Origin of the sequence: Virgibacillus halodenitrificans, assembly GCF_001878675.1 — a bacterium.
Classification (GTDB): domain Bacteria; phylum Bacillota; class Bacilli; order Bacillales; family Amphibacillaceae; genus Virgibacillus_Q; species Virgibacillus_Q halodenitrificans.
In genome coordinates this window covers 3,343,845-3,459,187 of record NZ_CP017962.1, presented here as the reverse complement: position 1 = coordinate 3,459,187, position 115,343 = coordinate 3,343,845, and the positions used below count along the sequence as shown (strand labels likewise).

At 38.7% G+C, this 115,343-nt stretch carries 103 protein-coding genes and 2 riboswitches (2 of these 105 cut by a window edge); of the genes, 84 read left to right on the top strand and 19 right to left on the bottom strand.

Features of this window, described 5'->3' with window-relative positions:
• The 59 genes from BME96_RS17140 to spoIIID all read left to right on the top strand — a co-directional run.
• A protein-coding gene (locus BME96_RS17140; protein ID WP_019378240.1) for an acetyl-CoA C-acetyltransferase crosses the window boundary here: on the top strand, positions 1-60 show its 3' portion. Its footprint begins 1,128 nt before the window's first position; 60 of the gene's 1,188 nt are visible here — the last part of the coding sequence; its start codon lies beyond the left edge, outside the window; the stop codon is at positions 58-60.
• A 91-nt stretch (positions 61-151) separates the two neighbouring features.
• Positions 152-1,003, top strand: coding sequence for a 3-hydroxybutyryl-CoA dehydrogenase (locus BME96_RS17135; RefSeq protein ID WP_071649737.1), 852 nt, complete (start codon positions 152-154; stop codon positions 1,001-1,003).
• A gap of 33 nt (positions 1,004-1,036) precedes the next feature.
• On the top strand, positions 1,037-2,173 hold the full coding sequence (locus tag BME96_RS17130) for an acyl-CoA dehydrogenase (RefSeq protein ID WP_071649736.1): 1,137 nt from the start codon (positions 1,037-1,039) through the stop codon (positions 2,171-2,173).
• Positions 2,174-2,185: 12 nt separating this feature from the next.
• Positions 2,186-3,325 carry an acyl-CoA dehydrogenase gene (locus BME96_RS17125; protein WP_019378237.1) on the top strand — a complete coding sequence of 380 codons (1,140 nt, stop codon included), beginning with the start codon at positions 2,186-2,188 and terminating at the stop codon, positions 3,323-3,325.
• 87 nt (positions 3,326-3,412) lie between these two features.
• Positions 3,413-4,351 (top strand): methylmalonyl Co-A mutase-associated GTPase MeaB, encoded by a 939-nt coding sequence (gene meaB / locus BME96_RS17120; protein ID WP_019378236.1) that lies wholly within the window; start codon positions 3,413-3,415, stop codon positions 4,349-4,351.
• On the top strand, positions 4,348-4,974 hold the full coding sequence (locus BME96_RS17115) for a TetR/AcrR family transcriptional regulator (protein ID WP_071649735.1): 627 nt from the start codon (positions 4,348-4,350) through the stop codon (positions 4,972-4,974). Before meaB ends, BME96_RS17115 begins: the two co-directional genes overlap by 4 nt.
• 31 nt (positions 4,975-5,005) lie before the next feature.
• Entirely contained in the window at positions 5,006-8,248 is a 3,243-nt protein-coding gene (gene icmF / locus BME96_RS17110) for a fused isobutyryl-CoA mutase/GTPase IcmF (RefSeq protein ID WP_071649734.1), read from the top strand.
• 157 nt (positions 8,249-8,405) lie between these two features.
• A complete protein-coding gene (locus BME96_RS17105) occupies positions 8,406-8,645 on the top strand; it encodes a hypothetical protein (protein ID WP_019378233.1) in 240 nt (79 codons plus the stop codon).
• 450 nt (positions 8,646-9,095) lie between these two features.
• Positions 9,096-9,608, top strand: coding sequence for a DNA-directed RNA polymerase subunit delta (gene rpoE / locus BME96_RS17100; RefSeq protein ID WP_019378232.1), 513 nt, complete (start codon positions 9,096-9,098; stop codon positions 9,606-9,608).
• Positions 9,609-9,824: 216 nt separating this feature from the next.
• A complete protein-coding gene (locus BME96_RS17095; protein ID WP_071649733.1) occupies positions 9,825-11,426 on the top strand; it encodes a CTP synthase in 1,602 nt (533 codons plus the stop codon).
• A 155-nt stretch (positions 11,427-11,581) separates the two neighbouring features.
• Positions 11,582-11,944, top strand: a complete 363-nt coding sequence (locus BME96_RS17090; RefSeq protein ID WP_071650055.1) for a response regulator — start codon at positions 11,582-11,584, stop codon at positions 11,942-11,944.
• A 106-nt stretch (positions 11,945-12,050) separates the two neighbouring features.
• Complete coding sequence (locus BME96_RS17085) at positions 12,051-12,908, top strand: class II fructose-bisphosphate aldolase (protein ID WP_019378229.1); 858 nt, start codon at positions 12,051-12,053, stop codon at positions 12,906-12,908.
• Between the two features lie 112 nt (positions 12,909-13,020).
• Positions 13,021-13,662 carry a fructose-6-phosphate aldolase gene (gene fsa, locus BME96_RS17080; protein ID WP_071649732.1) on the top strand — a complete coding sequence of 214 codons (642 nt, stop codon included), beginning with the start codon at positions 13,021-13,023 and terminating at the stop codon, positions 13,660-13,662.
• A 143-nt stretch (positions 13,663-13,805) separates the two neighbouring features.
• Positions 13,806-15,092, top strand: a complete 1,287-nt coding sequence (locus BME96_RS17075) for a UDP-N-acetylglucosamine 1-carboxyvinyltransferase (RefSeq protein ID WP_019378227.1) — start codon at positions 13,806-13,808, stop codon at positions 15,090-15,092.
• A gap of 700 nt (positions 15,093-15,792) precedes the next feature.
• A complete protein-coding gene (gene rho / locus BME96_RS17070) occupies positions 15,793-17,073 on the top strand; it encodes a transcription termination factor Rho (protein WP_019378226.1) in 1,281 nt (426 codons plus the stop codon).
• 214 nt (positions 17,074-17,287) lie between these two features.
• Positions 17,288-17,533 (top strand): type B 50S ribosomal protein L31, encoded by a 246-nt coding sequence (locus BME96_RS17065; RefSeq protein ID WP_019378225.1) that lies wholly within the window; start codon positions 17,288-17,290, stop codon positions 17,531-17,533.
• 568 nt (positions 17,534-18,101) lie between these two features.
• The gene (locus BME96_RS17060) at positions 18,102-18,722 is read left to right on the top strand and encodes a thymidine kinase (protein ID WP_071649731.1); all 621 of its coding nucleotides are present in this window, start codon (positions 18,102-18,104) and stop codon (positions 18,720-18,722) included.
• A gap of 146 nt (positions 18,723-18,868) precedes the next feature.
• Positions 18,869-19,939, top strand: a complete 1,071-nt coding sequence (prfA, locus tag BME96_RS17055) for a peptide chain release factor 1 (protein WP_019378223.1) — start codon at positions 18,869-18,871, stop codon at positions 19,937-19,939.
• A 1-nt stretch (position 19,940) separates the two neighbouring features.
• Positions 19,941-20,801 (top strand): peptide chain release factor N(5)-glutamine methyltransferase, encoded by an 861-nt coding sequence (gene prmC / locus BME96_RS17050; protein WP_071649730.1) that lies wholly within the window; start codon positions 19,941-19,943, stop codon positions 20,799-20,801.
• A 720-nt stretch (positions 20,802-21,521) separates the two neighbouring features.
• On the top strand, positions 21,522-22,121 hold the full coding sequence (spoIIR, locus tag BME96_RS17045) for a stage II sporulation protein R (protein WP_019378221.1): 600 nt from the start codon (positions 21,522-21,524) through the stop codon (positions 22,119-22,121).
• 135 nt (positions 22,122-22,256) lie between these two features.
• Positions 22,257-22,658 (top strand): GNAT family N-acetyltransferase, encoded by a 402-nt coding sequence (locus tag BME96_RS17040; RefSeq protein WP_019378220.1) that lies wholly within the window; start codon positions 22,257-22,259, stop codon positions 22,656-22,658.
• A 235-nt stretch (positions 22,659-22,893) separates the two neighbouring features.
• A complete protein-coding gene (locus BME96_RS17035) occupies positions 22,894-23,919 on the top strand; it encodes an L-threonylcarbamoyladenylate synthase (RefSeq protein WP_060678138.1) in 1,026 nt (341 codons plus the stop codon).
• A gap of 278 nt (positions 23,920-24,197) precedes the next feature.
• Positions 24,198-24,596: an IS200/IS605 family transposase gene (gene tnpA / locus BME96_RS17030; protein WP_060678139.1), complete on the top strand. Its 399-nt coding sequence runs from the start codon at positions 24,198-24,200 to the stop codon at positions 24,594-24,596.
• A 10-nt stretch (positions 24,597-24,606) separates the two neighbouring features.
• Positions 24,607-25,740, top strand: a complete 1,134-nt coding sequence (gene tnpB / locus BME96_RS17025) for an IS200/IS605 family element RNA-guided endonuclease TnpB (protein WP_071649729.1) — start codon at positions 24,607-24,609, stop codon at positions 25,738-25,740.
• 270 nt (positions 25,741-26,010) lie between these two features.
• Complete coding sequence (locus BME96_RS17020; protein ID WP_071649728.1) at positions 26,011-26,562, top strand: manganese efflux pump MntP; 552 nt, start codon at positions 26,011-26,013, stop codon at positions 26,560-26,562.
• Between the two features lie 159 nt (positions 26,563-26,721).
• Positions 26,722-27,327, top strand: coding sequence for a low molecular weight protein arginine phosphatase (locus BME96_RS17015; protein WP_071649727.1), 606 nt, complete (start codon positions 26,722-26,724; stop codon positions 27,325-27,327).
• A 15-nt stretch (positions 27,328-27,342) separates the two neighbouring features.
• Entirely contained in the window at positions 27,343-28,638 is a 1,296-nt protein-coding gene (locus tag BME96_RS17010) for a methyl-accepting chemotaxis protein (protein WP_019378216.1), read from the top strand.
• A 30-nt stretch (positions 28,639-28,668) separates the two neighbouring features.
• Positions 28,669-29,109 (top strand): ribose 5-phosphate isomerase B, encoded by a 441-nt coding sequence (gene rpiB, locus BME96_RS17005; RefSeq protein ID WP_019378215.1) that lies wholly within the window; start codon positions 28,669-28,671, stop codon positions 29,107-29,109.
• 31 nt (positions 29,110-29,140) lie between these two features.
• Complete coding sequence (locus tag BME96_RS17000; protein ID WP_071649726.1) at positions 29,141-29,716, top strand: TIGR01440 family protein; 576 nt, start codon at positions 29,141-29,143, stop codon at positions 29,714-29,716.
• A 68-nt stretch (positions 29,717-29,784) separates the two neighbouring features.
• Positions 29,785-31,020 (top strand): serine hydroxymethyltransferase, encoded by a 1,236-nt coding sequence (locus BME96_RS16995; protein WP_071649725.1) that lies wholly within the window; start codon positions 29,785-29,787, stop codon positions 31,018-31,020.
• A gap of 215 nt (positions 31,021-31,235) precedes the next feature.
• Positions 31,236-31,865, top strand: coding sequence for a uracil phosphoribosyltransferase (gene upp / locus BME96_RS16990; protein ID WP_019378212.1), 630 nt, complete (start codon positions 31,236-31,238; stop codon positions 31,863-31,865).
• Between the two features lie 32 nt (positions 31,866-31,897).
• A complete protein-coding gene (gene wecB, locus BME96_RS16985; RefSeq protein WP_071649724.1) occupies positions 31,898-33,004 on the top strand; it encodes a non-hydrolyzing UDP-N-acetylglucosamine 2-epimerase in 1,107 nt (368 codons plus the stop codon).
• 730 nt (positions 33,005-33,734) lie between these two features.
• A complete protein-coding gene (locus BME96_RS16980) occupies positions 33,735-35,918 on the top strand; it encodes a S8 family serine peptidase (protein WP_083547508.1) in 2,184 nt (727 codons plus the stop codon).
• Positions 35,919-36,775: 857 nt separating this feature from the next.
• On the top strand, positions 36,776-37,144 hold the full coding sequence (locus BME96_RS16975; protein WP_019378209.1) for an ATP synthase subunit I: 369 nt from the start codon (positions 36,776-36,778) through the stop codon (positions 37,142-37,144).
• A 23-nt stretch (positions 37,145-37,167) separates the two neighbouring features.
• Complete coding sequence (gene atpB / locus BME96_RS16970; RefSeq protein WP_071649722.1) at positions 37,168-37,890, top strand: F0F1 ATP synthase subunit A; 723 nt, start codon at positions 37,168-37,170, stop codon at positions 37,888-37,890.
• 94 nt (positions 37,891-37,984) lie between these two features.
• Positions 37,985-38,191, top strand: coding sequence for a F0F1 ATP synthase subunit C (atpE, locus tag BME96_RS16965; RefSeq protein ID WP_019378207.1), 207 nt, complete (start codon positions 37,985-37,987; stop codon positions 38,189-38,191).
• A gap of 130 nt (positions 38,192-38,321) precedes the next feature.
• Positions 38,322-38,849 (top strand): F0F1 ATP synthase subunit B, encoded by a 528-nt coding sequence (gene atpF, locus BME96_RS16960; protein WP_019378206.1) that lies wholly within the window; start codon positions 38,322-38,324, stop codon positions 38,847-38,849.
• A complete protein-coding gene (locus BME96_RS16955) occupies positions 38,846-39,391 on the top strand; it encodes a F0F1 ATP synthase subunit delta (protein WP_060678144.1) in 546 nt (181 codons plus the stop codon). Before atpF ends, BME96_RS16955 begins: the two co-directional genes overlap by 4 nt.
• Before the next feature lie 18 nt (positions 39,392-39,409).
• A complete protein-coding gene (atpA, locus tag BME96_RS16950) occupies positions 39,410-40,918 on the top strand; it encodes a F0F1 ATP synthase subunit alpha (protein ID WP_019378204.1) in 1,509 nt (502 codons plus the stop codon).
• 104 nt (positions 40,919-41,022) lie between these two features.
• A complete protein-coding gene (gene atpG / locus BME96_RS16945; RefSeq protein ID WP_071649721.1) occupies positions 41,023-41,880 on the top strand; it encodes an ATP synthase F1 subunit gamma in 858 nt (285 codons plus the stop codon).
• A gap of 27 nt (positions 41,881-41,907) precedes the next feature.
• The gene (atpD, locus tag BME96_RS16940) at positions 41,908-43,317 is read left to right on the top strand and encodes a F0F1 ATP synthase subunit beta (RefSeq protein ID WP_071649720.1); all 1,410 of its coding nucleotides are present in this window, start codon (positions 41,908-41,910) and stop codon (positions 43,315-43,317) included.
• A 94-nt stretch (positions 43,318-43,411) separates the two neighbouring features.
• Entirely contained in the window at positions 43,412-43,807 is a 396-nt protein-coding gene (locus BME96_RS16935) for a F0F1 ATP synthase subunit epsilon (RefSeq protein ID WP_019378201.1), read from the top strand.
• 302 nt (positions 43,808-44,109) lie between these two features.
• Positions 44,110-44,340 (top strand): DUF1146 family protein, encoded by a 231-nt coding sequence (locus tag BME96_RS16930; RefSeq protein WP_019378200.1) that lies wholly within the window; start codon positions 44,110-44,112, stop codon positions 44,338-44,340.
• 102 nt (positions 44,341-44,442) lie between these two features.
• The gene (locus BME96_RS16925; protein ID WP_071649719.1) at positions 44,443-45,159 is read left to right on the top strand and encodes a YwmB family TATA-box binding protein; all 717 of its coding nucleotides are present in this window, start codon (positions 44,443-44,445) and stop codon (positions 45,157-45,159) included.
• Positions 45,160-45,193: 34 nt separating this feature from the next.
• On the top strand, positions 45,194-46,522 hold the full coding sequence (gene murA, locus BME96_RS16920) for a UDP-N-acetylglucosamine 1-carboxyvinyltransferase (RefSeq protein ID WP_071649718.1): 1,329 nt from the start codon (positions 45,194-45,196) through the stop codon (positions 46,520-46,522).
• A 608-nt stretch (positions 46,523-47,130) separates the two neighbouring features.
• Positions 47,131-47,955: a M55 family metallopeptidase gene (locus tag BME96_RS16915; RefSeq protein WP_071649717.1), complete on the top strand. Its 825-nt coding sequence runs from the start codon at positions 47,131-47,133 to the stop codon at positions 47,953-47,955.
• 12 nt (positions 47,956-47,967) lie between these two features.
• Positions 47,968-48,903, top strand: coding sequence for an ABC transporter permease (locus BME96_RS16910; RefSeq protein WP_019378194.1), 936 nt, complete (start codon positions 47,968-47,970; stop codon positions 48,901-48,903).
• Positions 48,903-49,859, top strand: coding sequence for an ABC transporter permease (locus BME96_RS16905; RefSeq protein WP_019378193.1), 957 nt, complete (start codon positions 48,903-48,905; stop codon positions 49,857-49,859). The genes BME96_RS16910 and BME96_RS16905 overlap by 1 nt, the downstream gene beginning before the upstream one ends.
• 9 nt (positions 49,860-49,868) lie before the next feature.
• On the top strand, positions 49,869-50,873 hold the full coding sequence (locus BME96_RS16900) for an ABC transporter ATP-binding protein (protein ID WP_019378192.1): 1,005 nt from the start codon (positions 49,869-49,871) through the stop codon (positions 50,871-50,873).
• Positions 50,874-50,894: 21 nt separating this feature from the next.
• A complete protein-coding gene (locus BME96_RS16895; RefSeq protein WP_071649716.1) occupies positions 50,895-52,541 on the top strand; it encodes a peptide ABC transporter substrate-binding protein in 1,647 nt (548 codons plus the stop codon).
• 147 nt (positions 52,542-52,688) lie between these two features.
• Positions 52,689-53,606 (top strand): S66 peptidase family protein, encoded by a 918-nt coding sequence (locus BME96_RS16890; RefSeq protein ID WP_071649715.1) that lies wholly within the window; start codon positions 52,689-52,691, stop codon positions 53,604-53,606.
• A 21-nt stretch (positions 53,607-53,627) separates the two neighbouring features.
• Entirely contained in the window at positions 53,628-54,728 is a 1,101-nt protein-coding gene (locus BME96_RS16885) for a dipeptide epimerase (protein WP_071649714.1), read from the top strand.
• Between the two features lie 433 nt (positions 54,729-55,161).
• Positions 55,162-56,112 (top strand): C40 family peptidase, encoded by a 951-nt coding sequence (locus BME96_RS16880; protein ID WP_071649713.1) that lies wholly within the window; start codon positions 55,162-55,164, stop codon positions 56,110-56,112.
• Between the two features lie 4 nt (positions 56,113-56,116).
• On the top strand, positions 56,117-57,133 hold the full coding sequence (locus BME96_RS16875; RefSeq protein ID WP_071649712.1) for an ABC transporter ATP-binding protein: 1,017 nt from the start codon (positions 56,117-56,119) through the stop codon (positions 57,131-57,133).
• Positions 57,134-57,215: 82 nt separating this feature from the next.
• Positions 57,216-58,385, top strand: coding sequence for a stage II sporulation protein D (spoIID, locus tag BME96_RS16870; protein WP_197035835.1), 1,170 nt, complete (start codon positions 57,216-57,218; stop codon positions 58,383-58,385).
• A 1,017-nt stretch (positions 58,386-59,402) separates the two neighbouring features.
• Complete coding sequence (locus BME96_RS16865; RefSeq protein WP_071649710.1) at positions 59,403-60,290, top strand: stage II sporulation protein SpoIIQ; 888 nt, start codon at positions 59,403-59,405, stop codon at positions 60,288-60,290.
• Between the two features lie 295 nt (positions 60,291-60,585).
• Positions 60,586-61,614, top strand: coding sequence for an AimR family lysis-lysogeny pheromone receptor (locus tag BME96_RS16860; RefSeq protein WP_019378007.1), 1,029 nt, complete (start codon positions 60,586-60,588; stop codon positions 61,612-61,614).
• Positions 61,615-61,707: 93 nt separating this feature from the next.
• The gene (locus BME96_RS20085) at positions 61,708-61,833 is read left to right on the top strand and encodes a hypothetical protein (RefSeq protein ID WP_019378008.1); all 126 of its coding nucleotides are present in this window, start codon (positions 61,708-61,710) and stop codon (positions 61,831-61,833) included.
• A gap of 445 nt (positions 61,834-62,278) precedes the next feature.
• Positions 62,279-62,572, top strand: coding sequence for a sporulation transcriptional regulator SpoIIID (gene spoIIID, locus BME96_RS16855; protein ID WP_019378009.1), 294 nt, complete (start codon positions 62,279-62,281; stop codon positions 62,570-62,572).
• A gap of 279 nt (positions 62,573-62,851) precedes the next feature.
• Here spoIIID and BME96_RS16850 read toward each other — a convergent pair whose 3' ends face one another.
• Positions 62,852-63,880, bottom strand: a complete 1,029-nt coding sequence (locus tag BME96_RS16850) for a nuclease-related domain-containing protein (RefSeq protein WP_071649709.1) — start codon at positions 63,878-63,880, stop codon at positions 62,852-62,854.
• Positions 63,881-64,657: 777 nt separating this feature from the next.
• Here BME96_RS16850 and mreB point away from each other — a divergent pair.
• The 4 genes from mreB (at position 64,658) to BME96_RS16830 (ending at position 67,898) form a co-directional block, all read left to right on the top strand.
• Positions 64,658-65,659 carry a rod shape-determining protein gene (mreB, locus tag BME96_RS16845; protein ID WP_019378010.1) on the top strand — a complete coding sequence of 334 codons (1,002 nt, stop codon included), beginning with the start codon at positions 64,658-64,660 and terminating at the stop codon, positions 65,657-65,659.
• Between the two features lie 100 nt (positions 65,660-65,759).
• A complete protein-coding gene (locus BME96_RS16840) occupies positions 65,760-66,563 on the top strand; it encodes a flagellar hook-basal body protein (RefSeq protein WP_071649708.1) in 804 nt (267 codons plus the stop codon).
• A gap of 30 nt (positions 66,564-66,593) precedes the next feature.
• Entirely contained in the window at positions 66,594-67,427 is an 834-nt protein-coding gene (locus tag BME96_RS16835; protein WP_060678153.1) for a flagellar hook-basal body protein, read from the top strand.
• 111 nt (positions 67,428-67,538) lie between these two features.
• On the top strand, positions 67,539-67,898 hold the full coding sequence (locus BME96_RS16830) for a DNA-directed RNA polymerase subunit beta (RefSeq protein ID WP_019378013.1): 360 nt from the start codon (positions 67,539-67,541) through the stop codon (positions 67,896-67,898).
• A 223-nt stretch (positions 67,899-68,121) separates the two neighbouring features.
• Here BME96_RS16830 and BME96_RS19690 read toward each other — a convergent pair whose 3' ends face one another.
• A complete protein-coding gene (locus BME96_RS19690; protein WP_019378014.1) occupies positions 68,122-68,268 on the bottom strand; it encodes a lmo0937 family membrane protein in 147 nt (48 codons plus the stop codon).
• 152 nt (positions 68,269-68,420) lie between these two features.
• Between BME96_RS19690 and fabZ the strand changes: the two genes are divergently transcribed.
• Positions 68,421-68,843, top strand: a complete 423-nt coding sequence (gene fabZ / locus BME96_RS16825) for a 3-hydroxyacyl-ACP dehydratase FabZ (protein ID WP_019378015.1) — start codon at positions 68,421-68,423, stop codon at positions 68,841-68,843.
• Between the two features lie 230 nt (positions 68,844-69,073).
• Complete coding sequence (locus BME96_RS16820) at positions 69,074-69,385, top strand: hypothetical protein (RefSeq protein ID WP_071649707.1); 312 nt, start codon at positions 69,074-69,076, stop codon at positions 69,383-69,385.
• A gap of 103 nt (positions 69,386-69,488) precedes the next feature.
• Here the strand turns inward: BME96_RS16820 and BME96_RS16815 are convergent, their stop codons facing one another.
• Complete coding sequence (locus tag BME96_RS16815) at positions 69,489-70,178, bottom strand: YtxH domain-containing protein (protein ID WP_060678154.1); 690 nt, start codon at positions 70,176-70,178, stop codon at positions 69,489-69,491.
• A gap of 207 nt (positions 70,179-70,385) precedes the next feature.
• Here BME96_RS16815 and BME96_RS16810 point away from each other — a divergent pair, with 207 nt between their 5' ends.
• The 4 genes from BME96_RS16810 (at position 70,386) to BME96_RS16795 (ending at position 76,102) form a co-directional block, all read left to right on the top strand.
• Entirely contained in the window at positions 70,386-70,877 is a 492-nt protein-coding gene (locus BME96_RS16810) for a competence protein ComK (protein ID WP_071649706.1), read from the top strand.
• Positions 70,878-71,251: 374 nt separating this feature from the next.
• Positions 71,252-72,130 carry a TetR/AcrR family transcriptional regulator gene (locus tag BME96_RS16805; protein WP_060678156.1) on the top strand — a complete coding sequence of 293 codons (879 nt, stop codon included), beginning with the start codon at positions 71,252-71,254 and terminating at the stop codon, positions 72,128-72,130.
• Positions 72,131-72,154: 24 nt separating this feature from the next.
• Positions 72,155-73,021 carry an efflux RND transporter periplasmic adaptor subunit gene (locus BME96_RS16800; protein WP_071649705.1) on the top strand — a complete coding sequence of 289 codons (867 nt, stop codon included), beginning with the start codon at positions 72,155-72,157 and terminating at the stop codon, positions 73,019-73,021.
• 3 nt (positions 73,022-73,024) lie between these two features.
• The gene (locus BME96_RS16795) at positions 73,025-76,102 is read left to right on the top strand and encodes an efflux RND transporter permease subunit (RefSeq protein WP_071649704.1); all 3,078 of its coding nucleotides are present in this window, start codon (positions 73,025-73,027) and stop codon (positions 76,100-76,102) included.
• 529 nt (positions 76,103-76,631) lie between these two features.
• On the opposite strand, the gene zwf is transcribed toward BME96_RS16795, so the two are convergent.
• From zwf to BME96_RS16765, 6 genes are all read right to left on the bottom strand, one after another.
• Positions 76,632-78,110 carry a glucose-6-phosphate dehydrogenase gene (gene zwf / locus BME96_RS16790; protein ID WP_019378024.1) on the bottom strand — a complete coding sequence of 493 codons (1,479 nt, stop codon included), beginning with the start codon at positions 78,108-78,110 and terminating at the stop codon, positions 76,632-76,634.
• A gap of 271 nt (positions 78,111-78,381) precedes the next feature.
• The gene (locus BME96_RS16785; RefSeq protein WP_019378025.1) at positions 78,382-78,825 is read right to left on the bottom strand and encodes a threonine/serine exporter family protein; all 444 of its coding nucleotides are present in this window, start codon (positions 78,823-78,825) and stop codon (positions 78,382-78,384) included.
• 24 nt (positions 78,826-78,849) lie between these two features.
• Positions 78,850-79,593 carry a threonine/serine exporter family protein gene (locus tag BME96_RS16780; RefSeq protein WP_019378026.1) on the bottom strand — a complete coding sequence of 248 codons (744 nt, stop codon included), beginning with the start codon at positions 79,591-79,593 and terminating at the stop codon, positions 78,850-78,852.
• Positions 79,594-79,915: 322 nt separating this feature from the next.
• Complete coding sequence (locus BME96_RS16775) at positions 79,916-80,347, bottom strand: DUF2935 domain-containing protein (protein ID WP_019378027.1); 432 nt, start codon at positions 80,345-80,347, stop codon at positions 79,916-79,918.
• A 101-nt stretch (positions 80,348-80,448) separates the two neighbouring features.
• Positions 80,449-81,147, bottom strand: coding sequence for a chitin disaccharide deacetylase (chbG, locus tag BME96_RS16770; protein WP_071649703.1), 699 nt, complete (start codon positions 81,145-81,147; stop codon positions 80,449-80,451).
• A 16-nt stretch (positions 81,148-81,163) separates the two neighbouring features.
• Positions 81,164-81,889, bottom strand: coding sequence for a GntR family transcriptional regulator (locus tag BME96_RS16765; RefSeq protein WP_071649702.1), 726 nt, complete (start codon positions 81,887-81,889; stop codon positions 81,164-81,166).
• 223 nt (positions 81,890-82,112) lie between these two features.
• Here BME96_RS16765 and BME96_RS16760 point away from each other — a divergent pair, with 223 nt between their 5' ends.
• The 6 genes from BME96_RS16760 to BME96_RS16735 all read left to right on the top strand — a co-directional run bounded on the left by BME96_RS16760 (position 82,113) and on the right by BME96_RS16735 (position 86,229).
• On the top strand, positions 82,113-83,417 hold the full coding sequence (locus tag BME96_RS16760; RefSeq protein ID WP_019378030.1) for a 6-phospho-beta-glucosidase: 1,305 nt from the start codon (positions 82,113-82,115) through the stop codon (positions 83,415-83,417).
• A gap of 12 nt (positions 83,418-83,429) precedes the next feature.
• On the top strand, positions 83,430-84,716 hold the full coding sequence (locus tag BME96_RS16755) for a PTS sugar transporter subunit IIC (protein ID WP_019378031.1): 1,287 nt from the start codon (positions 83,430-83,432) through the stop codon (positions 84,714-84,716).
• Position 84,717: 1 nt separating this feature from the next.
• Positions 84,718-85,056 (top strand): PTS lactose/cellobiose transporter subunit IIA, encoded by a 339-nt coding sequence (locus tag BME96_RS16750; RefSeq protein ID WP_019378032.1) that lies wholly within the window; start codon positions 84,718-84,720, stop codon positions 85,054-85,056.
• Positions 85,053-85,355 (top strand): PTS sugar transporter subunit IIB, encoded by a 303-nt coding sequence (locus BME96_RS16745; RefSeq protein ID WP_019378033.1) that lies wholly within the window; start codon positions 85,053-85,055, stop codon positions 85,353-85,355. The genes BME96_RS16750 and BME96_RS16745 overlap by 4 nt, the downstream gene beginning before the upstream one ends.
• A 62-nt stretch (positions 85,356-85,417) precedes the next feature.
• Positions 85,418-85,516, top strand: a riboswitch (guanidine-I (ykkC/yxkD leader).
• Positions 85,517-85,573: 57 nt separating this feature from the next.
• The gene (locus tag BME96_RS16740; RefSeq protein ID WP_019378034.1) at positions 85,574-85,915 is read left to right on the top strand and encodes a DMT family transporter; all 342 of its coding nucleotides are present in this window, start codon (positions 85,574-85,576) and stop codon (positions 85,913-85,915) included.
• Positions 85,915-86,229, top strand: coding sequence for a DMT family transporter (locus tag BME96_RS16735; protein WP_019378035.1), 315 nt, complete (start codon positions 85,915-85,917; stop codon positions 86,227-86,229). The genes BME96_RS16740 and BME96_RS16735 overlap by 1 nt, the downstream gene beginning before the upstream one ends.
• A 51-nt stretch (positions 86,230-86,280) precedes the next feature.
• Here the strand turns inward: BME96_RS16735 and BME96_RS16730 are convergent, their stop codons facing one another.
• The 6 genes from BME96_RS16730 to BME96_RS16700 all read right to left on the bottom strand — a co-directional run bounded on the left by BME96_RS16730 (position 86,281) and on the right by BME96_RS16700 (position 91,730).
• On the bottom strand, positions 86,281-86,685 hold the full coding sequence (locus tag BME96_RS16730) for a hypothetical protein (RefSeq protein WP_071649701.1): 405 nt from the start codon (positions 86,683-86,685) through the stop codon (positions 86,281-86,283).
• A gap of 345 nt (positions 86,686-87,030) precedes the next feature.
• Positions 87,031-88,503: an aryl-sulfate sulfotransferase gene (locus BME96_RS16725; protein ID WP_071649700.1), complete on the bottom strand. Its 1,473-nt coding sequence runs from the start codon at positions 88,501-88,503 to the stop codon at positions 87,031-87,033.
• 428 nt (positions 88,504-88,931) lie between these two features.
• On the bottom strand, positions 88,932-89,657 hold the full coding sequence (locus BME96_RS16715; RefSeq protein WP_071649698.1) for an ABC transporter ATP-binding protein: 726 nt from the start codon (positions 89,655-89,657) through the stop codon (positions 88,932-88,934).
• Positions 89,657-90,421: an ABC transporter permease gene (locus BME96_RS16710; RefSeq protein WP_071649697.1), complete on the bottom strand. Its 765-nt coding sequence runs from the start codon at positions 90,419-90,421 to the stop codon at positions 89,657-89,659. The genes BME96_RS16715 and BME96_RS16710 overlap by 1 nt, the downstream gene beginning before the upstream one ends.
• The gene (locus tag BME96_RS16705) at positions 90,418-90,708 is read right to left on the bottom strand and encodes a thiamine-binding protein (RefSeq protein ID WP_071649696.1); all 291 of its coding nucleotides are present in this window, start codon (positions 90,706-90,708) and stop codon (positions 90,418-90,420) included. Before BME96_RS16705 ends, BME96_RS16710 begins: the two co-directional genes overlap by 4 nt.
• A gap of 11 nt (positions 90,709-90,719) precedes the next feature.
• A complete protein-coding gene (locus tag BME96_RS16700; protein WP_071649695.1) occupies positions 90,720-91,730 on the bottom strand; it encodes an ABC transporter substrate-binding protein in 1,011 nt (336 codons plus the stop codon).
• Between the two features lie 740 nt (positions 91,731-92,470).
• Positions 92,471-92,580: riboswitch (TPP riboswitch) on the bottom strand.
• 254 nt (positions 92,581-92,834) lie between these two features.
• Here BME96_RS16700 and BME96_RS16690 point away from each other — a divergent pair.
• The 6 genes from BME96_RS16690 to BME96_RS16665 all read left to right on the top strand — a co-directional run bounded on the left by BME96_RS16690 (position 92,835) and on the right by BME96_RS16665 (position 105,421).
• Positions 92,835-93,911 carry a glycosyltransferase family 4 protein gene (locus tag BME96_RS16690; protein ID WP_071649693.1) on the top strand — a complete coding sequence of 359 codons (1,077 nt, stop codon included), beginning with the start codon at positions 92,835-92,837 and terminating at the stop codon, positions 93,909-93,911.
• Positions 93,912-93,970: 59 nt separating this feature from the next.
• Complete coding sequence (gene gndA / locus BME96_RS16685; RefSeq protein ID WP_019378044.1) at positions 93,971-95,383, top strand: NADP-dependent phosphogluconate dehydrogenase; 1,413 nt, start codon at positions 93,971-93,973, stop codon at positions 95,381-95,383.
• A gap of 562 nt (positions 95,384-95,945) precedes the next feature.
• Positions 95,946-99,722: a S8 family serine peptidase gene (locus BME96_RS16680; RefSeq protein WP_083547506.1), complete on the top strand. Its 3,777-nt coding sequence runs from the start codon at positions 95,946-95,948 to the stop codon at positions 99,720-99,722.
• Between the two features lie 484 nt (positions 99,723-100,206).
• A complete protein-coding gene (locus BME96_RS16675) occupies positions 100,207-101,367 on the top strand; it encodes an acyltransferase (protein ID WP_071649691.1) in 1,161 nt (386 codons plus the stop codon).
• Between the two features lie 502 nt (positions 101,368-101,869).
• Entirely contained in the window at positions 101,870-103,330 is a 1,461-nt protein-coding gene (locus tag BME96_RS16670; protein WP_071649690.1) for an APC family permease, read from the top strand.
• Between the two features lie 213 nt (positions 103,331-103,543).
• A complete protein-coding gene (locus BME96_RS16665) occupies positions 103,544-105,421 on the top strand; it encodes an LTA synthase family protein (RefSeq protein WP_083547505.1) in 1,878 nt (625 codons plus the stop codon).
• A gap of 37 nt (positions 105,422-105,458) precedes the next feature.
• Here the strand turns inward: BME96_RS16665 and BME96_RS16660 are convergent, their stop codons facing one another.
• The 4 genes from BME96_RS16660 to tagD (BME96_RS16645) form a co-directional block, all read right to left on the bottom strand.
• Positions 105,459-106,604 (bottom strand): CDP-glycerol glycerophosphotransferase family protein, encoded by a 1,146-nt coding sequence (locus BME96_RS16660; protein ID WP_231478648.1) that lies wholly within the window; start codon positions 106,602-106,604, stop codon positions 105,459-105,461.
• Entirely contained in the window at positions 106,594-106,992 is a 399-nt protein-coding gene (tagD, locus tag BME96_RS16655) for a glycerol-3-phosphate cytidylyltransferase (protein WP_071649689.1), read from the bottom strand. Before tagD (BME96_RS16655) ends, BME96_RS16660 begins: the two co-directional genes overlap by 11 nt.
• 104 nt (positions 106,993-107,096) lie before the next feature.
• Positions 107,097-108,278: a CDP-glycerol glycerophosphotransferase family protein gene (locus BME96_RS16650; RefSeq protein ID WP_071649688.1), complete on the bottom strand. Its 1,182-nt coding sequence runs from the start codon at positions 108,276-108,278 to the stop codon at positions 107,097-107,099.
• Positions 108,271-108,669, bottom strand: coding sequence for a glycerol-3-phosphate cytidylyltransferase (tagD, locus tag BME96_RS16645; protein ID WP_071649687.1), 399 nt, complete (start codon positions 108,667-108,669; stop codon positions 108,271-108,273). The genes BME96_RS16650 and tagD (BME96_RS16645) overlap by 8 nt, the downstream gene beginning before the upstream one ends.
• Positions 108,670-109,061: 392 nt before the next feature.
• Between tagD (BME96_RS16645) and BME96_RS16640 the strand changes: the two genes are divergently transcribed.
• From BME96_RS16640 to BME96_RS16630, 3 genes are all read left to right on the top strand, one after another.
• The gene (locus BME96_RS16640) at positions 109,062-112,739 is read left to right on the top strand and encodes an N-acetylglucosaminidase (RefSeq protein ID WP_156036056.1); all 3,678 of its coding nucleotides are present in this window, start codon (positions 109,062-109,064) and stop codon (positions 112,737-112,739) included.
• Between the two features lie 289 nt (positions 112,740-113,028).
• A complete protein-coding gene (locus tag BME96_RS16635) occupies positions 113,029-114,243 on the top strand; it encodes a CDP-glycerol glycerophosphotransferase family protein (RefSeq protein ID WP_071649686.1) in 1,215 nt (404 codons plus the stop codon).
• Between the two features lie 76 nt (positions 114,244-114,319).
• Positions 114,320-115,343: the 5' portion of a glycosyltransferase gene (locus BME96_RS16630; protein WP_071649685.1), read on the top strand. It continues 500 nt past the right edge of the window; only the first 1,024 of its 1,524 coding nucleotides appear in the window; it begins with the start codon at positions 114,320-114,322; its stop codon lies beyond the right edge, outside the window.

Sequence of the window (115,343 nt, the reverse complement as noted above, 5' to 3'; positions counted from 1 at the left end):
GCTATTTGCAGTGGTGGAGGGCAAGGAGATGCCGTGTTAATTGAGGTATCGAAACAGTAATTGTGCCCATAAGAAGGGAAAAGCTGATTCGGTAAAAGAGTCAGCTCCTTTCGTTTACAACGGCTTTTTTAAAAAATGGAGGTAGATACATATGGCAATACAAAAAGTAATGGTAATTGGCTCAGGTCAAATGGGGGCAGGGATTGCCCAAGTATGTGCACAAGCAGGATTTGACGTTTTGCTTCATGATATGAACACGGAAGCTTTGGAAAAGGGACTAAAGAACATTGAAAAACTATTAACCCGTGCGGTAGACAAGGAGCGAATTACCGACAAGGATAAAACGGAGACGTTAAATAGGTTAAAGCCGTCTCATCATCTAAAAGATGCACAATCCTGTGATCTTGTTATTGAAGCGGTTGTGGAAAATATGGATGTGAAAGCAAAAGTTTTTGGTGATTTGGATGTATTTGCACCGAAACATGCTATTTTGGCGACAAATACTTCTTCCCTGCCTATTACAGAGATTGCTGCGGTTACGAATCGACCGGATCAGGTAATCGGTATGCATTTCATGAATCCAGTACCGGTAATGAAATTAGTAGAGATTATTCGCGGATTACAAACAAGTGATGGAACATATCAGGCAATTGAGGAGATGACAGCTAAACTAAATAAGACCTCTGTAGAAGTAGCTGATCTTCCGGGCTTTGCCGCCAACCGGATTTTAATGCCGATGATTAACGAAGCAGTCTTTGCTGTACATGAAGGAGTGGCTTCCGTTGAAGATGTGGATAAAGTAATGAAGCTTGGGATGAATCATCCGATGGGACCGCTGACTCTGGCTGACTTTATTGGACTGGATACGTGCTTGTATATTATGGAAGTACTCTATGAAGGTTTCAATGATAGTAAATACCGACCATGCCCGCTACTTCGCCAATATGTAAAAGCAGGTTGGCTTGGCAAGAAATCAGGCAGGGGCTTTTATCAGTATAACTAATACATCATGAAACGGCAGAGGGGTGGAATATAGATGGATATGAACTTTACAGAAGAACAGCAAATGATGCAGAAAATGGTAAGGGATTTTGCTCAGAAGGAAATCACAGGTGAAATAGAACGGATGGAGACAGAGGATCGCTTCCCAAAGGAGATTATTCAGAAGATGGGTGAATTAGGGCTGATGGGAATACCAATACCTGAAGAATATGGTGGTAGTGGGATGGACTTTGTTTCGTATATTAGCGCGATCCATGAGCTATCTAAAGTAAGTGCGACAGTTGGTGTTATTTTATCTGTACACACTTCCGTAGGCAGTAACCCAATTCTTTATTTTGGTAATGAAAATCAAAAGAAACATTACTTACCAAAGCTGGCAAGTGGAGAGTATTTAGGAGCTTTTGCACTCACAGAACCAAGCGCGGGCTCAGATGCCGGCAATTTAAAAACAAAAGCAAAAAAAGACGGTGACACGTATATATTGAATGGCTCCAAAGTATTTATCACGAACGGTGGCGAGGCAGATACCTATATTACTTTTGCCCGAACTGGAGAAGGATCGAAAGGAATTAGTGCGTTTATTATTGAAAAGAACACTCCGGGCCTTATTATTGGCAAGAAGGAAAAGAAAATGGGGCTACATGGGTCTAATACGGTAGCATTAACCTTTGACAACTGTGTGATAGCAAAGGAACAATTACTTGGGGAAGAAGGAGACGGCTTCAAGATTGCAATGGCCAATTTAAATGTTGGAAGGATTGGGATTGCCGCCCAAGCTCTTGGAATTGGTGAAGCTGCTCTTGAGCATGCAGTTGGTTATGCAAAAGAGCGGGAGCAATTTGGTAAGCCGATTGCTGCTAATCAAGGAATCTCATTCAAATTGGCAGACATGGCTACAAGCGTAGAGGCTGCTAAACTATTAGTCTATCAGGCTGCAGCACTTGTCCAACGAGGAATCCCTTGCGGAAAAGAAGCTTCAATGGCCAAAATGTATGCATCGAAAACAGCAGTTCAAACAGCGATTGAGGCAGTGCAAGTATATGGAGGTTACGGTTATACGGAGGACTATCCAGCAGAGCGCTTTTTCCGTGATGCCAAAATAACTGAAATATATGAAGGTGCCAACGAAATTCAACATATTGTGATTGCAAAAAATCTACTAAAGAACTAAGGGGGAACAACCATGGATTTTCAATTGACAGATGAGCAGGAAATGCTACGTAAAATGGTAAGGGATTTTGCTACAAAGGAAGTAGAACCGACAGCAGCGGAGCGTGATGAAGAGGAACGCTTTGATCGTGAGATTTTTGATAAAATGGGCGAGCTTGGATTAACTGGTATTCCTTGGCCGGAGGAGTATGGCGGAATTGGAGCAGATTATGTAAGCTACGTTATTGCAGTAGAGGAGTTGTCTCGTGTATGTGCTTCTACAGGAGTAACATTATCTGCACACTTATCACTCGCAAGCTGGCCTATTTTTAAATACGGTAATGAAGAACAGAAGAAGACCTTTTTATATCGTTTAGCAACAGGAGAAGCTTTGGGTGCATATGCACTATCTGAACCAGGTGCGGGAAGTGATGTTGTTTCCATGAAAACAACTGCAAAGGATGATGGCGACCATTATATTTTAAATGGCAGCAAGGTTTGGATTACGAACGGTGGCGTTGCTGATATTTATATCGTTTTCGCTAAAACAGATGCGGATGCAAAGCATAAAGGCATCAGTGCTTTTATTGTTGAAAAGGGTACGGAAGGATTCACATTCGGTAAAAAAGAAAAGAAATTAGGTATTCGTTCATCTCCAACAACGGAACTTATTTTTGAAAACTGTCGCATACCTAAGGAAAACATGCTAGGGGCAGAAGGCGAAGGGTTTAAAATTGCTATGACCACATTGGATGGGGGACGTAACGGGATTGCAGCACAAGCACTCGGTATTGCACAAGGAGCACTGGATGCAGCAGTGGATTATGCAAAAGAGCGGGAGCAATTTGGTAAGCCAATTGCAACAAACCAAGGGATCTCCTTTAAATTAGCAGATATGGCTACAGATGTAGAAGCATCCCGACTATTAACCTACCAGGCTGCTTGGCTTGAATCACAGGGTCTTCCATATGGAAAGGCATCCGCGATGTCTAAGCTGTTTGCAGGAGATGCAGCAATGCGTACTACGGTGGAAGCAGTTCAAGTATTCGGTGGCTATGGATATACAAAGGATTACCCGGTAGAGCGATATATGCGTGATGCGAAAATTACACAAATCTATGAAGGTACAAATGAAATTCAACGCCTTGTTATTGGACGTATGCTAACGAAATAAGTTCACAGTGATACACAGCTTGTACGAAAAACTGAATTAACAAATAAACTAAAAGAAGAAGTGAATGGATTAGAAAGGATGTCCACCATGCACGAAATAGTTGAACGGATAAAAAATAAAGATGTACGGGCACTGGCAAGAGCGATAACTATGGTGGAAAATGATCATCCAGAGAAGCTCGACCTATTGAGTGATATATTTTCACTTAAAAAGCATGCCCTTTATGTTGGATTAACGGGTTCGCCTGGTGCTGGCAAAAGTTCTCTTGTAAATCGCCTGATTTCACATATACGCCAAGAAGGCAAAACCGTTGCTGTTATTGCAGTTGACCCGACTAGTCCGTTCAGTGGTGGAGCCTTACTTGGAGATCGTGTTCGAATGAATGAGCATTTTACAGATGATGGTGTTTTTATCCGCAGTATGGCAACAAGGGGAAGCTTAGGCGGCTTGGCAAGAGCAACAAAGGATGCAGTGCGTATCTGTGATGCTTACGGTTATGATGTTGTTATTGTCGAAACAGTTGGTGTCGGACAATCTGAGTTAGATATTATGAAAATTGTTGATACAACAGCTGTTGTGATGACACCGAATAGCGGGGATGTATTACAAATCTTTAAAGCAGGTATTATGGAGATCGCTGATTTGTTCGTCATTAACAAAGCAGACTTACATGGTGTTGGTAAGTTGAAGGCACTATTAAAAGAATTGGTTATGATGACGGCAACAGAAAAGCATATGACCTCCATTGTAAAAACAATTACTACAGAAAACAAAGGTATTGATAAACTTTGGGCAAAAATTAAAGAACATCATGATTATTTATATCGTACAGAGGAAGGTCGCAAGCAGCGCATCCAGCAGCAGGAACTGGAAATCTATGAATTGATTCGCGAAGAGATCTGGCGGGACGTAAGAAATTATCTTGAGTCAAACAATGAACTAGCCACAATTGAGGCAGACAGTGATCCATATAAATTGGCAAGCAAATGGTATGAGCAGTGGAAAAAAGAGGGGGAGAGAAAATGAGTGATGAACAGGTCCTTTCCTCTGTAAAAGATAGAGAGTTAGTGGAGAAACGGCGGAATCAGATGATTAAAGGTGCGATGAAGCTCTTTAAGGAAAAGGGATTTCATCGGACCACAACAAGAGAAATAGCTAAGGAGTCGGGCTTCAGTATTGGTACACTTTATGAATATATCCGTACAAAAGAAGATGTGCTTTTCCTTGTATGTGACTCTATTTATGAGCAAGTGCGTGAACGGTTAAGTTTATCCATTGATTTGGAGTCGGCATCTGTAGATAATTTGATAGCTGTAATGAAGTCGTATTTTTACTTAATGGATGAGATGCAGGAAGAAATTTTAATTATGTACCAGGAAGCCAAGTCATTGAAAAAAGATACGAAGGAATATGTACTGCAGAAGGAACGTGACATGGTAGGAATGTTGGAGGAAGTGATCCTTACCTGCCTTCCAGAAAAAATTTCGCATCAGGATGTTGCATTACTTGCCAATAATATTTTTGTCCAAGGACAGATGTGGGGCTTCAGACGGTGGATGCTTCAACGGCAATTCACGTTTGAACAATATATGGAAAGACAAATTCATTTTAATTTGCAAATGCTCGGTATCGTAGTAACAGAGAAATGAAAGCGATTTACTATTGAAGGAGGGGTAACAAATGGAACAACCAGAAATTTATAAACCGACAAATCCAGTGCGGTTTGTCACAGCATCCAGCCTATTCGACGGTCATGATGCATCAATTAATATAATGAGACGAATTTTACAGGCAAGTGGAGCAGAAGTGATCCATTTGGGTCATAACCGGTCTGTAGAAGATGTTGTTCATGCAGCCATTCAGGAGGACGCACAGGGGATTGCTATCTCTTCCTATCAAGGTGGGCATGTTGAATATTTTAAGTACATGATTGATTTGTTGAAGGAGCTTGGGGCAGAACATATTAAAGTCTATGGCGGGGGCGGTGGAGTTATTATCCCTCGTGAAATAAAGGAATTACATGAGTACGGGGTGTCAAGAATTTTCTCGCCGGAAAATGGCAGAGAGCTTGGTTTACAAGGAATGATTAACCTCATGCTGGAGGAATGTGACTATGTACCGCCAATTGATATAAAAAAAGATCAGGAACAATTATTTAACGGAGAACGTCAAGCGATTGCCAGATTTATTACGTATATGGAAAACGCTGAAGTTGACGAGAAAGAAAAACAACAGGTCATTGACCAGTTGCAGAATCAAGCGAAAGACAATGTACCTGTACTGGGAATAACCGGAACGGGAGGAGCTGGAAAAAGCTCGCTTACAGATGAACTGATCCGGAGATTTATTAATGAAATTCCCGATAAGAAGATTGCTGTTATTTCCATCGACCCGACAAAAAAGAAAACAGGCGGAGCCTTACTTGGTGACCGAATCCGCATGAACGCTATTTTCACAGATCGGGTTTATATGCGTTCATTAGCAACACGTGATTCCAGCAGTGAGCTTTCTAAAGCAATTCAGGATGTCATCGATGTTGTAAGAGCTTCAGGTTTTGATTTTATTATTGTAGAAACAAGTGGAATTGGTCAGGGGAATGCTGCCATAACAGATGTTACCGACTTATCGATGTATGTTATGACAGCAGAATTTGGTGCGCCTTCCCAGCTTGAGAAAATTGATATGATTGATTTCGCTGATTTTATTGTTATTAACAAATATGAACAAAAAGGCTCTGAGGATGCATTAAATCAAGTACGTAAGCAATATGAAAGAAGCCATATGCTATTCCACCAGGATAAAGAAAAATTCCCTGTTTTTGGTACCATTGCAAGCCAGTTTAATGATGCAGGGACAAATGCGTTATTTGCTGCCCTAATTGATACATTGAATGAGCGTTATGCGTGGACAGAAGAGATAAATTTTGAAAGAAATATTATTGCAGAAAAGCAAAATATGATTATTACAAATGAGCGCAGGCATTATTTAAGAGAAATAGCCACACATGTGCGAAGCTATCATAAACATACAAAGAATCAGAGTGAGATAGCAAGAAAGATTTATCAGTTGGAAGGTGCAAAGGAAGTTTTAGAAGAGGATGAGGTCCAAACAGTCATTGACCAATCTCTGGAGAAATATAATGAACAACTGGATGCCCGTTCGAGGAAATTACTTGACTCATGGGACGAAACAAAGGAAAGCTATAGCAAAGATAAAATGACGTTTAAGGTCCGTGACAAGGAAATTGAAATGGACCTGACAACTGAATCACTTTCTGGGCTAAAGATTCCAAAGGTTGCCTTTCCTAAGTACCAGGATTGGGGGGAACGTCTGACTTGGCTCCTTAAGGAGAATGTACCTGGAGCATTTCCGTTCACTGCAGGAGTTTTCCCTTTTAAACGCAAGGGAGAAGATCCGACACGTCAATTTGCAGGAGAAGGAACGCCAGAAAGAACGAACCGCCGCTTTCATTACCTGTCTAAAAACGAAGAAGCAAAACGATTATCTACTGCATTTGACTCGGTTACTTTATATGGTGAAGATCCGGCACACCGACCTGATATTTATGGGAAGGTTGGAGAAAGCGGAGTAAATATTTGTACACTCGAAGATATGAAAAAATTATATGCTGGCTTTGATTTAACGAATCCAATGACTTCTGTTTCGATGACAATAAATGGCCCTGCTCCAATTATTCTTGCTATGTATTTTAATACTGCAATTGATCAGCAGGTAAATAAATTTAAAGATGAAAACAACCGGGAGCCAAACCAACAAGAATATGAAAAATTAAGGGATGAAACCATCGCTGTAGTAAGAGGGACCGTACAAGCAGATATATTAAAAGAGGACCAGGGACAAAACACCTGTATTTTCTCAACGGAATTCGCTCTACGTATGATGGGGGACATTCAGCAATACTTTATTGATAAGAAAGTTCGCAACTATTACTCAGTTTCTATTTCCGGATATCATATTGCTGAGGCAGGTGCAAATCCAATTACACAGCTGGCTTTTACGTTGGCAAATGGTTTCACTTATGTTGAGTACTATCTAAGTAGAGGGATGGACGTAAATAAATTTGCGCCGAATCTGTCCTTCTTTTTCTCAAATGGTCTTGATCCTGAGTACAGCGTGATTGGTCGTGTAGCCCGTCGAATTTGGGCAATTACGATGCGTGATAAATACGGTGCGAATGAACGAAGTCAGAAGCTAAAATATCACGTCCAGACTTCCGGGCGTTCACTACACGCACAGGAAATTGACTTTAACGACATAAGAACAACATTACAAGCACTACTTGCTATCCAGGATAATACGAATTCTCTTCATACAAATGCGTATGATGAGGCAATTACTACGCCAACAGAAGAATCTGTTCGCCGTGCCATGGCAATTCAGATGATTATTAACAAGGAGTTTGGCCTGACTAAAAATGAAAACTCCCTTCAAGGCTCATTTATTATAGAAGAGCTAACAGATTTAGTAGAAGAAGCCGTTCTGCAGGAATTTGAGAAAATGAATGATCGTGGTGGAGTGCTCGGAGCAATGGAACGACAATATCAGCGTGGAAAGATTCAAGAAGAGTCGTTGTATTATGAAGGAAAAAAACATTCCGGGGAACTACCAATTGTGGGAGTGAATACGTATTTAAACCCGAACCCACCATCGGAAGACCAAATTGACTCCATGGAGCTTGCCCGTGCTTCCAAAGAAGAAAAGGAGCACCAAATCAGTGAATTGCAACGATTCCAAGAAGTGAACAAAGACGAGGTTGAAGTAGCTCTTGAAAGGTTAAAACAAACAGCCGCATCCGGTGGAAACATATTTGCAGAACTCATGGAAACCGTAAAAGTAGCCAGTCTCGGCCAAATAACCAACGCCCTCTACCAAGTAGGCGGCCAATACAGAAGGAATATGTAGACATCAAAAGCGGAAGTTCCCGTTTATAACCGTATGGCCTGGGCGGGGGTTGCTATTATAAAACTTACGAATAGAACCTCATTCTAATTCCAGTTTAGAACGAAGCGCAAACGGAAATAGGAAAAGTAGAATGCTTTAATAAAGGAGAGGTTCTATTATGTCTAACTTAAGTGTGCAAACGTTAAAGCAAGGACAAAATTATACAGCAAGAGAATTAGATAATTTTGTGAGTACGAAAGATGTTGTAGTACTATCCAATAACGAAAATCAGCTTTTTACAGATCCGGAAAGAGAATATAAAGTCGTTCATGAGTTTGAAGGATTCTTTGAACACTCCATGGAAGATGCAGAAAAGCACTTTCGAAATAAGAAAGCATACGTCGTGGAAAAAGTATAGACAGCTAACAATACTTTCATTGTAAAGTTGCAGTGTCACTTCATTTTAAGTAAAAAAAGTTGCACTCCAAAACAGGGGTAGCAACTTTTTTGTTTTACTGCCGATAAAAATGATCTGCAGCGGATAACTTTGTTCTACTGCTGATAAAATGTTTCAACTGCTTTCCCTCCCACACGATATCTAAATTTCTCTAGTTCGCCGCATTCCTGGTACTATGAATAAACGATATAACCTTTGTATCCTATCATTTGCAATAGCACCACAATTTTCAGGGAAGAAAAGTGTACATTTTTTTGCTTAAACTATAGCATAAACGTGGTAGATTTGTTTATAATGAATGGTATGGTTTATCACAAACGGAAAATTATAGTATAATTCTTCTAGAATGAGTAAAAAAATTACAAATGAGGCTAGATGCCCTCAATATATAAGTAAAGGGAGTGCGTTGCCGTGAGCTTATCGAATTACAGCCACGAAGATCTTAAAACAATGTCCATGATTGAATTAGCAAATTTAATCTTATTGGATGAAAAAAAGGCGCTTGATTTTAGAGATGTATTCGAAAAAATTGCAGAAATAAAAGAATTTACTGAGCAGGATAAAGAAAATAATATTGCCCAATTTTATACAGATTTAAATGTGGATGGCCGTTTTATTACCATTGGTTCTAATCTATGGGGATTAAAACGTTGGTATCCAGTTGAGCAAGCTGACGAAGAAGTAACTGCAGCACCTAAAAAGAAAAAGAAGGCAAAGAAAAAGAAAAAAGCAGATGAAGATGCTGATATTACAGAAAAAGAACTGGATATTGTCGACGAGGATATTGAAGAGCTTGCAGATGACTTCAATGATGACGAAGATGATGAGTTTGATGAAGACTTAGAAGAAGAGTTTGATGAGGAACTTGATGATTTTGAAGACGACGAAGATGAAGATGACGAAGACGAAGAAGAAAAGAAATAGCTGGGTACGATTAACAAAAAAGTTAGCTTGACTTTTCTTTAAGCTGAAAGTACAATTCTTATTGGGCTCTTTAAATTTACTTATCAAGGCGTTTCCCCATTCTATATATGGGGAGGCGCTTTTATTATTTTCTGCCAATTTTGGTGCAGACTATGAGATATAGCAACCTGTATGAACGAATTGAACGAAGAATATTTTGAAGAAAGAGGGAAAATAATGACCAAGTATATTTTTGTGACAGGTGGCGTTGTGTCGTCTTTAGGTAAAGGAATTACGGCAGCGTCTTTAGGTCGTCTATTAAAAAACCGGGGTTTGAAAGTGACTATTCAAAAGTTCGATCCATATATTAATGTCGACCCAGGGACAATGAGCCCATATCAGCATGGAGAAGTTTTTGTGACAGAGGATGGAGCGGAAACAGACCTCGATTTAGGGCATTATGAACGTTTTATTGATATTAATTTAAATAAGTACAGTAATATTACCACTGGAAAAGTATACTCCAGTGTAATCAAAAAAGAACGTCGTGGCGACTATTTAGGTGGCACGGTACAAGTAATCCCGCATATTACGAATGAAATTAAAGATCAGGTATTCCGCGCTGGTGATGCTACAAATGCTGATGTTGTTATTACAGAAATTGGCGGGACTGTTGGAGATATTGAATCTTTACCTTTTCTTGAAGCAATTCGACAAATTAAAAATGATGTTGGCCGAAACAGTGTCATGTATTTGCATTGTACATTGGTTCCATTTATTCAGGCCGCTGGTGAGATGAAAACAAAGCCAACACAGCACAGTGTGAAAGAATTACGTTCATTGGGTATCCAACCAGATGTAATTGTATTACGTACAGAGCATGAAATTAGTAATGAGATGAAAGAAAAAATTGCTTTGTTCTGTGACATTAATAAAAATTCTGTTATTGAAATGAAGGATGCAGACACACTTTATCAAGTACCAATTTCCCTTCAGGAGCAGCATCTTGATCAAATAACATGTGAGCATTTTGGTTTGGATTGTAAGGAAGCTGAAATGGATGAATGGAAAGAGCTTGTTACTAAAGTTCGTCATTTATCACAAAAAGTAGAAATAGGACTTGTTGGTAAATATGTTGAATTGCCGGATGCTTACATTTCTGTGGTAGAATCTTTAAAACACGCGGGATTCGAGTATGATGCGGACATCAAAGTACATTGGATTAATTCCGAAAAACTTGATAAAGAGACAATTAAAGAAGAGCTATCTCATGTTGATGGTATAATTGTTCCAGGTGGTTTTGGTGACCGTGGTATTGAAGGGAAAATAGAAGCCATTCGCTATGCGAGAGAAAATAATGTACCTTTCTTCGGTATTTGTCTTGGTATGCAGCTTGCTACAGTTGAGTTTGCTCGTAACGTTGTAGGATTAAATGGTGCTCATTCTGCTGAAATTGACCCAGGAACTCCATATCCGATTATCGATTTATTACCTGAACAGAAGGATGTTTCTGATTTAGGTGGAACACTAAGGCTTGGCAGCTACCCATGTATGCTTCAAGATGGTACAAAAGTAAAAGAAGCATATAATGGTGCAGAAACAATTGAAGAACGTCATCGTCATCGTTATGAATTTAATAACATGTATCGCGACCAAATGGCTGAGCATGGCTTTATATTTTCCGGAACCAGCCCGGATGGTCGCCTCGTGGAGACAATTGAATTAAAAGATCATCCATGGTTTGTTGCTTGTCAGTTCCATCCTGAATTTACGTCTCGTCCTACAAGAGCACAGGCTTTATTTAAAGGTTTCATTGGTGCTTCTGTTAATAATAAATAAATTTAGATGTAAGTAACGGAATGACTCACATTTAGCAATTGCTAAATGTGAGTTTTTATTTAACTTGAATTTAAAGGATTTAGGGGTTTAATAGCGAATTTAATACAGTAGGGGAAATACGTTGGGGGAATCTTTTGGAAGGAAGGGGAATGAGTATGGCAAGAAGAATCCTAATAGTGGATGATCAGCCTGGGATTCGCATGTTATTAACGGACGTGCTCACAGATCAAGGGTATGAGGTAATCACAGCCCAAACAGGAACAGAAGCATTGGAAAAAATAAGCATGGAGAACTTAAACCTCATAATACTTGATTATCAGCTACCATTATTAAGTGGGAAAGAGGTTTTACATAAACTGGAAGAAGAACAATATGAAATCCCGGCAATATTAATGAGTGGATTGGTGGAGAATATTAAAAGAAAAGAAATCAAATATCAATATTTGAAAGAGGTACTTGGAAAACCGTTCAGTATTCATAAAGTCATTGAACTGGTTGCACATATTGTGTCAGATTAGTTTTTCTGTAATGTTGCGCGAACAAGCTGTTGTTGGTATTCTAATATTGTAAAAGATGATATAATTTTCACAGACTGTAACTTCATCAGAGGAGGAAATAAACAAGATGCCATTAGTATCAATGAAAGAAATGCTTGAAAAAGGAAGAAAGCAAGGCTACGCGGTAGGTCAGTTTAATTTGAATAATTTGGAATATGCACAAGCGATTCTCCAAGCTGCAGAAGAAGAGAAATCTCCTGTCATTCTTGGTGTGTCGGAGGGTGCCGCAAGATATATTGGCGGTTTTAATGTTGTTGTCTCTATGGTTAAATCCTTAATGGAAGCTTACGGCACGACTGTCCCTGTAGCAATTCATTTAGATCATGGTTCCAGTTTTGAAAAATGTGCAGAAGCAATTCACGCAGGCTTTACATCTGTTATGATTGATGCTTCACATGATCCACTGGAAGAAAATATTGCAACAACATCTAAAGTAGTAGAGCTTGCACATATTCATGGTGTTTCTGTAGAAGCAGAATTGGGTACAGTTGGCGGGCAAGAAGATGATGTTATAGCTGATGGCGTTATTTATGCAGATCCTAAGGAGTGCTTGGAATTGGTTGAGAAGACGGGAATTGATTGTCTTGCTCCTGCACTTGGTTCTGTACATGGCCCTTACAAAGGAGAGCCTAATCTAGGCTTTGCTGAAATGGAGGAAATCTCCAAAACAATCGAATTACCTCTTGTTTTACATGGTGGTACAGGGATTCCTACAAAAGATATTCAACGTGCTATTTCATACGGTACTTCTAAAATAAATGTGAATACAGAAAACCAGATTGCGCAAGCTGAGGCAGTCCGTCAAGTCTTAAATGATAAGCCGGATTTGTATGATCCACGTAAATATCTGGGCCCTGGTACAGAAGCCATCAAGGAAACTGTAAAAGGGAAAATGCGTGAATTCGGATCATCTCAACAGGCATAATTATCAGGCGCTTTGAGCTGTATACGAGCACAAGCGCCTTTATTCATATTTTTATTAGTTTTTTAAAATATACTTATAAAATAAGTAGTCTAAGAGGAGGTTATCAATTAAAATGAAATTTTTTATTGATACTGCAAATATTGAGGAAATCCGTACAGCAAACGAACTTGGAGTCTTATCAGGGGTTACAACTAATCCGAGTCTGGTATCTAAAGAGGGTGTATCTTTCCATGATCGTCTTTCTGAGATTACAGAGGAAGTATCCGGATCTGTCAGTGCTGAAGTTATTTCTGAGGACGCAGAGGGAATGATTAAGGAGGGGAAAGAATTAGCGGCAATTGCCCCTAATATCACGGTAAAAGTTCCTATGACATTGGAAGGCTTGAAGGCTGTCAAGGCGTTTAGTGATTTAAATATCAAAACGAATGTTACATTGATTTTTAATGCTAATCAGGCTTTATTAGCAGCTCGTGCTGGCGCAACTTATGTTTCACCGTTCCTTGGTCGTTTGGATGATATTGGTCATGACGGAATGAATCTTGTAGCAACAATCGCAGAAATCTTTGACAGACATGCAATCGATACTGAAATAATTGCTGCTTCCATTAGACATCCACTGCACGTTATTGATGCTGCTGTAAACGGTGCGCATATAGCTACTATCCCATTCAAGGTTTTAGAACAACTGGTGAAACATCCATTAACAGAACAGGGAATAGAAAAGTTTCTTTCGGATTGGAATAACCAAAAATAAGCGGATAAATTTGGAAATATTGCACAAGCTACCGATAAAAGACGGAATAGGTCTAAGAGGCACAAATTACTATACTCTGGAAAAATACTATTCACGTATAGGTAGCTTCCTTGTCCTGTGCGTCAAAAAGTGGGGTTTTTAATATGCAAAAAATGTTAATTGAAGGTGGCCATCTTTTAAATGGCCAGGTAAGAATTAGTGGTGCGAAAAACAGTGCGGTAGCTTTACTTCCGGCAGCTATTTTAGCTGATTCAGAAGTAACAATTGAAGGGCTCCCGGAAATTTCCGATGTGTACACACTTGGAGATTTGCTGGAGGAAATCGGTGGTACAGTAAATTGGGACGGACAAACTGTCCATATCGACCCAGAGAAAATGGTAGCAATGCCTTTACCTAATGGAAAAGTGAAGAAGCTCCGTGCCTCATATTATTTTATGGGGGCAATGCTCGGAAAATTTAACAAAGCAGTTATCGGCTTGCCGGGAGGTTGCTTCTTAGGTCCACGTCCTATCGACCAGCATATCAAAGGCTTTGAGGCGCTTGGTGCTGAAGTGACGAATGAGCAGGGAGCCATTTATTTAAGAGCGAAAGAGCTTCGGGGTGCCCGAATATATTTAGATGTAGTAAGCGTCGGAGCAACAATTAATATTATGCTTGCTGCAGTAAGGGCAAAAGGTAAAACAATTATTGAAAATGCTGCAAAAGAACCTGAGATTATCGATGTTGCTACTTTATTAACAAATATGGGAGCGAAAATTAAGGGTGTAGGTACAGATGTGATTCGAATCGAAGGTGTACCTTCTTTACATGGCTGCAGACATACGATTATTCCCGACAGGATTGAAGCAGGTACATATGCCATTGCAGCCGCTGCACAAGGAAAAGAAGTAATTATAGACAATGTGATCTCCCAGCATTTAGAATCTTTGCTCGCCAAGTTAAGAGAAATGGGTGTAACTGTTGAAGAAAATGAGGAACAGTTGTTAATTGCACCAAGGAACCCACTGAAGAGTGTTGATATTAAGACACTGGTTTATCCTGGTTTTCCAACAGATTTACAGCAACCTTTCACTTCATTATTAACAAAAGCAGTGAACACCGGAGTGGTTACAGATACGATCTACTCTGCAAGGTTAAAGCATATTGACGAACTAAGGCGAATGAATGCAGCTATTAAAGTTGAAGGTGGTTCAGCAATAGTTTCTGGACCTGTGCAGCTTGAGGGAGCACGTGTGAAAGCAAGTGACCTGAGAGCAGGAGCGTCATTAATTGTAGCTGGCTTAATGGCAAATGGGATTACTGAAATAACTGGGCTTGAGCATATAGACCGTGGATATGAAAAAATAACAGAGAAATTAAATAACCTCGGAGCTAATATATGGCGAGAAGAAATGACCGAACAAGAAATAACACAATTCCAAAACATGTAAAAACAAAAGCGCAAGCACCCGTTTCACTCTTCTAACTCCATTTAAATGGTCTCAAGTACATGCTTGTTAAAAAAGTATTGTATAAAGAAGTTAACGGCACACTCATATTAAAGGGGGGGACTCGACCCCCTTTATATGATTTCGGAATGGGATATTAGCAAAGAAGGAGAGTAAATAGGTACTTTTTGTGGTGATGATAATGTAATTTTTGCCAATGGGGAATTATTAAAAGGTGTACAATTTAAAGGCTATAAGGCCAATTCCGAACTGTAATTATACGTGCTAAGAGTTCGTTTTATTGATGGAGAGCATCGTCTACAGAAAAAAACCAGACCTGGTAATAAGGCCATAGACCGTATGAACGGAAAGAAAATGGTTAATACTACCTTCAAACCTACTTTTTAAAACTGCAATAGAAAGGGAAGCGAAAGCCGTTTGCTTCCCTTTCTATTAAAATATAAAAAACCTAAAATTTAGTATTGAATAATATGAACCAAAGGAGTAATATGGTATAAGGTTTTGGAAAGCAGTTAAAAGAACTCCTAATCTAGCTTCTGATTTTTCCTTCATTTCTACGAAGACTTACCTTTAATAAAGAAGTGAAACTCTCATCTAAATAGGTTTAAAACATAGACCAATGATGTGTTGAATATATTTTACGAATATTACTAACATAAAAAACAATAGGCGTGGTGATTCTATGGCAGCATTAACAATCTCTCATCTGGAAACTCTGACTTTAAAAGAGATTTACACACTAGCGAGAGAATACAAAGTTTCATATTATGCAAAGTTAACAAAAAGAGAACTTATTTTTTCTATTTTAAAAGCACAGGCTGAAAAAGATGGTTTCTTATTTATGGATGGAATTCTGGAAATTATTCCTTCAGAAGGATTCGGTTTTCTTCGCCCAATTAATTACTCTCCAAGCGCAGAAGATATCTATATATCTGCCTCACAGATACGCAGGTTCGATTTAAGAAATGGTGATAAAGTATCTGGTAAAGTAAGACCTCCAAAGGAGAATGAACGTTACTATGGTCTATTGCATGTAGATGCCGTAAATGGCGACGATCCTGAGACTGCAAAGGAAAGAGTCCATTTTCCAGCACTAACTCCACTTTATCCGGATCGATTAATGAAGCTTGAAAACTCTACAAAAAACTTATCAACCCGCATTATCGATCTGATGACACCGGTTGGATTTGGGCAGCGTGGTCTTATTGTAGCTCCACCTAAAGCCGGTAAAACAATGTTACTTAAGCAAATTGCCAATAGTATTTCTGAAAACCACCCGGATGCCAAATTAATTATTCTATTAGTTGACGAACGTCCTGAAGAGGTTACCGATATTGAGCGATCTGTACACCCTGATGTAGATGTAGTTAGTTCTACGTTTGATGAAGTACCTGAAAGTCATATTAAAGTTTCAGAGCTCGTATTGGAGCGTGCAATGCGCTTGGTGGAGCATAAGCGAGACGTGATTGTACTGATGGACAGTATTACAAGGCTTGCGCGTGCATACAACCTTGCTATTCCGCCAAGTGGCAGGACTCTTTCTGGTGGTATAGATCCAGCTGCTTTTCATCGTCCGAAACGATTTTTTGGAGCAGCCAGAAACATAGAAGAAGGTGGAAGCTTTACAATATTGGCTACTGCTCTGGTTGATACAGGCTCGCGTATGGATGATGTTATTTATGAAGAATTTAAAGGCACAGGTAACATGGAATTGCATCTTGATCGAAATCTTGCTCAACGTCGCATTTTCCCTGCGATTGATATTCTTCGTTCCGGTACACGTAAGGAAGAATTGCTAGTGGATAAAGGCCAACTTGATAAAATGTGGGCAATTCGCAAGACGATGCAGGATTCCCATGACTTCCTGGAACGTTTCTTAAGAAGGTTAAAGGCATCCAAGAATAACGAAGAGTTCTTTCAACAGATGGAAGAAGAAATGAAACGAAGAGGCACAAAGAAATAAGCTGAACAACATTAGTTTCTCCATTATTTTATGTGTCTAAAATATAAAATGTATGTTATAATTTTAACTGGACAGGTAATGATTTTCTATTGCAAACAATGCAGGAGACTGTTATAATCTCTTTATGTGAGTTTAGATAAGGTATTGTACCTATGACGGCTCTTACAATAACTCTGTTTCAAAATGATTCAGGGCAAAAAGGAGTGGAAAGAACATGAAAAAGGATATTCATCCAGAGTACAGAAAAGTAGTTTTTCTTGATACAAGCTCAGAATTTAAATTCTTGAGTGGATCAACAAAAAGCTCTGACGAAACAATTGAATGGGAAGACGGTAATACGTACCCTTTAATCCGTGTTGAAATCAGCTCAGATTCACACCCATTCTACACAGGTAAGCAAAAAGCTGATAAAGTCGGCGGCCGTGTAGACCGATTCAAGAAAAAATATAATATGAACTAATAGATGAACGGTATCAAACCGTTGCATCATATTAATAAAGCATTGGCAGCCAATGGTTGTCAATGCCCTTATTGATTGTTGTCCGTGTATTATGCATGGCAAAAATTAGTTTTGGGAAAGCAGGCAAAGCGTCTCATTTTGCCTGCTTTTTTACTTTTAAATATAGTAAATATGATACTGATATATACGTTGGGCTTAACCAATGATCGTTTTTATGATTATCTATCGCCATTGATTTCCATTGCAGATGAACGCTTTCACACCTCCGGGTACAAGCGCGACATCTGTTCGTTACCTCACAGTGTCTTCTTTGCCGCCCGGCATGGCCTCAGCCGCCCCCGAAAAGCGTAGTATTTTTCCGTAGCGGTGTTATTTAGCCATTCTTTTCAACAGCTAAATAGAGCCATGGTGGGCTTTGAGTTAGTGGAATCAAGGTCCAGTTTTGTGCTTTTATATAAAAGATTAAAAAACCATGTTAGCTTGACAAAAATAGTGGTAAACTAGTTAAGAAACGTTTTAAAAATAATTATAATGATTGTACATAGATTTAGAAGGGAGCCCTTTGCTCATGTATGTAATGAAACAAAGTGGTTGGGTAGAAGTGATCTGCGGCAGTATGTTTTCTGGTAAGTCTGAGGAATTGATTCGCCGCGTACGCAGGGCAACTTACGCGAAGCTATCTGTTCGTGTATTTAAACCAGCTATTGATGACAGATACGACGACGAGGCTGTTGTTTCACATAATGGTTCTTCAACTGTCGCCAGACCTGTGAAAAGCTCAGATGAAATTTTGGAATACCTTCATGCTGATGTAGATATTATTGGTATTGATGAGGTGCAATTTTTTGACGAAAATATTGTGGAAGTGGTTGATGAGCTTGCAAACAAGGGGATTCGAGTTATCGTCGCCGGCCTCGATACAGATTTTCGAGGAGAACCATTTGGACCAATGCCAAAACTGATGGCACTTAGCGAGTCAGTAACAAAACTAAATGCTATTTGTCCTATCTGCGGTTCGCCAGCAAGTCGAACGCAGCGGTTGATAAATGGAAAACCAGCTTCCTATGATGATCCAGTTATTCTGGTGGGAGCCTCAGAATCTTATGAGCCAAGATGTCGTCATCATCATGAAGTTCCCAATAAGCCCAGCAACAAGATTGTAAAGGGATTATTTAAACAGATTAGATAAAAGCGCCTGAGGGTGCTTTTTTTAGTGCAGATAGAAGCATCAAGTTTTACTTTAGCATAATGCACTCCTCTAAGCTGCGAAATAACTTTGACCTTGCAACGTGAGTATACTATAATTATACTGTTAATCAGAAAGAGGTGGCCGTAATGTTAGACCGATTACAAACATTAGAAGACCGTTATAATAAATTGAATGAATTATTGAGTGATCCAGAAATTATAAATGATACGAAGAAGTTACGCGAGTATTCAAAGGAACAATCCGGTTTGGAGGATGTAGTACAAGCGTATCGTGAATACAAAGATGTAACCTCTCAATTAAAAGATGCCAAGGAAATGCTTGACGACAATTTGGATGCAGAAATGCAGGAAATGGTAAAAGCTGAGATAGAAGAACTATCGGAGAGTAAAGAAGAATTGGAAGAAAAAATGCGAATTCTTCTTTTACCAAAAGATCCGAACGATGATAAGAACGTATTCATGGAGATACGTGGAGCTGCAGGTGGAGATGAAGCAGCATTGTTTGCCGGAGATCTATATCGTATGTATTCCCGTTACGCGGAACAATACGGTTGGAAGACAGAAGTAATGGAAGCCAGCACAACTGGTGTTGGGGGATACAAAGAGATTATTTTTATGATTAACGGAAGTGGAGCCTATTCAAAATTAAAATATGAAAATGGCGCTCACCGCGTTCAACGTGTACCGGAAACGGAATCTGGTGGTCGTATTCATACCTCAACAGCCACAGTTGCTGTTTTGCCTGAAGCGGAAGAAGTCGAGGTTGATATTCATGAAAAAGACATTCGTGTGGACACGTTTGCTTCCAGTGGCCCTGGTGGACAGAGTGTAAACACAACCATGTCTGCCGTTCGCTTGACACACGTTCCTACCGGTGTGGTTGTGTCTATACAAGATGAAAAATCCCAAATTAAAAATAAAGAAAAAGCGATGAAGATCTTACGTGCTCGTATATATGATAAATTCCAACAAGAGGCTCAAGCAGAATACGATGAAAATAGAAAGTCCGCAGTAGGAACTGGGGACCGTTCTGAACGAATTCGAACATATAACTTTCCTCAAAATCGTGTGACGGATCACCGTATTGGTTTAACGATTCAAAAGCTGGATCAAATTTTACAAGGCAAGCTAGATGAGTTTGTTGATGCACTGTTAATGGAAGAGCAAGCCAAAAAATTAGAACAGATTGGTGAATAAAATGAGCCAAATGAAACAATATGAAGTCCTTCAATGGGCTTCTCTTTTTTTAGAAAAGCATCATCGAGAACAACGTGTTGCAGAGATATTATTGCAGCATCATTTAAACTATAGTCGAAATTATTTTTTTATGAATATGCGGGAGCCAATAGATCCGAATATTATTCAAAGATTTAAGAGAGATGTAGAAAAGCATGTAGAAACAGGGATGCCTATACAGCATTTAATGGGCTATGAGGAATTTTACGGACGGAAATTTAAAGTGAATGAGCATGTATTAGTTCCTCGCCCCGAAACAGAAGAGCTTGTCCAACATGTTACCAACTACATAGAAACAACTTCTTCTGAAAATCAGATTAGAATTGTGGATGTGGGTACGGGCAGTGGAGTTATTGCTATATCGCTTGCGCTGCAATTACCCAATGCAATGGTGTATGCTACTGACATTTCGCAGGAAGCACTGCAGGTTGCTAAAACAAATGTAAAGAATCATCAAGCACAAGTGACGTTTTATCAAGGTAATTTCTTACAACCGCTCATTGATCAAGGGATAAAAACTGACATTATTGTTTCTAATCCCCCTTATATTCCTCGATCAGAAGAAAAAACATTAGCAGACACAGTTAAAAACTTTGACCCTGATATGGCTCTGTATGCAGAGGAGAACGGCCTGGCTGCCTATAAAGAAATTATATCTCAATCCACAAGTGTACTTGAGTTGAACGGGTATATTGCTGTTGAAATCGGGCATGCTCAAAGTGAATCCGTAAATGATATTATCCAAAAAATTTATCCACAGAGTAAGCAAAACACGATCCAAGATATTAATGGAAAAGACCGAATAGTTACGGCAAAGTTATAGTGAAGATAGTACGTTGCAGCAAGAATAAACTGCGGCGTAGTTTTTTTTGCTGGCAATATTACCTCATAAACGGAATAAATTGAATCCAAGTTCAAAACCAGTCTAGTAATACAAAAACAATCTGATTTTAAGGTGTTAGTGCAAATGTTGGGAAACAAACTTATTTTTTTGATTCATAGTTGGAGTAAATTGCGAACTAGTGTGGGGACAATCAGTAGCGGAGCGGAGATTATCCGCGGGAGAATGAATTAATCGGCAGCAGAGCGAAATAATCCGCGGGAGAATGAATTAATCGGCAGTAGAGCAAAACTTTCCGCCGGAGAATAAATTAATCAGCAGCAGAGCGATACTATCCGCCGGAGAACAAATTAATCAGCAGCAGAGCGATACTATCCGCCGGGGAACAAATTAATCAGCAGCAAAGCGAAATAATCCGCCGGAGAGCAATTTAATCGGCAGCAGAGCGACATAATCCGCGGGAGAACGAATTATTGACTGGAGAGCAAAGAAGTTTGCCTTAAATATTTAGGAATTAGCTATATTGGATTTTTTCAAAACGGGAATTTGTAGCTCTACCAAGTTAGTTCGCAGAGTATCTATTTTCCGAATCATTGAACCACCCAACAACATATACATTAAAACTAATTTTATAGAATACTAGTTTAAAATCTTTAACCTGTGACCATACTGTTTTTAACAGAGGAAGAGGGGGACTTAAAGATGAAGAAACTAGTATTTTTTGTATTTATATCTATTATTTTATTTTTTACTTTACCGCCACAAGGAGTTAGTCAGGAAAATACAGAGACTGATTATCAAATTATCCCTGATGATGCAATTCGATTAAGAATATTAGCCAATAGTGATAATAACGATGATCAACAGCTTAAACGGCTGGTTCGTGATCAAGTCAATGCAGAAATTAGTGAATGGGTACAAGATATTACAGATATTGAAGAAGCTAGAAGATTAATAGAAGCACGTATTCCAGAAATTGAAAAAATCATTGCAAAGACAATAGAAGCAGAAGGACGAGACAACTCTTTCCAAGTTGAATATGGAAAGAACGTTACATTCCCTACAAAGCTCTATGGGGACTTTCTATACCCGGCAGGAGAGTACGAAGCAGTTCTAATCACATTGGGTGAGGGAAAAGGAGCAAATTGGTGGTGTGTGCTTTTTCCCCCACTATGTTTTCTGGACTTTTCCAATGGGACAAGTGTAGCTGAAGCTGCAGAGGTTGAAGAGAAAGAAATAGTAGAGGAAGAAGACGATGCAGAAGTTAAATTTTTTTTATTTGATTGGTTGGGATGGTCATAAATTATAGAGAAATGCATAGAATGAATTAATAGATAAAAGCTAGATTAGCAGAGTTAAATTTTTTCTTAGCACTTTCGAGGAATGTTTTTCAAAGGCCTGAAAATCTTATAATAAATAACAATTAGGGGTGATTAAATGAAATTAATCCGTGCATATGAGGCTGATGAGGCGAAGGTAGAGCAATTTTTGAAGAGCACACCGAATGTTAAAAAGGAAAGTTTAATGTATCAAGGCTATGTGGTGGAAATAGATGAAAAAATTGAAGCTTGTTTTGTTTTGGAAGAGATGGAAGATGGTATTTACTGGTTGAAGCAGCTATTTATTACTCAAAATAAAGCAGCAAAACTACCAGTCTTGCTAGAAGCTATTTTAACCCTGGCTAAGCATCAAAAGGCTAAAAGAGTGTTTGTACACAGTCACCAACCAGTTGTTGATATATTATTGGAAGCGCTACAATTTAATCCACAAAAAGAGGAAGTATTTGTGGATAAATATAAAAATGAACAAGGTAATTGGTGGTCTTATCATGTGTCCTAACAGGTTATGCACATTATCCACATGTACCTGTGTATAACCTGTGATAAGTTTGTGTATAATCGTGTAGAACTGTGTATATCTTTATTTTTATATTAGAGAAACCTTTTTGTAATAGGAAACAGCCTGTGGATAAATCATGCAGGCTGTTTTTATATTTTCTCTGTAAACTTTATAACTTTGCTAAATCCTTTTAGATCTTTTAAAATGTAGACAGCATAGAAAAGAGGTAGCAAGAATGGAAACAAAGCGATGGAATGTAACGAATATGGAAAAAGATATTACAAAAGATATTGAGGAAGCAGTATCCGTACTTTTGGCAGGAAATACAGTAGCTTTTCCAACAGAAACGGTTTACGGATTGGGCGCTGATGCAACGAGTGAGAAAGCGGTAGCGAAGATATTTGAAGCAAAAGGAAGACCTCAGGATAATCCACTTATAGCTCATGTTGCTACAAAGGAGCAGCTAAAAAAGCTGGTTACCGACATACCTGATTATGTGGATAAATTAATAGATTTATTCGCTCCTGGACCGATTACCTTTGTTTTACCGAGTAATGGAGTGTGCGCTGATAATGTGACTGCAGGATTATCCACAATTGGTGTGCGTATGCCCAGCCATCCGGTAGCTCAACAGTTGCTGAGAGCTTGCAATATACCAATTGCAGCGCCTAGCGCGAATTTATCCGGAAAGCCTAGCCCTACATCGGCAGATCATGTATGGGGGGACTTATATGGAAAGATAGCAGGGGTTGTTGATGGCGGGGCTACTGGTGTGGGTGTAGAATCGACGGTCATTGATTGTACGCAGGATATTCCAGTAGTATTACGACCAGGTGGCATTACACTTGAGCAATTAGAAGCTGCAGTGGGTACAGTGATGGTCGATCCGGCTCTTGTAAATAAAGATGAAAAGCCGAGAGCTCCGGGGATGAAATACCGTCACTATTCTCCAGACATAGATTTATGGCTGGTAAAAGGGGAACCAGCAGATATAGAAAAATTTATTAATGATGTAAGGGAAGAAGGGAAAAAAATCGGGTTTATGGCTAGTGAGCATACTTCTCATTTAGTTAAAGCTGATAAAAACCTCTCTCTTGGGTTTGATGCGAATGAAATAGCATCAAATTTATATGATGCATTACGTGCTTTTAAACACGGCGATGTAGATGTAATTGTATGTGAAGCTTTCTCAGAAGAAGGCATCGGACAAGCAATTATGAATCGATTAAAAAAAGCAGCAAGTCAATATATTGAACTGTAAACTAAAAGGGAAGTGAGTCAGTACAAGCTGACTCATTTTTTCATGAACTGCCTTAGAACGAATGAATTAATCGTTGGTTATTAATGATTGTGGCCCCAAAATATATCTTCGTTTATCGTTTTCCGACAGAAGACTCCCTCCTCAGTCGTGTGTAGGGTGAAGCCTAACGATAGGTGGGAGATGAATGTCGGTTAGGCGATAGCCTAAGGGCTTTTTGTTGCTTGCTTCATACCTTAATAGTATAATCAGTCTTATATAAATGAAAGGCTGATAGTAAAATGAAATTGGACAGTAATAATCATTCAGTATTCTCAATGTATTATCATCTTGTGCTAGTTGTGAAATATCGTAGAGAAGTCTTTGATGACAAAGTATCTGACTTTGCTAAAGATATGTTTGTAAAGCTAGGCGAAAAATATAATATCTCTCTAGTTGAATGGAATCATGATAAAGACCATGTGCACATCCTGTTCAAAGCACATCCTAACACGGAATTATCAAAGTTCATCAATGCTTATAAAAGTGCTAGTTCACGATTAATCAAAAAAGACTTTCCGCAAGTTAGAAAAAAGTTGTGGAAAGAAATGTTTTGGTCAAGAAGTTTTTGCTTACTAACTACTGGCGGTTCTCCCATCAATGTAGTTAAAAAATATATTGAAAATCAAGGAATGAAATGAGGTGAAAACAATGTTAGTCAACAAGGCATACAAATTCCGTATCTACCCTACCAAAGAACAGGAAATTCTAATTGCTAAAACAATCGGATGTAGTCGTTTCGTATTCAATCGCTTTTTAGGGCAATGGAACGATACATACAAAGAAACAGGCAAAGGATTAACTTATAATTCTTGTTCTTCCGAATTAACAAAATTAAAAAGCGAATTGGTATGGCTAAAAGAAGTTGATAGCATTGCCCTTCAATCCTCACTTAAAAATCTAGCTGATTCATATACACGGTTCTTCAAGAAACAAAATAAAGCACCACGCTTCAAGTCTAAAAAGAATAACGTACAATCCTACACGACTAAAGAAACAAATAATAATATTGCTATTGTAGACAATAGCATCAAGTTACCTAAACTTGGTCTTGTTCGCTTTGCTAAAAGTCGTGAAGTACATGGTCGTATCCTTAATGCTACTGTTAGACGAAATCCTAGTGGCAAATACTTTGTATCCATTTTAGCCGAAACAGAAGTACAGCCACTGGAGAAAACGGAATCATCTATCGGTATAGACCTAGGCATTACTGATTTTGCCATTCTTTCCGATGGTCGCAGGATTAACAACAATAAGTTCACAATAAAAATAGAAAAGAAACTGAAACGTGAACAGAGGAAACTTTCAAGACGTGCATTAAATGCTAAAAACAATGGTATTAACCTTTTTGATGCTAAAAATTATCAGAAGCAAAAACGTAAAGTTGCTAGGTTACACGAAAGAGTAATGAACCAACGTAACGATTTCCTTAACAAGTTAAGTACAGAAATAATCAAAAACCACGATATTGTCTGTATCGAAGACTTGAATACCAAAGGAATGTTACGCAATCATAAGTTAGCAAAATCAATTTCTGACGTGTCATGGTCTGCTTTTGTGTCCAAATTAGAATACAAAGCGAATTGGTACGGTAAAACAATCGTGAAAATAAATAGGTGGTTCCCGTCTAGTCAAGTATGTTCCAATTGCGGACACCAAGATGGCAAAAAATCTCTTGAAATAAGAGATTGGACTTGTTCTGTGTGTCATAAACATCACGATAGAGATATAAATGCCAGCAAAAATATCCTAGCTGAAGGCTTAAGAACCTTGGTTTTGGCGTGAATAAAATACAAAACCGTAGGAATCTACGGGGATAGCTTGGTCAATAAGAGAAACCTCTGTTGGCAAAGAAATACGTCAATAAGTATGCTCTATTCCCAAGAATCTCCCACTTCAAACAACCCAAAGGGGGGTTAAGTGGTGAGTAGTTCAATAAATAATTGAACCACAATGTGTTGAGCCCATAGAGAAAACCCAGATTGTTCTATATACCAAGCATATCAAGCTTTGGACATGCATATAGTTTATAAGCATATCCAAGGAGGACAATCTATGTCAGGTTATATTGGTGAGTTTATATCACTCTTGTTTTTGGCTGTTGCATTGGGGTTGGATGCTTTTTCTATATGCTTGGGACTTGGCATGCAACGGTTACGTTTAAAACGTATTGCTATTATCGGTATGGTAATAGGTGCTTTCCATATTGTTATGCCTTCTATTGGAATTTTTCTTGGAAAAGTTATTTCGGGACAAATTGGCCATTGGACAGAACTGGCAGGCGGGGTTCTGTTGTTTGTCATTGGTGCTCAAATGTTCTTCTCTGCTTTTAGCCATGAAAAGCAGCGAGTAATTCAGCCGATCGGGGCAGGATTACTTTTATTAGCCTTCAGTGTAAGTATGGATAGTTTTTCAGTAGGTTTAAGTTTGGGTATTTCGGGTGTTAAGACAGCCCTTGCTCTTGGGTTGTTTGGGCTAATAAGCATGTTCATTTCCTGGGCTGGTATGCTTTTGGGAAGAAAGGTGAGAGGTGTACTAGGCATATACAGTGAGATATTAGGAGGAAGTATTCTTATTGGATTTGGTATAAGACTTATATTTGGATAGAATATTACTTAGAGGTTTCTTGGTAGAAGAAGCCTCTTTTTCCTTTTAACTGTTTGCTTTAACTGAAGGTTTTTACTGTCTTTCTTACTTCGACGCGTTTGCGCTTTTGGTCTATAATTATGATATATTGTTAAGAGATATGAATACGGAGGGTTACCTATGAATATATTGTTTGTCTGTACTGGAAACACGTGTAGAAGTCCAATGGCTGAAGCGCTACTAAAGCATAAAATGCCAGAAGCAGAAGTTAAATCTGCGGGGATCTTTGCAGCGGAAAATCAACGACCAAGCCATAAGGCTGTGGAAGCATTGGAAGAGAAAAAGATTTCAATGAATCATCTATCCCAGCCGGTAACAAAAAAATTATTAAATTGGGCGGATCTTGTATTGACGATGACAACACAGCATAAGCAGTCATTAATCATGGAATATCCAAACTATCAAGAAAAATACTTTACCCTAAAAGAATATGTCTCTGAAGCCGATAAAGAGGTATGGAGTAAATTAAAGCAGGTTTATGCGGAATATGAGGAGAAGCGCACTTTATTTATCCAAAAAAATCAGCATAAGATGGATCAAGCAACATTGAAAGAAAAGCTTTATGCTCACCTGCAGGATGATTTATTTCATATTCAACAACTAGAAGCAGATTTAATCAGTTATGATATTTCCGACCCATTTGGGGGAAGTCTTACTATTTATAAAACAACACGAGACGAACTGGAGGAATATATCGATCTGCTTATTAGGAAAATCTCAAAGTAGACAGGGGAAACGGATATGGAAAAAAAGAAATATCGATTCAGCTTGCGTCTCAAATTAGTGCTTCTGACAACTGTACTGGCAATTATTACTTATTCATGTAGTGCGTTCTTTTTGTATGTCATTTACGATTACGTCCAAGCATATTGGCAAATCTCTAAGGAATTATTTACGATCCTTACTTTATCTCTTGGGATATTTTGGTCTGGAGTATTAGCATACTTTGCTGCTGCAATGATTACCCGACCATTGGAAAAACTGGAGGAAGCGGCGTCAATGGCTGCAGACGGTAATTTAGATCAGGAAATTAATATTTCTACATCAGATGATGAGATAAGGTCTCTTGGCATTGCTTTTGATAAAATGTTAAAAAGCATAACAGCAATGGTACAAGGAATTGATGAACATTTTAATAAGACAAATAAGTCGGTTATCTATATGAAGGAAGTATCTGATCAGGCTGCACAGCACTCTTCGATGATTCGTTCTTCCATTGATGATATCTCAAGAGGTGCAGAAAGCTCTTCTGAAGCTATTCAAAATACAGCGGAATCTGTTGAAATGGCAACTGAACTGGCAGGTGAGGTACAGCATAAAGCAAGCCAGTCAAAGGATAAATCAACGAATATGCTTGAAGTCCTGACACATAGCCGAAAGGCAGTAAATCAGCTGGTTACAGGTATTCAAAAGCTTGCGGAAGATCAAGAAGCATCTTTGACTGATGTTAATCATTTGAAGCAAAATGCATTGCAGGTGGAATCGATTATCTCTATGGTAGGTGGTATTGCTGAGCAGACAAATCTATTGGCATTAAATGCATCTATTGAAGCTGCAAGAGCAGGAGAGCACGGCAGAGGATTCGCTGTGGTTGCAGAGGAAATTCGTAAACTTGCTGATCAGAGTGCCCAGGCCGTTCACCGCATTTCAGACTTAATTGCAGCTATTCAGCAGGATGTGGACCTTGTAGTGAGGAAGATCAATGATAATGTCATGTATGCGAACAAAGAAGCGGCACAGGGCGAGAATACCAATAATGCAATTGAGCAGATGTCAGGCTCTGTGCAAGAAGTAGCTGCAGAAATTGATATGATCTCTAAATTAGTAGACAAGCAATTGAAATCTATTCAGAATACGGTGAAACAATCCCAAGAGGTCGCAGCTATTGCGGAAGAAACATCTGCCGGAGCAGAGGAAATGAATGCCTCTATACATGAGCAGGCTGCAACAATTGAACGGGTGGATCAACTGGCACATGAACTGGAGGAACAAGCAAACGGTTTGAGTAAACAATTGACCAAATTTACGGTATCATAGAGATAGATTTATAAAAAGGAGTTTTGCCATATGAAGGTAATTATTACTGCAGACCATGCGGGGATGACTGTACGAAATGAAGTGAAGGACCTTTTGGAAGAGATGGGTATTGAATATGAAGACACTGGATGCAGCTGCGAATCCTCTGTCGATTATCCTGATTATGCTTTACCTGCTGCAGAACGTATTGCAAAAGGAGAGTTTGATAGAGGGATTTTTATTTGTGGAACAGGGATTGGAATGTCTATTGCAGCTAACAAGGTAAAAGGAATCCGTTGTGCCTTAACTCATGATGTGTATTCTGCAAAGCTAACCAGACAGCACAATGATTCTAACGTGCTGGCATTGGGAGAGCGTGTCGTTGGTCCTGGTTTAGCTCGTGAAATTGCTAAAGTATGGTTGGAAACAGCATTTGATGGTGGTCGTCATGCTAATCGAATTGGTAAAATTGGTACGTATGAAGATAAATAAACTATTTTTCTGATTGGCAGGTGAATAAGCGATGACAAATAATAACGAACAATTTAAGAAAGACGTGGAAGCGATCGTAGAGGAATGGAAGCACGCTGGACTTCTTTCAAAAGGAAAACTTTTTGTCATTGGCTGCTCAACAAGTGAAGTTGCCGGTAAGCATATTGGTACGTCAGGAAGTGAATCTGTTGCTGCACACATTTTCGAAGCTTTGGAATCATTAAGGGAAAGCACTGGTATTGAATTAGTTTACCAATGCTGTGAGCATTTAAACAGAGCACTTGTGATGGAAAGAGAAACACAGGAAGCACATCAACTGGAAGAGGTATCGGTTGTCCCTGTCCCAACAGCGGGTGGTTCTATGGCTTCTTATGCCTTTAAATATATGAAAGATCCAGTTGTAGTAGAGTCGGTAAAAGCTCATGCAGGAATGGACATCGGAGAAACGATGATCGGTATGCACCTAAAGCATGTTGCTGTGCCCGTACGTTTTAAACAGAAATATATTGGTAATGCGCGGGTTACTACAGCGCGAACCCGACCTAAGTTAATTGGAGGTCAACGTGCAAATTATGAAAATACGAGTGCAAATAACAGGTGCACGTAATTAAAATTTTATGGTAAACTGCAATGTAAATAGTTTAAAAATTTATTCATTACATAGGAGGCTATATCATGGAACATGTTAAACAAGCAGATAATGAATTATATGAAGCAATTCAGGCTGAAAAAAAGCGTCAGCAGGATAAGATTGAATTAATCGCTTCCGAAAACTTTGTTTCTGAGGCAGTGATGGAAGCAATGGGATCTGTCTTAACGAATAAATATGCGGAAGGTTATCCTGGTAAAAGATACTATGGAGGCTGTGAGCATGTGGATGTCGTGGAAGACCTTGCCCGTGACCGCGCGAAGCAACTGTTCGGTGCTGACCACGCAAATGTTCAGCCACATTCCGGTGCACAGGCAAACATGGCAGTATACTTTACTGTTTTAGAGCCTGGTGACACTGTGCTTGGTATGAACTTGAACCATGGTGGCCATTTAACACATGGAAGCCCCGTCAATTTCAGTGGGACATTGTATAATTTCGTTGATTATGGTGTGGATAAAGAAACAGAACAGCTTGATTATGACGTTGTTTTAGAGAAGGCAAAAGAAGTTCAGCCGAAATTAATTGTGGCTGGTGCTAGTGCATATTCCCGTATTATTGATTTTGCCAAGTTCCGCGAAATTGCTGATGCGGTTGGTGCTTATTTACTTGTTGATATGGCACATATTGCTGGTCTAGTAGCCGCAGGTCTTCATCCAAATCCAGTACCATATGCTGACTTTGTTACAACAACAACACATAAAACACTTCGCGGTCCCCGTGGAGGAATGATCTTCTGTAAAGAAGAATATGCAAAAAAAATTGATAAGTCTGTTTTCCCTGGCATGCAGGGTGGCCCATTGATGCATATCATTGCAGCCAAAGCAACCTCTTTTAAAGAAGCATTATCTGATGAGTTTAAAACATATTCTCAGCAAATTATCCAAAATGCACAAAAGCTGGGAGAAGCGTTGAATGAAGAAGGGATTCGTATCGTTTCCGGTGGCACGGATAACCATCTGTTACTTTTAGATGTGACTACACTTGGACTTACAGGGAAAGTTGCAGAAAAAGTGTTAGATGATATCGGAATAACTACAAATAAAAACACGATTCCGTTTGATACAGAAAGCCCATTTGTAACAAGTGGTGTGCGGATTGGTACGGCAGCTGTTACTACCCGTGGTTTTGGAGTTGAGGAAATGAAGGAAATTGCTGCAATTATTTCACTTACTTTAAAAAATCATGAAGATGAATCAAAATTAAAAGAAGCTGCAGATCGAGTTCAACAGTTAACGACTAAATTACCAATTTATGCATAAGAAAAAAGACAGCATAGCATGCCTTAATGGCAGGTTATGCTGTCTTTTGATTGGTTAAAAGTAATGCTTGAGCCATCTATACAAATTGTTTCGTACACAGTAAGCAAGAATTTCTATGAAGTGTTTTCGACAAAACCTTGGAGATCGCTTGAAAGCTTGTCGATTTTTGAGTACAATTTTAAGGATACAATTATACTTAAGGAGTGATCGGAAGAATGGGTAATGTTTTCGTGTTGGATCATCCGTTAATTCAGCATAAGCTAACGTATATAAGGGATAAGAACACTGGTACAAAAGAATTTCGTGAACTGGTAGATGAAGTTGCAATGCTTATGGCATTTGAAATCACAAGAAATTTACCATTACAAGAAAAAATTGTAGAGACGCCAGTGACTGAGGCTAATGCCAGTGTGCTTGCAGGAAAGAAAATCGGTTTGGTACCTATTCTTCGTGCAGGGTTAGGGATGGTAGACGGCATGCTAAAGTTGATTCCTGCAGCTAAGGTTGGACATGTTGGTCTATACCGCGATCCAGAAACGCTACAGCCTGTTGAATATTATATAAAATTACCTTCTGACATTCATGAACGTGAATTAATCGTCATTGATCCAATGCTTGCTACTGGTGGTTCAGCGAATGAGACCATTCACTCATTGAAGAAACGAGGAGCTCAGAATATTCGTTTAATGTGCCTGGTTGCTGCTCCTGAAGGTGTGGAAATGCTTAAAGAGGAACATCCTGATGTTGATATATATTTAGCTGCGCTTGATGAAAAGTTAAATGAACATGGTTATATCGTTCCAGGTCTTGGAGATGCAGGAGATCGTTTATTTGGCACGAAATAAATAAATGAGCTTTTATTGGAGTGGAGAAGCAAATGAAGCGTATTAAAGTGATGACAATATTTGGTACAAGGCCAGAAGCGATTAAAATGGCCCCTCTAGTACTGGAATTAAAAAAACGCCAGGAATTTGATCCAATTGTCACAGTAACGGCACAGCATCGGGAAATGCTTGATCAGGTACTGAATATTTTCCAAATAACACCTGATTATGATTTGAATATCATGAAAAAGCAACAAACCCTTGCTCAAATTACAACACGAGCGCTTGAAGGTCTGGATGAAGTAATGAAGGAGACACAGCCGGATATGGTGCTTGTTCATGGGGATACAACAACCACTTTCGCCGCATCTCTGGCTGCATATTATAATCAAATTGCCGTCGGACATGTAGAGGCAGGACTTCGAACATGGAATAAGTATTCTCCATATCCTGAAGAAATGAACCGTCAACTTACAGGGGTGATGGCAGATTTGCATTTCTCCCCAACTGAAAAATCAAAGCAAAATCTGTTGAGTGAGAATAAAGCACAATCCCAAATCGTTGTAACTGGTAATACGGCAATTGATGCTTTGAAAACAACGGTTAATGATGCATATTCAAGCCCTGTTCTTGATGCAGTCGGTGATAAGCGACTAGTGCTTATGACAGCACATCGCCGGGAAAACTTGGGTAACAATATGCAGCAGATGTTTCGTGCGATCAAGCGGTTGGTTGAAGAGCATGATGATATTCAGGTCATTTATCCTGTACACCTTAATCCAGTTGTTCAAGAAACAGCAAAAGAAATATTAGGTGATGATGATCGAATTCAATTAATTGAACCATTGAGTGTTGTAGATTTCCATAATTTCGCATCTCGTGCGCACCTGATTCTAACTGATTCTGGAGGAGTCCAAGAGGAAGCTCCTTCTCTAGGTGTACCTGTTCTTGTGTTACGAGATACAACGGAACGGCCAGAAGGAATTGATGCAGGGACACTGAAGTTGGCTGGAACAGATGAAGACACCATTTTTAACTTGGCTGATGAGTTGTTATCTGACCAAGCGGCTTATGACAGGATGGCTAAAGCCTCCAATCCATATGGAGATGGGGAAGCATCTCGGCGTATTGCTGATGCGATCGTGAAATATTTTAACTAAGACAAGACAATTCTGCCTGTTTAGGTGGGATTGTTTTTTTTACTATATAGGCTGATATTTTTGGTTCATTGCAAATGCTAGGGCACAAACGTTATATCGTATTTTATGGTAGGAGGAAAATGCGAACTAACTTGGTAGGACTGTAAACGGTTTTTTTAGAATTACACCACTAAAATTGGCTAAATAACACCGCTACGGAAAAATACTGCGCTTTTCGGGGGCGGCTGATGAGCCTCCTCATGCAACGCATTCCAGGGTCTCACCGATGCCTCATCTCCCCCAGAAGTCTCCGTATTTTTCCTACGCTACTATTTACTATTATACCTAGAAAGAAAAATTGCGTCTGCATACACCCAGAATGTGCTGTGTACGAATTGATTGGAGTGGAAGGCGGCGACTCCTGCCGGAATAGCATGAGGCGAAGACCCTGGACGGAGCGTAGCGGAGGAAGCGGCTGAGGCCATGCCGGCGGAAAGCGTCCGCCTGAAATGCAAATCAATGGGTGCTTCCTCTGTAAAATGAATTACTCCATTCGCCACAAGTTATTTCGCAGTATATCTATATTGTGAATTATTGTAAAACCCCAACATAAATATTTGAACCTTTTTCTGTAAGAGCCCAAATCTTTTTAAGCTTACATAATACGTGGCCTTTTATAAAAACCCAGCCACATCTGCATGTATAAACTTCTTTTTATTCCTAAAACTACCTAGGAAAGGAGTACATGTATATGCGGCATATTTTTTTGGTATTGATCCTCACTATAAGCATTGCCTTTTCCATTCAGTTACCTCAAGCAGCCTCAAAGGAGAAAGAGCTTCAATCCGTTATTATTGAAGTTGAAGGAGATCCGCTTGAACATAAAAAGTATATTAAAACATACCATCCATTTGTAAAAGTAGTAGAAACATATGACACCCTTTTTAAAGGATTGGCTTTACAAGCTCAAGAAAAAGATTTGGAGAAAATGGAGTCACTTGAATTTATAAAAAATATTCACGGTGTGCAAACATACGAGGCAATTAGCATAACTGAAAAGAATGCAGATCAACATGCTGTGCTTCCATCTGCAATAAACCAAACGGGTTATACAGGGAAGGGTGTCAAAGTTGGTGTGATTGATACAGGAATAGATTATACGCATCCAGATTTAAAAAAGAATTACCAGCAAGGTTATGACCTTGTTGATTTGGATGAAGATCCGATGGAGACTCTTCCCGAAGAAGGCCTTCCAACATTACATGGTACACATGTTGCAGGAATTATTGCTGCAGATGGAGAGCTTAAAGGTGTGGCCCCAAATGCAGAGATTTACGCATATCGGGCTCTTGGTCCAGGTGGAAGTGGTACCTCTGTACAAGTGATTGCTGCAATGGAAAGAGCGGTTAAAGATGGAGTGGATGTAATGAATTTATCGCTTGGCAACACCGTTAATGGACCGGACTACCCCACAAGCATTGCCGTTAATCGTGCCATAGAGCTAGGAGTTGCAGTAGTAATTGCAAATGGAAATAACGGACCAAATAACTGGACAGTTGGTTCACCAGCAACTGCATCAAAAGCATTGTCAGTAGGCGCTACTAGTGCTCCTGCGAGTATTCCTTTCTTGTATGAACCTGTAACTAATAAGGAAATTCCTCTTCTACCGATGATTGGCTCTCTCCCGTGGGGATTAGAAAAGTATTATCCAATAGTTAATGCCGAGGACGGAAAAGATATGTCAGGAAAGATAGCGCTTCTTCAACGAGGGAAAATTCCTTTTTATGAAAAAGCAAAGCAAGCTGAAATGGCTGGAGCGATTGCAGTGTTAATTTACAATAACCAGGAAGGTTTGTTCCAAGGTATGGTAGAGAACGAAAATGATCCATTAACTGTACCGGTAGCAGCAATTACTAAAAAAAGCGGACAATGGCTAATTGAACAAATGAAACATGGCACCAAAGGGGTGGAAACGATTTATAAAGAAACTCCAGCTGGTATTGCCGATTTTAGCTCGAGGGGACCAGTCACTGTAAATTGGGATATTAAGCCAGATGTGCTTGCTCCCGGTACATCTATTTTAAGTACAGTTCCTGCTGGCTATAAAGAGTTACAGGGTACAAGCATGGCAGCACCACATGTGGCAGGGGCTATTGCTCTACTTAAAGAAGCACAGCCGGATTGGACAGTTGATCAGTTGTTTGGAGCATTAAAAACGACCGCAGCTCACATGGAAACAGAAGAAGGAGAATCTTTGGATCCGATCGTTCAGGGGGCGGGAGAAATCCGTCCAGCTGAGGCAATTAACACGAACACAATTATTTATAATTCATTACTTGCTTTTGGAAAAGCCGATGGGGGAACAACAAATAAGGAGAAGAAGTTAGTGATAGAGAATATGACAAATCAACCAAAGACATATTCTTTCGATATACCAATGAAAGAAAAAGGAATCAGTTGGAATTTACCCCTCTCATTCACCTTGCAAGGTGGGGAAAAACGTAAAGTCCCTATTAAATTGACTATCTCCACTACACAACTGGAAGAAGGTTTGCATCAAGGGTGGTTAAAGCTTACGGAAGATGAAAAAACATATCAACTTCCATATTTATTTGTTAATAAGTCGGCAGATAATCCAAAGGCCATGGGATTCGAATTCTCATGGAAGTCATTTTCTAAAGATATGTATATGTATCGTATATATATGGCTGAACCAGCTAAACGAGTAAAGATTGACCTGTACGACCCTGATACGCTTCTGTTTGATAGAACTATCCTGGAGATGGAAGAGCTGGAGACTGGGATAAATGAAGGACAGATCAGAAAATCGGCAGTAGGTAAATCTGGTCAGTATAAAGCATTAATCACGGTCTATTTGGAAGATGGTTCTATTACCACCCATGAAACCCAATTGCAAATTGACGAAGAAAGCTAGAAGGCATTACTTTACTTAGGTAAGCTATAAATTCTATAGAGTGTGAGGCAAGTTTAAATGGTTAATCACTGCTAAGGAAAAACAAATGGTTTAAAAATTCATGCTTTAATCTCCTCGCCATAGAATTTTTGTGGCGAGGAAATTTTTCTGCGAAAGACAGATGGTTATCTATGTTGGCGGATCAATTTCTTCTGCAATTAATAGTTTTTTTCTTATGGCTTGGCTAAATAACTATAAAATCAAAACCCCGTCAAATGGGGATTGTTTTAATAGCAGAAGGCATTATATTTCTTGAATAAAGAAATTCAAAAAGTGTTCACAAAAACGTCACTTAAATATAGTAGGATTTCCTTTATAATAATAGGGGGATTTCAGTGTCATTTCCAGATTGGCAATCCAAATGGAGGAATACCCTTTGGTGCATGATTCATAATGGCAAAAACAGGTAAAAATCCAATTTTAATCAGATACATGAACGGTATTAATTTTGATCCGTGGTTTGCGAAATGCTGCCCGACAAACGAGTTTGTTTCTACCAGTATATTCAAAAAATATTGGAAGTAATATGCAAGTCAAAACTGAGCTAAAACCAATTGACAATAGGGTTGTGCTCATGTACACTTGCTTAGTGTGGACTAGTAAGGGGTTTCATTAATAGATAGGAAATTTCTCTAATATATGATAAAGATATACATATTATATCGAGTTCTTTTTACAGTTGCTGTGACCTTCCGCACACTTCCTATATTTTTTTATAAGCTATTGTGAAAAATGCGCAATTTGGCTTTCTATGAGGTGAAAGCAAGAAAAACTATTCTTGTGAGAATTCTGCAAAAAATACGAGAGAAGAGGGAATTATGTCGCAATATGAAAACATGATAGCACGTCAGCGAAAATGGATGTTCTACCTTCTTGCACTGCTCGTAATTGGGGCTGGATTCACGCCATACTCCCGCATTTTCCTAGGTCTTTTATTAGGAAGTTCAGTAAGTTTCTACAATTTATATCTACTGCAGAAGAAAATAGCCGACTTTACAGATGCGGTTGCGGATAAGCAGCCTGCAAGAGGGCTCGGTACTGTTTCAAGGTTTGCAGCAGCAGCATTAGTAATCATCATCGCAATGCGTTTTGACACGTACTTTCATATCATTTCCGTTCTAATTGGATTAATGACATCCTACCTGGTCATTATGATAGATTTTGCTATTTTTAAGAATAAGAATTAATACATGAAAGAGGGGTGAATAAGGTGGATCATACAGCACCGATAGTAGAAGATGTATTTGGAATTTCCTGGCTGGATTTCAATATGTCGAATGTATTAATGATGTTTATCACATCACTCATTGTTTTTGTTCTTTGTGTATTGGGTGCCAAAAAGCTGCAAATGAAGCCGACCGGTGCACAAAATGTTATGGAGTGGGTTCTGGACTTCGTTAAGGGCATTATTAATGACACGATGGATTGGAAGACTGGTAAGCTATTTCTTCCATTAGCTTTGACACTGTTCACATATATTCTGGTTGGAAACATGCTGGGGGTAGTAACGAATGGAGTTGTCGGACATGACGTGTGGTGGAAATCGCCTACAGCTGATCCGGGGATTACATTAACACTATCAGCTATGGTAATTGTATTATCCCATTTCTATGGAATTAAATTAAGAGGTGGAAGTGAATACGTGAAAGACTATTTCCGTCCACTACCATTTTTATTTCCAATTAAGATCGTGGAAGAATTTGCGAACACGCTAACACTCGGTTTGCGTTTGTTCGGTAACTTATACGCTGGTGAAGTACTGTTATCTCTATTAGTAGGTTTAACCACTTCTGGTGTTTTAGGCTTCCTTGGAGGAGCAATACCATTCCTGGCTTGGCAAGGATTCAGTGTATTTATTGGAGGAATACAGGCATTTATCTTCACCATGTTGGCAATGGTTTACATGTCACATAAAGTAAGTGAAGATCACTAATTATGTTAATTAACCAGTTTTAATAGTAACTCTATTGAAACCGGAAATTATTTTTTAAAAAACTTATACAACTATTTTGAGGAGGATTTATATTATGGGAGCTTTAGCAGCTGCAATAGCAGTAGGATTAGGTGCATTAGGTGCTGGTGTAGGTAACGGTTTAATCGTGAGTCGTACAGTTGAAGGGATTGCTCGTCAACCTGAACTAAAAGGTCAACTTCAAACAACAATGTTTATTGGTGTAGGTTTGGTTGAGGCAATGCCGATCATCGCGGTAGTTATCGCATTAATGGTAATGTAGTTAAATAGATACACCACTCAAATGGCGAAGATCATCTTCCATAGAACCTTCGCCGTTGTTTATACTTATTAATTATCGAACATGATTATATATGTAATTCACTAATTATGAAGTGAAAGGAGTGAATTCTGTGCAAGCATTCACTGAGTATTCAACTATTTATGCCGCACTTGGTGGTTTTCATGTCGGCGACATGCTCATGCAATTGTTCTTCTTCATCGTTTTGCTTTTATTGGTAAAGAAATTTGCTTGGGGCCCAGTAATGGACATGATGAAAAAGCGTGAAGATTATGTAGCTTCCGAAATCGAAACAGCTGAAAAAAGCCGTGCAGATGCTGAAAAGGCATCTAAGGAAGCATTGGAACAATTGAAGCAAACGAAGCAAGAAGCACAAAAAATGATTGAAGACGCGAAAAATGCCGGAACTCGTCAGGAAGAAGAGATTATTCAAGCAGCGAGAGCCGAGGCTGATCGTATTAAAAAAGCAGCACAGGCTGATATACAGAATGAAAAAGAAAAAGCATTACAGGCTTTACAGGATAAAGTTGCATCACTATCTGTTCTTATTGCCAGCAAGGTAATTGAGAAAGAAATCAGTGCACAGGATCAAGAGAAGCTAATTAATGATTATATTAAAGAGGTAGGAGAAGAGCTATGAGTGAAGCAGTAGTTGCCAAACGATATGCAGATGCTCTTTTCCAAATTGGAAATGAAAAGACTACAATAAAGCAGTTTGGAGAAGATCTGCTTGTAGTAAAAGAAGTATTTGAAACAAATGAATCGTTATATACATTCCTAAAGCATCCTCGTGTTAATAATGAGAAAAAGAAACAATTCCTGGCAGAAGTGTTTCAAGGTCTTCATGCAGATGTCGTTAACACATTAAAGATACTTGTAGAACGTCATCGAATTGAGATCACTTCATCCATTATTGATCATTTTATCCAATTAGTGAATGATGCAAAAGGAAGTGCAGCAGCAACTGTATACTCGGTTCGTGAACTATCAGATGCGGAGCGCAAAGAACTGGAAGTTTCTTTTGCTAAGCGATTTAATAAGCAAGAAATCCAGCTTGAAAACGTGGTTGATCCTTCCCTTATCGGTGGGATGAAAATTCGTATGGGTAACACCATTTATGATGGTTCCGTTAGTGGAAAGCTAAGAAGAATCGAGCGGGAAATTGTTACTGCAAACAAATGATGATAGGGGTGAAATGGTATGAGCATCAAAGCTGAAGAAATTAGTAAGCTGATAAAGGAACAAATTGAAAACTTTGATTCAGATATTGAAGTAAGTGATGTCGGAACAGTTATCGAAATTGGGGACGGTATCGCACGTGCTCACGGCCTTGACAACGTTATGGCTGGAGAGCTTGTTGAATTTTCCAATGGTGTAATGGGTATGGCGCAAAACCTGGAAGAGAGTAATGTTGGTATTGTTATTCTTGGCCCATATACAGACATTAAAGAAGGCGATGAAGTTCGTCGTACAGGACGTATTATGCAAGTACCAGTTGGAGAGGAATTGTTAGGACGTGTTGTTAACCCACTTGGACAGCCAATTGATGGTAAAGGTCCAATTGAAACATCTAAAACACGCCCAATTGAAGGACCTGCTCCAGGCGTAATGGATCGTAAATCAGTTGATGAGCCATTGCAAACAGGTATTAAAGCAATTGACGCGTTAGTACCAATTGGTCGTGGACAGCGTGAGCTTATCATTGGTGACCGTCAAACTGGTAAAACAACTGTAGCTGTAGATGCTATTCTAAATCAGGCAGATCAAGATATGATTTGTATCTATGTAGCCATCGGTCAAAAAGAATCTACAGTAAGAGGTACAGTTGAAACACTACGTCGTTACGGTGCATTAGATTATACAATCGTTGTATCTGCTGGTGCATCTGATCCAGCTCCATTATTATATCTTGCACCATATGCTGGTGTATCCATGGGTGAAGAATTCATGTATAACGGCAAGCATGTATTAGTAGTTTATGATGACCTATCTAAACAGGCTGCTGCTTATCGTGAACTTTCCCTATTGTTACGTCGTCCGCCAGGCCGTGAAGCATTCCCAGGGGATGTATTCTACTTACATTCACGCCTATTGGAACGTGCTGCTAAATTAAATGACGATTTAGGTGGCGGTTCATTAACTGCATTACCTTTCGTTGAGACACAAGCTGGCGATATCTCAGCATATATCCCGACAAACGTTATCTCGATTACAGATGGACAGATCTTCTTGCAATCTGATCTATTCTTCTCTGGGGTGCGTCCGGCGATAAACGCAGGTCTCTCCGTATCCCGTGTAGGGGGATCAGCTCAGATCAAAGCAATGAAGAAAGTTGCAGGTACATTAAGACTTGACCTTGCTTCATTCCGTGAGTTGGAAGCATTCTCTCAATTTGGATCTGATTTGGATAAAGCAACAAAAGCAAAACTTGACCGAGGAGCCCGCACAGTTGAGGTTCTAAAACAAGGATTGCATAAACCATTAGTTGTTGAAAAACAAGTAATGATCATATACGCATTAACAAAAGGATTCCTTGATGATATTGCTGTAGAAGATATCACTCGTTTTGAAGATGAATTCCATGTGTGGTTAGATTCAAACCGTGCTGAATTATTGGCATCTATCCGTGAAACAGGAAAACTTCCAGAAGCAGAGGATATGAACGAAGCAGTAGAATCATTTAAGAAGACATTCTTGCCTACAGAGTAATATAAAAAATAGTCTGTATCGTTAGAATCTATAAATTCTGGGGATACAGATTCATGATACTAAAAACGAGACGCAACCTTTTAATGAAAGGGTGGTGAAAAAGCTTGGCATCACTAAGAGATATTAAAGGTCGGATCGATTCGACCAAAAAAACAAAACAAATTACAAAGGCTATGGAACTGGTTTCCGCCTCTAAGATGAGTAAAGCAGAACAAAATGCAAAAGCATTTGTTCCATATAGTGAGAAAATCCAAGAGGTTGTAGCAAGTATTGCAACAAGTAATATGGATGCAAGTCACCCGATGCTCAGTAAGCGTGAAGTTAAGAAAACTGGCTATCTTGTGATTACTTCTGATAGAGGCTTGGCAGGTGCATACAACAGTAGTGTATTGAAACGCCTTCATCAGACAGTACAGGAAAACCATCAGTCCACAGATGAGTATACAGTAATCGCAATTGGGCGAATGGGATATGATTTCTGTAGAAAACAAGGAATGCCTGTAGCTAAGAGTATTATTGGTGTACCTGATCAGCCGAATTTCTCAGAAATTAAGGAATTGGCGTCTGAAACAGTGCAAATGTATATAGATGAAGAGATTGATGAGCTAGTCATTTTCTATAATCATTATGTTAGTGCTATTTCACAGGAAGTAACAACAACGCAGCTGCTTCCTATTACGAATATTCCTCATAATAGATCAAGCAGCCAATATGAGTACGAACCAAGTCAGGAGCAAATCTTGGAAGTTCTTTTACCACAATATGCAGAAAGTCTTATTTATGGAGCATTACTAGATGGTAAAGCAAGTGAGCATGCTGCTCGTATGACAGCAATGAAGAGTGCTACGGATAACGCAGATGATCTCATCGGAGATTTAACGCTGTCTTATAACCGTGCACGCCAAGCAGCTATTACGCAGGAAATCACTGAAATTATCGGTGGAGTAGCTGCATTAGAATAGCTCGAAAGTAAGTTAGGAGGGAAATCGATGAGCAAAGGACACGTTACACAAGTTATGGGACCAGTCGTAGACGTTAAATTTGACGACGGCCAGATCCCAGCTATATATAACGCTTTGAACATCATTGTTGAATCCGAAGATGGCTCTGAAGCAACTACCCAAACGCTGGAAGTTGCTTTACATCTTGGTGATAATAGTGTTCGTACTATCGCGATGGGTTCCACAGATGGTGTTAAGCGTGGCATGATCGTAGAAAATCTAGGAAGACCAATATCTGTACCAGTAGGTGAGGTTACCTTAGGACGTGTATTTAACGTACTTGGGGAGAAAATTGACCTTGATGAGCCATTGGCAGCAGATACTCGTCTAGACCCGATTCACCGTGAAGCACCAAAATTTGAAAACCTGTCTACAGAATCAGAAATTCTTGAAACAGGAATCAAAGTTGTAGACCTTTTAGCACCATACATTAAAGGTGGTAAGATTGGTCTGTTTGGTGGAGCCGGTGTAGGTAAAACCGTATTAATTCAGGAGTTAATCAATAACATTGCCCAGGAGCATGGTGGTCTGTCTGTATTCGCCGGTGTTGGGGAACGTACACGTGAAGGAAATGACCTTTACTATGAAATGAAAGACTCTGGTGTTATTACAAAAACTGCTATGGTTTTCGGACAAATGAACGAGCCACCTGGAGCACGTATGCGTGTGGCATTAACTGGTCTTACAATGGCAGAGTACTTCCGTGATGAGCAAGGACAGGATGTACTATTCTTTGTTGACAACATTTACCGCTTTACACAAGCAGGTTCTGAGGTTTCTGCACTACTTGGCCGTATGCCTTCAGCAGTTGGTTATCAGCCAACGTTAGCAACTGAAATGGGACAATTACAGGAGCGTATCACTTCAACTGATAAAGGTTCTGTAACATCTATTCAGGCAATTTACGTACCAGCGGATGACTATACAGATCCGGCACCAGCTACAACATTTGCTCACTTAGACGCGACAACCAACTTGGATCGTAAGCTTTCTGAGCAAGGGATATACCCAGCGGTTGATCCGCTAGCTTCAACTTCTCGTGCATTGGATCCAGAAGTTGTTGGGGATGAACATTACGAAGTTGCACGTGAAGTACAGAGTACACTTCAACGCTATAAAGAACTTCAGGATATCATTGCAATCCTTGGTATGGATGAGCTTAGTGATGAAGACAAGCTAATTGTAGCTCGTGCCCGTCGCGTACAGTTCTTCTTATCACAGAACTTCCACGTTGCAGAACAGTTTACAGGACAAAAAGGTTCTTATGTTCCAGTAGCGGAAACTGTAAAAGGCTTCAAGGAAATTCTTGAAGGTAAATACGATGACCTTCCAGAGGATGCATTCCGTCTTGTGGGCCGTATTGAAGAAGTAGTTGAAAAAGCAAAAGGAATGGAATAATAGACATAAGGTAGAAGTCTGTCTAAATTAGAATGGTCGCATGTTTTACATAAATTCAGCGACCAGCTTCATGCCTGTCTTAGGAGGGGTTACATTGAAAACACTAACTGTGAGTGTTGTTACTCCTGATGGTCCAGTCTTGGAAGATAGTTTTGAAATGGTTAGCTGTAAAGCAGAGAGTGGAGAACTTGGGATTTTACCAGGTCATATTCCACTAGTTGCTCCATTAACAATTAGTGCAGTACGTTTAAAGCACGAAAACCGTGTGGAGCATCTTGCTGTGAGTGGTGGGTTTATGGAGGTTCGGCCGGAAAAGGTAACAATTCTTGCTCAATCTGCAGAAAAACCATCTGATATCAACGTTCAACGTGCCAAAGAAGCAAAAGAACGTGCAGAACGCCGCCTACAGTCTAAGCAAGACGATGTCGACTTCCAAAGGGCAGAATTAGCACTCAAAAGAGCATTGAACCGCATTAATGTGGGCCAATAATACAAACAAAAGGCTTCTGCACTCTCTGTGCAGAAGCTTTTTGCTGTTGCAGTAATTGTAGGTTTTAATGTATTCTGCGGCGGATAACTTTGCTCTGCAGCTGTCTAATCTAATCGGCGACGAATAGCTTTGGTGGTATTTATGCTGTAAGTAATTGTCGTTATTTCCCGGGAAATTATTCTATATTTCTACAAAGACTCTGTGTTTTTCCATAAAAAGCGTTTTCACTAAATGCAAGTCGTTGACTTTTGCTATTTTAAATGGCAGAGTATCTAGTAGGTAATTTAACGAAGGTGGTTATTATGTTTTCAATTGGACAAATGGCATTATTCAGTATGGTATCACATTTAATATTTATTTATTTGGCATGGAAATTAATGCTTGCAATTAATTTTGATCCGATCATTCGTAAAGGAAAGGCCAAGGAAGCACAAGTCTTTTTCCTGTTAATCGCTATCGTAATTGGAACAGGTGTTAGTAGATTTTTCCTTGATATTCTTCAATGGTCAAGTGATCTGATTTATTTTTTCTAAAACATAACAATAGCAATCTAGTAAATGTCGAGTTTTGTTTTGTATACTAAAGAAACCCGCTGTCAATACTATAACTAATTATGTATTGCAGGGGGTTTTTTTATGTTTAAGAAAGTGGCACTTATTAGTATTCTATTATTTTTTATAACAACTGAGACAATAGCAAAACAAGCATATGAGGATGAGTTAACTGATATCGCTAATACGGTGTTGGAAAATAATCTGACGATCACATCCTGGCAAACCACAATAAAACAAAAGATTGATAGAAAAAAGATAGATGATTTAATTCTGGATTTAAACAATAGGTATTTAGTCACTAGGAAAGAAACTGAAAAAAGTTTAAACTATTCTTTTGAGAGCACACATAAATCAGGTGAAATAAACGAACAATATAATGTTGTCGTTCCTAAGGATAATATGTATTCTATAGAGTTCATCGCAGTAATTAAAGGTACGAAATGGAGCCATGAGACTCAAGAAAAATACGTAAGAAAGCTAAAAAAAATATCAGATCGATATTTCAATCAAACGTCAAAAAAATTTGCTTGTCTGACAACTAGTAATGATGGTATAATTAAAGGTGATTATTTTTTAAAAGATTTGACAAAAAAACTCCATATTCAACATGTACATACACAATATGACAACATGGTAAATTCGGTGCATAAAAAAATCCTTTACGGGTATACACCACTATGGAGCGAGAAAATTGTAGTAAAAAATACACCGATGAATGTGCAAGTGGCTGTAAAACAACATGAAGATGGAACACAGACATACATGATAGGAACACCTATCCTAATAAATGAATATTAATATTATGAAATTGGATCTGAAGGAGATTTGAAATATGGAAAAAATCATCGTAAGAGGCGGACACCAATTAAAGGGCACCGTAAAGGTCGAGGGTGCAAAGAATGCGGTCCTTCCTGTAATTGCTGCAAGCCTTATAGCAAGTGAAGGAAAGAGTGTCATCAAAGATGTTCCCGAATTGGCGGATGTATATACAATAAATCAAGTACTAAGCAATATGAATGCAGATGTCCATTTTGAAAATAATACAGTTACCGTTGATGCTTCCAATCAACTTACAACGGAAGCACCGTTTGAATATGTAAGAAAGATGCGAGCATCTGTATTGGTATTAGGACCTTTATTGGCACGCTATGGCCATGCAAATGTTGCAATGCCTGGTGGGTGTGCAATTGGATCACGACCTATTGATCTGCATCTAAAAGGTTTTGAAGCAATGGGAGCAGAAGTACATGTTGGAAACGGTTTTGTAGAAGCACACGTAAAAGGGCGCTTAAAAGGTGCTAAGATTTATTTGGATATGCCAAGTGTAGGTGCTACGGAAAATATTATGATGGCAGCAGCCTTGGCAGAGGGTAAAACAGTTCTTGAAAACTGTGCGAAAGAACCTGAAATTGTAGATTTAGCAAACTACTTGAATAAAATGGGAGCCAAAATAGTTGGCGCAGGTACGGAGACAATTCGTATCGAAGGTGTGGAAAAGCTATACGGTGTGGAGCATTCCATTATTCCTGATCGCGTGGAAGCTGGAACTTTCATGGTTGCGGCAGCAATTACTGGTGGTAACATCTTAATTGAGAATGCGGAAAGTGAGCACTTACGTTCCGTTATTTCAAAGCTGGAAGAAATGAATGTTTCAGTGAAGGAAGAGAAAAACGGACTTCGGGTTATTGGACCTAAGCAATTAAAAGCAACAGATATTAAGACATTACCACACCCAGGTTTTCCTACAGATATGCAGTCTCAAATGATGGCATTAATGCTATGTGCAGAAGGGACTAGTGTTATTACGGAAACTGTTTTTGAAAACCGATTTATGCATGTGGAAGAATTCCGTAGAATGAATGCAAAAATGAAGATAGAAGGTCGTAGTGTAATAATTGAAGGCCCAAGTGATCTACAAGGAGCTGAAGTAGCAGCGACCGACCTTCGAGCTGCAGCAGCATTAATTTTAGCTGGTCTTTGTTCAGATGGGTATACACGAGTAACCGAACTGAAGCATTTGGATCGCGGATATGTTAACTTTGCAGGTAAATTGGCTGCGTTAGGTGCAGATATCGAGCGCGTCGATGAAAGTGGAGATGTAATTAATCCATTTGCAAAAGTAGATTATCAAAAACAAAACATTATAGCAGAGTTATCATAATAAAATTACCATATTTTCTTAGCGAAGCAGGTGGGCATATCTATGTTCATCTGTTTTTGTATTGTCTAAAAAACCATAAATATTGGTGCTAATATATTCCGGGCTTATGCAATGTTTTGAAAATGTATATAAACCCCGAAGTAACTTTTAAGTACAGTATAAGAAGTAACCTTCTGTTGGAAAGCTGACTTAAACATTGAATCTAGTTATATCACCGCTACAAAAACACTGCGCTTTTCGGGGGCGGCTGAAGCCATGCCGGTGGCAAAGTAGACACTGTGAGGTCACGAACAGATGTCGCACTTGTACCCGGAGGTGTGAAAGCGTCCCACTAAAGCGGAAATCAATGGGTTGCCCATTTCTTTAGAATAGTTAGTTTTACAACTCAGATGAATCTTCCTACTTCAAATATTCTTATATTATTTTCATAGCTTACTAGCCAGTATCGGTTTCCTTTAAATTTTTTATACCTTGAAACACAGAAATGTTTACGTAGCAGTAGTAGAAAACCTTACAATTTTATAAATTGTCTTTTAATTTCAAAATTTGTATGGTAAAATTGAAAGAAAATTACCAATAATTTTAATGGAAGGAAAAGGTGTTACTACATGAAATTATACATCTCTGTGGATATGGAAGGAATCACTGGTTTACCTGACCATACATATGTAGACTTTCGTAAGCATAATTATGAACGGGCGAGAAAAATAATGACAGATGAAACGAATGTTGTAATCGATGCAGCGTGGAAGTCTGGCTGGAAAGATATTTTAGTGAATGATAGTCATTCAAAAATGAATAATATATTAATAGATCATTTGCACCCCGAAGCTAAATTAATAACCGGAGAAGTGAAACCGCTTTCTATGATGCAAGGTTTGGATAATACATATGATGGGGCGATGTTTGTGGGGTATCATGCGCGTGCAGGCCAATTTGGTGTCATGTCTCATGCGATGATTCACGCTGTTAGAAATTTTTACATAAATGACCATGTAATTGGTGAGATAGGGTTTAATGCTTACGTCGCAGGCTATTATGGCGTCCCAATTCTTCTTGTGGCAGGTGATGATCAAGCAACGAAAGAAGCTAAGGAATTAATTCCGGGAGTTACTGTAGCTGCAGTGAAGGAAACAATTTCGAGATCGTCTGTCAAGAGTCTCACACCAAAGAAAGCCGGTGAGCTTTTGACAGAAAAGGTAAAGATAGCGTTGGAAAACCGCAATCACGTGAAACCGTTAACACCTCCGGAAAATCCAATGTTGCGAATTGAATTTAATAACTTTGGGCAGGCAGAATGGGCAAATTTGATGCCAGGAACAGAAATTGAGCCTGGTACTACCATTGTTCGTTTTCAGGCTAAAAATATATTGGAAGCATATCAAGCGATGCTTGTCATGACAGAGCTCGCGATGAATACTACATTTTCTTAGGAGGGGTTGCCAATGCTGAAATATATACTCAAACGTTTACTGATTATGGCTGTAACCCTATGGATTATTGTGACTTTAACATTTGTCTTGATGGTATCCATCCCAGGTTCACCTTTAAATGAAGAGCGTGGAACGAATGAAACTGTACAGAAGAACCTGGAGGCACATTATAACCTGGACGAACCATACCATATCCAATACTTACTCTATTTAAAATCAATTGTGACCCTTGATTTTGGACCTTCTATCAAACAACCAAACCAAACGGTAAATGATTTATTGGGAAGAGGATTTCCCATTTCCTTTGAACTTGGGATTGTCACCATTTTAGTTGCTGTCTTTTCTGGAATTATTCTAGGTATCGTTGCTGCTTTAAAACATAACGGTATCATTGATTATATGGCAATGAGTTTGGCAGTATTGGGAATCTCCATACCAAACTTTGTGCTTGCAACATTGCTCATTCAGCAACTGGCAGTGAAATATGAAATTTTCCCTGTTGCAACATGGTCAAGTCCTGCACATATGGTGCTACCAATCATCGCACTTGCTACTGGACCGATGGCGATCATTGCCAGATTAACAAGGTCTACGATGCTAGAAGTTCTTACACAGGACTATATTAAGATGGCAAGAGCAAAGGGGCTTTCCCCGTGGAAAATTGTGTTTAAGCATGCCCTTAAAAATGCGCTTATGCCAGTTGTTACGATTATGGGTACGTTACTTGCAGGTATCTTAACAGGGACGTTTGTCATCGAAAAGATCTTTGCAATACCTGGCATGGGGAAATATTTTGTAGAGAGTATTAATCAACGAGATTATCCAGTCATTATGGGAACAACTGTGTTTTACAGTGCTTTTCTCATCTTTATGCTTTTCCTTGTAGATATTGCCTATGGCATTTTGGATCCTCGTATTAAGATACATAAAAAAGGAGGAGAATCCTAATGAAAGTAGCAAACAAAATAGAAACAGCACATTCTCCTGCTGAAATACCAAATGACTGGTTTACATGGAAAGAAACGGATAAAGAAGCAGCAGAGGTCGTATCCAGACCTTCACTATCTTATTGGCAAGATGCTTGGAAACGATTAGTAAAAAACAAATTAGCGATGGCTGGTCTCGTTTTTCTTGTTTTATTAACTATTATGGCTATATTTGGTCCAATAATTTCTCCTTATACGGTAGATAAAACTAATTTGCCAAATCAATTTCAGCCTCCCTCTGGAGATCACTGGTTTGGCACAGATTCCTTGGGAAGAGACGTATTTACAAGAACATGGTTTGGTGCACGTATATCATTGTTTGTAGGGCTAATGGCTGCATTAATAGATTTTACAATTGGTATTATTTATGGGGGTATTTCCGGATATAAAGGTGGACGTGCTGACAATATTATGATGCGCATTATCGAAATCTTATATGGCCTGCCCTATTTGCTTGTTGTTATTCTACTGCTGGTTGTACTTGGGCCAAGTTTAGGAACGATCATCCTTGCCTTAACAGTTACCGGCTGGGTAGGTATGGCCCGGATTGTGCGAGGACAAGTACTTCAAATTAAAAACTATGAATTTGTGCTGGCCTCAAGGTCATTTGGAACGAAAACTTCACGGATTATAAGAAAAAACTTAATACCAAATACAATGGGACCAATCATTGTGCAAATGACATTAACGGTGCCTAGCGCCATATTTGCGGAAGCATTCCTAAGTTTTCTGGGACTTGGAATACAATCTCCGCATGCAAGTTGGGGCATGATGGCAAATGATGCTTTGGGAGCAATCCTTTCCGGACATTGGTGGACATTGTTTTTCCCTGCATTTTTTATCTCGTTTACGATGTTTGCATTTAATGTATTAGGTGACGGGCTTCAGGATGCACTTGATCCGAAGCTGAGGAAGTAGGTGACATAGATGGAAAAAATACTTGATGTAAAAGATCTCCACGTAACCTTTACTACTTATGGTGGTACAGTAAAAGCCGTACGTGGTGTTAACTTTCATTTGAATAAAGGGGAAACCTTGGCAATTGTAGGAGAGTCCGGATGTGGTAAAAGCGTTACCTCCAATGCGATTATGCGCTTAATACCTGATCCGCCCGGTAAGATCTCCAATGGATCCATTCACTTTCATGGAAAAGATCTTGTCCGATTAACTGAAAAGCAAATGCGGAATATTCGCGGTGTCGACATCTCCATGATATTCCAGGATCCGATGACCGCCTTAAATCCGACATTAACAATTGGGACTCAATTAATGGAAGGGCTAAGGCAGCATAAAAAGATTACTGGTGAAGAAGCCAAACAAAAGGCATTGGAAATGATGAACCTTGTAGGCATCCCTAATCCGGAGGAACGCTTAAAACAATATCCACACCAATTCAGTGGAGGAATGCGACAACGGATTGTGATTGCAATGGCTTTAATTTGTGAGCCGGAATTATTGATTGCAGATGAACCTACAACTGCACTTGATGTGACGATTCAAGCTCAAATTTTGGAGTTGTTTAACAGAATTCAAGAAGCTACAGGGGTTTCCATTATCCTGATTACACATGATTTAGGCGTAGTAGCAAAAATTGCTGATCGAATTGCTGTTATGTATGCAGGAAAGATTATCGAGGTTGGTACAAAGCGGGAAATATTTTACCAGGCACAGCATCCCTATACGAAGGGATTACTGAAATCAGTGCCTCGCCTGGATTTGCAAGGGGAAAAACTAACACCGATTGACGGTACACCACCAGATTTATTCTCACCTCCGGTTGGATGTCCTTTTACTGCAAGATGTCCATTTGCCATGGAGGTGTGTGATAAAGTTTATCCTGGCACAACGGAGCTAAGCGATGCACATAAAGTGGATTGCTGGCTTCAGGATGAGCGGGCTAAACAGCTTTTGGCTTCAACAGCCAATAATTAAAATTCAAAGGGGGAAAAAGGTATGAGAAAATGGCTAGTAGTTTTGATGGCAATACTCACGGTTCTTATGCTTGCAGCATGTACAGCAAATGAGGATGCCGGTGAGGAAAAGCCGAAAGAAGATGGTAATGATGCAGAAGCAACAGAAGAAAAGAGTGACGATGGAAAAGTATTATATATGAATAATGGAAGTGAACCTACTTCACTTAATCCTCCAGTAGGTTTTGATTCGGTATCATGGAATGTGTTGAATAACTTGATGGAAGGTTTAACAAGGTTGGGTGAAGATGATCAACCACAGGAAGCAATTGCGGAATCATGGGATATTTCGGAGGATCAAAAGACATATACCTTCCATATTAGGGAGAACGCCAACTGGTCCAATGGTGATCCAGTAACTGCAGAGGATTTTGTCTATGCATGGAAGCAATTATTAAATCCAGAAACAGCTTCTCCTGCAGCATTTCTTGGTTACTTTATTGAAGGTGGAGAAGCTTATAATAATGGCGAAGGATCAGCAGATGATGTGGGCGTCAAAGCTGTTGATGAAAAAACCTTTGAAGTAACGTTGAATGCTCCAACAGGCTTCTTCCTGCATGTTATTTCAAATCCTGCGTTTTTCCCGGTAAATGCAAAGGTTGCCGAAGAAAACTCAGAGTGGTATGCAGAAGCTGATTCCTTTGTTTCCAATGGTCCATTTAAATTGGAATCATGGGCACATGATAGTGAAATGATGATGGTTAAGAATGATCAATATTGGGATGCAGAAACAGTGAAATTGGATAAGGTTCATTGGGCTATGGTTAATGAAACAAACACAGAATATCAGATGTTTGAATCAGGCGATCTTGATATGACTTCCATTCCTTCTGACATGGCTGACCAGCTTATTGATGGAGATAATGTAGTTATTGAGGATCAGGCTGGATTGTATTTTTATCGTTTCAATGTAAATGAAGAACCATTCCAAAATGAAAAGATCCGTAAAGCATTTGCGTTAGCTATCAATCAACAGGACATTGTTGACTTTGTAACAAAAAATAAAGAAGAACCAGCTACAGGTTTTGTTTCCCCTGGCTTCAAAGATCCTTCCGGAAAAGATTTCCGTGAGGTGAATGGGGATTTGGTGAAATTTGACCCTGAAAAAGCTAAGAAGCTTCTTGAAGAAGGAATGAAAGAGGAAGGCTATGATGAGTTACCTGAAGTAGTACTAAGCTACAATACGAGTGAAGACCATAAAGCAATTGCAGAGACAATGCAAAGTATGTATAAGGATAATCTGGGCGTAGAGGTTTCCTTAGAGAATACAGAATGGAATGTATTCCTTGAGGATCAAAAAGGCTTAAAGCATCAGTTATCCCGAAGCTCCTTCTTATTTGACTATGGTGATCCAGTTAACTTCCTGGAAAGCTTTATTACAGACTCAACGATGAACCGTACAGGTTGGTCGAACAAAGAATATGATGAGTTAATTGCTAATGCCAAATCCGAAACAGATGAAGCAAAACGTTGGGAGTATATGGAGAAGGCAGAGAAATTGCTAGCAGAGAAAATGCCGATCTTCCCAATTCACTATTACAATCAAGTATTCATATACAGTGAAGACGTATCAGGCATTGTGCGTCACCCAGTAGGCTATGTAGAGCTTAAGTGGGCAGATAAACAATAAAGTAGAACTATTTTTAGAAAAAACTAGAAGACTAACATAATAGAGAATAGCTCATATACATATGTATATGGGCTCCCTTTTTCTTTTCTTAGTACTGTGACAGGAAAAATAATTGAGCTTCTTAGCTTACTTAAAGGAGGTATAGATATGATTAAGCCGGGGCGCTTGCAAAAAGGAGATACGATTGGAATTATTGCTCCAGCTGGCCCACCAGATCAAGAAAAACTTCAACAAGCCATTCCTTTTTTTGAATTACTTGGACTTAAAGTAAAAGTAGGCAAACACATAAATGAAATTCATGGCTATCTTGCCGGCACAGATCAACAGCGCTTGGAAGATTTTCACACGATGATTGCAGACCCTGTTATTAAAGCAATCTTTTTTGCCCGTGGTGGTTATGGAACCGGAAGAATTGTGTCATCTCTTGATTACGAGTTAATCAGAAAAAACCCAAAAATTATCTGGGGATATAGTGATATTACATACTTACATACGGCCATACGCCAACAGACTGGCCTGGTCACTTTTCATGGGCCGATGGTTGCTTCAGATATAGGAAAAGAAGCGTTTGATGATTTTACGGCAGAGATGTTCCTGCAATTGTTTGAACCTGCTACATATGTATATTCAGAAAAAGTATCATCTTTACATGTTATCACTCCTGGCAACAGTACGGGTATGCTTGTAGGTGGAAATCTCTCCTTAATTGTAAGCACACTCGGTACCCCGTTTGAAATAGATACGAATGGCAAGCTGCTTTTACTTGAGGATATAGGAGAAGAGCCATACCGAGTTGACGGTATGCTTAACCAATTAAAGCTTGCTGGAAAACTGGAAGAGGCTGCAGGGGTCATTTTAGGCGATTTTGCAGATACTGAGCCAACCTTGAAACACAGTTTAACTATGGACCAAGTGTTTTTAGATTATCTTTCTAAGCTAAACTGCCCTGTGCTCTGCGGTTTTAAAATTGGACACTGTTTCCCGCACTTTGCTGTACCTCTTGGAGTGGAAGCAGAATTATCTGCAGATACAAAAACTTTAACTATTCAGGCTGGTGTGAATTAGAACAACAAAGGAGGAGACACCTTGCAAATTCAAAACATAGAAACATTCCAAACAGCTATTCCTCTACATACCCCATTTAAAACCGCATTACGTACAGTGACAATTGCTGAGTCTGTTGTTGTAAAAATCACCTGTGAAGGAGGAGTAACAGGCTTCGGGGAAGCGCCTCCGACACATGTAATTACGGGTGATAGTTTGGCAAGTATAGATTTTGCCATAAATAGAGTATTTAAGCCTTTGCTATTAGGAATGGATATAGATGCACGTGAACAGATTTTTGAAAAATTACATGGAAGTATGGTAGGAAATCCAAGTGCTAAAGCAGCGGTTGATATTGCTCTTTATGACTGTATCGCCAATGCAGCAAGTACCCCCCTTGTCTCCTTTTTAGGTGGATATAGGAAGGAAATTGAAACAGATTATACCGTTAGTGTAAATACTCCACAGGAAATGGCCGCAGACGCACGTAAGTACATAGATAATGGGTTTAACGTGTTAAAAATAAAGGTTGGCAAGGATCAGATTGAGCAGGACGTGAAGCGAATACAAGCTATACGACAAGAAATTGGAGATGATACGCTTATTCGTCTTGATGCAAACCAAGGATGGAACGCGAAGGAGGCTGTGAAAGCCATTCGGCAGATGGAAAGCCTTGGATTGGATATTGAACTCATTGAACAGCCGGTAAATGCATATGACATAGAAGGGTTAAAATATGTAACAGACAATACAGAGACACCAATTATGGCAGATGAAAGCGTGTTTTCTCCTCTTGACGCAAAGCGAATATTAGAAAATAAGGCAGCAGACCTGATTAATATTAAATTAATGAAAGCTGGAGGAATTCATCAGGCATTAAAAATCGCAACACTTGCTCAAGCCTATGGAGTAGAATGTATGGTTGGCAGTATGATAGAAACGAGGCTTGGTATAACAGCAGCTGCTCATTTTGCAGCAAGTCAACCGAATGTTACACGATATGACTTTGATGCCCCTCTCATGCTTACAGACGATCTTATTCAGGGCGGAGTTACATATGAAGGAAAAGTAATCCGTTTAGGTACAGCTGCTGGATTGGGTATTAAGAAAATTAATAAACAATATATTATCAACCAGCAATAAAACGTTGTATATCTCAGATGCATATGAGAGAACGGAAGCCTCATATGAGAAAGAATCACCAAATATGAGAGAGCCTGCATCTCATATGAGAAAGAATCACCCAATATGAGAGAGCCTGCACTTCATATGAGAGAGAATCACCCAATATGAGAGAGCCCGCATCTCATATGAGAAAGAATCACCAAATATGAGAGAGCCTGCACTTCATATGAGAGAGAATCACCCAATATGAGAGAGCCCGCATCTCATATGAGAAAGAATCACCAAATATGAGAGAACCCGCACGCCATATAAGAAAGAATCACCAAATATGAGAGAACCCGCATCTCATATGAGAAAGAATCACCAAGTATGAGAGAGCCCGCACCCCATATGAGAGAGCACCAACCTCATAAGAAAGAAAAACTTAATATATAGGAAAGGAGTTCTTACTATGATAAAACAGCAAATTGACTTATTCCCTAATGAAATGTGGGTAACAAATGTTCAAGTTGCAACGGTATGGACATCCCCAGAGTCTGCTAGAGATGTGGATACAGCTGGCGTGACTACCCCAACGAATATAGATAAGTGGATTGCGAACCTCACACATGAGGAAAAACTGGCACTTTGTGACGAGAACCGTGTTCAATCCCAACTTTTATATGGTGAGCCAGTACTTATTGATGAAATAAAGGAAGAGTGGGCAAGAGTAGTTATCCCCTCACAGCCTTCTAACAAGGATGAACGTGGCTACCCGGGCTGGGTTCCCCTAAAACAATTGACACAAGTGAAAAAAGAGGAGTGGGAAAGCGAACTTACTGCTGCCGTTATCAGTGATAAGGCTTGGCTCACATCCGATAAGGGTGAAGAGTTAATGAAACTCAGCTATATGACCTTCCTGCCAATAGAAGAAGTTCAGGAAGATAGAATAAAAGTAAAAACCCCAGTCGGATCTGGTTATATTCATGCATCATCTATCAAGATATTCACGACATCTTTAGGCATAGAACAAGGAACAGGTAAGGCAATTGTGGAAGCAGGAGAACCGTTTTTAGAATTAAGTTATTTTTGGGGAGGCATGAGTTCGTTTGGTTACGATTGCTCTGGTCTGGCTTATGCTACTCACAAAGCAAATGGCTATCAAATACCAAGAGATGCGAGCGACCAGGCTGCTTCAGGTAAAAAGGTTGCTTTTAATGAGCTTCTTCCAGGGGACTTAATTTTCTTTGCCTATGAAGAGGGAAAGGGAAAATTACATCATGTAGGAATCTATTATGGCAATGGAAAGATGCTGCATTCACCGCAAACGGGTAGAGGGATTGAAATTATCAACTTAGAAGGAACAAAATATGAAAAAGAGCTATGTGCCGCATGCCGCTATTGGCATGAGAATAAGGAGTAATAATATGGACGATAAAGTGTTGCAAGTAAATCAGTTGAAAAAGCATTTTGATATGGGAAAAGGAAAGGTGCTTAAGGCAGTAGATGGGGTTACCTTTTATGTGAAAAAAGGAGAAACATTTGGACTTGTAGGAGAATCGGGATGTGGAAAATCTACCATTGGTCGCACGATTCTCGGTCTGTATGATAAAACAGAAGGCGATGTTATTTACGACGGAAATGATATTCATGCATTGTCTGAGAAGGATCGTTTTACCTTTTATCGTAAAATGCAAATGATTTTCCAGGATCCATATGCTTCTCTTAATCCCCGTTCCACTGTGAAAGAGGTTATTTCAGAACCAATGGAAGTACATGGATTATACAAAAATAAAAAAGAACAGCTTGATCGTGTCTATCAACTATTGGAGGAGGTAGGTCTTAACCGTGATCATGCTAACCGGTATCCGCATGAATTCAGTGGCGGACAACGGCAACGAATAGGAATAGCACGAGCACTCGCATTAAATCCTGATTTTATTATTGCGGATGAACCAATCTCGGCGCTGGATGTATCTGTGCAAGCTCAGGTAGTCAATCTTTTGAAGGAGCTTCAAACTGAAAAAGGTTTAACCTTTTTATTTATCGCCCATGACTTATCTATGGTGAAACAAATATCGGATCGAATCGGGGTTATGTATCTTGGCAATATGGTGGAGTTAACCACAAGTGAGCAGCTTTATGATAACCCATTACATCCTTATACTAAGGCTTTGTTATCAGCGATTCCAATACCAGATCCGGATATTGAAGAAAGGAGAGAGCGGATTATCCTCGAAGGAGAATTGCCGAGTCCAATCGATCCTCCGAGTGGATGTGTTTTCCGGACACGCTGCCCGATGGCAATGGAGGTATGCTCCGAACTCCGTCCAGCATGGCAAGAAGTAGAAAAAGACCATCATGTGGCATGTCATCTCTATGATAGTACGCTTACTAAAGAGCAGACGAAAAAAATTGAACCACAGCATGCTAAGGTTTTCTAAATCTTATGTTCTATTGAAATCCCCTTTTGTATACATTTAATAGTAGGGATACTAGACTAAATGAATGCAAAGGGGGATGGCATTGAAAAAACCAAATATGTATCATTCAGCGAAGAACAAATCCATCATAAAGAAAATAAAATCGAAGCAAAAGGCAACATACAAAGGAACACTTCCCAAAAAAATTCCGCCCTGGAAAAGGAAAACAGCTTTTCACAAGCCTAAAACAGCAGCAACATGGAAGCTCCCTACAATTTTAATGATATCCAGTTTATTTTTTATCATTCTAATTATCCCTACGCTCATTGTAATTCCATTTGGGAAAGAGAGTGAAAATGAAAGCAGGATGGTGGAAAAAGAGCAAACTGCCCAGACTCCGCAAGAAGAAACAGAAGCTTCACCATTTTCGGTAGCAGTTATGCGATCGACATCCGAGGAAGTAGAAAATGTCCCTCTAGAGACCTATGTCTCCAGGGTAATTGCTTCAGAAATGCCTGCTGATTTTGAATTGGAGGCATTGAAAGCGCAAGCCTTGGCGGCGCGTACGTATATTGTTAATCATAAGCTCCACACAAATGAAAACGATAAGAAAGAATCGGATGTAACGGATACTGTCCAACATCAGGTTTATAAGGATGATAAGGAGCTAAAGCGTCAGTGGGGAAGCGATTATGAGTGGAAAATAGATAAAATAAAGAAAGCAGTCCAGGAAACGAAGGGTGAGATACTAACATACAATAGCCAACCTATAACTCCTGCATTTTTCTCTACAAGCAATGGTTTTACGGAAAACTCGGAGGACTACTGGGAAAATGAACTTCCATACTTACGCAGTGTGGAGAGTCATTGGGATAAATCATCGCCAAAATTTTTAGATCAAAAAATATTTACACTAAACCAATTTGAAAACGCCATGAAAGTGGAATTAAACAAGAGTGGGTCACTGGTCATGGAAGTAACCAGAACGAAAAGCAATCGGGTAGATGAACTGATGATTGATGGGCATAAGTTTTCAGGAAGAGTCGTTAGGGAAAAGTTAGAATTGCGCTCAAGCGATTTCAAAATTAAACAAAAAAATGACCATCTGATATTCACTACCAAAGGTTATGGACATGGAATTGGAATGAGCCAATATGGTGCTAATGGGATGGCAAAAGAAGGGAAGACATATAAGGACATTGTGAATCATTATTATAAAGGAGTAGAGATAAGCACGGTCACAGATACAGCTCCAGCCCTTGTCGCTAAATAGACAGGGCTTTTTTTATTGCTTCTTTATATTTAGGGATTGAAAGTTGTTTCGCAAAATTTATATATTGCGACGTAACTGTAAGTATTGTAAATCACTGTTTCTAAAAGATACACTACTAAAATATATTTTAATACGTTTTGATGATCATCTACCGCCATTGATTTCCATTAAAGATGAACGCTTTCCGCCGGCATGGCCTCAGCCGCTTCCTCCGCTACGCTCCGTCCAGGGTCTTCGCCTCATGCTATTCCGGCAGGAGTCGTGGGCCAACAGGACGTTGGTCATGCAATCGTTGCCACAAATGTTTTCGGTGGGACGAGGAAACGCAGTCCCAGGACGTGGCGTTTTTAGATTGCCATCTTCCATTCCAATCAATTGGTATGTGCTATTGATTAATTTGAGGTATTTAAGAATTGAATAAGTAGCTCTTATCTTTAATCTTTGAGATATACACCTTAGCGGAGGGAAAATATGTAGACTCCTCGAAAATGGAAATACACATTTTCTTCGTGCGATGCCTTGCTGACGTAGCTTTCCTTGTCCAGCGGGAAAAGCGAGACTAGCGAGACCCCACAGAACGGAACTAATTAGGAACAAAGGCTAAGTTCGTCACGTCCTGTGACAACGCCTTTGTAACCAGCATCCTGCAGGCCCGAGTTCGAGGAGGCTCGCAGGCCGCCCGCGGAAAGCGTAATATTTTCCCGTAGCGAGATTAGAAAATCATATCCACTACGTCGCATTTTACTCCAACTCTACAGATAATTAAATAGTACAAGATAACTCAAAACAATTGATAATAGGTTCTGCAGGAGACAGAGATGCGGCTGGAAATAATAATTTATTTTAGTTATATGAAGCTTATTATCTCCCAAAAAGGGCATTAACGGCACTTCCTCCATCTGGTAATTGCTTAATTTACCCTAATAAAACGATTAAATACACTTTTTTCAAAAATTTTTTCAAGAGATGTATAGATTTTCCTTTTTCTGATCAGAATGGTTGTTGAGGTGATGATCTATGAATGAGGAAAACAAAGGAACTCCAAAAAATAAGTGGAGTAACATTTTTCGGAAAAAGTGGTTTTTCCCGGCACTCTATTTAACAATAGCAGCAGTACTATTGTCAGTGGTTGTATGGTATCAAAACTTGGATAATCAGATTCCAGATGCCCAGGACCAAATTGACAATCAGGAAGAAGGCTTTTCGCCAAATCCAAATGACGAAGATGCACAACCTGTAATGGATCAGCAAGAAGTTATAGAGATGCCTGTAACAAACCAAGATCAAGCAGAAATCGTAACTAAATTCTTCGATTACAACGCGGAACAAAAGGACCAGGAAAGTGCATTGGTTCTCTATAACAACAGGTATTATCAGAGCAAAGGAGTAGATATTGCTTCTGCTAATGATGAAACTTTTGAAGTAGTAGCTGCCCTAAGTGGAACTATTACAGAAGTGAAAGAGGACCCATTGCTAGGAAATGTCGTTGTACTGTCTCATGATAATGATGTAATGACGTACTATGCTAGTCTTGGAGAGGTAAAGGTTAAAGCTGGTGAAAAGATCAAGCAAGGTGATCTATTAGGAACTGCCGGAAAGAACTTATTTGGAAAAGACAGTGGAACACACGTTTATTTCGAACTTAGAAAAGACGGTAAAGAAGTGAACCCAGAAACCTATTTCAATCAGCCAGTAAGCAAGCTTGAGAATATTACTGAAGAAGTAGCTGAGGAAGATAAAGCAGAAGATCAATCAGAACAAACAGAAGCTACTGAGACAGAGGACAGCAGTACAGAACCTACTCAAGAGGAAGACACTCAAGAGAATGACGAAACAAATACGGATACAGATAAGCAAGAAGAGCAAGGCAAGGAAGAAACGAATGATACTTCAGCAAGTGCATAAATTGCTGTGATCATTCAACGTAGTTTAATAGAAACAATCTAATTTATATCATGCAGGGATTTGAAAAGTACTAATTTTGTATGACTCAGGTCCTGCATGCCCCCTGACTATATTTAATAGAGCCTGAAGAATTTTCCCAACAATAAAGGGCATTCTTCGGGCTTTTTATATGAGAATGAAGTATAATAAGATCTAATAGTATGTTAATATTAAGAGAAGTGCAATAATTGTTGAATTTTGTAACAATATAACAGGCACATTAAAATATCTGTCCAGATATGAAAGGAGCTTCCATATGTTCAATTCGAAGGTTGAGCTGTCGGGTTTGGATCAGTTATCTTTGTCGCAATTAATGGGAGTGCTCTATCAGAAATATAAGGATGAGATGATTACAAAAAAACGAATAAAAGAAATTTGTTTGCAAACAAACTCTCCGGAACTTCAAAAGACAGGGATGGAATTCTTGTATATGAATGGATTTTATACGGAGCTGGAGACACTCATTTTAAAAAATCACCAATCCTCTTATACTTCAAACCGTAAATGGGCACTTGTTTATCAGTACACACTTGAGAGAAGAAAAAAACAGACCCCACCACGTGAATTACTAGGCAGACTAAATTTTATTCGAACGAAGGAACCTGAATTGACCTGCTTAGTTGAACTGCTACGCGTTACCTTGCACTATGACCTCCAAGAGTATTCAAAATTAGGTAACTTTCTGTATAATCAGCCTCAGCTTTTCAATGAAGTAGAGGATAATGTATTGCGCAATTATTTCCATGTCAGACTCTACCAAATCTTGCTTACTTATTATACATTAAGAGATCAAGTGATTATGGCAAGAAAGTTTGGCTATCGGTTGCTAAACCAATCTACAAATGCAATGACTAAAATAGGTACACATATTAAGCTGGGCTTAACCTATACATTTGATTCGTATACACAAGGTATGTACCATTTTCACCAAGCATTGGAACTGGCAAAACACCATCATATAGAAAAATATGATTATTTGATACTACAACGAAATATTCCTTTTCTTGCAGCTCACTGGAATCGGGTGGACAACATCTACACAAAGGATAAAAGTGAACAGGCACATATTGAAATTGCCAAAGGAAATAACCAGAATGCCATTGAGATACTTGAGGAACTTCCACTAAACAGTCCTTTTCAGCTATATTATATGGGGAGGGCAAAGCAAGATAAACAACTTCTTTTAAAATCTTATAGAGAATTTATTGAAAAAAGAAGTGACCACTTTTTCAGTAAATTACCACTTGCCGCCCTAAAGAAAATGAACAGTAAAGAGGAGATTTAATATCTCCTCTCTTTTCTCCTCGCAAACTAGGTCTTTTTTCCTGCGTAAAAAGGTCCGGCTTTTTCAGATCAAACATTCCAAGGAGGAATTTTAATGAAAAAGTTGAAGTTTTTTCTCTTAATCATCCTAATTTCGCTTTCTTTTACAATTACGACTGATCCAGGTACTGCTGCCGGTGATACGATTAAATCTGATCCTGATTTCGGTGATGTTGATTAATTCTTTGGAGCTAAACCAGTACTTTACTCAATTTTAATTTAAATGTAAGAAAGAAGAATAAATGATTTCTAAGAGAAAGCTGGACCTTTTTCATATAAGTTTTCCGACTTCCTTTTGAAAATACTTCTTGTCCTATAACGAATAATTAAAATTATAATCATAAACCTCTTCTTCTTGTAATAAAATGTTACAAACCAAGCAATCAGAAATGTCTGAGGTGAGAGCTTGTGTGGCACTTCTGAAATAGATAAAAGACAGCCTGCCTTTACTTATTAATAACTGAAAATTGGATAAATTATCTAGTGACATGTTTCTAGATCATTTGCTTAAGCTTACATAATCAAATACTTAGTTCCTTGTACATGCAAATAAAATATATGCCACTACATTTACACCTTGTCTCAAACCCACACCTCGGAAATATCCAACTAGGGAGGCGAATGGTGTGCATGATTACATCAAAGAGAGGACTATCAGGATAGGGAAGTATGTTGTGGAAACGAGAAAAACTGTCCGTGTGATAGCAAAAGAATTTGGTGTCTCGAAAAGCACAGTACACAAAGATCTTTCAGAACGTTTACCGGAAATAAATCCAGAGCTGGCCAATCAGGTAAAAGAAGTATTGGAATATCACAAATCAATCCGTCATCTCCGTGGCGGAGAAGCAACTAGAAAAAAATACAAATTTGAACCAGAAAGCGAAACTGGAAAACAGAATCAGCCAAGACCAGTAGGGTAACCTTTAACTAGCAGCTTGGGGAGGTGATTAATGAAAGAGGTGTATCCATATACTTAATAGAAAATCCAGCAATAGATATCTGTTGCTGGATTTTCTATGTCCTGAGAAGGGCTGTGCTCGCTCTAAGGGGAGGCTGATTGGCAGGAGGGGGGAAACAATCCGCTGGAGAGCTGGATAATCAGCCGGAGGGAAGAACAATCGGCAGTAGGTTTGTCCCTCTTTACCAGAGTATAAATTACGGCTTTAAATAATTTATTATACATACAATTCAGGGAAACTTTACTGAGTGAGAGTGGGTTTTCTTTCTTTATTTGGAACATAGGAATGCTGTGGATATTTTTCTAAAGGAGGAGCATGGTATTTTCTCCCTCTATTACTACCAGTTTCGAAAAGTTCCATTGATTTTAATGCAGTATAAGCTGTTTTATCGGATTCAGTTTGTAGAAGCAACTTACATTCTTTATTGGTAATAGTGGGGTTAAATAGTAAAAAATAGTCAAGGATCTTACGGGCATGTGCTGTTTGATCAGAAAGATTGCATTTACAGCAGTACCATTTTTTCCTCCCTCTTTTTAAAGGAGAGTGGTGACAGTTGGAACACTCTATTCCGCTTAAAAAGTGAGAGTTATTTAATTTATAGTACTTAATTAGATTAGGTTTTTTTGGTGTATCACATCTCAAAATAGCTTCATGAATCTGTCGTAAACCAGTTTTATTTATTCGATTATTAGTATATTTTGCTTTTAGTTCGTTTATTTTTGGAATAAGCTTGTTAGCATATATCACTTTTTCGTTAAATGTGGGATCATTTTTCGGGTTTTTAACAATAGTGGCGGGGTCAGCAATTACTACAAGGGATTCAATAGGAATACCATGGAAAGAGGTGACTTGCTGGAGCCAAAAATTTAATTGCATTTCATGAGAGAACGTTTGGAGGACAGGGCTTTGGTAGCCTTTTTCGCTATTGTTATACGTTTGTGTCAATTGGTCTAATTCTGAATTATAATTTAGTATTCCTTTCATATTTTTCACTTCTATATTCAGAAAAAATTTAGTAGAAGTTAGTAAAGTATCAATTTGGAAAGGGTTGTTATTTACTTTCAACCTTAATCCTTTATAAATGTGGAAATGCCTTAGAGGGTGGGTGCTTAACTGATAATCAACAAGCTGTTCACCTCTATATCCAGCTAAATGGAATAAATAATCTTGGTTGATAGTACTATTGTTTCGATGCTGAGGCTTCAACTGTCTGAAAAGGGCTTCATAGCATAATACTGAATAAGGCTTTAGTCTTTTATTAACATGCAATTTTAAAATTCTCCTTTCAATGATTTACATATGTATTCGACAATATTGTATAAAATCCTCTAATTACTTAAATGAATTAAAGGATCTTTTAAGAAATTTGATGTTAATAATCCGGCGGAGGGAGAAGTAATCGTCCGGAGAGCGGAATAATCCGCCAGAGGGGGAAGTAATCGTCCGGAGAGCAGGATAATCCGCCGGAGGGAGAAGTAATCATCCGGAGAGCAGGATAATCCGCCAGAAGGGGAAGTAATCGTCCGGAGAGCGGAATAATCCGCCGGAGGGAGAAGTAATCATCCGGAGAGCGGAACAATCCGCGGCAGGAAGAAGTAATCATCCGGAGAGCAGAATAATCCGCCGGAGGGAGAAGTAATCGTCCGGAGAGCGGAACAATCCGCCGCAGGAAGAAGTAATCGTCCGGAGAGCAGAACAATCCGCCGGAGGGAGAAGTAATCGTCCGGAGAGCGGAACAATCCGCCGCAGGAAGAAGTAATCGTCCGGAGAGCAGAACAATCCGCCGCAGGAAGAAGCAATCAGCCGGAGAGCAGGATAATCCGCCGGAGGGAGAAGTAATCATCCGGAGAGCAGAATAATCCGCCGGAGGGAGAAGTAATCAGCCACAAAGCGCAACAATCTTCAGACAGGTTTATAAGACAGATTTCCTACATAAAAATTTCTTCAAATTGCAGTTAATTGTTGAAAATTGTGGTAAAATATTATATTAGTAGCATTGTGTTTAAAATGTGAGATAGTATTTTTATGCTAGGAGGATCTAGATTCATGTTTTCTAGAGATATTGGAATTGACCTTGGAACTGCCAATGTTTTAATTCATGTAAAAGGTAAAGGAATTGTATTAAATGAACCTTCTGTTGTTGCGATGGACCGAACTACTGGAAAAGTTTTGGAAGTTGGAGAAGCGGCACGTAGAATGGTTGGTCGTACACCAGGAAACATTGAAGCGATTCGTCCATTGAAAGATGGGGTAATTGCTGATTTCGATGTTACAGAAGCAATGTTAAAACATTTCATAAATAAGATTAATGTAAAAGGATTTTTATCAAAACCGAGAATGCTTATATGCTGCCCGACAAATATTACAAAGGTGGAGCAGAAAGCAATTAAAGAAGCTGCTGAAAAGTCAGGCGGTAAAAAGGTTTATTTAGAGGAAGAACCTAAAGTCGCTGCAATTGGAGCAGGCATGGAAATATTCCAGCCAAGTGGAAACATGGTTGTTGATATTGGTGGAGGCACTACAGATGTAGCTGTTCTTTCCATGGGTGATATTGTTACATCAGAGTCCATTAAAATGGCTGGGGATAAATTTGATGTGGAGATTCTTCAATACATTAAAAAGAAATACAAGCTGTTAATCGGGGAACGAACTGCCGAGGACATAAAAATTAATATTGCAACTGTGTTTAAAGGTTCTCGTACAGAAGAAATGGAAATTCGTGGCCGAGATATGGTTTCAGGACTTCCTAAAACCATTACAGTATATTCTGCAGAGATTGAGGAAGCACTTCGTGAATCTGTATATCTTATTGTGCAAGCAGCGAGAACTGTATTGGAACGCACCCCTCCTGAGTTATCTGCAGATATCATTGATCGTGGTGTTATCCTCACAGGTGGTGGAGCTTTAATTCATGGTATTGATCAATTGCTTGCCGAAGAATTAAAGGTTCCGGTGTTTATGGCAGAAGAGCCAATGAACTGTGTAGCAAAAGGCACGGGCATGATGCTTGATAATATTGATAAAATCGAACGCAGGAAAATTGTTTGATTTACCGGTGAGGAAAATAGTATCTATGCTTCCTATTACCCTAACTAATCATACAATAAACCTATAAAATAGAAATAATTTGATTGAAGGAGGAGCCGTCTTGTTAAGAGGTTTTTACACAGCTGCCAGTGGGATGATTGCACAACAGCGTCAACAAGAAGCTTTATCAAACAATATAGCAAACGCCAATACACCAGGTTATAAAGCTGATCAAACAGCGTTAAAATCGTTTCCTGAGTTACTTATTAAACAAGTAGGTGAAATGGATATTCCTACAAAACATGGTCATAAGCTTCCGGTACAGAAATCCATAGGTTCACTGAATACTGGCGTTTATGTTCAAGAAACCATTCCCAATTATGTTCAGGGTGATTTACGTGAAACAGGTGTATCTACGGACCTTGCACTTGTGAACGGTACACTCCCAGAGGAGACAGGAAATTTATTTTTCATTGTTCAAAATGAGTCAGGGGAAGAGCGATACACGCGTAATGGCAATTTTACAGTCGACGGGCAAGGCTATCTTGTAACAAAGCAGGGCTATTATGTGTTGGATCAACAAGGTAATCAAATTCAGACAAATGGAATGGAATTTACTGTAACTCAAGACGGTTTTCTCCAGACAGAAGGGCAGACTATCCCTTTAGGTATAGCTTATACAGAGAATGCAAACACATTTGTAAAAGAGGGTAATGGTCTCTATCAAGGGCAGGCGGATCCTGTACCAGCCGGAACTTCATTTAAAATAGAGCAAGGTTTTCTGGAACGGTCGAATGTAGATTCACTGCAATCCATGACCCAAATGATGGAAGCATATCGTATGTTTGAGACAAATCAACGTGTATTAAAAGCATATGATGAAAGCATGGGCAAAGCAGTTAGTGAAATTGGCCGAATCGGATAACAGGCGATGATGAAGTGAAGGAGGAGACACATGTCAAGAACAATGATACAAGCAGCTGTAACAATGAATCAATTACAATCTAAACTTGATCTCATTGGGAATAATATGGCAAACAGTGAAACAACAGGGTATAAAAATCGTAGCGCAGACTTTTCATCCTTGTTATTTCAGCAAATAGATAACCTAAAAGATGAAGCAAATGCGGTAGGTCGATTGACACCTGAGGGCGTAAGAATTGGATCTGGCGCAAAGCTTGGTACACCAAGCTTTGATTTAAATCAGGGTTCGATCACGGAAACCGGCCGTACGCTTGATGCAGCTCTGTTGCGGGAAAATCATTTCTTTCAAGTTCAAGTGACAGAGAATGGGATAGTGGAAACCCAATATACACGTGATGGTGCATTCTATCTAAGTCCGATAAATAACAATGAGGATGTCATGCTTACAGACAAAAATGGGAATCCGATTATTGGGGAAAATGGTTCTATCGTTATTCCAGCAGGGTTTGACTCAATCGATATCCATCCGAATGGTCAGGTATCAGTTAAGCGTGGGGATCAAACGGAAATTGCTGGAAATATTACGGTTGTTGAAGCTGTTCGACCACGTCTTTTAGAAGCTACTGGTAACAACTCATTCCGTCTTCCGGCAAATATGGCGGAGCTTGGGTATCAGCCATTTGAGGTTATGCAAGGAGTCGAACCTGGAACTGAGATTATAAAAAATGGTGCTTTAGAGCGATCTAACGTCGATATTTCAAAAGAAATGACAGATTTAATAATGACCCAACGTTCTTATCAATTTAATGCTAGAACAATTTCCATGAGTGATCAGATGATGGGGTTAATTAACCAAGTCAGATAAGGCTCTTTCATATTGGAATCAATAGAGAAGCTATTGACTAAAAACCTGAAAATACACTATAGTTATAATAATAACAAAGGGCATTGTCGGGATGTAAGGAGAAACAAGATTATGACTACTAAACAAGCAGAAAGACCAGTTGAAGAGAAGCAGACAAGAAATTCCCATAAAGACAGTCAAAAAAAGACCAACGTGGGAGATTCTGCGTCAAATGAGCAGGACACTGCAAAAAAGACATCAAGAAACCAGCAGAAGCAGAAACAGAGGGAAGAAAAGAAAAATAATAAACGACCAAGACTTCGGGTTTTTCCAATCTGGCTCCGTATCATTGTCGTTCTTCTTCTTTGTGCGATAGCTCTAACAGCTGGATTAATGATTGGCTATGGAGTCATAGGAGACGGTACTCCGACGGATGCACTAAAAAAAGACACTTGGCAGCACATTATTGATATTGTAACAAAAACAGAATAGCACAAAAGCACAAGCAACCTTTAAGGCGCTTGTGCTTTTTTATATGGTTCTAATATAAATGTGGGTTAATACAATCATTCGCAATGCGAACTAATTTGCGTTGTCTCAATTTTTTTACGACAGATCATCTCGCACTCCTGTTGATTAATCTATTCTACGGCGGATAATCTCGCTCTGCTGCCGATTAATTTATTCTGCGGCAGTTATATTATGCAAGCAAAAGTTAAACTTTTCCACGACCGCCTTGGATAAGACGGATAATTAAAACAACAAGGGCAATCACGAGCAGAATGTGAATAAGTCCTCCTACTACATCAAATCCAAAACCTAGTGCCCAAAGGATTAGTAAAATAATAAGTAATGTCCACATACATTCTCCTCCTTTCAAACAGATTATTTTAAAGTTGACTAAAACAACTATTTTTATACTTGCAACTACCTCTCTATTACCTTTTTATAAGTAAAATGAAACATTTCTCTGGTATAATGGACAAAAATACATAACATATAGGAGGAACAAATATGATGGATATAGAGCAAATTAAACAAACAATACCTCATCGCTATCCTTTTCTTTTGGTGGATAAAGTGACTGAAATGGAGGAAGGAAAGCGTGTTGTAGGGTTGAAAAATGTTAGTGCAAATGAACCCTTTTTTCAAGGACATTTCCCGGAATATGCGGTCATGCCAGGCGTATTAATTATTGAAGCTTTAGCCCAGGTTGGTGCGATGGCTGTTTTAGGTAAGGAAGAAAATAAAGGGAAGCTTGGTTTTCTTGCAGGTGTTGATAAATGCCGATTTAAAAAACAGGTTCGCCCAGGTGATCAGCTGAAATTAGAGGTTGAAATCATACGGTTTAAAGGTGCCATTGGTAAAGGAAAAGGAATTGCCACTGTTGATGGTGAAGTGGCCTGTGAAGCAGAGATCATGTTTGCTATAAAATAAGTTATCAAGGCAGGAGATCGGCAGTTACTATGCTTTCTTCTGCCAATATTATCTATGTAATTTTTAAATATCCAATAATAAAATATCCCCTTTACGGTAAATGCCCTCTCTTTTAACATCACATAATCCTCCTAAATCAAAAATAGAATTTTTTATAAAAAAAGTAGTATCACAATTCTAGTTCTGGTTAAGCTAAAATCGATAGCGAACATACAAAGGAGGAATTCAACATGAATAAGAAGTTTTTAATTAAGCTTGGTGCGCCAGTGCTAGCTTTGTCTCTTGTTGCTGCTTGTGGTACAACTAATGACACAGATCCTGTAGAAGAAGAGGCACCGTTAAATCAGGAGGATGACAACAACAATAATAATCCTGCTGAAAACAATGACATGAATAACAATGATGATATGAACGGTGACGGTATTGATGAGGATATCGATATGAATGAAGATCAAGAAGACAATGGTATGGGCAATGATAATAATAATGGCGACAAAAACAAAGATAATAACGATATGAATGGTGGAGCAGGAAACCAATAATTAATGAAGTAGCTATCATGAACGAGCTTCCCTTTATATCTAAAAAGCAGAACAGCACTCTAATTTAATAGAGACCGTTCTGCTTTTTGTTCCTGTTCCTTTACTAATTATCTTCTGTCTTTTTTGCAGTAGTGGATTTTTTGGTAGCTGTGCTTTTAGTAGAAGTGGCTTTTTTAGTTGTACTACCTGACTTCTTAGCAGCTGAGCCTGTGTTCTTCTTTGTTGAATTCGTTGTTTTTTGTTTTGCTGTTGAGTTTGCAGTGCTTTTTTTATTTGCAGCACTTTTTGCCTTTGGCTTCTGTTCTTCTTTTGGCTTGGAAGCAGTTTTATCGGCATCTTTCTTCTTTGTGTTCTTCTTCTGGGAAGCTTTTTCTTCTTCTGGTGAAGTTTTTTTGTCATCATTACCTTTAGCATCCTGCATGTGATCTGCTTGTAATTGAGCACCTTGTTCACTATCTTTTACATCATTAACCGGATTGGCTTTGGTGGCTTCTGTTGAAGATGGAGAAGCAGCTTTTTCTTCTTCGTTATTATTCTGTTCAGATTTTGCAACAGGCATAATCTTGTTTTCTTTTATCTCAGAAAGCTTTACTTGGGTAGCCTTTTGAATATCACTTTTTTTGGTTATAGCTTTGTCTTTTACAGAGCCAGCCTGGTACACTAAGTCTCCTCGTAGTTCTTTCCCGGACTTCGGAGTTAAAAAGATGGCGGTTAGTAGCCCAATAATTATTCCGAAGAAGGTACCTGAAAGGAAGCCTTTGTTATTCTCTTGATTTGCTGTCTGTTTTGTCATGTCTTATTCCTCCTCAACTTAGTTACTCATCCTATTATAAACAACTATTCATTTCTATTTCCAGTTTTTCTTGCCTTTTGAAAATAACTTTCTAACATTACCCGAAATTGGAACTGATAAAACGTTTCTTTCTAAAAGCCAAGAAGATTCCTTTATCTGAATGTTCATAGTAATATAGTCTTATATAGATAAGGGGGAATAGACTAATTGAAGAAACTATACACGATTACAAATAAAACAAAAGCGATATCACTACATAAGCATTCCACGCATTTTCGCTCTTCTATTATAGAAGCAGGTTCCGAAGAAGAAACATCCTGCGTATTCAGACCGGAACAAATTATTGACCAAAATTGCATTATTTATGGCTCCACATTAAAAAGAAGGCAAATCGAATCCAAACATATTCTTCAATTAAAAAATAAATTACCGGTTCGAATTATCCCTGAAAAAAATATTTATATGTTTCCAACAGCTTCTATAAAAAACGAGGCTTGTATTTGGGTCGCTTATCAGCATATTCGAGGGTGTATAGAACGCTTTAATAAGACTTATATTTTGTTTAAGGATGGGACAGACATACCTGTTGAGGCTTCTCACCGTTCCGTAGACCTTCAATATATTCGTACAGGTCAACTAGTTGCTCGCCAAAATGACATTAGGCTGTTTGGTAATGCTTCTTTTACTTGGTTAAACTAGAAAATGACCAGTCGGTTAATTTAATTTAGAAGGTTTGGTTATCTAAATATATTGGTAGAGCAGTATTCAAGGCTGGCGATGTCGGTATAACCTCTCCCCTCGAGGATTGACAATCACAATATATGGCAAAAACTACTGTGGCGACGCTTTGTCTATTTTTACTTCGAGGGGCCTTTACTTTTGTGAAAAAAAAGTTAATGGAAGAGCGATTATATTTGGATTGAAGAAAAATCCAATCTTTCTACTTGTAATACTAGGTTACACACATGTAATATAAAGGAGCAATCAGATGTGGCTATAAGTGACTAACCAGTCAGTCATTAATTGAATGAAACTAAACGGGATAGAAAACCGTACAAGAAACAGGTGAGAACATGAATGAGAAGAAGCTTTCTTTGCTACTGGCAGGTATGAAATTATTTGCTCAGAAGGGCTATCATCAGACTTCTATACAGGAAATAGCTAATGAAGCTGGCGTCTCGAAAGGTGCTTTCTATATTTATTTCCAATCAAAAGAGGATTTTATTACAACGGTATTTTCTCACTTTTATACACAGATAAAAGAGAAAATGAGTGAGGTTGACGAGAAAAAGCAACCTGCCAGAGAGAGCTTGGCAAATCAAATAGCTGTTTTAACGGAATATATTGCTAGCTACAAAGACTTAATAACAATGCATTTAAGGGAAAACATTTCGATAGGAGAAAATACGGATAAGATAATTAAAGAAATGAAATTGCAAAATTTTTACTGGATGAAGGATAAAATCACGGCAATTTACGGTAGTAAGCTTGATGATCTACTTATCGATACAATTATTCAATTAGAAGGATTGCTTAATGGTTATCTTAAATGGATGGTTATAGATAACATTCAAGTTGATAAAAATGAAATAGGACCATTTATTATCCGCCGTTTGGATGAAATTGTTCAAGGGATGTTGGAGAAAGAGGAAAAGCCTTTGCTGTCAGCAGCAAATATCCCTGATACATATCGTTATGAACAGCAACTGAATCAAGTTGCTTTAGATGATGTTATTGCTGGTATAGGCAAAAAACTAAATGATTTAAATTTGGATATTAGCAAGAAAGCTCAGCTCAAAAAAGTAGTGGAGACGATAAAGGAAGAGGCAGTGAAAGAAGAGCCTTCACCAATAATTATTCAGGGCTTGCTGGCTCATTTTTCAGCTATTCCAATGCTGCAATTAGAAATTGAGCAGCTTGCCGATATTTTTAATGTAGAATTATTAAATTGACTGTATATGAGAGGAGAAAAGAGAATGAAAAAATTACGGGTTGGAATACTTATTCTTTTAACATTTACCATTATTGGTTTGCTTGCTGCTTGTAATGATGAAGAAGAGAATAAGAGTGATGACAAAGAGAAAGTAACGCCTGTAGAGGTTACCAAAGTTGTGAAAAAGGATATGATTATTGAAAAATTACTATATGGAAGGACTTCGCCAAACAGTACGTCTCCAATCATGGTTCAGGTGCCAGGGGAAGTAGATGAATTGGAAGTAAAGAATGGTGATATGGTTGAGGAAGATGATATTATCGCCAAGATTTCAACACCACAAGGTAAACAAAATATCCGTGCACCGAGAGACGGAAAAGTAGCAAGTCTTTCTGTTTCAGAGGGAGAAACAACTCCAACGGAAGAGCCACTCGCAGTAATTACAGATATGGACCCAATGAAGGTTAAAGTAACAGTGACGGCAGATGCGCGTTCTCTTTTTAAGCTGGAAGAAACATTAAAGGCAATGATTGATGACCAAGAATATGATGCGGAGGTAACATCCATTGGCAGTCTGCCAGACGATACCGGACTTTACCCTGTGGAAATTTCAATCAAAAATGAAGATGAAAAGATTTTGCCTGGTATGGTTACGGAGGTACATATCACGGAGAAGAAAGTGGAAGATGCATTGACAGTGCCGACTTCAGCAATCGTTGAAGAAAGTGATGCATCGTTTATTTATATTGTAAAAGACAATAAAGCAGTAAAGAAAAAAGTTGAAATTGTGGAGACACAATCAGACCATACGGCAATAAAGGGTGACGTTAAGTCTGGCGACAAGGTTGTCGTGAGTGGTCAGCTGACCTTGTCTGATGGAAATCAGGTAAAGGTTTCGAAAGGGGAATAAACAGTGAAGCTTGTTCAAACATCCGTAAAACGACCTGTGGGAGTTATTATGATTGTACTCGCAGTACTGGCATTAGGGATCGTTTCGGTAAGAAGTTTAACCATCGATCTATTCCCGAAGATTGACCTTCCAGTTGCTGTTGTTGCTACATCTTATCAGGATGCTGCTCCACAGGAAGTAGAAAATTTAATTAGCAGACCGATAGAATCCTCTGTGAGTACGGTGGAAGGAATTGAGACCGTTCAATCACAATCTCAATCCGGGTCATCCTTAGTACTCATGATGTTCAGTAATGGAACCGATTTGGACCAAGCCTTACTTGATGTCAGAGAAAGTATTGATCAAGTTAAAGGGGCATTGCCAGATCGGGCGGGTGATCCCCGAATTATGCGCTTTAACCCGGATCAGCTCCCGGTAATGTGGGTAGGCTTAACCGGTAAAGATGCTGCTGCTTTAACTGAAATTGCAGACGACCAGATTGTGCCTTTCTTTGAACGTCAAGGCGGGGTGGGATCTGTCTCTCTTGAAGGTGGAAAAGAAAGAGAAATCCAACTCATTCTCAATCAGTCCAAACTCACGCAATATGGTGTAACAGCACAGGCCGTCACCCAAACCCTTTCCAGTGCCAATCAGTCTGCTTCGGTTGGTACGGTAGAAAAGGGCAATCAGGATTTACAGCTACGCTTAACAGGTGAATTTGATTCAATAGAAGACATTAAGCAAACCATTCTGCAAACAGAAGCAGGAGCAAAAATTCATGTAGAAGATGTAGCTGAAGTTAAGGATACGTATAAAGATGAATCCAGCGTTACATTGGTTAACGGTAAACCTTCTGTCGTATTATCTGTCATGAAAAAAACAGACAGTAACACAGTAGATGTTGCTAAGAACATTCAAGAGAGTATGGATGAAATCAAAGCAGATCTACCGGATGATGTGGATTTAAACGTTGTTATTGACACGTCTGAGTTTATTCAGATGTCCATTAAATCCGTTGTTCAGAACATACTCATTGGTGGAATCATCTCAATATTTATTTTGCTTTTATTCCTAAAAAGTATAAGAGCAACAATTGTTATTGGTTTATCGATACCAATTGCAATTATTACAACGTTCTCTCTGATGTATTTCACTGGAGAGACGCTAAATGTTTTAACACTCGGTGGGCTTGCATTAGGTCTTGGTATGATGGTGGACAGTTCGATTGTTATTCTCGAGCATATTTATACCTATCGACAACGAGGCTATAATTTAATCGATTCAGCAATTAAAGGTGCATCAGAGCTTGCGCCAGCGGTAATAGCTTCGACGACTACCACTCTGGTTGTATTTTTACCAATTATTTATGTAGAAGGTATTGCTTCCGATTTATTTACACCTTTAGCATTGGCAGTTTCCTTCTCGCTCATTACTTCTTTGGTAGTAGCTGTTACACTTGTTCCAATGCTTTCATCCAAGTTACTCTCCAAAGCAATGGAAAATGGAGGGCGCCGCTATTGGTTTGATCGCTTCCTTGATTGGGTGAATGGTAAATACCGCAGTGTTTTGAAATGGGTGCTTGGCCATCGCAAGACAACAATTGCAGCTACTTTTCTAGCAATTGTAGCAAGTCTTGCACTAACTCCGTTTATTGGTGCAGAGTTTATTCCTTCTGCGGACCAAGGGCAGATGGAAGTACGGATTGAAACAGATCAAGGTAGCTCGCTGGCACATACAGAAGAAATAACAGAAAAGGTAAATAAAAAACTTGCTGACTATGAAGATATCATGGAAACAAACTATGTTAGCATAGGCGGTGGTGATTTTGGTGAAGGTGGTTCAGCCAATTCAGCTGTGTTTACCATTCAATTGATCCCATCTGGAGAAAGAGAAAAATCAACAGACCAGGTTGTTCAGCAGATGGATAAAGATTTGAGTGATATACCTGGAGCTGAAATTACTGTGAGTGCGATGGACGGTGGCATGGGTACTGGTGATCCGATTCAGATTCAACTGAACGGACCGGAGCATGAAGTGCTGTCCCAATTAGCAGATCAGGTTGTTAAGGAAATTTCTGACGTAAAAGGAGTCTACAATGCGGAGTCCGGTGCGGCTGAAGGTGTTCCGCAAATGAACATTGTTATTGATGATGAAAGAGCGGCAATGTATGGACTTTCACAGGAACAAATTCTTGGGCAGATTCAATTGCAATTTACAGGTCAGGTGGCAACAAAATATCGTGAGGATGGCCAGGAGATGGATGTTACGCTTATGTATCCAGAGGATAAGCGCAGTTCCATTAGTGATTTACAGGACATGAAGATTCAATCATCAAGTGGTGCTACTATTCCTTTAGAAGAAGTTGCCGAATTTGATGAAATGAATGGACCTGCTACATTATTGCGGGAAAATCAACAACCACAGATGAATGTGACTAGCCAAGTTGTCGACAGAGACTTAGGAAGTGTCGTATCTGATGTGGAAAGTAATTTGGAAGGCTTGAATCTGCCAGAAGGCTACACGTATGAAATCGGGGGGCAGGCAGAGGATATGGCCAAATCATTTGGCGACTTGGCAATTGCCTTGATATTCTCTATCTTCCTAGTGTACGCGGTAATGGCAATCCAATTTGAGAACTTCCTATTCCCACTTATTATTATGTTTGCAATGCCGACAACGGTAGTAGGTGTTCTGTTGGGATTATTCATAGCTGGAATCTCATTAAGTATCCCCGCGTTTATCGGGATCATTATGCTCGCTGGTATTGTTGTAAATAACTCCATAGTATTAGTGGATTATATTAACATACTGCGGCGAAAAGGGAAGGATCGCTATGAAGCCATATTGGAAGCAGGTCCAAGCAGGTTACGCCCAATATTAATGACAACATTAACAACGATCTTAGCCATGGTACCTCTCGCATTCGCATTAGGCGAGGGCGCTGAGACACAGCAACCATTGGCTGTAACGATTATATTCGGCCTGGGTGTTTCCAGTATGTTCACCCTATTGCTTATTCCAGTGGTTTACACCTTATTCGATGATCTAACGAAAAAAATCACAGGACGCAAGAAGAAAAGACAAAAGAAAAAAGAAGCATAGTAAAAAGCCTCCACAGCTGTGGAGGCTTTTTGTTTAGCTGTTTCCCGCGAAAGTTTAGCTGCACCCGAGACAAGTAAGCATACACCCGAGACAAAGTTCGTCCTATCCGAGACAAGTGAGCGATCAACCGAGTCAGCGCACGTCCCACTCGAGACAGCTGAGCACTCACCCGAGACAGAGCACGTCGCCCCCGCGACTGCAAATCCGTTACCCGCGACAGTGCACCCTGCCGCCACACCAGCGCAACTTTAATAAGAGCGCTGGACATATGAGAGAGCAAGCCAAAATATGAGAGAGCCAGGGTCTCATATGAGAGAACAAGCCAAAATATGAGAGACTCCCAAGCTCATATGAGAGAGCAAACCAAAATATGAGAGACCCCAGACCCAAATGAGAGAGCAAACAGCAACAATAACCTCCCTAACTACCTGACAGCCCATCAACCACCACGCACGCCAAATAACCAAACAAAAAAGCACTGCATCAAACGATACAGTGCCAAGGTTAATTAAATCCAACTAGTTAAGATCTACTCTTCCTCTGAAATCTGCCACCAATGGAAGCCATCTTTTTCTAAAAGCTCATGAGCTGCTTTCGGACCCATCGAACCAGATGCGTAATTCGGGAAGTCAGCTTCTGTAGCAGCCCACCCGGATAAAATAGAATCAATAAAGCGCCACGAATATGCTACCTCATCCCAATGAGTAAAGTTGGTTGTATCACCAATCATACAGTCATACAACAGTTTTTCATAAGCTTCCGGTGTATTGATACCATCTATCCCATTATTTGTATAGGAAAGTTGAATTGGTTGAGCAATCGATCCAGCACCAGCTTTTTTCGCATTAAGATAAAGTGTTATTCCCTCGTTCGGTTGTATGTTAATGACAAGCAAATTCGGATGCTTCTTCGGCTCTTCCTTATAATACAAATTCATAGGGATATCTTTAAATTCAACTACAATTTTAGTGCATTTTTCTGCCATTCGTTTTCCGGTTCGAATATAGAAAGGAACACCGGCCCAGCGGTAGTTATCGATCATTACTTTTCCTGCTACAAATGTTTCTGTATTAGATTGAGCAAGTTCATCTGCTTCCTCACGATAACTGCGAAGTTCTTGGCCATCCAAATGTCCGCTGCCATATTGTCCACGAACAAAGTAGTCTTGCACTTGTTCTTTTTCAATCATTCGTAAAGAACGAAGTGCACGTACTTTTTCAGAGCGGATTTCATCTGTAGATAAGTTAATTGGCGGCTCCATCGCGAGTAGTGCGACCATCTGAAGCATGTGATTTTGCACCATGTCCCTTGCTGCCCCGGAATGATCATAATAGCGCGCCCGCTCCTCAACACCGAGCTTTTCACTGGACGTGACTTGAATGTTAGAAATAAAGCGGTTATTCCATAAATGCTCAAAAATACCGTTGGCAAAGCGGATAACTTCAATATTTTGTACCATTTCCTTGCCAAGATAATGGTCAATTCGGTAGATCTGTTCTTCATCAAAAGCGACACGTATTTCATTATTTAACTCTTTCGCAGATTCTAAATCATGCCCAAACGGTTTTTCAATAACAAGGCGTGTCCAGCCAGGGCTGTTTTTCAATCCATGGCTTTGAAGATTTTTTGCGATGGATCCGAAATACTCTGGTGCCATCGCCAAATAAAAGATCCTGTTACCACTTGTTTGATACGTTCCCTCCAACTCCTCCAAAAGACCATGGAGGTTGTTATAAGAATCTGTTTCGGTGACATCAAAGGAATGATAATAAAAATGTGAAATGAATTTGTCTACATTCTCATCTGTTGAAACTTCCTGATCAAGGGAGGCTTTCACATTATCCCGGAATACATCGTTCGTCCATGGTCTGCGTGCAAGGCCAACGACTGCAAAATCTTCGTCAATTTTTCCATTTTGATACAATTTGTATATAGATGGGAAAAGCTTTCGCTTAGCTAAATCCCCAGTTGCTCCAAATATGACAATTGTTACTTTTGGTGTTTGCATAGAATGAAAACCTCAATTCTTGGTATATATATAAGATTTTATAAATAAAAAAAGGATAAATCAACTATTGTGGTTAACTATCCTGTATTTTTATTTATTTCTGGATATATATGTATAACTGTAAAATAATTACTTCATGCCAATTTTAAGCGATATATTCCAAGGGAGTAAAAAGGCTGCCAATTTTAAAGGGCTCAATACGCTTAGTCTGTAAAGATAACGTACATGTACAAATAAACGAAAAAATACTCCCATACTGCTTTTAAAAAACTTAATCCTTTAATGCGTTTCCAGCTTTGGTCATTACTTGTTTTACTACTTCAGAAAACATCAGCCCGATGGCAATTCCGCCGGCAAGCAGCATGACCTTTGCTGATAATTGAACAGCTGTAAAATAATCATTCTCTACAAAATTACGCATAGCATCATAAGCGATTCCACCTGGAACAAGGGGGATAATTCCAGAAACATTAAAAATAATGACAGGTGTTTTATACAGTTTGGCACATAATTGGCTTAAAACAGCAACAAGCATCGCACCAAAAATTGTAGCTGGAACCACGTCAAGTCCTTCTGCTACTAAAATATAATACAAAATCCAGCCAAACATCCCAACAAGCCCACATTGTAATAATCTATCTCTTGGTGCGTTGAATAAAACACCAAACCCTGCCGCTGCAACAAAACTGGTGATTAGTTGTGCTAAATCAATCATGTGCTTCCCTCCTTAAAATCTAAATTAAACAAAAGCAAGAACCACTGCCACTCCTGCGCCAATTGCAAAGGATGTTAATATGGCTTCAGCTCCTTTAGACAAGCCTGCTACAAGGTGTCCAGCCATCAGATCTCGTACAGCATTCGTAATATGCAGGCCTGGTACAAGTGGCATGACAGCCCCAATTATAATCTTATCCAAATCAACTCCAACGCCCTGTGTAATAAACAGAATAGAGGCAAGTCCAATAATTAAAGAAGCAAAAAATTCAGCTATAAATCGGATCTCAACAATTTTTTCTGCGCCAAGCATAGCAGCAAAACCAAGTCCACCTGCAATAAAGGAGGGAAGGAAGTCAGGCCATGATCCGCCAAACATGATAGTGAAGCTGCCACTGACAAATGCTGCCGCAATAATTTGCAGCCAGTATGGGAAAGCTAATTTCGCTTCAGATACATTATTTAATAATAAATTTGCTTCATATACGGTTAGTTCGCCTGCCGTTATTCTTCTGGAAATACTGTTAACTTCCGCAATTTTATGTAAATCAGTGGCACGATGGGAAATTCTTCGAAAATGAGTTGCTTCCGAGCTATCCATTGAAAAGTTGATGCCTGTGGGTGTTGCATAACTCTGTGCATCATGTAAACCAAATGCAGCTGCTATGCGGTTCATGGTATCTTCCACTCGATACGTTTCTGCACCACACTCCAGCATGATTTTTCCTGCAAGCATACATACCTTAGCCACTGCAATTTTCTCCTTCATTTACTCACCCTCTCTCTATGTAATAGTAAACGGCAATATCTCTAGCTATTATATGACGGAACGCTTTGGATTGAAAGAAAACACAGGAAATTTAAACAAAAAAATATTGAATAAAGTTGATTCAATCTTATAAAACAAGAAGAGGATCAGAAGATAGTTTCATATAAGATTCCTATTAATATCGTAACAACAACTCCGCCAGATGGCGTAGACCAAACCATCAAAATCCATATGATCAATAAATTGAAAGAGTTCATTTGTAATCAATATAAATCAAAATCTCACGGTAATAAATTGCCTCCGTGAGATTTTTTAATTCCTTCTAATTATTTTGTTCATATAGTATAGTCTGCGCGATCCCAATAAAATACTCCGATTCATCGATGATATGGTTAATAACCACTCTGGCTGTGGAGTTGTTTTCTGCTGCTTTACTTTCTGTTTTTACTTTTCTGCAGAATTGAGTAAATGCTACACTTTCCTGCAGACAGAAAGAGATGAGCTCCAGAACTTGCTTATAAAGATGCGGAGGCAGCTGATTATTACCACGAACCACTGTCTCAACATAGCGCCGTACATGCTGATGGGTTGTTTCCAATACATCCTCCCAGTGTTTTAAGGCTTCGACATACTCCTTCTCCAAATCACTCATTAATTCCCGCATAACAACTGTATGCTCCGCTTCCTGCTCTTTCCAAAATTCCGCCTCATCCAGCACACGAAGCGGCATTTGATTGCCATAATAAAATTGCAAAACATCATCTCCCTGGTCCGAATAATAGAACACGTCCACTTGATGTATATGTAGGGAGATGTAGTTATATGTAATAGAAAAGGTTATATGGAATTAGTTAATCACAATTTTCTAACCCAATTTGGAAAAGTCAGTTCTTGTAAAATCTGAAGCTCTTTTTCTCTTTGTTCCTGATAAGAACTAACGGAGCGTAAATCATTGTCGACAATAGCTGGATGGGTCATGATTTCAATCGAATGATGTGGTTGCTGTTGTAGCTTATCAAACAGCTTTTTATCCACACTTTCCCCATAAAAATCCAACCAAAGTGTTTCGGTTAGCAGAATATCTTTTTCGTTCTTTAGCGTGTCTGTATAACGGACAGGTACCTGGTATTCATTTGCTAGTTGAAGAACGAGATTTTTTAATGGTGCCCAGCCGTGTATATGATGATGACTATCAATATGATGAAGTGGAAGCCCAGTGGCTAAAAATGCTTCCAGTTGCGAACGCCATTCTCTTTCTACTTCCTCTAAATCAGGTGCTTCCATCTGTGCAAAGTTATTCGTGTATCGGAAATTACCGTTCTCATTAGTCAATCCGGAAACATTGTTAGATAACGGCTTCCCCCATGTAAGAACAAGATGTATTCCTACTTTTAGCGAGGGATTCAATTTAGCGGCTACTACTGCATATTCGGTTGCTAAACCATTCATCATTAAGGTTGTGGACTGAACAATGCCATATAGATGTGATTGAACAATTCCGTCGGTAACTCCCTTTGTTAATCCAAAATCATCTGCATTCACTAAAACTTTCAAGACTCATTCCCCTCTCTTATTCATTAGGATAGTTACGCTCAATCACAAAATTTGTTTTATCTCCTCGGAAAAAGGAACGAGAATATTCTACTATTTTACCGTTTGCATCTTCAGCAATTGTTTCAATATAAAAACACGGTAAGCCTTCTTCATAATCTAATTGGTTAGCAATTCGTTCATCAGCAAAAGCAATTTCCACATGTTCTGTTGTCTTTGCTATATGAATCTGGAAAACATCTTTCATAGCTGCATATAAGGAAGTTTCTGCATGCTCCTTTGTAACTCCGGGAGCGACCGACCAAGGAATATAGGCGATTTCGTATTGTGTTGGCTCACCATTTGCTTTTCGAACGCGTTCAATCCGTTGTACGGGATCGTTTGGTGCAACTTGTAATGTTTGTTGTAACAATTCTGTAGCAGGAATAACTTGTATGCCGACTAGAACAATCTCTGCCCTCTTTCCTTGGACCGCGACCTGATCACTATATCGTTTTACAGTGTGAGACAATGTTTGCTTTACTTTTTGTTCAGCTACATAGGTGCCTTTTCCTTGATGACGGACAAGATAGCCTTCCAGTGTTAATTGGTTTAATGCAGTTCTCACAGTGGTTCGGCTAACATCAAAATCCTTACATAGCTCCAACTCAGTTGGTATCTTCTCCCCTTTTTTATAAATATTTGATTTTATTCTATTTAAAATTTCTTCTTTAATATAAACATGAAGTGCTTGATTTTTTTCCATATATTTTCTCCTTTAATAATCTACTTCAAGTGTACTAAAATGCCTGGATAATAACAACTTATTATCAAATGTAGTAACAAATAATACAAGTTTATAAAAATAACTAGACAATAAAAAATATGTATGATACATTTTATTTAAGATAACAACATATTATGAATTACAAGAAATTAATTATTAAAACTTAAGCGTTTACAAAAATGCATCAAAGGAGTCTTGCGAAATGGCATTAAAAGTAGTCGTGATAGGTGGAGGATCCAGCTATACACCAGAAATTATTGAAGGACTTATTAAAAGACATTCCTCTTTTCCTGTAACGGAGATTGTACTAGTAGATATTGAAGCGGGAAAAGAAAAGCTGCAGATTATTGGAGAATTGTCGAAACGAATGATTGAAAAGTCCGGCAAATCTATTAATCTATCCTGGACATTGGACAGAAGAAAAGCACTGCAAGGAGCAGATTTCGTATCTACACAAATTCGTGTGGGTGGACTGGAAGCACGTGCCAAGGATGAGCGAATACCATTAAGTCATGGATTTATTGGACAGGAAACAAATGGGGCTGGAGGTATATTCAAGGCATTCCGTACGATTCCTGTATTAATGGAACTGGCAGCAGATATTCACCAAATTTGCCCGGATGCATGGATGATCAATTTTACAAATCCTGCCGGTATTATTACAGAAGCTTTGTTAAAGCATTCGCAACACGATAAAGTTATTGGCGTTTGCAACATTCCATATAACATGCGTCATTCCACAGCAGAGATCCTGCATGTGGCTCCAGAGGAAGTGGATATTCAATTTGTTGGTATGAATCACTTTGTCTTTGGAAGAAGAGTATTTGTGAGCGGGATCGATCGTACCCAAGAAGTTTTGGAGAAATTAAAACAAGGGCTTGATTATTCACCTGCTAATATTGTAAACCTTGGTTGGTCCAGCACATTCATAGATGCGTTAGGCCTTTTGCCAAACCCGTATCATCAGTATTATTATCAGACGGAAGAAGTGTTGAAAAAAGATATAAAAGCATTTGAAGAAAACGGAACGAGAGCAGAAAAGGTACAAGAATTGGAAAGATCATTGTTTAAATTATATACAAATCCTGATCTCCACGATAAACCGAAGGAGTTGGAAGAAAGAGGAGGGGCCTTTTATAGTGACGTTGCCTGTAGTCTGATGGATTCCATCTATAATAATAAGAAGGATATTCAGACTGTAAATACTCGTAATAATGGCGCAATCCCAGATCTGCCAAATGATGCAGTTATCGAAGTGAATAGTGTTATTACGAAAAATGGGCCTAAGCCGTTAGTTGTCGGTCCACTTCCTTCATCTATCAAAGGAATGGTTACCCATATGAAGGCGTTTGAAGAGCAAGTAATTCAAGCAGGTATTTCCGGTTCATATAATGATGCCTATATTGCCATGTTAATGAATCCACTAATGCAAGACGAAAAAGGAAGTAAATTGGTTCTTGACGAGCTGTTGGAAGCACATAAAGCGTTTTTACCACAATTTAATTAGGGAGGAAATAGTATGAATAAATTTATGGAAAAATTTATTGAAATTGCCGGGCGGATTGGTGCCCAACGTCACTTAGTGGCTATACGTGATGGATTTGTAGCTATCATGCCATTGATTATCGTAGGATCTCTCGCAATACTAGTTAATAATTTTCCACCATTCGGTTCCTTTGACTTTGTTGCATGGATGAATGGGATATTTGGAGAGGGCAACTGGCAAACAGTTGGCGGCAGTATCTGGAATGGGACATTTGCGGTATTAGGTTTACTTGTGGCTTTCTCCATAGCTTATAATCTCGCTAAATCCTATGAAGTAGATGGTCTCTCAGCTGGTATTATCTCGGCGGCAGCTTATATTATGCTTGTGCCGGTAACGGAAGATTGGGGTCTGAATTTCGCTTGGCTTGGAGCCCAAGGATTGTTTGTCGCTATTGTACTTTCTATTTTAGTAACCGAGTTGTTTCGTGTTCTGGTAAAATCAAAATGGACAATTAAGATGCCAGAAGGTGTCCCAGAGGGTGTTGCAAGGTCATTTAGAGCATTAATTCCTGCTACAATTATATTAATTCTTATTGGTTTCTTTCAAGCTATCATGAGTGTATTTGCTGAAATAAGTGTATTTGAATGGATCTTTAGCGTAATTCAAGAGCCGTTGCAAGGTCTTGGCAACACATTACCTGCAGCTATTATTATTGCTTTTTTAAATCATTTATTATGGTTCTTCGGATTGCATGGTACGAATATCATTGGTTCTGTCATCGAACCACTTTACTTACCGCTAATTCAAGAAAATCTGGAGCTATTTAAAAGCGGTGTGTCTGCCTTTGATGTACCATATACAGTTACTAAACCATTCCTTGATTCATTCGTTTTTATGGGCGGATCAGGTACAACAATTGCATTGCTGGCAGCCATTTTTATTGTGATTAAACAACAGAAAAACCATCCGTACCGTGAAGTCGCAAAGCTGTCTGCACCAGCTGGATTGTTTAATATAAACGAACCTGTTATTTTTGGATTACCAATTGTATTAAATCCTGTTATGTTAATTCCGTTTATTTTGGTACCGGTTACGTTAACGATAATTTCTTATGTAGCACTATCTACAGGACTTGTACCTAAAACAGTGGCATTAGTACCTTGGACCACACCACCTATTTTAAGTGGATATCTTGTCACAGGAGGAAGCTGGAGAGGAATTGCTCTACAGGTGTTCAACTTGGTTCTGGCAACACTCATGTATATTCCGTTCATTATGGCAGGTGCAAGAACATTAAAAGCAAAAATGGAGGATAACTAACATGCAAACAACAGAAGAAATACAAATGCTTTCTTTTACCATAATACTTCACGCAGGGAATGCGCGTTCACATGCGATGGAAGCAATTTCCCTGGCTAAAACATATCAATTTGATGAAGCACGAGGTAAAATTGAAGAAGCAGAAAAAGAGTTTACTGAAGCCCATCATCAGCAGACGAAACTACTACAAGATGAGGCAAACGGTCAGGCAAATGAAGTAACGGTTATTCTTGTTCACGCACAGGATCATCTCATGACTGCAATGACTGTTAAAGATCTAGCAAATGAAATGATCGACATGTATGAAAAAATGCAATCCATGGAGGAGGCTAAAAAATGAAAATCATTTTAGTATGTTCAGCCGGAATGTCAACGTCTATGTTAGTTAATAAAATGAGAAAGGCTGCAGAGGATCGTGGAATGGATGCTGAAATCAACGCTATAGCAGAATCTCAGCTGAAAAATAATCTTGAGGGACTTGATGTTGTTTTGGTAGGGCCACAGGTTAGATACTTGGAGAAAAAAATTAAACAACAGCTCGAACCACAAGGAATTAAAGTTGCGATTATCGATCAAATAGCATATGGTATGATGCAAGGTGATAAGGTATTGGATCAGGCAATTGAATTAAAAGGATAGAGGTAGCTTGGTCATTTTCTTGAAAAAAGCTATTCATCATGTATAATAAAAGCTAATTGGATAGAAACGTTTTCTAGGGTTCCGTAACATGTCATGTTAGTCTGGTCCGAGAGAAAACTCACAGCTAAGCTGTGCCACGGAGGGACAAAAGCCTGGGAGATACTGTTTACAGTTATCTCCCTTTTTTAGTGGGAAAAATTCTTGGAGGTGCTTATGACATGAATGCAAACTGGTTAAAAGTATTTATTGCTGCATTTTTTGAAGTAGGTTGGGTGATTGGTTTAAAACATGCAGATGGATTATTAGAGTGGACGGCTACTGTTATTTGTATTATCGTCAGCTTTTATTTATTAATCATGGCGGGAGAAAAGCTTCCTGTTGGCACGGTTTATGCTGTGTTTGTTGGATTAGGTACTGCAGGGACAGTTTTTTCAGGGATTATATTCTTTGATGAACCCTTTAAAATAGCAAAAATAGTACTAATCTGCGTTTTACTCGCCGGGGTAATTGGCTTGAAAATAGTTACAGAAGATAATGTTACAGAAGGGGCTGAATCCTAATGGCATGGCTTTTTCTCATATTCGCAGGCTTATTTGAGATGATTGGTGTGTTAATGATTAGTAAGCTGCATAAAGACCGGAGCTGGCAGTCACTTCTACTCCTCTTTCTGGGATTCGGGGCAAGTTTTCTATTCCTTTCTTTTGCAATGGAGACATTGCCTATGGGAATCGCATATGCCGTTTGGACAGGAATCGGCGCATCTGGAGGAGCAATTGTAGGAATGATTTTATATGGAGAATCAAAGGATTGGAAAAGAGTTGCTTTTATAGCAATGATTATAGGAGCAACCATTGGTTTGAAACTAGTTTCGTAAATAGAAAGAAGGAGAGCTTGGGAGGCTCTCCTTCTTTCTATTTATCAAGTATTATGGCATCATCAGGAACAAAGATACAAGAGCGATAAGTGGCATACTCATAGAAAGCGGCAAGCTGACCATCGCAAAGGCGTTCACTGTCTCTTCAGATTCTGGTGTCACATCAATCCGCTTATTAACAAGGATAAAGAAAGCTGCATATGCCATTAAAAATAAAACGATTAAAAATGGGATAAAGAGTGCTGATATCGTTTGGACAGGTTCGAGTTTGATGAACCCATAAACAATTAAAAGGATAGGAATCGCTTCACTGATGGCAATACCTATCATAAACTTTGTTTGAACCTTATCTCTTAAACTAGGATCTTCTTTGAGCTTACTGCTATGTATCTTATAAAGTATTAAAATAGGAATTACAGCCAGTACAGCTGCTGCTACAAAAATATAAGGAACCAATTGATTAACCTCCTTTTCCAGATAATTTAGGTAATATCATTTTACCATAGAATCTGGAAAAGAACATCGGGTAGTTAGGTGAGGAGTCGAGCGAGACAAAAAGGCTCACGGCCGAGACAGCAGGGGGCTCATCCGAGACAGGCGCGCGTCCACCCGAGACAGGATCGCACACGCCCGAGACAGGCGATCGCCCATCCGAGACAACCGAGCGTCTACCCGAGACACCAGCGCTTGCACCCGAGACAGGATCGCATACGCCCATCCGAGACAACCCAGCGTCTACCCGAGAGACCAGCACAGCATTCCACTAAAAATACTGGAGAAAGTCACTTCCTCCTGTTTACCTCATATCTCCATTCTCCCTGCACGATAAATATGTTGCTTACTGTCTGGTGCGAAGCCTGAAATAGTTACTTCAAACACTTCTTCTTGAGGTGAATCTCCAGCAACCTCCACAATTTTTGAGGCTCTTCCATTTCCTTTTTTAATAAAACCTGAGGTAACTAAACGGTTATTCGTCTGTGGCAACAAGTCTGCATCCCCTACGATTGGAGAGAAAAATGCTTGGCCACGCTCTTCTCCATATGTCCATACTTCCTCGACTGTCTTTTCCTTTTCATTAATGCGGTACTGAACTGCTCTGCTATATTGTTGACTTACCTTTTCATCTCCGCGGGTAATTTGATTATTATTGTCAAAAAGCATAATATCCAACGTCTCCGCGTTTCCATCCTGATCAGGAAGAGCCATCACAGCATGGGGGCCTGCCGGGTATTTAAAGTTTTGGCCTTTAGGTGTTAGTAAAACATCCTGATAATCGTCTGACCATCCTTCTGGAGAAGAAAGAATCCAATCGATGTTTCCATCTGGGAAGCTATGCTTCATTACCAGGTCCTGATGTCTTGCTGTCATCACGATAGAATCGCTTTGTGTATCCAGCCAAATAGAATTATTATGAAGCCAATCGCCTACCTCTGAGCCGATACCAACATAATTTTTCTGAAAAGCTTTAGGAAAAAGGCTGGCATAGTCTAAGCGATTTATTACTTTTCCCGTCCTGCGATTTAGTTCGACTAACCGATCTTCCAATGAATTCTCTGTTTGTTCGTGTGTCGTAACCAAAAGATTTCCATTGGAGAGCTCCATCACGTCTGTGTTAATTGCTGTAGTTGGGATCTCTGATTTAGCATAAATCGGATAGTAGTAATAGATCTTACCAAGTAAATCAATTTCCAATATTAAGTTGTGTTGTGTTTTAGGTGACCTGGTGTAGACTAAGAAATTGCCATTGGACAACGGCTTGAACAATTGTCTTATATTAAGGGTGCTATACCAACGAACCTTTGCTTGATTGTCGATGGCAAATAGATAGTTTGCACTTGGAACAATAAATGTAAGTCCATCTTCCATCTTCTCAGGAAGCGAATGATCCAATTTGATATTTAAAAAGTCCTTTGGTAATGATTTTGTTTTTAAAAAGATAGTGTTGGTTTCATAGGTGCCTGAGTGAAACGTAGCCGTAACAGTTATCCTGTTTTTTGTGTTAGGATACAGTCCGATAATAGGGAGTCTGTGAATAGTATGATAACCAGGATAGGTTTTCGTAATCGGATTTTCTCCGTCAATAGTGACTGAAACATGGGCTGGCTTCGAAGTTGTAAACAAAATTAAAGCTGTTAATGGGGCATTATGGTATGGATTTAGCTGAACTAAAGGATTGGTAATGGTATGTGTACGATGATTAAATCGTCTTTCAAGCCTTTTAATAATTTGTTGTTGTCTGTGCATTTGAGGTGTTTTACGACGTGATGTAGTCATAGGTACTCTGTCTCTCCTTTAAAAATTAAATAAAAATAAAAAGTCTGCCATCTGCTATTTGCTCTCTATTAACCTATTCCCTAAAAAAATGATTTCATTCTTATTGTATTTGGAATGTGACGCCAGGTTCAAGCGAGAAACTTAAAAATCCGAATGATAGAGCAGTTCATCCAAATGAGAGAGCCGCCCACTCAAATGAGAGAGGACCGCACTCAAATGAGAGGCCTACCCATTCATATGAGAGAGCCGCGCCCCCAAATGAGAGACCAGGCATTCATATGAGAGAGGCCCGCACTCAAATGAGAGACCTACCCATTCATATGAGAAAGACCCGCACTCAAATGAGAGACCTACCCATTCATATGAGAGAGACCCGCCCCCAAATGAGCCCCCACCGCACCCAAAAACAACACCCCATTCAAACCAACTCACCGCTGGACTTCCTCCAACACCATTCTCTTCCATTTCAAGAATTCTTCTGAAAGCAGGATTTGTTCATCCCGGGGGCGAGCAAACGGTACCTCAAATACACGCTTTACCTTTGCTGGTCCTGCACTTAATACAACAATTTTATCCGACAAAAAAAGTGCTTCATCTATACTGTGGGTGATAAATAAAATAGACTGCTGGTTATCCTCCCAAATATGAAGCAGCCATTTTTGCATGTCTAATCTGGTAAACTCATCCAATGCAGAAAAAGGTTCATCAAGGCAAAGAAAGGATTGTGGACTAAGCAATGCGCGAATAAATGATGCCCGCTGCTTCATGCCTCCCGACAGTTCATGGGGATAGCTATGAATGACCTCCCCTAGGCCCGCTTTTTGCAACATTTCCTTGGCCAATCCTTCTTCTTTGTTGCCTTGAAGCTCTTGTCCAATCAACACATTCTGTAAAATTGTTCGCCATGGAAACAACGAGGCTTGTTGGGGCATGTAGCTAATATGTCCAGTCGTATTCGTGATATTATCCTCATTCTTCCAAATTTCTCCGCCATCTGGCATTAACAGACCACCGATCAGATTAAACAGGGTCGTTTTACCACTGCCTGAAGGCCCAATAAGAGATACAAATTCACCCTCAGCAATTTCAAGCGATATGTCCTCCAAGACAATTTTATCATCAAAATGCTTACTAATCTGTTTTACAGAAAGCATTAGACAGTGCCCCCTTTCTTATTCCATTTCAATACAAGCTTTTCTAATAGTACAATCAACCCGAAGAAAGTGAGGCTTAGCACCATAACAACAATGATGGCAACAAATACTCTCGATGTTCGGAAAGAGGAAGTAGCTAATGTCATAAAAACACCAATACCTTCTTGTGCACCAAGCCACTCAGATATAACAGCAGCCATAACACTATAAGTTGCTGATATTTTTAGCCCTGAAAAAATGGAAGGTAAGGCATGAGGGAATTCTAATTTCCAAAATAATTGCCTTTTTGTTGCTCCCATCATTTTCATATAATGTACCAACTCGCGACTTGTTTGTTGAAAACCACCCAACGCCGAAACGGCAATAGGGAAAAAGCATGACAATGTAATAATAATTAACTTTGGAAGCGATCCAAAACCGAACCAGATAACAAGCAGGGGAGCAAGGACAATAATTGGGATGTTTTGGGATAATATTAAAAATGGATAAAAGGTTTCTCTTACCCTAGGGAGCATATGTAATAAAATAGCAACAGCTAATCCCACGCTAATACCAATAATAAATCCGATAATCGTTAATTTTACTGTAGCTACAAAATGAAACAGAAACTCTCCCCACGTATGCTGTGCTTCACTTAAAATGTCGGTTGGAGCAGGCAAAAGCCATTCCTCTATCGTAAACACACGGGTTGCTACTTGCCAAATAACGATAAATAGAAGGATGGCAGCAAGTGGCCGCCATCCTTTAGTGAAAATTTGTCTCATCGGTATTTCTCCGTAAGTGTGTCCATTGTAATTCCTGACGGCTGGTGTAAAATTTTAATTTGGGATATAACATTATCAGCACCAATTTCCACCATGCGTGCATTCATATTTTCCACGATGTGAAGAAGTTCGGATAATTCTCCTTCCATCGTTGTTTCCAACGGATTTACCTGGTAAGCTACCCCTGCATCTTCAATTATCGCAATCGCCTCATCAACCATTCCATATACATCTTTTACATTGTCAGCCTTTGGGATAATTTGAATACTAACTAACGAATTTGCCATCAATAGTCCCCCTATTCCTTTGTTGGTAAAAACTCATTCGTAAATGCTTTTTCTACGTCAATATCTTTATTTATAATCTCGTTTTCGACCATCCAATTTGTGAATGTCTGCCATCTTTCCTTTTCTTGGATTCCCCATTGCTTGGCATCATCCTGATATCTTGGAGATAACCATTTTTGACTGTTTTTCACCAGATCTTCATCTAAATCGGGTGCGTGTTTTAATAAAATGTCTGCAGCTTCCTCTGGTTGATCAATTGCAAATTCATAGCCTTTCGCTGCAGCGGTCATAAATGCTTTTACAGTTTCCGGATTTTCTTCAATCATTGTTTCGTTCGTAGCAAGCACTGGTGTATAGTAATCCAGCTCCTCGGCAAAATCTTTAAGATAAATTGCATTCAATTCTTCTCCGCGGGTCTCTGCTTCAATGCCTGTCCAACCGTAAAAGATATTTGCAAAATCAATATCCCGTTTCACTGCAGTGAAGTAATCGGAGCTTCCGATATTTAAAAAGTCTACTTTATTCACATCTGCACCGTGCTGCTGCATAATTGTACCAAGCACCGCTTTTTCCATATCTGTTCCATAACCGCCATAAACCTTTCCTTCAAAATCAGCAGGCTCCGTAATACCTTTGCCGACCGGCGAAGCGTAGGCTGCGGTGTTATGTTGAATAACGGCAGCGATCGAAACAATTGGCAGATCTTCTGCTCTTGCTTGTGTTAATTCTTCCTGAAAGCTAACCCCGAAATCTGCCTTTCCTGCCGCCATCAGCTGATTTGCTCCAGCCTCTCCAGGCAGCATGAGCTCTACGTCCAGCCCTTGTTCTTTAAAATATCCTTTTTCTTTTGCTACATAGAGTCCTGTATGGTTTGTATTTGGTGTCCAATCTAAGGCAAATTTAATTGGAGTTAACTCCCCATCTTTACTCTTGGCTTCACCTGATTGACCACTCTCTTGATTACACCCTGTTATAAAAATCAGTAATAAAACAACAACAAGTCCATAAAAAAACTTCTTCATATCTCTTCCTCCTTCATTGTTCTATTGCAAATGCTGGGACCCAAACGTTATCTTTTATATTCATAGTTGTTTGATTGCTACGAACTAGAGGTAACTTATTTCTCTGTTCATACAAAATGGCTAAATAACACCGCTACGGAAAAACACTGCGCTTTTCGGGGGCGGCTGATGAGCCTCGGGCCAACATGATGTTGGTCATGAAGGCGTTGCGACAATGGGGTTTGGTGGGGCGAGTATGCGCAGCCCCAGGACGTCGCGACTTTAGCCTTCCGACCTTTACACCGCATTCCGGGGTCTCACCTATGCCTCATCTCCCCCAGAAGTCTTCGTATTTTTCCTTCGCTAAGGTACATTTTTACTTCAATGAAAAACGTATTATTAAAATAGATGAGCTGTACCAAATGATTGGAATGGAAGATGGCAATCTAAGAACGCTATGCCCTGGGGATGAGACTACGATTACTCGTCCCATCGAAAACATTTTGGGCACCGATTGCATGACCAACGCCCTCGAAAAGGAAAACCACTTTTTCATCATGCGATGTTTCTCTTCCGAGGAAGCTGAAGGTTGCCCGCGGAAAGCGAAGTGTATTTTCCGAAACGGCAGTTTACAGCACAAGGTAGTTCACAGATCCTCCATTTTAAAGATTATTGGATAACCCCAATATAAATCACCCAGAACCTAAAAAAGCGCTAGAGGTTTAGTCCTCTAGCGCTTGGTATAACATTCATCATGTTGAGAAAAATATGATTATGTTCCCTCCGCTGGTACCAACCAGATCAGGTTCTAAGGGTCAGTATCATACGGATACAATCTCAGCCAGCTTCACCAGCCCCCCTACATTTAGTATTATGAAATTGACGGCAGGAACGTCTTCCAACCTGTGACGTATAACGCGTTACAAGGACAGTATGCCATAGAAGGAAGAACAATGTAAAGGTATTTGGACAAATAATTCTGAAAAACAAACATAATCCCTTAAATTCCCGTACGAAGGAACTATAATTTGCTAAAAGAAGCCAACCTTCGCTATAATTTAAGAACAAAAGCGCAAGCGTCTTATTTAGCAAATGTTTGTTTAGACTATATAATAGGAGAATATAATGCTTACTTATACAGAGTTAGTTCTCGCAGGTTTGATTGCGTTAGTTACCACACTGGTTTTAACGTATCCGGTGAAATGGCTCTCCATAAAACTTGGGGCAGTAGATTTTCCCAGCCATCGGAAGATACATACAAAAGTAACACCACGGTTGGGCGGAATCGCTATTTTCTTCGGTGCCCTGGCAGGAGCTATCTATTTACAGCCAAGTCACCCGCATTTACCTGAAATTTTTCTAGGGGCCATTGTTATTTTGATCACTGGTATCCTAGACGACCGTTACAATATTCGACCAGTTGTTAAACTGACAGGACAGCTACTCGCTGCATCCTTCCTGATTTCTTCCGGGTTAATTATAGAAAAACTGACCTTACCCTTTATTGGTACAGTGGAACTTGGCTTTATAAGTGTATTTGTTACCGTTCTTTGGATTGTTGGTGTTACCAACGCCATTAATCTAATTGATGGGCTTGATGGATTGGCAACAGGGGTAACCACTATTGCGTTGATAAGTATCTTTGCAATGGCAATTATTGATAGCCAAATTCTAGTTGCTTACTTATGTATATCTATCATTGGAGCCAATGTTGGGTTTTTATTTCATAATTTTTATCCTGCGAAAATCTATATGGGAGATACAGGCTCGAATTTTCTGGGTTATATGATAGCATGTGTATCCATGCTTGGCCTATTTAAAAATATAGCGCTATTTAGCTTTATTATTCCAGTCATTGTCTTGGCTGTTCCCATATTTGATACATTATTTGCTATAGTAAGAAGAGCATATAATAAAGAAAACATTATGATGGCAGATAATAAACATATTCATTACCAGCTTCTAAGAGCCGGCTACAGTCACCGCACGACCGTGCTCATCATCTATGGCTTTAGTGCTTTATTTGGGCTTATGGCAATACTGCTTTCTAATGCAAGTATCGTCATTAACCTCGTCGTCACATTATTCTTATTGGCATTGTTCCAACTTTTCGCAGAGATGATTGGGATTGTGATCGGGGGAAAACAGCCATTATTGGAGGCATTGCGGAAATTAGTGAATAAAGGAAGCAGAAACAGATAGCATAGAATGTATGATTATATGTTAATACATTATTTAAAATAGAAAGGAAGTTTTATACGATGGCAAAACAGCAAATTGGCGTTATCGGTTTAGCAGTAATGGGAAAAAATCTTGCAATGAACATGGAATCAAGAGGATATTCTGTTGCTGTATACAATCGTTCCGTGGAAAAAACCGAGGTCTTTATGGCAAATGAAGCAAAAGGAAAGAACTTTGTCGGTGCTACATCGATCGAAGAATTTATTGAGTCTCTCGAAAAGCCCCGCAAAATCATGCTAATGGTTAAAGCAGGAGATGCTACTGATGCAACGATTGCAACGTTGAAGCCTTATCTGGAAAAAGGCGATATACTTATCGATGGTGGAAACACATTGTATGAGGATACGATTCGTCGTAATAAAGAACTGGAAAAAACAGGAATTCACTTTATCGGGACAGGCGTATCCGGTGGGGAAGAGGGAGCACTTAAAGGTCCTTCCATGATGCCAGGTGGTCAGAAAGAAGCATATGATTTGGTTGCACCTATCTTTGAAGCAATTGCTGCCAAAGTGGATGATGCACCTTGTACGACGTATATCGGCCCGGATGGCGCTGGTCATTTTGTAAAGATGGTTCATAATGGAATTGAGTATGGCGATATGCAGTTAATCTCTGAAGCATACTTTATCTTAAAGCATGTACTAGGTCTTGACACAGATGAATTACATGATGTATTTGCGGATTGGAATAAAGGGGAGCTTGACAGCTATCTAATCGAAATCACAGCAGATATCTTTAAGAAAAAAGATGAAGATACAGGTCAGCCACTTATTGATGTTATTTTAGATACGGCCGGTCAAAAGGGTACAGGAAAATGGACAAGCAAAAATGCACTAGATCTTGGTGTTCCACTACCTTTAATTACCGAATCCGTTTTTGCCCGTTTTATTTCTGCAATGAAGGATGAACGCGTAAAAGCAAGCAAAGTTCTTAGCGGACCTGCTCCAGAAGCGTTTACTGGAGATAAAGGAGAGTTAATTGAGGCAGTAAGAAAAGCTCTTTATATGAGTAAAATCTGTTCATACGCACAAGGCTTTGCCCAAATGCGTGCTCAATCAGAAGAATACGGATGGGATCTGAAGTATGGCGACATTGCTATGATCTGGCGTGGTGGTTGTATTATCCGTGCCCACTTCCTTCAAAAAATTAAAGAAGCATATGACCGTGATCCAGCTCTAGCTAATTTAATGCTTGATCCATATTTCAAGGAAATTGTCGAGGGTTACCAATCTGCATTGCGTGAGGTTGTCTCTGTAGCAGTCAAGCATGGTATTGCTGTTCCAACATTCTCCAGTGCCATTGCATACTATGATAGCTATCGTTCAGAAGACCTGCCAGCAAATCTTTTGCAGGCACAACGTGATTATTTCGGTGCCCACACCTATCAGCGTAAAGATAAAGAAGGCACTTTCCATACGAATTGGTTTAACTAATAAAAAAAGCATAGTGAAAGATTCTACAAAAAAGCACGCTCTTGAGGAGTGTGCTTTTTATCTTTAAAGGAGTTTTTTTCTGAATGAACATTACAACCAGCCAGTAACAAGATGGTAAACGTCAAAATAAGAACATTGAAATTTATTGGAATGTGAAAGAAGGCATAAAAACTAAATCTGGTTTCTGGTGAATCTATCTCAACAAAGAATGAATAGTTCTTTAGTTTAGATAGATTTTTTTATAATTTTTATTCCGCATTTTACTTCGATTAGGACATAGAGATACACAGTAAGCTGAAAACAATTTCTTCCAGCAATCCCGCTCCCATCAAGCAATCCGTTACATCTTCACTATTTATCTACACTCACTCAACAAAAGGCAACAAATTTCTCCTGCAAAACCCCTGTCTATTTACCTACTACTTTTGGCACTACACTATTATTTACCAATTTAATATACTTTAAATTGTAGGAAAATTATGTCACAAATTATTGTGGGGAAAAAGGAGGAGGGTTTCAAGATTCTTTATTAAATCTATCAATTTTAGTACAAGGGGGAAAAATGTTGAAAAGATTAACTATCGCTCTATTAGCAGTTCTACTAGTATTAAGTAATTTTACCTATGCTAGTGCGCTAACAGGAGAAAAACTGCCGAACCAGGCAAAGAAAACTGAAAAGCAGACAACCGAAAATATTGGGGAAACAGAAGATCCGAATAAGGAAGTGCGAGTTATTGTAGAAGCAGATGAAACCGCTGCCATTGAAGTAGCGACCCAAAAAGGCATTACCTTTAAAAAAATGAAGGAATCGGAAAAGAAGCAATTAGATAAAAAAGCGAAGGCAAAGCAAAAAGTAATTAAAGATAAAATGAAGGATAAAAAAGTAAAAGCAGAATATCATGAAGAATTTACTACCGTTGTGAATGGATTTAGTGCGGAAGTAAAGCAAGGCGACATTGATGAAATTAAAGACATCCCAGAAGTAAAGAACGTACATATCGTCAATGAATATAAGCGTCCAATTGAGAAACCTGATATGAAATACAGTAAGGAGCTTGTGGAAGCCCAACAGGCATGGCGCGATTACGGATTTAAAGGGGAAGGTATGGTCGTTGGAATTATTGATACAGGTATCGATCCGTCCCACCGTGATATGGTGCTATCTGATAATAAACCAGGAGAACTGACTCAAAAAGAGGTCAATGAAACAGTTGCTGAAGAAGGACTCCCAGGTAAGTTTTATACAGAAAAAGTCCCTTATGGTTATAACTACATGGATAATAACGATGAAATTCGTGAAATTCATGCAGGAGCAAACTACCATGGGATGCACGTCGCTGGAACAGTTGGGGCAAACGGTGATGAAGAAAATGGTGGAATCCTAGGTATTGCTCCTGAAGCACAACTACTAGCTTTAAAGGTTTTCGGAAATGATCCGGAATTTCAATCAACATACGGTGATATTTACGTAAAGGCTATTGATGATTCTATCAAGCTCGGTGCAGATGTGTTAAACATGAGTCTTGGATCAACTGCTGGTTTCGTAGATGAAGACTCTCCAGAATCAAAAGCTATTTCCCGCGCAGTGGAAAATGGGGTGCTTATGTCCATATCTGCAGGAAACTCTGCATTATTGGCGGATGGTTTTTATTACCCATTATCCTCTATGCCGGATTATGGAGTGGTTGGTTCACCTGGTGTTTCTCATGATTCACTTCAAGTAGCATCTTTTGAAAATACGTTTATGACAGTGAGTGGATTGGAATATACGGTGGACGGGGAAGCGGGAGCAGCGCCTTTCTTATCTGCTGGTAACACAGAGCCACCGAAAGACGGCTCTACCTTTGAACTTGCTTATGCAGGATTAGGGAAGCCTGCAGATTTTGAAGGAAAGGATTTTTCAGGAAAATATGCATTAGTACAACGTGGTGAGCTTGCATTTACAGATAAAGCGTTAAATGCACAGGCTGCCGGAGCTGAAGGGGTTATTATCTACAACAATACAGATGGTGTTGTTAGTATGGCTACAGACCCATCAATCAAAATTCCACAGCTGTTTATGCTGAAAAGTGATGGTGATAAGCTAGCTGCAGCATTGAAAAATGAACAGCAAGTGGCTATCACATTTAATGGAGATTCTTCAACAATTCAAAATCCTGATGCAGGAAAAATGAGTGACTTTACTTCATGGGGATTGACACCTAGTCTGGATTTCAAACCGGAAATCACAGCACCAGGTGGACAAATATTATCTACTCTAAATGACAATAAATATGGTTTAATGAGTGGTACATCTATGGCAGCACCACACGTTTCCGGTGGAGCGGCACTTGTATTAGAGCGCGTAGATGAAGAATTTGGCTATGAAGAAGCAGATCGCGTAGAATTGGCAAAAACATTAATGATGAACACATCGAAAAAAGTTACTTTTGAAAATGCATTTGTTTCACCACGTCGCCAGGGTGCAGGCCTTATGCAGCTCCATGCCGCACTTAGCACACCTGTAACTGTAGTGGAATCCGAAACTGAGGAACCAAAGGTAGCATTAAAAGAAGTAAGCAAGAACAAAGTAACATTTAAATTAACTGCAGAGAACCACTCTGACAAAGCAGTAAAATATGATGTAGCAGCAAATGTCCAAACAGACCAACCAGTACAAAACGGAGAAGACGTAGTTGTAGCTCCTAACATTATTGGCGGTATGGATATTACAGATCAAGCTACGGTGAAAATTAATAATAAAGAAACAAAAACAATTAAAGTTCCTGCAAATGGTGAAAGAGAATTTAAGGTAACCATAGATGTGAGCGCACTAGATGCTGATTTAAAAGCAAGCTTTGAAAACGGCTACTGGTTGGAGGGCTTCGTTACACTTACAGATCCGACAGATACCAATCCGGAATTAACTGTTCCATACGTTGGTTTTAAAGGAGATTGGGATGCTTCACCAATTTTTGATCAGCCAATGTGGGATGCTAACAGCTTCTATGGAATGACAGGAGTCGTAACCTCTGCTGAAGAAGAAGGTTCTTATAATTTCCTAGGAGAAGATCTTGGAACTGGCAACATTGATCCTGAAAAGATTGCCTTTTCACCAGACGGAGATGGTGTACAGGATGATGCACTAATGATCCTTTCCTTCCTTCGTAACGCAAAAGAAGTGAAATTCAATGTGCTGGATGAAGATAAGAAAGTAGTAAGAACAATTAAGCTTGAAACAGAAGCACGCAAAAATTACTATGATGGTGGGAGCGCGCCAGAATACTCCTTGTCAGGTGATCGTGCTTGGGATGGTAAAATCAATGGCAAGCAAGCAGACGAAGGACAGTACTACTTACAGGCAACTGGTGTCATCGATTTCGAAGATGCAGACTGGCAATCATTGGAATTACCAGTAATTCTTGATACTACAGCACCAGAAGTAGAGGCTTCTTACAATGAGGACAAGCTTTTAACAGTGAATGTAAAAGAAGATCCGAATGGAAGTGGCATTAAGTATTGGGATGTCCTCGTCGATGGTAAATCAGTATTGGAAAATCCATATGTAAATGGTGAAACAGAGCATCAATTAAAGGATATAGCAGAAGGGCAAGAAGTAATTGTGGTTGTTCAGGATAATGCTGGAAACAAAACAAAAGCAGAAGCAGCACTAGCAGAAGAAAAGGATACAACGGTGCCGGACCTTCATGTTACTTCACCTGAACAAACAGGCGTAGCATCCGAGAAGGAAGTAGAGTTCTCCGGCTATGTTACAGATGCTTCTGGCATCAAATCTGTAACTGTAGACGGGCAAGAAGCTGACCTTCAATACGATGAGGAAAAAGACCAATATAATTTCTCATTAAAAGTAAAGCATAAAAAGGACGATTTCTATTTCCGTCACATTAAAGCTGTTGACAATGCCGGAAATGAAACAGAAATCGGCCGGAGATATTTTGTTGATTCAGAAAAAGCAAAAGTCAAAGTAAAAGCAGACAAAAAGACATCTGAAAACAAAGTAACTGCAAAAGTAAACGTAAAAGATGCCTTTGATGATATCAATGTATATGTAAATGGCAATCATGTGTACAAGCATGATTTGACCCAACCATATGAAAAGAAAAACTTCAATGAAGAGATTGAAGTAGAGCTTAACCTGGAAGATGGCAAGAACGAATTTGAAGTGAAGGTCGTCGATCTGGGAGGACATGAAACAGTTAAAAACATAACAGTGAAAAAAGTAAAGGAAGACAACGAGGACGATAACAATGATGGAGGAAACGAAGAGGAAGAGGAAAACAACAACTTCTTCGGCTTCATCTGGAATATCATCGGTAAGTTTTGGGGATTCTTCGGATAAACCATTAAAAGAAGCTGGAAGCCGCCAGCTTCTTTTATTTTCGACTCAAAATGAGAGGGGGAAGCGGTCATATGAGAGACACAGCGCCCAAAAGAGAGAGGAAGCTTTTAGATGAGAGACGCAGCAGCCTGAATGAGAGAGGAAGCCTATATATGAGAGGAGCAGGGGCCTAAATGAGAGAGGAAGCGGTCATATGAGAGGAGCAGGGGCCTAAATGAGAGAGGAAGTATTTATATGAGAGACGCAACGGCCTAAATGAGAGAGGAAGCAATTATATGAGAGAAGCAGCAGCCTGAATGAGAATCAAGCAATAAATTGAGAGGGTTTAGTCTTAGTAACATACACCTAATAGTAATTTCCCAATTAATACTAAAATACTATTTTCACATCTCCCCCAACAGAAAATAAAAAAGTTGTCGAATGATGTAAAAAGCATTGACTCTTATCAAAGTAGAGCAACACCCAAGAAGGTGGGGGAGAATAAATGGAACGCGATTATAGTATTGATTTTTTAAAGTTTTTTGCAATTTTTGCAGTTGTATGTATTCATACAGGAACCGTAAGTGGTGTCCATATAGGTAATATAGATGGGGATCAATTAGACTTCTTGATAGATATTACTGCACGTTTTGCGGTACCTTTCTTTTTTGTAACCTCAGGCTATTTGTTTATTCGAAAATTGAAGCAGCTGGAGAATAAGAACGATCAAGAAGTAACTTCACAGCAAAATCATTATTTCTACAAATATACAACTAAGCTGATCAAGTTATGGGCTGCCTGGTTTATCTTTTATTTCTTATTTGATTTACTAATTAAATATGTGGAAACAGAAAAAACAAGTGCGTCATTAATTTCAATGGTAAAAGAGCATATCACTTCTATTTTTACATGGGATCTCTTTTATTATGGAGCAGGTCAAAACCAATATCATCTATGGTTTTTACTCGCGCTCATCTGGTCTGTGATGATCTTGTTTGTTGCATACAAAACAAATATGCTAAAGATCTTTTTACTAATCGCTCTCGGATTAAATATATTAGGTATGTTTGGTCAGTCATATTCGTTTATCTATGATATGAGTTGGAACACTAGAGATGCATTATTTTTTGGAATGTTTTATATGTTACTTGGTGGTTTTATGGGAAGCTATATATCAAAAGTGAAGAATCTTGCTAAAAAAGTACCAACAACCGTATTTATAGGAGTAATTTTATTGTTTGTTTTCCTTCAAATTGGAGAAGCATACCTTACAGTGCAGGTAGCAGGAGGAAAAGAGCAAAACTTCTTTCTGAGCACAATTCCGCTTACCATTATCCTGTTTATGCTGATTATGAAACATAATCAAGTCGGTAAAAATACAATTGTCTCCAAAATAGGAGCAAATTCTGTAGGTATATACGTGAGTCACGTATTTGTCATGGAAACATTACGTATCTTGATGAATCGTATGGGACTAGAATTAGTAATGGAAACCTTAGCGTGGAAGCTGGCATTTACCCCAGCTGTGTTTATTCTAGCTTATTTGTTTTATATAGGTGTACAAAAAATGAAAGACCTAGATACGATAAAAGAAATATTACTACCAAGTAAGGTGCCTGTACCGAAAAGAAATTTACTAATAAATACAAATGAAAAGAAAAGTTAATGGAAATGCCGGTTATAAAGACCGGCTTTTGTTTAATTGATGTGACGACACTGGCCAATTCAACCGCAACGAGCCTCCCTTCAACCGAGACACCCGCACGCGCCACCACGACAGCACCCTCCCCCACCGCGACACCCGCACGCACCACCGCGACAGCACGCTCCCCACCCGCGGCACTCACCCACCCCCACCTGCCAAAAATAAACAGGTTTAACATTCCCTAATAAAAGGAATGAACTAGTTAAATAAATATTTTTCTGCGTAAAGCCATTTCAAAGCATATTCTTTCATAATTAGAGAGGTGAAACATACAACAGTAAATTTGCGTCCATATTATTCCGTATACCGCCATATACATAGTAATATCTAAATTGAGCAGGGGAACGGGCTATTGATATAATTTTATGTATGGCAAAAAAGTCATGAAAGTGGAAATACTATTAGTAAAATATATTTCTATATTATACAAATCTATATTATAGAGAGAAAAGGGAGTTAGATCATGGAAGAGCGAACGACACTAGAGAAATCACTTAAGCCACACTGGGTATGGGCAATAGCGCTGGGATCCTCAATTGGCTGGGGAGCTTTCGTGCAGCCAACAAATTGGATGGCAGATGCAGGTCCCTTAGGCGTTATTATTGGCTTCGGAATAGGAGCCTTATTGATGATGCTAATCGCAGTGAGTTATGGATTTCTGATCAAAAGCTTTCCGGTATCAGGGGGAGAGTTTGCGTATGCGTTCATTAGTCTTGGAAGAAAGCACGCGTTTATTAGTGGATGGTTTTTAACACTTGGTTACATATGTATTGTAGCCCTTAATGCTTCCGCTTTTGCCCTCATGTTAAAATTTGTCTTTCCGGCAGTTATTGAACAAATTCCGTTGTATCAAATCGCTGGATGGGACGTGTATGGAATGGAAGTAATTGTTGCTTCCGCCGCACTTGGTATATTCGGTTATTTTAATATAAGAGGAACTGGCTTATCCGGCCAGATGCAGTTTGTTTTCTGTACAATCATGATTATCAGTATTGTTGTAATCACCTTTATGGTTGGCGGCCATCCTGGTGCAGGTTTAGAAAATGTCCAACCATACTTTCCAAAAGACACAACAGCATTTGCAGCGATTATTTCTATTGTTGCCATCGCACCGTGGGCCTTTGTAGGATTCGACAATGTCCCGCAGGCTGCTGAAGAGTTTCATTTTTCATCTAAAAAAGCATTTACATTAATTATATTAGCAATCTCTATTGCAGCTGTATTATATAGTATGATGATTATTGCTACAGCAATGACACAGCCTTGGCAGCAAACCGTTGGTGAAGGTCAGGTGTGGGGAACAGCAGCAACGATTCAAGAAACAATAGGTACGATTGGTCTCGTGCTTCTCGTTACCGCATTGACGATGGGGGTATTTACCGGATTGAACGGCTTTATCATCTCATCAAGTCGGTTATTATTCGCCATGTCACGTGCCAAGATTTTGCCAGAAGCATTTTCTAAGCTTCATCCAAAATATAACACACCACATGTCGGGATTATCTTTACTGTGGTTGTATCCATGTTTGCTCCATGGTTCGGAAGAGAAGCATTGCTATGGGTTGTAGATATGTCATCCGTTGGTGTAACAATTGCATATTTCTATACATGCTACACGGCATTTTCATTATTTAAAATAAAAAAAGGAGAGGACTTTAATCCTTCTAAGCATGTTGTATCACCAATGAAAAAATCTATTGCAGCTGCAGGGATGATCGCAAGTCTGGCATTCCTCGCATTACTATTAATTCCTGGATCTCCTGCATTTTTAGGAATTCAATCACGAATTGCGTTAATAGCGTGGATAGGACTTGGAGTCATTTTCTATATGGCAAAACGGAAGGAATTTAATAAGATTCCAAAAGAAGAGTTAAACTATTTAATTCTCGGCAGTAAAAAAATAATAGCAAAGAATAGATCGTAAAGTAATGCTAACATGCACACCAATCACATCTTGGCATCTATTTTCATCGTTAACAACTACTAAGCATTATGCCCGCCGGACAAACACCTGTTGTTTGGCGGGCATCTTGTATGTAATAAAAGGGGAGGATAAGAATAATCTCGCTCTGGATAGCGATTTCCTTCCCAGTTTAAACGATAACAATTAATAAATTTATTTAATGGAGGTGAGCACATGCACGAGAAAACATCTTTTACCCATAGCTATTTTTTCTTTTTCCTGGTGGCATTTTCCTTGAAATTATATGTGTTCCGTCTCCTGCAGTTTGAGGACTTTAACCCGCTGAACACCATCTGGTATGAACTTTGCTTTATTGTCATTCTGTTTGCGATCGTGGAGTTGTTCATTAAAAAAGGAAAATTTACTGTTTATATTATACTTGATGTCCTATTTACCCTCCTGCTGTTTGCGATGGCAGTGTACGGGAGATACTTTCACAATATCCCAACATACCATGCCCTGGCGCAAGTGAACCAGGTAGGATCAGTTAGTGGAAGTATCTGGTTGCTTTTATCCTTTAAAGATTTGTATTTGTTAGTTGATTTTGTTCTCTTAATTATCTTCCATAGAATAAAAAATAAACGATTCTTCCCACAGGATCGTACGTTTACTAAAAAAAGCATGCTTGCCCTTGGAGTAGTGGGACTTTTGATTTCTATACTCAATTTCTCCCTTCACCGCGATGAAGTTATCCGGGATCAGGCGCTATTTTCAAAAAAATACGGGGTTACCAATGCCCAGTTAATTAAAGCGAACGAAGACGTACTTGGAACAACAAATACAAATATAACAAAAGTAACGCAAGAGGATATTATTAAATTAAAAGGAAACAAGCCAGTTCCATTTGAGGAACACACGTATTTTGACTCAGTCCCAGATAAAAATCTGCTTATCATCCAATTAGAGTCGTTTCAGGATTTCGTAGTCGATTTAAAAGTGAATGGGCAGGAAATTACACCGAATCTAAATAAATTAACGAAGGAAAGCATGTACTTTAAAAATGTCTTTCAGCAAATAGGCTCTGGAAATACAGCCGATGCGGAATTTATTATGAATGCATCAGTTTACCCAGTTGGAGAGGTCCCAACATCTCAAAAAATAGAAGGGAAGAAGGTAGAGCATAGCCTGCCGCGGTTATTGAAGGAGGAGGGATATTTCACCTCGACATTTCATGCAGACAAGGTTACGTACTGGAATAGAGATGCCCTATATCCTGCATTAGGTTTTGATGCCTACTTTGATTCAGAATACATTGGTGAAAAAGATATTATTGGCTTTGGTCCTTCAGACAAATATTTCTACAACCGAACAATGAAAAAGCTAAAAGAATTTCAAAACACAGATAAGGAACCATTATATGCCCATGTGCTATCTTTAACGAGTCATTCTCCTTTTAAAATGCCAAAAGAGAAGCAAATGCTGGATTTACCGGAAAGGTATACAGATACATTAACCGGAAATTATCTGCAATCGGTTCACTATGCAGACCAAGCTCTTGGAAAATTCATTCAAGAATTAAAAAAGAGCGGCCTATGGGATGATTCCATGATCGCATTATATGGTGATCATTCCGGCGTGCATGGCGGACTTATGGAGGAAGAAGATAATAAGCTGTTAAAAGAAATATTGAATGAAGAATATACAATGGAAGATCGCTTCAACATCCCATTTCTTATTCACATACCAGGGGATAAAGATAAGTTTATAAAAGAAGTGGATACCGTTGGCGGCCAGCTTGACATGATGCCGACTATTCTTAATTTGATGGGCATTAAGCCAAAGGGACTCTATTTCGGGCAGGATATTTTACAATATAAAAATAATCTAATCGGAATGCGCTACTATCTGCCGACAGGTGCCTTTATAAATAATGAGCATTTCTTTATCCCGGAAACTAGTAAAGAGCCTGTGCGAGTTTACGATTTGAAGGGGAAAAGTTTAAATCTGGAGAACCCGAAACAGAAATTTAAAGAGGATTATCAAAATATGCTGCAGCTGTATGATTGGTCTGATGCTTATTTTGAGGAATTGCCGATGAAAGAAAAGAAATAAATAACAAAAAAGCACCCTGTCGAAAATGCAGGGTGCCTTAAAAATATAGAAAATCAATGATGTTTTTACTCGAATGACCATGTGAATACGTATTCCATTCTTTTGCAAAGTGACGGATCTTAGGTAGATGAAAGCTATTTGTCCGGATAAGTTGAATAATTTCGTTCGTGTTTTTAGCGATTGGTCCTGGAACCAGTGTTTCGTAATCTTCCCAGAAACCTCTTTGCTGTTCGTATTCTTCCAGATCATAAGCATAAAAGATCATCGGCCTTCCCAGTATGGAAAATTCAAATGGGATAGAAGAGTAATCAGTAATTAACACATCTGTTACAAGAAGCAGCTCATTTGTATTATATTTCGCCACATCAAACATAAAATCAGGGTGTTTATTTTTAAAACCTTCCCGTAAACTGGGGTGGAGTTTTATAAAAAGAATATAATCATTACTGAATTGCTTATATAGCTGATCAACATCCAAGTGTATAGCAGCAGACATATCATTTCGATATGTGGGGGCGTAAAATATGACTTTTTTATGCTTAATAGCTGGAAAATCCCGAATGAACCCCTTCCGACAATAATTTACAATAGCATGATAAAAAAATAAATCGGTGCGTGGGATTCCTGTTCTAACAATTTCCTTCTCTGTTATTCCAAAGCTTTCTTTAAAGATGGCAGCCATCTTATCGGAACCAACCACAACATGATCAAAGCGCTTATAAACTTTCAGAAACCGTCGGCATGCTTTTTGCGACCTTTCTTGAATGGCACGATCCTTCAAACCAAACTTTTTAATCGCTCCAGCTGCATGCCATAGCTGTACACATCTTACACTCTTTTTAAAATTGGTAACAGAAAGAATCCCAAAATAATTATCTACAAATACATACCGGGATGTGGCGAGATGATACACAGAACGGAACCAGTCCAGGATAGCATATGCCTTAAAGCAAAGAACCCTTCTGTTTTCCTTTTCGCGAAAGGGCATAGAACAATTAGCTGTTTTGAGAATAACAATTTGTTCATCTGTTCGTGCTTCCAATTTGTTTACGGTAAACAACACGTTTTGCCCAAAGGATACAATAAAAGTTGTTTTCTTTTGTAGAGGCCACAGTTTGAAAAAAGAGAAGGCAATTCGAAATGCAAGCAAGTATACCGTGATGATTAGCTCTCTAGCCATCATTTGATTGATTTAAATCTGTTTTAATTTTTGTAGTAGAAATCCCTATCGTCCGCGGTAAATATACTACCTCACAATAGGATGCCAAAAAATCGAACTTACCTTTCCAATCATCCCCCATTACAAAAACGTCAACGGCATATTTTTGGACATCTTCTGCCTTTTGCTCCCAAGTATTTTCAGGAATTACCTGATCAACATAACGCACAGCTTCCAATATTGCTTTACGCTGCTCATAGGTGTAGTAAGATTTCTTGCCTTTCATCGCATTAAAGGCATCAGACGATAGAGCTACAATTAAGTAATCGCCATACTCTTTCGCTCTTTGCAATAAATTAATATGTCCGGTATGGATGATATCAAACGTACCGTACGTAATTACTTTTTTCATAACATAAACCTCCACGTTAACATACATAGTATAAATAGTATGCCTGAATGTAGAGAAGTTTACGCGGGGAAAGTAAAAGAAAAAAGCCCTATATAATATAGGACTTAAACGAGTACTTTTTCTCTTGATTTTTCTTCGGTATCTGTCAAAAATGCTGCAAGCTGTTTGCTGGAATTTCCATTTGAGTACGCATTCCATAGCTCAGAAAACTCCCGGATCTTACCATAGTCGAACTTATTATGTTGAATCACATCTACAATTTCTTTAGTAGTGGAAACGACTGGGCCGGGCATTTGATTTTCATAGTCATCGATCAGACCGTTTGTTACTTTGTATTCCTCCAGATCATACGCAAAGAAGATCATCGGCTTTTCCAGTAATGCATATTCAAAAGGGATAGAGGAATAATCAGTAATAAGAATATCTGTAATCAATAATAAATGATTTGTGTCAGCGTACCTTGATACATCAAACACGAAATCTTTATAGTTTTCCTCAATGGAATAACTGACAGCAGGGTGTGGCTTGATAAACAAAACATACTCATTGGATAAGGATTGGTACATCGTGTGTATATCCAAAGCCATTTGAAAGTGATCCAACTCTCCCTTACGGAAAGTAGGAGCATATAAAATAATCTTTCTATCGCCAATTGCTTGAAAATCTTGCTTTAAATCGAGTAGAATTCGCTGTTTCTCCTGCTCATCAAAGAAAATATCGGTTCTCGGTACCCCTGTACGGACAATCCGATCCTCGGTTAATCCAAAGCTGTGTTTGAACGTAGCTGCCATTTCATCTGAACCAACAACCGTATAATCGAAGCGGCTATACACGTTCTGGAAACGGTTTTTGGCCCGTTCACTGCGCTTAGCAATAGATGGATCTTGTAACCCAAATTGTTTTAATGCGCCGGCAGCATGCCATAGTTGAATACACCGTGCACCATTTCGAAAACGAGTCACATCTAAAAAGCCATAATACGTATCTACTATAATTGTCGTGCTGGTAGCCAAATGATAGATTGATAGAAGAAAAGCAAATGGATGTTTTATAGAAAAAGAAACAGAGCTTACATGCAATGCATGAAAGTCGTAGCGGCATGAATTATCTTTTAAAATGATAATTTCTTCGTTTGATAGTTTCTGAAGCTCCCGGACGGCGTAGAAAATATTATCCCCAAAAGAAGAAACACAAACGGTTTTCTTCTTTTGGGGGAATCGTTTAAATAGGTTAAAAATCACATGGAAAACAAAAAGATAGAGTGTGATACCAAACTCTCTAGCCATTATTGGCTTGATTCAAATCGGTTTTAATTTTCGTTGTAGAGATGCCAACCGTACGCGGCAAATAAACTACCTCACAATGATCCTGCAAGAAATCAAATTTACCTTTCCAGTCATCTCCCATAACGAAAACATCCACATTATGTTTTTGTACATCTTGTATCTTTTGTTCCCATGTATCCTCAGGGATCACTTCATCAACATAGCGGATTGCTTCCAAAATAGCCTTACGTTGCTCAAACGTATAGTATGCCTTCTTATTTTTCAATGCATTAAACTCATCAGAAGAAATGGCAACAATCAAGTAATCTCCGTATTCTTTAGCGCGACGTAATATGTTGATATGTCCCGTATGAAGTAAATCAAACGTTCCATAAGTAATAACTTTTTTCATTTTTATTAACCTCCGAATAGATTATAAACTTACTTTAATTATATAATACTATATTTCCTTTACAAGAGGTTAACAAACATTTAACAAAAATTCTACAAAGGTTTATGCTCTAATTTGTCACTATAACACTATTTTTGTAATAAAATAGTATTTCATTTTTAATATTTATTTTGTATAATTGTAAAATAGATAAATAGTTGAAAACTTTGTCGCAATTTTGTTTTAATATTGTAATATAACTTTTTAGCATCTAATTGTTGTAGTGATATATCTATTCTATCCTCTTATAACTCTATAATTCAACATTTGTCATACAAAAGAAGGGTGGGTGAAGAGCGAACAAGAAATTATTATATAGAATTAATTAGTCTTATGAAAAACGGAGGATGTAAATGAAGAAATTAATTATTACTGTAGTTGGTATGCTGCTCTTTAGCTTAATTGCTCCCTATAGTGTATTAGCAAGCGATAGAACTGAAGTAGATGTGCCAGAAACTACACAACAGGTTGACCAGATGGAGACAGTTAATGAAAACAATGATGAGAAAACTTCAGAAACCAATGATAGCAAGGATGATACGGAGAATAACCAATTACCTTCAATACCTGAAGCTCAAGAAAATTTAAAGACCAATAATAATAGTGAAGATAATTATAAAGAACAAGAGGAAATTGGAGATAAAGAGGTTAATAACCAAGAAGAACAAGTTAATAATCAAACACCAGAAAAATCTAACAAAGATGAAATAGACAATCATTTCGAGGAAAAAGTATCAGACTCCTCTGTATTAGAAGAAAAAGATGTTAATATGCTAGGGTATATACATACTGGTGATGCTATTATTTATGAGAATTTAGATGATCTTTCATTATCTTCTAACGCAGGGGAATCTCATATAGATCATGTCTACTATATAAAAAAACAAGTAATACTAAATAATGAGAAGTACTATATGTTGATCGATGACTTTGCTGAAAAGGAGATTGGATGGGTTAAGTCATCTAATTTGACCTATTATTCTATTACTCCTGTTGACAACATGTTGAATTCTGTTTATTTAAAAGGAACAGGGAAAGCTTATAATAAACCTCTAGAAAGTACTAAAGATTTAGTATATGCTGACCTTTCTTCATATAGTTCATATAAAATGGATGTAGTTAGGACTGTAGAAGTTAATAACAACATTTGGTATAACGGGGTTGTAGACGGTAAAACTATTTGGCTTCAATCTAGCCACGTTACTTCTCTAAAAGAAAATGATATAAGCCGTATTGGTCACATTCATAAAGGTTCTACTCTATATAAAACGATCGGCGATGTTTCCACAGCTTTTAGTTCTGAGTCGTACACAAATGCTGTATATTATGTGAAAAAACAAGCTATTTTAAATGACGAGATATATTATTTACTTAGTAAAATGCCTAGTAGCACTGAAGGTGTAGTGGGGTGGATAAAAAAAGGTGATTTTAACAGTAGAGAACATTATGGAGTAGATACTCAAAATAAATATCTATATTTGACAGGGAAAGGTAGCGCGTATAATAAAGTATGGGGTGGATCGAAGGATTTAGTGTATAAAGACTTAGAACCACTAAAAGATTATGAATTTAAGGTTAATAAGACAGAAAAGGTAGGAACTAATACATGGTATAGAGGTTCTATCAATGGTGAAACTACATGGATTCACTCAAGCTTTGTGAAACAAAATTCAGTTAGACATACTATACAGTCTAGTAGCATAAAACCAGAAGAAAGTTCTACCAGTAAATTAGGGCACATAAGAAGCGGGTCTTTAATTTATAAAACAATAGGAGACGTTTCCACTGCGTTTAATGCTGACACCTACACCAATGCCGTTTATTATATTAAAAAGCAGGCCACAGTAGGAAACCAGCTATACTATTTAATCAGTACACAAGCAAGTAGCACGGATGGAGTAGTAGGTTGGATGAAAGCAGAGGACTTAAATACTCGTTCTCATGTGGGCATAGACACAGACTCTAAAAATTTATATGTAAAAGGAAACGGAAGTGCATATAGTAAAGCCTGGGGTGGAACGAAGGATTTAGTATATGAGGATTTAACAAAACAGGCAGGGAAATTATTTAAAGTTAATAAGACAGAAAAGGTAGGCAGCAATATTTGGTATAGAGGTGTGTTAAATGGCAAGACTGCATGGCTTCACTCTAGTTTTGTGGTTGAAGCAGAAGAAAGTTCTACCAGTAGATTAGGCCATATAAGAAGCGGATCTTTAATTTATAAAACAATAGGAGACGTTGCCACTGCGTTTAATGCTGACACCTACACCAATGCCGTTTATTATATTAAAAAGCAGGCCACAGTAGGAAACCAGCTATACTATTTAATCAGTACACAAGCAAGTAGCACGGATGGAGTAGTAGGTTGGATGAAAGCAGAGGACTTAAATACTCGTTCTCATGTGGGCATAGACACAGACTCTAAAAATTTATATGTAAAAGGAAACGGAAGTGCATATAGTAAAGCCTGGGGTGGAACGAAGGATTTAGTATATGAGGATTTAACAAAACAGGCAGGGAAATTATTTAAAGTTAATAAGACAGAAAAGGTAGGCAGCAATATTTGGTATAGAGGTGTGTTAAATGGCAAGACTGCATGGCTTCACTCTAGTTTTGTGGTTGAAGCAGAAGAAAGTTCTACCAGTAGATTAGGCCATATAAGAAGCGGGTCTTTAATTTATAAAACAATAGGAGACGTTTCCACTGCGTTTAATGCTGACACCTACACCAATGCCGTTTATTATATTAAAAAGCAGGCCACAGTAGGAAACCAGCTATACTATTTAATCAGTACACAAGCAAGTAGCACGGATGGAGTAGTAGGTTGGATGAAAGCAGAGGACTTAAATACTCATTACCACGTGGGTATTGACACGGAATCTAAGACATTATATGTAAAAGGTAATGGAAGTGCGTATAGTAAAGCTTGGGGCGGTTCTAAAGATTTAGTTTTCAAAGATCTTTCAAAATTAGAATCAGAATTCTTATTAGTTAATAAAACAGAAAGAGTTGGAAATAACATATGGTATCGCGGAACTTTAAATGGAGAGCTAGTATGGATTCATGAAGCATATGTATCCCTTGTGAATGAAAAATCAACATATTATAATATTACCTTATCCGAAGCTCTCAATATGCAAATGAAAGCAGCACCCCAAACAGATAAACCATATGCATATGTTTCAGCGGATTATATTAACAAAAATAATCAAGTAACAGCAAGTAAACTTAATGTGAGATCGGGGCCTAGTGTAGGTGCAAGAACGGTTGGTCAACTAGTTGAAAATACAACTGTAAATATTATAAGTAAAGTAAATAATTGGTATCAAATTGAATACAAAAGTGGTCAGTGGGTAGATGCGAGTAAAGCAGATGTTCTTTATTATTTGAACCCTGATAACTTTATAAATCATGAAAAATATCAGTTTCAATTTTTAGACTTGTCCAGATCAAGCGATACTTCACCAAATGTTTTAAATAACTATCTTAAAGGTAAAGGTATTCTTGAAGGGTTGGGAGAAGCTTTTATCCAAGCTAGTAATATTTACGGAGTAAGTGATATTTATCTACTATCCCATGCTCTTTTGGAAACGGGTCATGGTACTTCTGAGTTAGCAACAGGAGTTGAAGTAGGCAAAGATAGTAAAGGGAATTTGGTATTAGTTAACTCTAGCAATGTTAATAGTTTAACTGATATTAAAAAGACTTATAATATGTTTGGTATAAATGCGGTTGACAATAATGCTCTTCAAGGTGGAGCGTTTCGAGCATATAATGAAGGCTGGTTTACTCCGAAAGATGCAATAATAGGAGGAGCAGATTTTATCGGAAATAAGTACATTAAATCTGGTCAAAACACGTTATATAAAATGAGATGGAACCCTGAATCTATGGCAAATAATAGTTATGCTTCTCATCAGTATGCAACAGATATAGGGTGGGCAGCTAAGCAAATATATTCAATATATAATTTGTATCAAGATTTACAAATACAAAACCTTTACTTGGATATACCGAGTTATAAAAAATAAATAAAAGTTATAAAATAAGCTCTTGATTTAAAATGATGTATTCATTTAATCAAGAGCTTTTATAATATGATTTTTGGTTGCTCTGCTCTAATAATCTTTGAGGAGAATTAAAGCTACTCATTTATAATATAAAGATCTTTAGGTATAAAAATAATATAAAATAATTAGTAGTGGATAAGAAACTATAGAGACTAGCATAAAAGCACTCTGCCGTGTAGATTTGAAAATTACATATTTCAACTATATAATAATTATTATGATTTAACCTTAAGGAGTTGTATCTACCTACATGAAAAACATTATTCAAAAACTTAAGTCTCAATGGATCAAGGTGCGCAGAGGTGACATATTAAAAAAATTATACAAACGATTATTTAAGTTGTTGGGTAAATTACCTGTAAAGGAGAATACTATTGTGTTTGAAAGTTTCTTGGGGAAACAATATAGTGATAACCCAAGAGCAATTTATGAATATATGAAAAATAATAGTTCTGGATTTAAAATGTATTGGAGTTTTGATAGGAGAAATATTGATGTTTATAAAGAAGAAGATCTAATAGCTATTAGAAGATTTTCAATAAAATGGTTATTCATTATGGCTAGAGCGAAATATTGGGTAACTAATAGTAGGCTTCCATTGTGGATACCAAAACCGAAAGATACAGTATACGTGCAAACATGGCATGGTACACCTTTAAAGCGACTTGCTGCAGACATGGAAAAAGTTCAAATGCCAGGAACAACTACATCAAAATATAAAAGGAATTTTTTAAAAGAAGCAAAAAAATGGGATTATTTGGTATCGCCAAATCGATATTCCTCTAGTATTTTTAAAAGAGCGTTTAATTTTGAAGGGGTGATGTTAGAAACGGGTTATCCAAGAAATGATTTTTTATTGGAAAATAATAACCCTTCCCAAATAAATAAAATAAAAAATAGATTAAACTTACCCTGTGAAAAAAAAATCATTCTATATGCACCTACTTGGCGTGATAATCATTTTCATTCTAAAGGGAAATACAAGTTTGATATCCAAATGGATTTAAAAGAGATGAAAGAATCATTGTCTGAAGATTATATAGTTATTTTGAGACTTCATTATCTCATTTCAGATAATCTCAATTTAAAAGAATATAGTGACTTTGTATTTGATTTTTCTAATTACGAAGATATAAGATATCTCTATTTAGTATCTGACTTACTAGTTACAGATTATTCATCTGTTTTTTTCGATTATGCTAACTTAAAACGCCCGATGTTATTTTATGTTTATGATATTGAAGACTATCGAGATAACTTAAGAGGGTTTTATTTTGATTTTGAAACAAGCGCACCAGGGCCTCTTGTTAAGACAACTAAAGGATTAATAGATGAAATAAAACAGATAGATAAATATGGTTTTGTTCCTTCAAAGGAGACGGAGAAATTTAACTCCAAGTTTTGTAGTTTAGAGGACGGGCATGCAAGTGAAAGAGTTGCCGAAAAAGTTTTTTTAAAAAATTAAAAGCGGATGTGTGTAATATGTGACCAAAAATACAATGGTTAGTTATGTTTATAACTCAAAAGAAGGGAAGATAAGAATGTTTAGAAGTAAAAAGCATTTATATGTGATGACATCTTCACTGCCATTTACATATGGGGGAAGAACGAGTTCATTACTGCAAAGATGTAGGATGTTGACAGAAAACAAAACTGGTGTTGAAAGTGTTACTCTGTTAACAAGTAATTATAACCCTGATTACAATTATATTTATCAAGATTATCGAAATAAAGGGACGGTTAATAATAAAATATCCTTCTTAAATTTATATGATTGGCTTAAATGGTCTTCAAAAAAGGGAATTAAAAATAATTACTTAAATTATTTAAAAAAGGAATTTGGAAGTGATTTATTTGAGTTCAAGAAAAAAGAGACAAGTCATGTAACTTTTTATTATGAGAACGGTGTACCCAAATACTATCTTTCTTATAATAAAAATAAGAAAAGAATGGGGCACATAGATGTATTTTTAAACCACCACAATCAGTCCGCTAAAAGACTATACATGAATAAAGATGGAAACATTCACAAAATAAGATATTTTAGAGATGAATACGAAAAGAATGTGGTGAGAGACGTTTTTTTAGATCAGGAAATGAATGCATATTTAACAAGAGAGTATTCGTATAAGGGTGAAACATTAAAAATAGATAGAAATATTTTGTTTCGAAAAAATGGAGAAGCTAAAGTTTTTAAAAATGATAGTGATCTTATTAACTATTGGTTTGAAAACATATTTAAAAATGGAGATAAAGTAATAAATGATGTACGAGTGTTAGATAAGCCATTGCTCCAAGTTAAAAAAAAGATCAAAAGAATTTTTCAGGTGCATGGTCCCCATATATCTGTTCCTAATGATGTCACTTCTGAAACTAAAAAGAGCTTTAAGTATTTATTAGCAAATATAGAATCCAATAATGATATTATAGTTACTTTGACAGAAGCGCAGAAAGAAAACATGATTGCAAAGTATCCTCGTCTAAAAAATAAAATAGTAGTTATACCACATTGTTTTGAAAAAGATAAAGTCAAAATTCAGTACAATAAGGTAATACCTAAGAAAA

What these genes read in the sequence shown, in the direction of transcription:
- BME96_RS17135 (WP_071649737.1), top strand. Translation starts at nt 152, where the DNA reads ATGGCAATACAAAAAGTAATGGTAATTGGCTCAGGTCAAATGGGGGCA.
- BME96_RS17130 (WP_071649736.1), top strand. Translation starts at nt 1,037, where the DNA reads ATGGATATGAACTTTACAGAAGAACAGCAAATGATGCAGAAAATGGTA.
- BME96_RS17125 (WP_019378237.1), top strand. Translation starts at nt 2,186, where the DNA reads ATGGATTTTCAATTGACAGATGAGCAGGAAATGCTACGTAAAATGGTA.
- meaB (WP_019378236.1), top strand. Translation starts at nt 3,413, where the DNA reads ATGCACGAAATAGTTGAACGGATAAAAAATAAAGATGTACGGGCACTG.
- BME96_RS17115 (WP_071649735.1), top strand. Translation starts at nt 4,348, where the DNA reads ATGAGTGATGAACAGGTCCTTTCCTCTGTAAAAGATAGAGAGTTAGTG.
- icmF (WP_071649734.1), top strand. Translation starts at nt 5,006, where the DNA reads ATGGAACAACCAGAAATTTATAAACCGACAAATCCAGTGCGGTTTGTC.
- BME96_RS17105 (WP_019378233.1), top strand. Translation starts at nt 8,406, where the DNA reads ATGTCTAACTTAAGTGTGCAAACGTTAAAGCAAGGACAAAATTATACA.
- BME96_RS17095 (WP_071649733.1), top strand. Translation starts at nt 9,825, where the DNA reads ATGACCAAGTATATTTTTGTGACAGGTGGCGTTGTGTCGTCTTTAGGT.
- BME96_RS17090 (WP_071650055.1), top strand. Translation starts at nt 11,582, where the DNA reads ATGGCAAGAAGAATCCTAATAGTGGATGATCAGCCTGGGATTCGCATG.
- BME96_RS17085 (WP_019378229.1), top strand. Translation starts at nt 12,051, where the DNA reads ATGCCATTAGTATCAATGAAAGAAATGCTTGAAAAAGGAAGAAAGCAA.
- fsa (WP_071649732.1), top strand. Translation starts at nt 13,021, where the DNA reads ATGAAATTTTTTATTGATACTGCAAATATTGAGGAAATCCGTACAGCA.
- BME96_RS17075 (WP_019378227.1), top strand. Translation starts at nt 13,806, where the DNA reads ATGCAAAAAATGTTAATTGAAGGTGGCCATCTTTTAAATGGCCAGGTA.
- rho (WP_019378226.1), top strand. Translation starts at nt 15,793, where the DNA reads ATGGCAGCATTAACAATCTCTCATCTGGAAACTCTGACTTTAAAAGAG.
- BME96_RS17065 (WP_019378225.1), top strand. Translation starts at nt 17,288, where the DNA reads ATGAAAAAGGATATTCATCCAGAGTACAGAAAAGTAGTTTTTCTTGAT.
- BME96_RS17060 (WP_071649731.1), top strand. Translation starts at nt 18,102, where the DNA reads ATGTATGTAATGAAACAAAGTGGTTGGGTAGAAGTGATCTGCGGCAGT.
- prfA (WP_019378223.1), top strand. Translation starts at nt 18,869, where the DNA reads ATGTTAGACCGATTACAAACATTAGAAGACCGTTATAATAAATTGAAT.
- prmC (WP_071649730.1), top strand. Translation starts at nt 19,941, where the DNA reads ATGAGCCAAATGAAACAATATGAAGTCCTTCAATGGGCTTCTCTTTTT.
- spoIIR (WP_019378221.1), top strand. Translation starts at nt 21,522, where the DNA reads ATGAAGAAACTAGTATTTTTTGTATTTATATCTATTATTTTATTTTTT.
- BME96_RS17040 (WP_019378220.1), top strand. Translation starts at nt 22,257, where the DNA reads ATGAAATTAATCCGTGCATATGAGGCTGATGAGGCGAAGGTAGAGCAA.
- BME96_RS17035 (WP_060678138.1), top strand. Translation starts at nt 22,894, where the DNA reads ATGGAAACAAAGCGATGGAATGTAACGAATATGGAAAAAGATATTACA.
- tnpA (WP_060678139.1), top strand. Translation starts at nt 24,198, where the DNA reads ATGAAATTGGACAGTAATAATCATTCAGTATTCTCAATGTATTATCAT.
- tnpB (WP_071649729.1), top strand. Translation starts at nt 24,607, where the DNA reads ATGTTAGTCAACAAGGCATACAAATTCCGTATCTACCCTACCAAAGAA.
- BME96_RS17020 (WP_071649728.1), top strand. Translation starts at nt 26,011, where the DNA reads ATGTCAGGTTATATTGGTGAGTTTATATCACTCTTGTTTTTGGCTGTT.
- BME96_RS17015 (WP_071649727.1), top strand. Translation starts at nt 26,722, where the DNA reads ATGAATATATTGTTTGTCTGTACTGGAAACACGTGTAGAAGTCCAATG.
- BME96_RS17010 (WP_019378216.1), top strand. Translation starts at nt 27,343, where the DNA reads ATGGAAAAAAAGAAATATCGATTCAGCTTGCGTCTCAAATTAGTGCTT.
- rpiB (WP_019378215.1), top strand. Translation starts at nt 28,669, where the DNA reads ATGAAGGTAATTATTACTGCAGACCATGCGGGGATGACTGTACGAAAT.
- BME96_RS17000 (WP_071649726.1), top strand. Translation starts at nt 29,141, where the DNA reads ATGACAAATAATAACGAACAATTTAAGAAAGACGTGGAAGCGATCGTA.
- BME96_RS16995 (WP_071649725.1), top strand. Translation starts at nt 29,785, where the DNA reads ATGGAACATGTTAAACAAGCAGATAATGAATTATATGAAGCAATTCAG.
- upp (WP_019378212.1), top strand. Translation starts at nt 31,236, where the DNA reads ATGGGTAATGTTTTCGTGTTGGATCATCCGTTAATTCAGCATAAGCTA.
- wecB (WP_071649724.1), top strand. Translation starts at nt 31,898, where the DNA reads ATGAAGCGTATTAAAGTGATGACAATATTTGGTACAAGGCCAGAAGCG.
- BME96_RS16980 (WP_083547508.1), top strand. Translation starts at nt 33,735, where the DNA reads ATGCGGCATATTTTTTTGGTATTGATCCTCACTATAAGCATTGCCTTT.
- BME96_RS16975 (WP_019378209.1), top strand. Translation starts at nt 36,776, where the DNA reads ATGTCGCAATATGAAAACATGATAGCACGTCAGCGAAAATGGATGTTC.
- atpE (WP_019378207.1), top strand. Translation starts at nt 37,985, where the DNA reads ATGGGAGCTTTAGCAGCTGCAATAGCAGTAGGATTAGGTGCATTAGGT.
- BME96_RS16955 (WP_060678144.1), top strand. Translation starts at nt 38,846, where the DNA reads ATGAGTGAAGCAGTAGTTGCCAAACGATATGCAGATGCTCTTTTCCAA.
- atpA (WP_019378204.1), top strand. Translation starts at nt 39,410, where the DNA reads ATGAGCATCAAAGCTGAAGAAATTAGTAAGCTGATAAAGGAACAAATT.
- atpD (WP_071649720.1), top strand. Translation starts at nt 41,908, where the DNA reads ATGAGCAAAGGACACGTTACACAAGTTATGGGACCAGTCGTAGACGTT.
- BME96_RS16930 (WP_019378200.1), top strand. Translation starts at nt 44,110, where the DNA reads ATGTTTTCAATTGGACAAATGGCATTATTCAGTATGGTATCACATTTA.
- BME96_RS16925 (WP_071649719.1), top strand. Translation starts at nt 44,443, where the DNA reads ATGTTTAAGAAAGTGGCACTTATTAGTATTCTATTATTTTTTATAACA.
- murA (WP_071649718.1), top strand. Translation starts at nt 45,194, where the DNA reads ATGGAAAAAATCATCGTAAGAGGCGGACACCAATTAAAGGGCACCGTA.
- BME96_RS16915 (WP_071649717.1), top strand. Translation starts at nt 47,131, where the DNA reads ATGAAATTATACATCTCTGTGGATATGGAAGGAATCACTGGTTTACCT.
- BME96_RS16910 (WP_019378194.1), top strand. Translation starts at nt 47,968, where the DNA reads ATGCTGAAATATATACTCAAACGTTTACTGATTATGGCTGTAACCCTA.
- BME96_RS16905 (WP_019378193.1), top strand. Translation starts at nt 48,903, where the DNA reads ATGAAAGTAGCAAACAAAATAGAAACAGCACATTCTCCTGCTGAAATA.
- BME96_RS16900 (WP_019378192.1), top strand. Translation starts at nt 49,869, where the DNA reads ATGGAAAAAATACTTGATGTAAAAGATCTCCACGTAACCTTTACTACT.
- BME96_RS16895 (WP_071649716.1), top strand. Translation starts at nt 50,895, where the DNA reads ATGAGAAAATGGCTAGTAGTTTTGATGGCAATACTCACGGTTCTTATG.
- BME96_RS16890 (WP_071649715.1), top strand. Translation starts at nt 52,689, where the DNA reads ATGATTAAGCCGGGGCGCTTGCAAAAAGGAGATACGATTGGAATTATT.
- BME96_RS16880 (WP_071649713.1), top strand. Translation starts at nt 55,162, where the DNA reads ATGATAAAACAGCAAATTGACTTATTCCCTAATGAAATGTGGGTAACA.
- BME96_RS16875 (WP_071649712.1), top strand. Translation starts at nt 56,117, where the DNA reads ATGGACGATAAAGTGTTGCAAGTAAATCAGTTGAAAAAGCATTTTGAT.
- BME96_RS16865 (WP_071649710.1), top strand. Translation starts at nt 59,403, where the DNA reads ATGAATGAGGAAAACAAAGGAACTCCAAAAAATAAGTGGAGTAACATT.
- BME96_RS16860 (WP_019378007.1), top strand. Translation starts at nt 60,586, where the DNA reads ATGTTCAATTCGAAGGTTGAGCTGTCGGGTTTGGATCAGTTATCTTTG.
- BME96_RS20085 (WP_019378008.1), top strand. Translation starts at nt 61,708, where the DNA reads ATGAAAAAGTTGAAGTTTTTTCTCTTAATCATCCTAATTTCGCTTTCT.
- mreB (WP_019378010.1), top strand. Translation starts at nt 64,658, where the DNA reads ATGTTTTCTAGAGATATTGGAATTGACCTTGGAACTGCCAATGTTTTA.
- BME96_RS16835 (WP_060678153.1), top strand. Translation starts at nt 66,594, where the DNA reads ATGTCAAGAACAATGATACAAGCAGCTGTAACAATGAATCAATTACAA.
- BME96_RS16830 (WP_019378013.1), top strand. Translation starts at nt 67,539, where the DNA reads ATGACTACTAAACAAGCAGAAAGACCAGTTGAAGAGAAGCAGACAAGA.
- BME96_RS19690 (WP_019378014.1), bottom strand. Translation starts at nt 68,268, where the DNA reads ATGTGGACATTACTTATTATTTTACTAATCCTTTGGGCACTAGGTTTT.
- fabZ (WP_019378015.1), top strand. Translation starts at nt 68,421, where the DNA reads ATGATGGATATAGAGCAAATTAAACAAACAATACCTCATCGCTATCCT.
- BME96_RS16820 (WP_071649707.1), top strand. Translation starts at nt 69,074, where the DNA reads ATGAATAAGAAGTTTTTAATTAAGCTTGGTGCGCCAGTGCTAGCTTTG.
- BME96_RS16815 (WP_060678154.1), bottom strand. Translation starts at nt 70,178, where the DNA reads ATGACAAAACAGACAGCAAATCAAGAGAATAACAAAGGCTTCCTTTCA.
- BME96_RS16805 (WP_060678156.1), top strand. Translation starts at nt 71,252, where the DNA reads ATGAATGAGAAGAAGCTTTCTTTGCTACTGGCAGGTATGAAATTATTT.
- BME96_RS16800 (WP_071649705.1), top strand. Translation starts at nt 72,155, where the DNA reads ATGAAAAAATTACGGGTTGGAATACTTATTCTTTTAACATTTACCATT.
- zwf (WP_019378024.1), bottom strand. Translation starts at nt 78,110, where the DNA reads ATGCAAACACCAAAAGTAACAATTGTCATATTTGGAGCAACTGGGGAT.
- BME96_RS16785 (WP_019378025.1), bottom strand. Translation starts at nt 78,825, where the DNA reads ATGATTGATTTAGCACAACTAATCACCAGTTTTGTTGCAGCGGCAGGG.
- BME96_RS16780 (WP_019378026.1), bottom strand. Translation starts at nt 79,593, where the DNA reads ATGAAGGAGAAAATTGCAGTGGCTAAGGTATGTATGCTTGCAGGAAAA.
- BME96_RS16765 (WP_071649702.1), bottom strand. Translation starts at nt 81,889, where the DNA reads ATGGAAAAAAATCAAGCACTTCATGTTTATATTAAAGAAGAAATTTTA.
- BME96_RS16760 (WP_019378030.1), top strand. Translation starts at nt 82,113, where the DNA reads ATGGCATTAAAAGTAGTCGTGATAGGTGGAGGATCCAGCTATACACCA.
- BME96_RS16755 (WP_019378031.1), top strand. Translation starts at nt 83,430, where the DNA reads ATGAATAAATTTATGGAAAAATTTATTGAAATTGCCGGGCGGATTGGT.
- BME96_RS16750 (WP_019378032.1), top strand. Translation starts at nt 84,718, where the DNA reads ATGCAAACAACAGAAGAAATACAAATGCTTTCTTTTACCATAATACTT.
- BME96_RS16745 (WP_019378033.1), top strand. Translation starts at nt 85,053, where the DNA reads ATGAAAATCATTTTAGTATGTTCAGCCGGAATGTCAACGTCTATGTTA.
- BME96_RS16740 (WP_019378034.1), top strand. Translation starts at nt 85,574, where the DNA reads ATGAATGCAAACTGGTTAAAAGTATTTATTGCTGCATTTTTTGAAGTA.
- BME96_RS16735 (WP_019378035.1), top strand. Translation starts at nt 85,915, where the DNA reads ATGGCATGGCTTTTTCTCATATTCGCAGGCTTATTTGAGATGATTGGT.
- BME96_RS16725 (WP_071649700.1), bottom strand. Translation starts at nt 88,503, where the DNA reads ATGACTACATCACGTCGTAAAACACCTCAAATGCACAGACAACAACAA.
- BME96_RS16715 (WP_071649698.1), bottom strand. Translation starts at nt 89,657, where the DNA reads ATGCTTTCTGTAAAACAGATTAGTAAGCATTTTGATGATAAAATTGTC.
- BME96_RS16710 (WP_071649697.1), bottom strand. Translation starts at nt 90,421, where the DNA reads ATGAGACAAATTTTCACTAAAGGATGGCGGCCACTTGCTGCCATCCTT.
- BME96_RS16705 (WP_071649696.1), bottom strand. Translation starts at nt 90,708, where the DNA reads ATGGCAAATTCGTTAGTTAGTATTCAAATTATCCCAAAGGCTGACAAT.
- BME96_RS16700 (WP_071649695.1), bottom strand. Translation starts at nt 91,730, where the DNA reads ATGAAGAAGTTTTTTTATGGACTTGTTGTTGTTTTATTACTGATTTTT.
- BME96_RS16690 (WP_071649693.1), top strand. Translation starts at nt 92,835, where the DNA reads ATGCTTACTTATACAGAGTTAGTTCTCGCAGGTTTGATTGCGTTAGTT.
- gndA (WP_019378044.1), top strand. Translation starts at nt 93,971, where the DNA reads ATGGCAAAACAGCAAATTGGCGTTATCGGTTTAGCAGTAATGGGAAAA.
- BME96_RS16680 (WP_083547506.1), top strand. Translation starts at nt 95,946, where the DNA reads ATGTTGAAAAGATTAACTATCGCTCTATTAGCAGTTCTACTAGTATTA.
- BME96_RS16675 (WP_071649691.1), top strand. Translation starts at nt 100,207, where the DNA reads ATGGAACGCGATTATAGTATTGATTTTTTAAAGTTTTTTGCAATTTTT.
- BME96_RS16670 (WP_071649690.1), top strand. Translation starts at nt 101,870, where the DNA reads ATGGAAGAGCGAACGACACTAGAGAAATCACTTAAGCCACACTGGGTA.
- BME96_RS16665 (WP_083547505.1), top strand. Translation starts at nt 103,544, where the DNA reads ATGCACGAGAAAACATCTTTTACCCATAGCTATTTTTTCTTTTTCCTG.
- BME96_RS16660 (WP_231478648.1), bottom strand. Translation starts at nt 106,604, where the DNA reads ATGATGGCTAGAGAGCTAATCATCACGGTATACTTGCTTGCATTTCGA.
- tagD (WP_071649689.1), bottom strand. Translation starts at nt 106,992, where the DNA reads ATGAAAAAAGTAATTACGTACGGTACGTTTGATATCATCCATACCGGA.
- BME96_RS16650 (WP_071649688.1), bottom strand. Translation starts at nt 108,278, where the DNA reads ATGGCTAGAGAGTTTGGTATCACACTCTATCTTTTTGTTTTCCATGTG.
- tagD (WP_071649687.1), bottom strand. Translation starts at nt 108,669, where the DNA reads ATGAAAAAAGTTATTACTTATGGAACGTTTGATTTACTTCATACGGGA.
- BME96_RS16640 (WP_156036056.1), top strand. Translation starts at nt 109,062, where the DNA reads ATGAAGAAATTAATTATTACTGTAGTTGGTATGCTGCTCTTTAGCTTA.
- BME96_RS16635 (WP_071649686.1), top strand. Translation starts at nt 113,029, where the DNA reads ATGAAAAACATTATTCAAAAACTTAAGTCTCAATGGATCAAGGTGCGC.